The 115,343-nt window shown below is 32.6% G+C and carries 115 protein-coding genes and 1 pseudogene (2 of these 116 only partly in view); 56 read left to right on the top strand and 60 right to left on the bottom strand.

The window, feature by feature from the left end; translation table 11 throughout:
* From E9099_RS16160 to E9099_RS16120, 9 genes are all read left to right on the top strand, one after another.
* Window positions 1–280 carry the 3' portion of an NUDIX hydrolase gene (locus E9099_RS16160; protein ID WP_136584554.1) on the top strand. The gene continues 452 nt to the left of window position 1, outside the view, so only the last 280 of its 732 coding nucleotides appear in the window; the start codon falls outside the window, past its left edge; the stop codon is at window positions 278–280.
* Between the two features lie 258 nt (window positions 281–538).
* Window positions 539–907, top strand: coding sequence for a DoxX family protein (locus E9099_RS16155; protein WP_136584553.1), 369 nt, complete (start codon window positions 539–541; stop codon window positions 905–907).
* Window positions 907–1,491, top strand: coding sequence for a TetR/AcrR family transcriptional regulator (locus E9099_RS16150; protein ID WP_136584552.1), 585 nt, complete (start codon window positions 907–909; stop codon window positions 1,489–1,491). The genes E9099_RS16155 and E9099_RS16150 overlap by 1 nt, the downstream gene beginning before the upstream one ends.
* A 1-nt stretch (window position 1,492) precedes the next feature.
* Window positions 1,493–2,158 carry an NAD(P)H-binding protein gene (locus tag E9099_RS16145; RefSeq protein ID WP_136584551.1) on the top strand — a complete coding sequence of 222 codons (666 nt, stop codon included), beginning with the start codon at window positions 1,493–1,495 and terminating at the stop codon, window positions 2,156–2,158.
* 17 nt (window positions 2,159–2,175) lie between these two features.
* Window positions 2,176–2,808: an NAD(P)H-dependent oxidoreductase gene (locus E9099_RS16140; protein ID WP_136584550.1), complete on the top strand. Its 633-nt coding sequence runs from the start codon at window positions 2,176–2,178 to the stop codon at window positions 2,806–2,808.
* A gap of 8 nt (window positions 2,809–2,816) precedes the next feature.
* Window positions 2,817–3,233 (top strand): organic hydroperoxide resistance protein, encoded by a 417-nt coding sequence (locus E9099_RS16135; RefSeq protein WP_136584549.1) that lies wholly within the window; start codon window positions 2,817–2,819, stop codon window positions 3,231–3,233.
* An 11-nt stretch (window positions 3,234–3,244) separates the two neighbouring features.
* Entirely contained in the window at window positions 3,245–4,243 is a 999-nt protein-coding gene (locus tag E9099_RS16130; protein ID WP_136584548.1) for an NADP-dependent oxidoreductase, read from the top strand.
* A 79-nt stretch (window positions 4,244–4,322) separates the two neighbouring features.
* On the top strand, window positions 4,323–5,483 hold the full coding sequence (locus E9099_RS16125; RefSeq protein WP_136584547.1) for an iron-containing alcohol dehydrogenase: 1,161 nt from the start codon (window positions 4,323–4,325) through the stop codon (window positions 5,481–5,483).
* A 1,018-nt stretch (window positions 5,484–6,501) separates the two neighbouring features.
* The gene (locus tag E9099_RS16120; protein WP_205961002.1) at window positions 6,502–7,308 is read left to right on the top strand and encodes a type 1 glutamine amidotransferase domain-containing protein; all 807 of its coding nucleotides are present in this window, start codon (window positions 6,502–6,504) and stop codon (window positions 7,306–7,308) included.
* Window positions 7,309–7,514: 206 nt separating this feature from the next.
* Here the strand turns inward: E9099_RS16120 and E9099_RS16115 are convergent, their stop codons facing one another.
* The 15 genes from E9099_RS16115 to E9099_RS16045 all read right to left on the bottom strand — a co-directional run bounded on the left by E9099_RS16115 (window position 7,515) and on the right by E9099_RS16045 (window position 22,370).
* Complete coding sequence (locus E9099_RS16115) at window positions 7,515–7,706, bottom strand: cold-shock protein (RefSeq protein WP_028282170.1); 192 nt, start codon at window positions 7,704–7,706, stop codon at window positions 7,515–7,517.
* A 283-nt stretch (window positions 7,707–7,989) separates the two neighbouring features.
* Entirely contained in the window at window positions 7,990–8,181 is a 192-nt protein-coding gene (locus E9099_RS16110; protein ID WP_028282170.1) for a cold-shock protein, read from the bottom strand.
* A gap of 206 nt (window positions 8,182–8,387) precedes the next feature.
* Entirely contained in the window at window positions 8,388–8,579 is a 192-nt protein-coding gene (locus E9099_RS16105; RefSeq protein WP_028282170.1) for a cold-shock protein, read from the bottom strand.
* A gap of 137 nt (window positions 8,580–8,716) precedes the next feature.
* Window positions 8,717–9,976, bottom strand: a complete 1,260-nt coding sequence (locus E9099_RS16100) for a DUF2130 domain-containing protein (RefSeq protein WP_136584546.1) — start codon at window positions 9,974–9,976, stop codon at window positions 8,717–8,719.
* Complete coding sequence (locus E9099_RS16095) at window positions 9,977–12,205, bottom strand: AAA family ATPase (protein WP_136584545.1); 2,229 nt, start codon at window positions 12,203–12,205, stop codon at window positions 9,977–9,979.
* A gap of 159 nt (window positions 12,206–12,364) precedes the next feature.
* Window positions 12,365–13,762, bottom strand: a complete 1,398-nt coding sequence (locus E9099_RS16090) for an NAD-dependent succinate-semialdehyde dehydrogenase (protein ID WP_136584544.1) — start codon at window positions 13,760–13,762, stop codon at window positions 12,365–12,367.
* 404 nt (window positions 13,763–14,166) lie between these two features.
* Window positions 14,167–15,045: a YihY/virulence factor BrkB family protein gene (locus E9099_RS16085; protein WP_136584543.1), complete on the bottom strand. Its 879-nt coding sequence runs from the start codon at window positions 15,043–15,045 to the stop codon at window positions 14,167–14,169.
* A gap of 72 nt (window positions 15,046–15,117) precedes the next feature.
* Window positions 15,118–15,624 (bottom strand): peroxiredoxin-like family protein, encoded by a 507-nt coding sequence (locus tag E9099_RS16080; RefSeq protein WP_136584542.1) that lies wholly within the window; start codon window positions 15,622–15,624, stop codon window positions 15,118–15,120.
* Window positions 15,625–15,836: 212 nt separating this feature from the next.
* Window positions 15,837–17,147 (bottom strand): DEAD/DEAH box helicase, encoded by a 1,311-nt coding sequence (locus E9099_RS16075; protein ID WP_136584541.1) that lies wholly within the window; start codon window positions 17,145–17,147, stop codon window positions 15,837–15,839.
* Between the two features lie 3 nt (window positions 17,148–17,150).
* Window positions 17,151–18,491 carry a DEAD/DEAH box helicase gene (locus tag E9099_RS16070; protein ID WP_136584540.1) on the bottom strand — a complete coding sequence of 447 codons (1,341 nt, stop codon included), beginning with the start codon at window positions 18,489–18,491 and terminating at the stop codon, window positions 17,151–17,153.
* A gap of 180 nt (window positions 18,492–18,671) precedes the next feature.
* Window positions 18,672–19,262, bottom strand: a complete 591-nt coding sequence (locus E9099_RS16065) for a DUF6515 family protein (protein ID WP_136584539.1) — start codon at window positions 19,260–19,262, stop codon at window positions 18,672–18,674.
* A 245-nt stretch (window positions 19,263–19,507) separates the two neighbouring features.
* Window positions 19,508–19,807, bottom strand: coding sequence for a hypothetical protein (locus E9099_RS16060; RefSeq protein WP_136584538.1), 300 nt, complete (start codon window positions 19,805–19,807; stop codon window positions 19,508–19,510).
* Window positions 19,808–20,164: 357 nt separating this feature from the next.
* On the bottom strand, window positions 20,165–20,410 hold the full coding sequence (locus E9099_RS16055; RefSeq protein WP_101018697.1) for a cold-shock protein: 246 nt from the start codon (window positions 20,408–20,410) through the stop codon (window positions 20,165–20,167).
* 378 nt (window positions 20,411–20,788) lie between these two features.
* Window positions 20,789–21,244, bottom strand: a complete 456-nt coding sequence (locus E9099_RS16050) for a cold-shock protein (RefSeq protein ID WP_101018698.1) — start codon at window positions 21,242–21,244, stop codon at window positions 20,789–20,791.
* A 208-nt stretch (window positions 21,245–21,452) separates the two neighbouring features.
* Complete coding sequence (locus E9099_RS16045) at window positions 21,453–22,370, bottom strand: EamA family transporter (RefSeq protein WP_136584537.1); 918 nt, start codon at window positions 22,368–22,370, stop codon at window positions 21,453–21,455.
* A 90-nt stretch (window positions 22,371–22,460) separates the two neighbouring features.
* Between E9099_RS16045 and E9099_RS16040 the strand changes: the two genes are divergently transcribed.
* Window positions 22,461–22,736: a DUF3817 domain-containing protein gene (locus E9099_RS16040; protein ID WP_101018700.1), complete on the top strand. Its 276-nt coding sequence runs from the start codon at window positions 22,461–22,463 to the stop codon at window positions 22,734–22,736.
* A 105-nt stretch (window positions 22,737–22,841) separates the two neighbouring features.
* Here the strand turns inward: E9099_RS16040 and E9099_RS16035 are convergent, their stop codons facing one another.
* Complete coding sequence (locus E9099_RS16035) at window positions 22,842–23,231, bottom strand: acyl-CoA thioesterase (RefSeq protein WP_136584536.1); 390 nt, start codon at window positions 23,229–23,231, stop codon at window positions 22,842–22,844.
* Complete coding sequence (locus E9099_RS16030) at window positions 23,228–24,121, bottom strand: DUF72 domain-containing protein (RefSeq protein WP_136584535.1); 894 nt, start codon at window positions 24,119–24,121, stop codon at window positions 23,228–23,230. The genes E9099_RS16035 and E9099_RS16030 overlap by 4 nt, the downstream gene beginning before the upstream one ends.
* A gap of 120 nt (window positions 24,122–24,241) precedes the next feature.
* On the opposite strand from E9099_RS16030, the gene E9099_RS16025 reads away from it, so the two are divergent.
* Window positions 24,242–24,658 (top strand): glyoxalase, encoded by a 417-nt coding sequence (locus E9099_RS16025; protein ID WP_136584534.1) that lies wholly within the window; start codon window positions 24,242–24,244, stop codon window positions 24,656–24,658.
* A gap of 8 nt (window positions 24,659–24,666) precedes the next feature.
* Window positions 24,667–25,113 carry a hypothetical protein gene (locus E9099_RS16020; RefSeq protein ID WP_136584533.1) on the top strand — a complete coding sequence of 149 codons (447 nt, stop codon included), beginning with the start codon at window positions 24,667–24,669 and terminating at the stop codon, window positions 25,111–25,113.
* Here the strand turns inward: E9099_RS16020 and E9099_RS16015 are convergent.
* From E9099_RS16015 to E9099_RS15995, 6 genes are all read right to left on the bottom strand, one after another.
* On the bottom strand, window positions 25,110–25,781 hold the full coding sequence (locus E9099_RS16015; protein ID WP_136584532.1) for a DUF2461 domain-containing protein: 672 nt from the start codon (window positions 25,779–25,781) through the stop codon (window positions 25,110–25,112). The genes E9099_RS16020 and E9099_RS16015 overlap by 4 nt on opposite strands.
* A gap of 123 nt (window positions 25,782–25,904) precedes the next feature.
* The gene (locus tag E9099_RS19295; RefSeq protein WP_168800768.1) at window positions 25,905–26,048 is read right to left on the bottom strand and encodes a hypothetical protein; all 144 of its coding nucleotides are present in this window, start codon (window positions 26,046–26,048) and stop codon (window positions 25,905–25,907) included.
* A 117-nt stretch (window positions 26,049–26,165) separates the two neighbouring features.
* Window positions 26,166–26,327 (bottom strand): DUF1328 domain-containing protein, encoded by a 162-nt coding sequence (locus E9099_RS16010; RefSeq protein ID WP_101018706.1) that lies wholly within the window; start codon window positions 26,325–26,327, stop codon window positions 26,166–26,168.
* A 49-nt stretch (window positions 26,328–26,376) separates the two neighbouring features.
* On the bottom strand, window positions 26,377–27,282 hold the full coding sequence (locus E9099_RS16005) for a mechanosensitive ion channel family protein (RefSeq protein ID WP_136584531.1): 906 nt from the start codon (window positions 27,280–27,282) through the stop codon (window positions 26,377–26,379).
* Between the two features lie 54 nt (window positions 27,283–27,336).
* Entirely contained in the window at window positions 27,337–27,840 is a 504-nt protein-coding gene (locus E9099_RS16000) for a Dps family protein (RefSeq protein ID WP_101018708.1), read from the bottom strand.
* A gap of 177 nt (window positions 27,841–28,017) precedes the next feature.
* Window positions 28,018–28,797: a tRNA pseudouridine synthase A gene (locus E9099_RS15995; protein WP_136584530.1), complete on the bottom strand. Its 780-nt coding sequence runs from the start codon at window positions 28,795–28,797 to the stop codon at window positions 28,018–28,020.
* A gap of 92 nt (window positions 28,798–28,889) precedes the next feature.
* On the opposite strand from E9099_RS15995, the gene E9099_RS15990 reads away from it, so the two are divergent.
* The gene (locus E9099_RS15990) at window positions 28,890–29,306 is read left to right on the top strand and encodes a hypothetical protein (RefSeq protein WP_136584529.1); all 417 of its coding nucleotides are present in this window, start codon (window positions 28,890–28,892) and stop codon (window positions 29,304–29,306) included.
* A gap of 189 nt (window positions 29,307–29,495) precedes the next feature.
* Here the strand turns inward: E9099_RS15990 and E9099_RS15985 are convergent, their stop codons facing one another.
* The 10 genes from E9099_RS15985 to hisG form a co-directional block, all read right to left on the bottom strand.
* Complete coding sequence (locus tag E9099_RS15985) at window positions 29,496–30,899, bottom strand: right-handed parallel beta-helix repeat-containing protein (protein ID WP_136584528.1); 1,404 nt, start codon at window positions 30,897–30,899, stop codon at window positions 29,496–29,498.
* Window positions 30,900–30,969: 70 nt separating this feature from the next.
* Complete coding sequence (hisIE, locus tag E9099_RS15980; protein WP_136584527.1) at window positions 30,970–31,569, bottom strand: bifunctional phosphoribosyl-AMP cyclohydrolase/phosphoribosyl-ATP diphosphatase HisIE; 600 nt, start codon at window positions 31,567–31,569, stop codon at window positions 30,970–30,972.
* A gap of 559 nt (window positions 31,570–32,128) precedes the next feature.
* Complete coding sequence (hisF, locus tag E9099_RS15975) at window positions 32,129–32,884, bottom strand: imidazole glycerol phosphate synthase subunit HisF (RefSeq protein WP_136584526.1); 756 nt, start codon at window positions 32,882–32,884, stop codon at window positions 32,129–32,131.
* 82 nt (window positions 32,885–32,966) lie between these two features.
* The gene (locus tag E9099_RS15970) at window positions 32,967–35,078 is read right to left on the bottom strand and encodes a NosD domain-containing protein (protein WP_136584525.1); all 2,112 of its coding nucleotides are present in this window, start codon (window positions 35,076–35,078) and stop codon (window positions 32,967–32,969) included.
* Window positions 35,079–35,322: 244 nt separating this feature from the next.
* Complete coding sequence (hisA, locus tag E9099_RS15965; RefSeq protein ID WP_136584524.1) at window positions 35,323–36,057, bottom strand: 1-(5-phosphoribosyl)-5-[(5-phosphoribosylamino)methylideneamino]imidazole-4-carboxamide isomerase; 735 nt, start codon at window positions 36,055–36,057, stop codon at window positions 35,323–35,325.
* Between the two features lie 113 nt (window positions 36,058–36,170).
* Complete coding sequence (hisH, locus tag E9099_RS15960) at window positions 36,171–36,752, bottom strand: imidazole glycerol phosphate synthase subunit HisH (RefSeq protein WP_136584523.1); 582 nt, start codon at window positions 36,750–36,752, stop codon at window positions 36,171–36,173.
* Complete coding sequence (hisB, locus tag E9099_RS15955) at window positions 36,752–37,891, bottom strand: bifunctional histidinol-phosphatase/imidazoleglycerol-phosphate dehydratase HisB (RefSeq protein ID WP_136584522.1); 1,140 nt, start codon at window positions 37,889–37,891, stop codon at window positions 36,752–36,754. Before hisB ends, hisH begins: the two co-directional genes overlap by 1 nt.
* Before the next feature lie 54 nt (window positions 37,892–37,945).
* Complete coding sequence (gene hisC, locus E9099_RS15950) at window positions 37,946–38,980, bottom strand: histidinol-phosphate transaminase (RefSeq protein ID WP_136584521.1); 1,035 nt, start codon at window positions 38,978–38,980, stop codon at window positions 37,946–37,948.
* A 991-nt stretch (window positions 38,981–39,971) separates the two neighbouring features.
* Complete coding sequence (gene hisD / locus E9099_RS15945; protein WP_136584520.1) at window positions 39,972–41,255, bottom strand: histidinol dehydrogenase; 1,284 nt, start codon at window positions 41,253–41,255, stop codon at window positions 39,972–39,974.
* Window positions 41,255–42,112 carry an ATP phosphoribosyltransferase gene (hisG, locus tag E9099_RS15940; protein ID WP_136584519.1) on the bottom strand — a complete coding sequence of 286 codons (858 nt, stop codon included), beginning with the start codon at window positions 42,110–42,112 and terminating at the stop codon, window positions 41,255–41,257. The genes hisD and hisG overlap by 1 nt, the downstream gene beginning before the upstream one ends.
* A gap of 286 nt (window positions 42,113–42,398) precedes the next feature.
* On the opposite strand from hisG, the gene E9099_RS15935 reads away from it, so the two are divergent.
* Window positions 42,399–42,917 carry a thioredoxin family protein gene (locus tag E9099_RS15935; RefSeq protein ID WP_136584518.1) on the top strand — a complete coding sequence of 173 codons (519 nt, stop codon included), beginning with the start codon at window positions 42,399–42,401 and terminating at the stop codon, window positions 42,915–42,917.
* Window positions 42,918–42,992: 75 nt separating this feature from the next.
* On the opposite strand, the gene E9099_RS15930 is transcribed toward E9099_RS15935, so the two are convergent.
* From E9099_RS15930 to E9099_RS15875, 12 genes are all read right to left on the bottom strand, one after another.
* Entirely contained in the window at window positions 42,993–43,808 is an 816-nt protein-coding gene (locus tag E9099_RS15930) for a prohibitin family protein (protein ID WP_136584517.1), read from the bottom strand.
* A gap of 12 nt (window positions 43,809–43,820) precedes the next feature.
* Window positions 43,821–45,854 (bottom strand): VWA domain-containing protein, encoded by a 2,034-nt coding sequence (locus E9099_RS15925; protein WP_136584516.1) that lies wholly within the window; start codon window positions 45,852–45,854, stop codon window positions 43,821–43,823.
* Window positions 45,855–45,862: 8 nt separating this feature from the next.
* Complete coding sequence (fabG, locus tag E9099_RS15920; protein WP_136584515.1) at window positions 45,863–46,609, bottom strand: 3-oxoacyl-[acyl-carrier-protein] reductase; 747 nt, start codon at window positions 46,607–46,609, stop codon at window positions 45,863–45,865.
* Between the two features lie 162 nt (window positions 46,610–46,771).
* The gene (locus E9099_RS15915) at window positions 46,772–49,741 is read right to left on the bottom strand and encodes a M16 family metallopeptidase (protein WP_136584514.1); all 2,970 of its coding nucleotides are present in this window, start codon (window positions 49,739–49,741) and stop codon (window positions 46,772–46,774) included.
* A gap of 108 nt (window positions 49,742–49,849) precedes the next feature.
* Complete coding sequence (gene sucD, locus E9099_RS15910) at window positions 49,850–50,722, bottom strand: succinate--CoA ligase subunit alpha (RefSeq protein ID WP_136584513.1); 873 nt, start codon at window positions 50,720–50,722, stop codon at window positions 49,850–49,852.
* A 92-nt stretch (window positions 50,723–50,814) separates the two neighbouring features.
* Window positions 50,815–51,213 (bottom strand): nuclear transport factor 2 family protein, encoded by a 399-nt coding sequence (locus tag E9099_RS15905; RefSeq protein WP_136584512.1) that lies wholly within the window; start codon window positions 51,211–51,213, stop codon window positions 50,815–50,817.
* Window positions 51,214–52,149: a UDP-3-O-(3-hydroxymyristoyl)glucosamine N-acyltransferase gene (locus E9099_RS15900; protein WP_136584511.1), complete on the bottom strand. Its 936-nt coding sequence runs from the start codon at window positions 52,147–52,149 to the stop codon at window positions 51,214–51,216.
* 12 nt (window positions 52,150–52,161) lie between these two features.
* Window positions 52,162–52,728 (bottom strand): elongation factor P, encoded by a 567-nt coding sequence (gene efp, locus E9099_RS15895; protein ID WP_136584510.1) that lies wholly within the window; start codon window positions 52,726–52,728, stop codon window positions 52,162–52,164.
* 22 nt (window positions 52,729–52,750) lie between these two features.
* On the bottom strand, window positions 52,751–53,536 hold the full coding sequence (gene lpxA / locus E9099_RS15890) for an acyl-ACP--UDP-N-acetylglucosamine O-acyltransferase (protein ID WP_136584509.1): 786 nt from the start codon (window positions 53,534–53,536) through the stop codon (window positions 52,751–52,753).
* Between the two features lie 79 nt (window positions 53,537–53,615).
* A complete protein-coding gene (locus E9099_RS15885) occupies window positions 53,616–55,022 on the bottom strand; it encodes a bifunctional UDP-3-O-[3-hydroxymyristoyl] N-acetylglucosamine deacetylase/3-hydroxyacyl-ACP dehydratase (protein WP_136584508.1) in 1,407 nt (468 codons plus the stop codon).
* Window positions 55,009–56,037, bottom strand: coding sequence for a UDP-3-O-(3-hydroxymyristoyl)glucosamine N-acyltransferase (gene lpxD, locus E9099_RS15880; RefSeq protein ID WP_136584507.1), 1,029 nt, complete (start codon window positions 56,035–56,037; stop codon window positions 55,009–55,011). The genes E9099_RS15885 and lpxD overlap by 14 nt, the downstream gene beginning before the upstream one ends.
* A 25-nt stretch (window positions 56,038–56,062) precedes the next feature.
* Window positions 56,063–57,292 carry an HD domain-containing protein gene (locus tag E9099_RS15875; protein ID WP_136584506.1) on the bottom strand — a complete coding sequence of 410 codons (1,230 nt, stop codon included), beginning with the start codon at window positions 57,290–57,292 and terminating at the stop codon, window positions 56,063–56,065.
* 37 nt (window positions 57,293–57,329) lie between these two features.
* On the opposite strand from E9099_RS15875, the gene E9099_RS15870 reads away from it, so the two are divergent.
* The 6 genes from E9099_RS15870 to E9099_RS15850 all read left to right on the top strand — a co-directional run bounded on the left by E9099_RS15870 (window position 57,330) and on the right by E9099_RS15850 (window position 62,501).
* Window positions 57,330–58,883, top strand: a complete 1,554-nt coding sequence (locus E9099_RS15870; protein WP_136584505.1) for a response regulator — start codon at window positions 57,330–57,332, stop codon at window positions 58,881–58,883.
* Window positions 58,884–58,968: 85 nt separating this feature from the next.
* Window positions 58,969–59,382, top strand: coding sequence for a tRNA (adenosine(37)-N6)-threonylcarbamoyltransferase complex ATPase subunit type 1 TsaE (tsaE, locus tag E9099_RS15865; RefSeq protein ID WP_136584504.1), 414 nt, complete (start codon window positions 58,969–58,971; stop codon window positions 59,380–59,382).
* A gap of 169 nt (window positions 59,383–59,551) precedes the next feature.
* Window positions 59,552–59,695, top strand: a complete 144-nt coding sequence (locus E9099_RS19290) for a hypothetical protein (RefSeq protein ID WP_168800767.1) — start codon at window positions 59,552–59,554, stop codon at window positions 59,693–59,695.
* Between the two features lie 600 nt (window positions 59,696–60,295).
* The gene (locus E9099_RS15860) at window positions 60,296–60,838 is read left to right on the top strand and encodes a hypothetical protein (RefSeq protein ID WP_136584503.1); all 543 of its coding nucleotides are present in this window, start codon (window positions 60,296–60,298) and stop codon (window positions 60,836–60,838) included.
* A 57-nt stretch (window positions 60,839–60,895) separates the two neighbouring features.
* Window positions 60,896–62,095, top strand: coding sequence for an alanine dehydrogenase (locus tag E9099_RS15855; protein ID WP_136584502.1), 1,200 nt, complete (start codon window positions 60,896–60,898; stop codon window positions 62,093–62,095).
* Window positions 62,096–62,117: 22 nt separating this feature from the next.
* Entirely contained in the window at window positions 62,118–62,501 is a 384-nt protein-coding gene (locus E9099_RS15850; RefSeq protein WP_136584501.1) for a DUF4258 domain-containing protein, read from the top strand.
* Window positions 62,502–62,593: 92 nt separating this feature from the next.
* Here E9099_RS15850 and E9099_RS15845 read toward each other — a convergent pair whose 3' ends face one another.
* The gene (locus E9099_RS15845; protein WP_136584500.1) at window positions 62,594–63,772 is read right to left on the bottom strand and encodes a proline dehydrogenase family protein; all 1,179 of its coding nucleotides are present in this window, start codon (window positions 63,770–63,772) and stop codon (window positions 62,594–62,596) included.
* A gap of 95 nt (window positions 63,773–63,867) precedes the next feature.
* Here E9099_RS15845 and aroB point away from each other — a divergent pair, with 95 nt between their 5' ends.
* Window positions 63,868–64,932: a 3-dehydroquinate synthase gene (gene aroB, locus E9099_RS15840; RefSeq protein ID WP_136584499.1), complete on the top strand. Its 1,065-nt coding sequence runs from the start codon at window positions 63,868–63,870 to the stop codon at window positions 64,930–64,932.
* Window positions 64,933–65,265: 333 nt separating this feature from the next.
* On the opposite strand, the gene E9099_RS15835 is transcribed toward aroB, so the two are convergent.
* The 3 genes from E9099_RS15835 to E9099_RS15825 all read right to left on the bottom strand — a co-directional run bounded on the left by E9099_RS15835 (window position 65,266) and on the right by E9099_RS15825 (window position 67,552).
* Entirely contained in the window at window positions 65,266–65,784 is a 519-nt protein-coding gene (locus E9099_RS15835) for a DinB family protein (protein WP_136584498.1), read from the bottom strand.
* Between the two features lie 77 nt (window positions 65,785–65,861).
* Window positions 65,862–66,341 carry an Lrp/AsnC family transcriptional regulator gene (locus E9099_RS15830; RefSeq protein WP_101203462.1) on the bottom strand — a complete coding sequence of 160 codons (480 nt, stop codon included), beginning with the start codon at window positions 66,339–66,341 and terminating at the stop codon, window positions 65,862–65,864.
* 74 nt (window positions 66,342–66,415) lie between these two features.
* Window positions 66,416–67,552: a M14 family zinc carboxypeptidase gene (locus tag E9099_RS15825; protein ID WP_136584497.1), complete on the bottom strand. Its 1,137-nt coding sequence runs from the start codon at window positions 67,550–67,552 to the stop codon at window positions 66,416–66,418.
* Window positions 67,553–67,866: 314 nt separating this feature from the next.
* Between E9099_RS15825 and E9099_RS15820 the strand changes: the two genes are divergently transcribed.
* The 3 genes from E9099_RS15820 to E9099_RS15810 all read left to right on the top strand — a co-directional run bounded on the left by E9099_RS15820 (window position 67,867) and on the right by E9099_RS15810 (window position 69,847).
* The gene (locus E9099_RS15820; protein ID WP_136584496.1) at window positions 67,867–68,304 is read left to right on the top strand and encodes a helix-turn-helix domain-containing protein; all 438 of its coding nucleotides are present in this window, start codon (window positions 67,867–67,869) and stop codon (window positions 68,302–68,304) included.
* A gap of 379 nt (window positions 68,305–68,683) precedes the next feature.
* On the top strand, window positions 68,684–69,058 hold the full coding sequence (locus E9099_RS15815; RefSeq protein ID WP_136584495.1) for a DNA topoisomerase IV: 375 nt from the start codon (window positions 68,684–68,686) through the stop codon (window positions 69,056–69,058).
* Window positions 69,059–69,061: 3 nt separating this feature from the next.
* Window positions 69,062–69,847 carry a TerC family protein gene (locus E9099_RS15810; RefSeq protein ID WP_136584494.1) on the top strand — a complete coding sequence of 262 codons (786 nt, stop codon included), beginning with the start codon at window positions 69,062–69,064 and terminating at the stop codon, window positions 69,845–69,847.
* A gap of 70 nt (window positions 69,848–69,917) precedes the next feature.
* Here E9099_RS15810 and E9099_RS15805 read toward each other — a convergent pair whose 3' ends face one another.
* Both E9099_RS15805 and E9099_RS15800 read right to left on the bottom strand, forming a co-directional pair.
* Window positions 69,918–70,958 carry a hypothetical protein gene (locus E9099_RS15805; protein WP_136584493.1) on the bottom strand — a complete coding sequence of 347 codons (1,041 nt, stop codon included), beginning with the start codon at window positions 70,956–70,958 and terminating at the stop codon, window positions 69,918–69,920.
* Window positions 70,959–71,047: 89 nt separating this feature from the next.
* Window positions 71,048–71,257, bottom strand: a complete 210-nt coding sequence (locus tag E9099_RS15800; RefSeq protein ID WP_136584492.1) for a hypothetical protein — start codon at window positions 71,255–71,257, stop codon at window positions 71,048–71,050.
* A gap of 449 nt (window positions 71,258–71,706) precedes the next feature.
* On the opposite strand from E9099_RS15800, the gene E9099_RS19285 reads away from it, so the two are divergent.
* The 4 genes from E9099_RS19285 (at window position 71,707) to E9099_RS15785 (ending at window position 76,324) form a co-directional block, all read left to right on the top strand.
* Window positions 71,707–71,883, top strand: a complete 177-nt coding sequence (locus E9099_RS19285) for a hypothetical protein (RefSeq protein ID WP_168800766.1) — start codon at window positions 71,707–71,709, stop codon at window positions 71,881–71,883.
* A gap of 658 nt (window positions 71,884–72,541) precedes the next feature.
* The gene (locus E9099_RS15795) at window positions 72,542–72,889 is read left to right on the top strand and encodes a hypothetical protein (RefSeq protein ID WP_136584491.1); all 348 of its coding nucleotides are present in this window, start codon (window positions 72,542–72,544) and stop codon (window positions 72,887–72,889) included.
* A gap of 380 nt (window positions 72,890–73,269) precedes the next feature.
* Entirely contained in the window at window positions 73,270–73,437 is a 168-nt protein-coding gene (locus E9099_RS19790) for a T9SS type B sorting domain-containing protein (protein ID WP_136585202.1), read from the top strand.
* A 160-nt stretch (window positions 73,438–73,597) separates the two neighbouring features.
* Window positions 73,598–76,324 carry a T9SS type B sorting domain-containing protein gene (locus tag E9099_RS15785; protein ID WP_168800765.1) on the top strand — a complete coding sequence of 909 codons (2,727 nt, stop codon included), beginning with the start codon at window positions 73,598–73,600 and terminating at the stop codon, window positions 76,322–76,324.
* A gap of 19 nt (window positions 76,325–76,343) precedes the next feature.
* On the opposite strand, the gene E9099_RS15780 is transcribed toward E9099_RS15785, so the two are convergent.
* The 4 genes from E9099_RS15780 to ychF form a co-directional block, all read right to left on the bottom strand.
* Window positions 76,344–79,100, bottom strand: coding sequence for a DNA gyrase/topoisomerase IV subunit A (locus E9099_RS15780; protein WP_136584489.1), 2,757 nt, complete (start codon window positions 79,098–79,100; stop codon window positions 76,344–76,346).
* Complete coding sequence (locus E9099_RS15775; protein ID WP_136584488.1) at window positions 79,101–80,960, bottom strand: DNA topoisomerase IV subunit B; 1,860 nt, start codon at window positions 80,958–80,960, stop codon at window positions 79,101–79,103.
* A gap of 111 nt (window positions 80,961–81,071) precedes the next feature.
* Window positions 81,072–81,530 (bottom strand): SRPBCC family protein, encoded by a 459-nt coding sequence (locus E9099_RS15770; RefSeq protein ID WP_136584487.1) that lies wholly within the window; start codon window positions 81,528–81,530, stop codon window positions 81,072–81,074.
* Window positions 81,531–81,645: 115 nt separating this feature from the next.
* Complete coding sequence (gene ychF, locus E9099_RS15765; protein WP_136584486.1) at window positions 81,646–82,740, bottom strand: redox-regulated ATPase YchF; 1,095 nt, start codon at window positions 82,738–82,740, stop codon at window positions 81,646–81,648.
* Window positions 82,741–82,967: 227 nt separating this feature from the next.
* Between ychF and E9099_RS15760 the strand changes: the two genes are divergently transcribed.
* The gene (locus tag E9099_RS15760) at window positions 82,968–85,880 is read left to right on the top strand and encodes a TonB-dependent receptor (protein WP_136584485.1); all 2,913 of its coding nucleotides are present in this window, start codon (window positions 82,968–82,970) and stop codon (window positions 85,878–85,880) included.
* A 166-nt stretch (window positions 85,881–86,046) separates the two neighbouring features.
* Here E9099_RS15760 and E9099_RS15755 read toward each other — a convergent pair whose 3' ends face one another.
* The gene (locus E9099_RS15755) at window positions 86,047–86,400 is read right to left on the bottom strand and encodes a 4Fe-4S dicluster domain-containing protein (RefSeq protein ID WP_101018752.1); all 354 of its coding nucleotides are present in this window, start codon (window positions 86,398–86,400) and stop codon (window positions 86,047–86,049) included.
* A 77-nt stretch (window positions 86,401–86,477) separates the two neighbouring features.
* Here E9099_RS15755 and E9099_RS15750 point away from each other — a divergent pair, with 77 nt between their 5' ends.
* The 10 genes from E9099_RS15750 to E9099_RS15710 all read left to right on the top strand — a co-directional run bounded on the left by E9099_RS15750 (window position 86,478) and on the right by E9099_RS15710 (window position 96,398).
* Window positions 86,478–87,539, top strand: coding sequence for an acyl-CoA reductase (locus E9099_RS15750; protein ID WP_136584484.1), 1,062 nt, complete (start codon window positions 86,478–86,480; stop codon window positions 87,537–87,539).
* 104 nt (window positions 87,540–87,643) lie between these two features.
* A complete protein-coding gene (gene serC, locus E9099_RS15745; protein WP_136584483.1) occupies window positions 87,644–88,705 on the top strand; it encodes a 3-phosphoserine/phosphohydroxythreonine transaminase in 1,062 nt (353 codons plus the stop codon).
* Between the two features lie 64 nt (window positions 88,706–88,769).
* Window positions 88,770–89,726 carry a D-2-hydroxyacid dehydrogenase gene (locus tag E9099_RS15740; RefSeq protein ID WP_136584482.1) on the top strand — a complete coding sequence of 319 codons (957 nt, stop codon included), beginning with the start codon at window positions 88,770–88,772 and terminating at the stop codon, window positions 89,724–89,726.
* A 122-nt stretch (window positions 89,727–89,848) separates the two neighbouring features.
* Window positions 89,849–90,499: a DUF937 domain-containing protein gene (locus E9099_RS15735; RefSeq protein WP_136584481.1), complete on the top strand. Its 651-nt coding sequence runs from the start codon at window positions 89,849–89,851 to the stop codon at window positions 90,497–90,499.
* Window positions 90,500–90,599: 100 nt separating this feature from the next.
* Window positions 90,600–91,025: a DUF6146 family protein gene (locus E9099_RS15730; protein ID WP_136584480.1), complete on the top strand. Its 426-nt coding sequence runs from the start codon at window positions 90,600–90,602 to the stop codon at window positions 91,023–91,025.
* Between the two features lie 36 nt (window positions 91,026–91,061).
* Complete coding sequence (locus tag E9099_RS15725; RefSeq protein WP_136584479.1) at window positions 91,062–91,553, top strand: DUF6787 family protein; 492 nt, start codon at window positions 91,062–91,064, stop codon at window positions 91,551–91,553.
* A gap of 363 nt (window positions 91,554–91,916) precedes the next feature.
* Window positions 91,917–94,316: a TonB-dependent receptor gene (locus tag E9099_RS15720; RefSeq protein ID WP_136584478.1), complete on the top strand. Its 2,400-nt coding sequence runs from the start codon at window positions 91,917–91,919 to the stop codon at window positions 94,314–94,316.
* A 17-nt stretch (window positions 94,317–94,333) separates the two neighbouring features.
* Window positions 94,334–94,909, top strand: a complete 576-nt coding sequence (locus E9099_RS15715) for a type 1 periplasmic binding fold superfamily protein (RefSeq protein WP_136584477.1) — start codon at window positions 94,334–94,336, stop codon at window positions 94,907–94,909.
* Window positions 94,910–94,996: 87 nt separating this feature from the next.
* Window positions 94,997–95,173, top strand: a complete 177-nt coding sequence (locus tag E9099_RS19280) for a hypothetical protein (protein ID WP_168800764.1) — start codon at window positions 94,997–94,999, stop codon at window positions 95,171–95,173.
* Between the two features lie 682 nt (window positions 95,174–95,855).
* Window positions 95,856–96,398 carry a hypothetical protein gene (locus E9099_RS15710; RefSeq protein WP_136584476.1) on the top strand — a complete coding sequence of 181 codons (543 nt, stop codon included), beginning with the start codon at window positions 95,856–95,858 and terminating at the stop codon, window positions 96,396–96,398.
* A gap of 767 nt (window positions 96,399–97,165) precedes the next feature.
* On the opposite strand, the gene E9099_RS15705 is transcribed toward E9099_RS15710, so the two are convergent.
* Window positions 97,166–98,158 carry an IS110 family transposase gene (locus E9099_RS15705; protein WP_136584475.1) on the bottom strand — a complete coding sequence of 331 codons (993 nt, stop codon included), beginning with the start codon at window positions 98,156–98,158 and terminating at the stop codon, window positions 97,166–97,168.
* A gap of 286 nt (window positions 98,159–98,444) precedes the next feature.
* On the opposite strand from E9099_RS15705, the gene E9099_RS15700 reads away from it, so the two are divergent.
* From E9099_RS15700 to E9099_RS19780, 8 genes are all read left to right on the top strand, one after another.
* Window positions 98,445–98,816 (top strand): transposase, encoded by a 372-nt coding sequence (locus tag E9099_RS15700; RefSeq protein ID WP_100945294.1) that lies wholly within the window; start codon window positions 98,445–98,447, stop codon window positions 98,814–98,816.
* A gap of 35 nt (window positions 98,817–98,851) precedes the next feature.
* Window positions 98,852–99,667, top strand: a complete 816-nt coding sequence (locus E9099_RS15695) for an IS3 family transposase (protein ID WP_240788886.1) — start codon at window positions 98,852–98,854, stop codon at window positions 99,665–99,667.
* A gap of 44 nt (window positions 99,668–99,711) precedes the next feature.
* Complete coding sequence (locus tag E9099_RS15690; RefSeq protein ID WP_136584474.1) at window positions 99,712–100,959, top strand: hypothetical protein; 1,248 nt, start codon at window positions 99,712–99,714, stop codon at window positions 100,957–100,959.
* Window positions 100,960–101,720: 761 nt separating this feature from the next.
* Entirely contained in the window at window positions 101,721–102,503 is a 783-nt protein-coding gene (locus E9099_RS15685) for a hypothetical protein (RefSeq protein ID WP_136584473.1), read from the top strand.
* 459 nt (window positions 102,504–102,962) lie between these two features.
* Window positions 102,963–103,118: an integrase core domain-containing protein gene (locus E9099_RS19785; RefSeq protein WP_136585201.1), complete on the top strand. Its 156-nt coding sequence runs from the start codon at window positions 102,963–102,965 to the stop codon at window positions 103,116–103,118.
* Between the two features lie 56 nt (window positions 103,119–103,174).
* A complete protein-coding gene (locus E9099_RS15675) occupies window positions 103,175–103,741 on the top strand; it encodes a PAS domain-containing protein (protein ID WP_136584472.1) in 567 nt (188 codons plus the stop codon).
* The gene (locus tag E9099_RS15670; RefSeq protein ID WP_136584471.1) at window positions 103,741–104,124 is read left to right on the top strand and encodes an acyl-CoA thioesterase; all 384 of its coding nucleotides are present in this window, start codon (window positions 103,741–103,743) and stop codon (window positions 104,122–104,124) included. Before E9099_RS15675 ends, E9099_RS15670 begins: the two co-directional genes overlap by 1 nt.
* A gap of 450 nt (window positions 104,125–104,574) precedes the next feature.
* Window positions 104,575–104,730, top strand: a complete 156-nt coding sequence (locus E9099_RS19780) for an IS3 family transposase (protein WP_136585200.1) — start codon at window positions 104,575–104,577, stop codon at window positions 104,728–104,730.
* A gap of 44 nt (window positions 104,731–104,774) precedes the next feature.
* Here the strand turns inward: E9099_RS19780 and E9099_RS15660 are convergent, their stop codons facing one another.
* On the bottom strand, window positions 104,775–104,981 hold the full coding sequence (locus E9099_RS15660) for a helix-turn-helix transcriptional regulator (protein ID WP_136584470.1): 207 nt from the start codon (window positions 104,979–104,981) through the stop codon (window positions 104,775–104,777).
* Window positions 104,982–104,991: 10 nt separating this feature from the next.
* Window positions 104,992–105,447, bottom strand: coding sequence for a hypothetical protein (locus tag E9099_RS15655; protein ID WP_136584469.1), 456 nt, complete (start codon window positions 105,445–105,447; stop codon window positions 104,992–104,994).
* 575 nt (window positions 105,448–106,022) lie between these two features.
* Between E9099_RS15655 and E9099_RS15650 the strand changes: the two genes are divergently transcribed.
* Together E9099_RS15650 and E9099_RS15645 are read left to right on the top strand one after the other, a co-directional pair.
* Window positions 106,023–106,340, top strand: a complete 318-nt coding sequence (locus tag E9099_RS15650; protein WP_136584468.1) for a hypothetical protein — start codon at window positions 106,023–106,025, stop codon at window positions 106,338–106,340.
* A gap of 890 nt (window positions 106,341–107,230) precedes the next feature.
* Window positions 107,231–107,914 (top strand): hypothetical protein, encoded by a 684-nt coding sequence (locus tag E9099_RS15645; protein ID WP_136584467.1) that lies wholly within the window; start codon window positions 107,231–107,233, stop codon window positions 107,912–107,914.
* A gap of 63 nt (window positions 107,915–107,977) precedes the next feature.
* Here E9099_RS15645 and E9099_RS15640 read toward each other — a convergent pair.
* A pseudogene (locus E9099_RS15640) lies at window positions 107,978–108,383 on the bottom strand (transposase); the annotation flags it as partial.
* A 325-nt stretch (window positions 108,384–108,708) separates the two neighbouring features.
* Here E9099_RS15640 and E9099_RS15635 point away from each other — a divergent pair.
* From E9099_RS15635 to E9099_RS15605, 7 genes are all read left to right on the top strand, one after another.
* On the top strand, window positions 108,709–109,086 hold the full coding sequence (locus tag E9099_RS15635) for a hypothetical protein (protein WP_136584466.1): 378 nt from the start codon (window positions 108,709–108,711) through the stop codon (window positions 109,084–109,086).
* 263 nt (window positions 109,087–109,349) lie between these two features.
* On the top strand, window positions 109,350–110,210 hold the full coding sequence (locus tag E9099_RS15630) for a hypothetical protein (RefSeq protein WP_136584465.1): 861 nt from the start codon (window positions 109,350–109,352) through the stop codon (window positions 110,208–110,210).
* Window positions 110,211–110,783: 573 nt separating this feature from the next.
* Window positions 110,784–111,347, top strand: a complete 564-nt coding sequence (locus E9099_RS15625; protein WP_136584464.1) for a PsbP-related protein — start codon at window positions 110,784–110,786, stop codon at window positions 111,345–111,347.
* Between the two features lie 440 nt (window positions 111,348–111,787).
* Window positions 111,788–112,159, top strand: coding sequence for a hypothetical protein (locus tag E9099_RS15620; RefSeq protein ID WP_136584463.1), 372 nt, complete (start codon window positions 111,788–111,790; stop codon window positions 112,157–112,159).
* Between the two features lie 107 nt (window positions 112,160–112,266).
* Entirely contained in the window at window positions 112,267–113,991 is a 1,725-nt protein-coding gene (locus E9099_RS15615) for a hypothetical protein (protein WP_136584462.1), read from the top strand.
* 140 nt (window positions 113,992–114,131) lie between these two features.
* Window positions 114,132–114,809, top strand: a complete 678-nt coding sequence (locus E9099_RS15610) for a YiiX/YebB-like N1pC/P60 family cysteine hydrolase (protein WP_136584461.1) — start codon at window positions 114,132–114,134, stop codon at window positions 114,807–114,809.
* An 81-nt stretch (window positions 114,810–114,890) separates the two neighbouring features.
* Window positions 114,891–115,343 carry the 5' portion of a hypothetical protein gene (locus E9099_RS15605; RefSeq protein ID WP_136584460.1) on the top strand. 441 nt of this gene lie beyond the right edge of the window, so only the first 453 of its 894 coding nucleotides appear in the window; the start codon lies at window positions 114,891–114,893; the stop codon falls past the right edge of the window.

Below are 115,343 nucleotides of genomic sequence, written 5' to 3'. Positions count from 1 at the left end.
AGCCTATGACGATTTAAAAGTAAAATGTCTTTCAGAACCTATTATATTTAAATTACTCCCTGATAAATTTACTATTAACGAAGTCCAAGATTTATACCAATCCATTTTGAATATAGATATTGATAACAGAAACTTTAGACGTAAATTAATTAACAAAAAGTATATTATTGCATTAGACGAAAAACAAGTTGGTGTTTCAAAAAAACCAGCCCAACTCTATATGTTCAGTAAAGATATTTACGATAAGATGTTTAGTAAAAATTACCTGATAAGCATTTAGTCTTTAGCATCAGGCTAATTAAAATTAAGGGTCATGATAATTTATATACACAATAAAACAGAGAGATTCTAGCAAGATATGGCATGGTACACTACTTTTACAATCCATTTAGATCAAGCCAACAACTATCTATCTTACAACACACTACAACCCTAGCGCTTTAACAAAAATGTAACATGTCTTCATTTTATAATTCTTTGTTAAAAAAAAGAATGAACATTCATTTTTAAGTATCTTTGCACAGATAAAACAAAAAAAATGAAACTAATTTGGACGGTATTAAAAGTATTACTCGCTGCATTTATCATATATGCAGGAAGCCAACATTTTATTAAACCAGCGTTTTTTAATGCCTTTGTACCTGATTTTTTAATCTATAAAACAGGTATAATTTATGCTTCTGGTGTTATTGAGGTGCTTTTAGGTCTTTTATTACTTGTGCCAAAATATGCTAGCAAAGCGGCTTTTGGTATTTTTATTTTAATGCTTCTTTTTCTACCAATACATGTTTGGGATGTGTTTTCTGATACACCCGCTATTGGAAGTCATCAGGCCGCAATGATAAGATTACCGATACAGTTTGTTTTAATTGCTTTGTCTTATAAACTTTATAAAACTAACGCGTAATGGCAAAACTTCAAAAAAGTATTGATAAACGTAACGCATTGATTAAAGCAACCATTGAGTTGGTAAACAACAATGGATTTCACGCGACACCAATGAGCAAAATAGCTAAGATGGCTAACGTCTCTCCTGCTACTATTTATCTGTACTTCGAAAATAAACAAGATTTAGTAAATAAGACTTACGTCGAAGTCAAGGCCAAATACACCAAATATGCATTTGAAACTTATGATGCTACCATGTCGGTTGAAGCTGGTTTTGAATTAATATGGACACGTATTGCCGATTTTAAACTTAAAGAGTGTGATAACGCCTTGTTTTTGGCACAATGTGATAACACACCAATGATTGACGAATGCAGTAGACAAGAAGGCATAAAACACCTACAACCGCTGCTCGATCTTTGGCAACGTGGTAGACAAGAAGGGATTATAAAACCATTGTCAGACTATTTATTATACGCCTACGCGATAAACCCTTTATCATTTTTAATGATGACGGAAAAACGTGGTGCTTTTAAATTAGACCAAACCCATTTAGACGAAGCCTATCAATCTGCTTGGAGCAGCATAAAAGTTTGTAGTTAACATGAAAAAAACAGCAATCATATTAGGAGCCTCAGGTTTAACTGGAGGTCTTTTACTCGACAAATTAATTAAAAACGAAGACTATTCAGAGATCAAGTTGTTTTCTCGTTCTAAAATTGAAGGATTACCTAGCAAAGTCATACAATTTATAGGCGATTTATTGGATTTAGACCAATTTAAAGCTGATTTTAAAGCACACCAAGTCTTCTGTTGTATAGGTACAACCGCTAAAAAAACGCCAGATAAGTCCGTTTATAAGCAAATAGATTATGGTATCCCTGTAGCAGCAGCAAAACTAGCTAAAGCCAATGGTATAGATACATTTTTAGTCGTGTCGGCATTAGGTGCTAACCCAAAGAGTAGTCTATTTTATAACAAAACAAAAGGCGAAATGGAACGTGATGTTCTTAAACAAGACATTCAAAAGACATTTATACTACGCCCGTCATTAATTGGTGGTGATCGCAAAGAGTCCCGAACCTTAGAAAAAATAGGATTGGCTTTGTTTAGGATCATTCAACCGTTATTTATTGGGAAATTAAAACAATATAAAATCACTGATCCAGGAAATATGGCACAAGCCATGATCAATTTAGCAAATAGTACAAGTCATGCCGAAGTCATTATTACTTCAAACGATATTAAAAGAATTACTAAAAACAATTAAAAAAATAAATTAACCTTATGGAATTATTAGACAAATTAAATTGGAGATATGCTGCAAAAGCAATGAATGGCGAAAAAGTAGCAGAAGATAAAGTAGAACGTATTTTAGAAGCAGCTCGCTTAGCTCCAACTTCTAGTGGTTTACAACCTTTTGAGATTTTTGTTGTTAAAAATCAAGATATTAAGGAACAAATTAAGCCTGTGGCTTGGAATCAATCGGTAATTACAGACTGTTCTCATTTATTAGTCTTTGCTGCATGGGATACTTATACTCCAGAGCGTATTAACCATATGTTTGATTTAACTAACGAGATTCGTGGTTTCGAAAACGAAGGATGGGAAAATTACCGTCAAATGTTATTAGGTATGTATCCTCAAAAAGATCCAGAAGAAAACTTCAACCACGCTGCAAAACAAGCTTACATCGCTTTTACGGAAGCATTAACCGCTGCTGCTTTTGAAGGTGTAGATGCAACGCCTCTAGAAGGCTTTGAACCAGATGCAGTAGATAAAATATTAGGCTTACGCGAAAAAGGACTACGTAGTGCTGTCATGTTACCTATTGGTTATAGAAAAGAAGATACAGATTGGTTAGTAAACTTAGTAAAGGTTAGAAAACCTATGTCAGAGTTAGTGACCGTAATTGAATAATTATTAAAATGAAAGCAACTAATTACACAGCAATAGCTACCGCTAAAGGCGGAAGAAGTGGTCATGTAAAAACAAATGATGGTGTCTTAGATTTAAAAGTATCTGTCCCTGTCGAGTTTGGTGGTCAAGACAACGGTTATACCAATCCAGAGCAATTATTTGCTGCTGGTTGGGCTGCCTGTTTTGATAATGCCCTTATCATGGTTGCTAAAGCTAAAAAAATAGAATTAGAATCTACAACAACTGTAGAGGCTACTTTAGGCGCACTAGACGATGGTAGTTTTGGATTGTCAGCAGTCATAAAAGTCAAAATTGATAATTTACCGACTGAAGACGCTAAAAAAATTATTGAAGGCGCACATCGTGTTTGCCCTTATTCAAAAGCGACTAAAGGAAATATAAATGTTGAAATCATTCAACTTTAAAATTAAACATCATGATTAAAACCATAGTATTAAATAATAGACCGGAAGGAAAACCTACGGTTTCAAATTTTGAATTCACGTCGGAAGACAAAACATTAGACATCACTTCTGGAGAAGTCCTTTTAGAAGCAGCTTACGTTTCTGTAGATCCTTACTTAAGAGGACGCATGAGCGACGCTAAATCTTATGTCCCTCCTTTTCAATTAAACAAGCCAGTACAATCTGGTGTAATTGCTAAAGTCATCGCGTCTAAAAACGCTGATTTTTCTGAAGGTGATTATGTTTCTGGACTATTAGACTGGTCTACACAACAAATTTCTAATGGTGAAGGGTTAAATAAAGTCGATGGGTCTAAAGCGCCTCTAAGCACGTACTTAGGTGTTTTAGGAATGACAGGATTAACTGCATATTTAGGTTTAACTCAGATAGGCAAACCAGTTAAAGGTGAGACGATTGTAGTTTCTGGAGCTGCAGGAGCTGTTGGTAGTGTTGTTGGACAAATAGCAAAAATATTAGGACTTCATGTTATAGGAATTGCAGGTACCGATGAGAAGATTGACATGCTAAAAGACAAATTTGGTTTTGATGCAGGTATCAATTATAACACGAGTACAGATATTAATGCGGACTTAAAAAAACTAGCACCAAATGGTGTTGATGTTTATTTTGATAACGTTGGTGGTCCAATATCTGATGCTGTATTATTCAATATCAATCATTTTGCTAGAATCATTATTTGTGGTGCCATCTCTGTGTATAACGAAACGGAATTACCTAAAAGCATTAGCGTACAGCCCTTTTTAGTAAAAAATAGTGCTTTAATGCAAGGGTTTATTGTATCAAATTATGCAGATAAATTCACAGAAGCCATGCAAAAATTAGCTGGATGGTTAGCGGACGGTAAATTAAAGTATACTGAAACCATAGTAGACGGTTTTGATAATATCCCAACTGCTTTTATCGATTTATTCGAAGGTAAAAACAAAGGAAAAATGATTGTCAAAATCTAAAGAATCCACTCCTGTCTCATATAGTGGACTTTAAGTGTGTTTTGATAAAAGAAAAAAGAACGAATTAAAAGAAAAGAAGATGAACAATTTTGATTTTAAAAATCCTACTAAAATTATTTTTGGAAAGGATACGATAGCAAAAATAAAAGAAGAAATCCCTCAAGACGCCAAGGTATTACTACTTTATGGTGGTGGGAGTATTAAGAAAAACGGAATATACGACCAAGTTAAGACAGCATTAGCTAGTGTTGACGTTGTCGAGTTTGGTGGTATTCCTGCCAACCCAGAGTACGCGACTTTAATGGAAGCGTTACAGGTTATTAAAGACCAAAACATTACGTATTTACTAGCTGTTGGTGGTGGTTCTGTAATTGATGGGACTAAATTTTTATCCAGTGCTGCACGCTATGATGGCGATACACCATGGGATATTTTGACAAAAAATATCAGAACTGAAAAAGGAATGCCTTTCGGAACTGTTTTAACATTACCAGCAACAGGATCGGAAATGAATTCTGGCGCCGTAATTACAAGAGCAGAAACTAAAGAAAAATTAGCTATGGGTGGTCCTGGTTTATTTCCTCAGTTTTCAATTTTAGACCCTCAGGTGATACAATCTATTCCACAACGTCAATTAGCTAATGGACTTACAGATGCGTTTACACACGTCTTAGAACAATACATGACGTATCCTATTGGTGCTTTATTACAAGACCGTTTTGCGGAGAGTATTTTACAAACCTTAGTCGAAGTTGCTCCAACAGTACTAAAAGATCCTACAGACTATAAAGCGGCTTCAAACTTTATGTGGAGTTGCACGATGGCACTAAATGGATTAATACAAAAAGGAGTACCTACAGACTGGGCTGTTCACGCTATTGGTCATGAGTTAACGGCTCTATTTGGTATCGATCATGCCCGTACATTAGCTGTGATTGCTCCAAGCCATTACAAGTTTAATTTTGAGGACAAGAAAGAAAAATTAGCACAATATGGTGAACGCGTTTGGAATATTACCGAAGGTAGTACAGAAGACAAGGCTCATACTGCTATTGAAAAAACAGTTGCTTTTTTCCATGAATTAGGTATTGATACTAAATTATCAGATTATACTAAGGATTATGAAGGTACTGCTGAAAAGATCTCTCAGCGATTTACAGATCGTGGTTGGACAGGATTAGGAGAACATCAAACATTATCTCCTGATAAGGTTGAGAAAATAGTAAAAATGGCTTACTAAATATAAAACGTCACAATGGGTGCGGTCGGAATGCTATAAACGCAACATTCTAAGGTTTTCGACTGCGCTCAAACTGACAATGGTAGTTTAAATTACAAGTATTATAGTAACATAATTGTCACATTGAGCGAAGTCGAAATGCTAACAAAACATAACTGTAATAGGTTTTCTACTGCGCTCAAACTGACAATAGTAGTTTAAATTACAAGTATTATAGTAACATAACTGTCACATTGAGCGAAGTCGAAATGCTAACAAAACAAAACTGTAATAGGTTTTCGACTGCGCTCAAACTGACAATGGTGGTTTAAATTAGAAGTATTGTAGTAACATAACTGTCACATTGAGCGCAGTCGAAATGCTAGCAAAGCATAACTGTAATGAGTTTTCGACTGCGCTCAAACTGACAAGAGTGGTTTAAATTATAAGTATTATAGTAACACAACTGTCATATTGAGCGTAGTCGAAATACTAGCAAAACAAAATTGTAATAGGTTTTCGACTGCGCTCAAACTGACAATGATGGTTTAAATTATAAGTATTATAGTAACATAACTGTCATATTGAGCGCAGTCGAAATACTAGCAAAAGCATAACTGTAATGAGTTTTCGATTGCGCTCATACTGGCATTAGTAATCGCATTAATAATGATTATAAAATAGTACAACTGTCATATTGCCCGCAAGTCGAAATGCTAGCAAACTAAAACTGTAATAGGTTTTCGACTGCGCTCAAACTGACAATAGTGGTTTAAATTATAAGTTACTTATTATAAAACTGTAATATCAATAAAGGTCACATAACAATACAACTGTCACATTGAGCGCAGTCGAAATGCTAGCAAAAGCATAACTGTAATAGGTTTTCGACTGCGCTCAAACTGACAATAGTAATTGCATTAATAATGATTATAAAATAGTACAACTGTCATATTGCCCGCAAGTCGAAATACTAGCAAAACAAAACTGTAATGAGTTTTCGACTGCGCTCAAACTGACAATAGTAGTCGCATTAAAAATGAATGTAATAAAAGCATTAGCGTTAACGCTAACAATAGTAACAGCATCAAGCTGTAACAACAACACAAACAAAACACCTTCTGAAAAAGTTTCAGAAGTAAAAACAGAACTAAAAAAAGAAAAAACTATGAAAGTATTATTTGTATTAACCTCTCACGATCAATTAGGAGACACAGGAAAGAAAACAGGATTTTGGGTTGAAGAATTCGCAAGTCCATATTACTCATTATTAGATAAAGGTGCCGATATTACAATCGCGACTCCAAAAGGAGGTGCTGCACCAATAGATCCAAGTAGTGATTCTCCTGATGCTGCTACCGAAGCTACAGACCGTTTTAATAAAGACGATGCTGCAAAAGCTAAGATTGCAAACACTAACAAATTATCAGATATTAATGCTGACGATTTTGACGCTGTATTTTATCCAGGAGGTCACGGACCATTATGGGATCTAGCAAACGATGCAACATCAATTGCTTTAATCGAAAAATTTAACGCTCAAGAAAAGCCAGTTGCATTTGTATGTCACGCGCCTGCAGCCTTAAAAGGTGTTAAAGGAACGGATGGAAAACCATTAGTAAATGGTAAAAAAGTAACAGGATTTACTAATACAGAAGAAGCGGCTGTTGGATTAACAGATGTTGTCCCATTTTTAGTGGAAGATATGTTAGCTAAAAACGGAGGTATCTACTCTAAAAAAGAAGATTGGGCAGCTTACGCTATTCAAGATGGTAATTTAATTACTGGACAAAACCCAGCATCGTCTGAGTTAGTTGCAGAAAAATTATTAGAAAGCTTAAAATAAGCTTCACTTTATATACTAGTAAAAAAGGTTGCCCATTTGGACAACCTTTTTTTTGTTTGTAACACGCGGCTAAAACCAGTCTAACACTTTAGTAAAACTGATCTCAGCTTTAGTAAAGCACTATTTAACTCGGGGTTAAGTTTAGTGCAAAAAAAAAGGCTACCTTTATAGGTAACCTTTTTCTTGAATTGTACTGAATATATATCTTAGATAACTTTTACGTTAACTGCGTTTAATCCTTTGTTTCCTTCTTGTAAGTCAAATTCAACCTCATCACCTTCTCTAATCTCATCGATTAATCCAGAAATGTGTACGAAATGATCTTTATCAACTCCTTCTTCAGTGATAAATCCAAATCCTTTTGTGTCGTTGAAAAACTTTACTGTACCTTTACTCATCGTAATATAATTTATTTTATTAATACTTAATAGATTACAAAGATAATGCCATTAATTTACAATTCGCTTTTTTTCTTGTTTATTTTTTGTTTTTATTAAAAAAAGTTATAAAACCCCTAAATCACCCGCTACATCCTCTCCTACTAACCACCTCTTTTAGTCCTATTTCATAGACTTCAAACGCCCTTAACACTAGATGTAACAAAGCTTTTGAAACATTATGGCATAAAAAAAGGCTACCCGTTTGGATAACCTTTTTCTTGAATTGTACTGAATATATATCTTAGATAACTTTTACGTTAACCGCGTTTAATCCTTTGTTTCCTTCTTGTAAGTCAAATTCAACCTCATCACCTTCTCTAATCTCATCGATTAATCCAGAAATGTGTACAAAATGATCTTTGTCTACACCTTCTTCTGTGATAAATCCAAATCCTTTTGTGTCGTTGAAAAACTTTACTGTTCCTTTACTCATTGTAATATAATTTATTTTGTTAATACTTAATAGATTGCAACAATGATGCCACTAATTAAAAACAGGTGTTTTAATACTATAATTAAGTCAAAGGACTTTCTTGACTTTGGTTTTACAACCACGTAGAGATGACCAATAGTTTTTAAGCACAAAAAAAGGCTACCTTTATAGGTAACCTTTTTCTTGAATTGTACTGAATATATATCTTAGATAACTTTTACGTTAACCGCGTTTAATCCTTTGTTTCCTTCTTGTAAGTCAAATTCAACCTCATCACCTTCTCTAATCTCATCGATTAATCCAGAAATGTGTACGAAATGATCTTTGTCTACTCCTTCTTCAGTGATAAAACCAAATCCTTTTGTGTCGTTGAAAAACTTTACTGTACCTTTACTCATCGTAATATAATTTATTTTATTAATACTTAATACATTACAAGTATAGTGCCATTATTTGAAACCACAATCTTTTTTAATGTTTATTTTCATTAAATATTGAAAAAAAAGTATTCCAAATCAAAATCATTCGGCTACACCTACTCTAAATCCTCATCAAAACCAGGTAATTCCAATGCTTTTACAGACTGAATCGCATTTCCGGCAATTCCTTTAATTGAGCCATACATATCTATAGTGTTGGTTACCACCTTCTCTATTTGCTTTTCTCTTTGTTTCCAAATACGTTGCATGGATCTTTTTTCGCTTTCTAAATCCGATTTCATTTGTGTAAACCCTTCCACAATCGCTTCAATTTGCATTCTAAACGTATTACTAGTTAAGTAATCGTACAGCAAATCCATTTTATCTCCTTTATTTTCCTGAGTGACTATGGCGTTATTGACTTGCACAATACCCTGTCTTAACACCGCACACAAGCCTTTAAACTCGTCGTAGTTACAAATCCAAATCCCATCTCTTAATCCCATACGGTCCATATCGGATGGCATAACCTCGGTTACTAACACACCAATATTGGCGCCTTTGTCTCTAATGTCTGCTTTAAACTTTTCTATCCAGCTAGGCTGAAAATCTTTTGTACGTTTACTTTCGTAATAGATAGTACCACAATTTTGCTCGGTTCTAGTATGTACAATTTGAATACAGTCACCACCTCTAGCTCCTTTTTTAATTTCTTGAATCGTATCTAACGGAAACTGCGCTGCTAACCACTCCTCTATTGCTAACTCTTGCACTTCACCCTGTAATTGCATGGAGCCCTGCTCCTGCTTACGTTTCATTTCTTCGGTTAGCTTTTTCTGGTCTTCCAATTGCTTTTGCATTTCTTTAAAACGCAATTCGTTTTTGTCTTCCTCAGATTTTTTAATCTTTTCCTTTTCCGCAGTCAGGATTTCGTTTAGTCTTTTCTGTGCTTCTGCTTCCGCCGCTTCTTTAAGTTCGCCTTTTTCTCTTTTAAGCTTTTCAATTTCGGCTTTAGAGCGGTTTAACTCTTTGACTTGCTCAGACTTTTCGTTTAATTCCTTTTGAAGCGCCTCAAACTGTTCCGACTGCTCTTCCTTTAACTTTAGCTTTAGCTTCGTTTCTATTTCCTTTTTATCTTCTTTAAGCTGATTTTCTAAACGTTCTTGAAATAACACATTCTCGCGCTTCTTCTTTTGCTCAAAATCATGCTGTGCTTGTTTTAGCTTTTCTTGCTGACCTTCGTAACGCTTTTTCTCAGCAGCTATTTGCGACTGATACTTTTGTTTTATTTCCTCTTCTAATTGATGCGATAAAATATCTTGAACATCTATGGAAGTCCCACAATTAGGACATTTTATTTGATTTTCGTTTTTCATTTAATCTTTGATTTGATTAATTTGGCCTTCAAATTTACTATTTACAAAATCAATAACAGCAGTACATCCTTTTTTAATCATCTCATCATTGTAAGGCATTTGTTGTCGAATTGACCCATGAGAAGCATCATGCATTAAAGAATAAATAAATTCATTGTTTTTTAATATATTATTATCTTCACAATATTCCTTTAATTCTTTGTCAGGTGACTCAAACTTGTTAATAGTTTCTAATATATGACGTATTGAGTTTGGTATGGTATGAGAAGACTCTTTTCCTTTTACAACATTATAAACATCTCTCAAATGCTCTTCGTATGGCATTATTAATTGCCTAGAAAGTATCGATAATTTTGAATTTACTAAAACAAGAGAAAATTTGATTATTTTATTTCTAATTAAAATACTCATGAATTCAAGATTATGAGTTAAAATAATAAATCTTGTCCGCTTTAATTTCAGTGTTTCACGCAGATCTCTTATAACTTGAGCAACTGCATAAACATAATGAAAATCTAAACTAGAAATAGGATCATCAATAATGAAAAATATTTTATCATAATCATCATTTCTATCAACTAGTTTATGAATATCAGCCAGATAATAGCAAAACGCTACTATACTTTTTTCTCCATCACTTAAAACATCAGTGGCATTACTAGTTAATACATGTTTATTAAACTTAAAACAGAAATCGTCATCAACACTATATTTCTCACCAAAAAATGATTTCAAATGCATCTTTAGATTTTCTAAAACCTTAAGTTTTTTACGAGTTTTCTCTTTACTTTCCTTTATTTTTATTTCCTTTTCTAACACTTCCTTTTCACTTCGGATTTTTCTAATTTCTTCTATTAGATTTTTCTGTTCGGCTTGTATTTTTAAATACATTGCCTTACATAATTTCCTATTTACCTCTAGTTTTTCTACTTTTAAATTATCCTTTTTATCATTAAAATCTATCAGTATTTTATTATTATTAAAGCTATTAGCTTTTAATACCTCTAAATACTTATTCATTCTTAAGAATGAAATAGAATAGTCCTTTAAAGGAATTTCTTTTTCAATATTTAATATTTTCGTATTAAGTAAATCTATAATATTGTCTAGTTCTTTATCAAGGTTATTATTTTTTAACCCTTCCAAATTAACATCAATTAATGAAGGAATATAATTTTTAAGAGTATCAAATTCATTTTTAGTTTTTAAAAATAGACTTTCGTCTTTTTCAACACACTTCTTCTCCTCTTTTACGTATTCCAAAAGTGTAGTAATTTCACTATTAACTAGTGATTCCGAATCATCCAAGTAAACATTATACTGCTCAATTAAGTTCAAAGCATTAATTCTTAAATCTTGTTCACAGAAAGGACATGTAGCCTTATCTTCCTTAAGATTCTGCGATAAATATTTTATTCCTTCTTTAATAAAACTTTGCTTTGACAACACCTTTTCTTTAAAAGATTGTGCTATTTTACTTTTTGTATATTCTGTTTTAAATATCTTAATTATTCTATCAAAATAATCATCATTAAAAGAATAATTTAATTGTTTTATATTTTCAATATCATCAGGAGTTTGACTTAAGTTTTTATTGAGCTTTACTAAATCATTATAAGATTTTCTTTCTAAATAATTACATTCATTATTATAAATACTAGAATGAGTAAATTTATATTCGCTTGTTCCTTTATTTATTTTTTGTTTGTCTAGTTCGCCTTTAGCCTTCTTTACTTCTTCTTTAAATAATTCATACTTTTTAATATCTAATTCATTTAATTCTTTTAATTTATTTTTTTCATTTGTTAAATCTATTTTAGTTCTTCCAAGAATATACCCCTCAATTTTACCATCTGGATTATATTTTAATTCTTCTATATTTTCTTTTATGTAATCACTGTTAAAAACATGAAAAATATAATCTGTATTGTCAATTATAACAGCTTCTTTATCTTTATTTAATTTTATAGATAACTGAGTCTTTTTATCCTGCATATTAGTCACATTAAATTTAAAAGAACCCTTTGTTTTGTTAATCGATAAAATTTTATTTACATTTTCAATACTATTATTATTTATCAACCGAAAAGCACGACTAATGAATGTTTTACCACTACCATTATTCGCAAATACACCTAATTTCAAATCACTTATCTGAAAAGAATCATTTAAAGATAAATGAGGTCCTATATTTTCAGCAACCATCTCAATTGTATTCTTTTTCTTCATATTTTCTATAATCTTAACTTACTTAATCCTTAAAAATACATTAATTAAAAACACAAACCTTACGGAAAACCTCATTCCTCTAAAATTTCACATTAAAACAAAAAAAAGACCAAGTATAAAACTTGATCTTTTCCTCACTAACTAATATTCCCTCAAATATTATTTACTGTTATTAAGCATGATTGCTTTTGTGTTTACAAATTCTGTGATACCAAAACCACCATGCTCACGTCCATAACCAGAGTCTTTAATTCCTCCAAAGGGCATGTTTGGGTGTGCTAATCCGTAGGAGTTAATGTTTATCATTCCGGTATCAAAATGGTCTTTGGCTAATTGTATGGCTTTCTCTTCGTCTTTACTAAAAATTCCGCCACCTAATCCAAAACGACTATCGTTAGCAATACGCATAGCATCCTGATTATCTTTTGCTTTAATAAGCGATGCTACAGGTCCGAATAACTCTTCGCTATACGCCGGTTGCCCAGGTTTTACATCGCCTAGTACTGTAGACGGGTAAAAATAACCTGTAACATCTGGTATTTTTCCTCCACATAAAATGGTGGCGCCATTACTAACACTATCTTCTACTTGTTGGTGAATTTTGTCTCTTAAATCTTTTCTAGCCATAGGCCCTAATTTAGAGTCTTTGTCCATTGGATCGCCATAGGTCACCGCTTCCATCCCTTTTACAAAGGCGGCTTTAAACTGGTCGTACACTTTATCTACAACAATAAAACGTTTGGCAGCCACACAGGTTTCTCCATTATTATACGTACGTCCTACAATACTGGTTTGTACTGCTAAATCCACATCGGCATCATCTAATACTAAATAGGCGTCATTACTACCCAACTCCAAAACGGTCTTTTTTAATACTTTTGCTGCTTTTTGAGCAACATACTCTCCTGCTTTAGAACTTCCTGTTAAGGTTACACCACGCACTGCTTTATGTTCGATAATTTTATCTGACGTCTCGTGATCTATAATTAAAACGGTAAACAGGTTTTTTGGTAAGCCTGCTTTTTCTAAAACCTCTTTTAATTTTAAAGCTGATCCGGTGACGTTTTTAGCATGTTTTAATAACACACCGTTTCCTGCCATTAAATTAACTATTGTATAACGAATGGCTTGGTACAATGGAAAATTCCATGGTTGAATACCATAAATAACGCCTAAAGGCGCTTGTTGTATGATTCCTTTACCACCATTTTCCATGGTTCTCACCTCATCTTGTAGCTTTTTGACACCCTCGGTTGCTGTGTATTCGCAAATACCAGCACATAATTCTATTTCGTCATAACTGTGTGCTACTAATTTACCCATTTCTTGGGTCATTAATTTAGCATAGCTGTCTTTTTCTTCTACTAGGGTTTTACCAACTGCCTTAATAATTTTGGCGCGGTCTTCTAACGGTTTTAGTTTCCAGTCTAAAAAAGCGTCTTGACACTCGTCTACTGCTTTTAAGGCTTGATCAACGGTCATGTAATCGTAATGTTGTATTGTCTGTTCTGTTGTTGGATTAATAGTTTCGAATCCTTTATTTGTGCTAGTACTCATGTGTTTTAAGTTTTAAATATTATGTATGCTCTGCCTCGTCCATTTTGGACAAGTACTGTAATTATTGAGGGTATATAGGTTGCCTTTTCGTTTTAACTATTTGGGAGTAGTTACTAAAGGACTTTGTCCATTTTTGGAAATGGGTATTGGATGGTCTTAGAGATCCAACCAAATGTATAGATGACTATGGTGCGTTATCTATGATACTGAATCTGATGATGGCTTCAAAATTTATTCCATCTTGCCCCTTGTAAGGTGCTTGTTTTACACTATTCTGTTTCATTTTCTTTTCTGTTTTGTATACCTTAAAGATACGCTATATCTGTATCTTTATTATTAGCTTTAAGACGACTTTATGATGGGTTTAGCGTAATTATAACACTACGTCAGCCTTTTTGTACCGCTTACTGTAATTCCGTTTTACTTTTAACAAACTGATTAGAATATTGCCTTGTAAAATGTGCTCCGAATAGCAAAATAAGACTGGAATACGAGACCCAAAGCATGATTAAAATTATGGATCCTGCAGCGCCATAAGTTGATCCCGGTTGCATGGTGCTAAAATAAATAGCTAGTATATATTTACCTAATAAAAACAGGATGGTCGTTAATAATGCACCTACCCTAACCGATTGCCAAGGTATTGTTGCAGAGGGCAAAAATTTGAACATCGCTGCAAATAAGACGTAAATAAAACCGATAGAGACCAAAAAGTCAAAGATATACAGGTATTCAAAAAGATTATCAGGAAGAATACGTTGTAAACTGTTACCAAATGTGCTTAATACTGAGGTTAGTATAAAACTGGTTAATAGTAAGAATCCGATGATTAATATAAAACTGAAGCTTTTTAATCGGCTAATAATTACCGCCATAACGCCGTTTGTAGCGTCTTCTTCTTGTTCCCATATTTTATCTAATGCCGATTGCACTTGAAAAAACACCCCTGTCGATCCGTATATTAAAGTCCCAATACCAACTGCTGTTGCAAATACTGATGTGGCTTCATTACCTTTTCCGATAATCATGACTTTAATTGCCTCTGCAGTATCAGGTCCTAATGCCTCCGAAATCTGTCCTAACAATTCGCCTTTAACAATATCACGTCCCCAAAATGCTCCGACGACATTTAAAATAATAATCATTAATGCAGGAAGCGACAGTATAGCATAATAGGCTACAATGGCGCTTCGTTCAAAAGGTTCTCCTGCATACCAAGCACGTGCTGTATTAAGAACTAGTCTAGGAAAATGAACCAATTTAAATGTTGTGCTTTTGCTCATGTTAGTTATTCCTGACTGGTGTTACGACGTGTTTTGCTCGGTTTTAATCTATTGTAATTAGTTGTTATAGTATTACGCTTCTCCTCTTGCAGGATAATCCGCTTTTAAGATATAATCAATCCCACCTAAGACATCGTTAAACCCTGGGCGTCCAAATGGCATAGATTGGATAGATTCCCAATACACGGTTTGGTCTGGTGTGATTAAAAACAATCCAGGTTCTGTAAATAATTCTGGTTCTTCTTTTATACCTGAAGAAATGAATAATCCCCATGCTCTAGCTTTCTCTATAGATATCCCATAACCTAATGGTATGTTTGGAATTTCCCATGCTTTATGTGTTGCTTTTGCGACCGCTTCTGTATCTGCACTAATTGCAATAACATTAACACCACGGTCTGTAAATTTGTCTAGTTTTTTTTCTAAGTCTTCTAACTGTGACTTACAAACTGGACAGTGTTTTCCTCTATAAAATAACACTAATGTGAAGTGTTCTGGCGATTGCTCACTTAACGTCCATGTGGTATCATTTACTAATTGAATGTTTAATTCTGGTGCTTTTTCTCTTGGTTTAATCATTTTGTATGTTTTTGATAATATACTAGTTACAACAGTTAAGTTAAACTTTTACATTATATGTTTATAATGTGCTTACTACAAAGATAAGAACAAACAACAGCTCTTATATTATACAATTACCGATGACGCTTACATGATTTACATATTTGGGTATCAACAAAAAAAGGGTTGCTAAAATAGCAACCCTTTTTATTCATTTGTAGTACCACTTATTAAATGGTGTGGATACGTACTTTTCTTTTCTTTAAACGCGAGTTATTGGTTTTGGCAATAATACCTTCAGCTTTAGCTTTAGGAACCGCAACAAAGGCACAATCCTGCTTTAACTCGATAATACCAATTTCTGATTTATCTAAATCACATTGTTTAAACAACATCCCTGCAACATCACCTTTAGAGATTTTATCTTTTCGGCCTCCAGAGATAAATAGCGTCACCCACTCCGTCCCTAAGGTCTTAACAGTTCCTTTTGGCGTCACAGTGTCATCAAACTTAATAAAGTCCGGTAAACGCTCTCCTTCCCATTGTATGACGTAAGACGTTCCCTCAGCATTCATACGCGCGGTACGCCCATTACGATGTGTAAACTCCTCTGCCTTTAACGGGAGTTGGTAATGGATAATATAATTTAACTCCGGAATATCCAAACCACGCGCTGCTAAATCTGTTGCGATTATAATTTGATGGGTTCCGTTTCTAAACTTTATTAAGGCACGCTCACGGTCTATTTGCTCCATTCCCCCTTGGAAACATCCATGCGGAATGTCGTTTTTGTCTAAAAAATCGCTTACAAACTGAATGGTGTCTTTATAATTACAAAAGATAATCCCGGGTTTGTTACCAATATCATGCAACAAATCGACTAAGGTTTGCAATTTGTTTTTATCCGGAGAAATCACTTGCTTGATCGCTAGATTAGTAACTTCGGTATCAGAATAGTCAATAATCAATTCGTTTTCTAAACCTACAAAGCGCGGAATCTCCATGTCTTGCGTTGCTGAGGTCAAAATACGTTTTTTGATATGTGGTAGATTATTAATAATCTCGCTCATTTCCTTTTCGAACCCCACTTCTAGAGATTTATCAAACTCGTCTAAAACCAACGTATTAATATCATCTACTAAAAACGTTTCGCGTCTTAAGTGATCCGCTACACGACCTGGAGTACCTACTAAGATTGCAGGCGTGTGTGCTAATTCGATTTTATCTTTACTAAAATGGCGTCCGCCATATACGGCATTGGCTTTAAAACCCGTCCCCATCGTACGGATGACTTGCTCTATTTGAATAGCCAGCTCACGAGACGGTACTAAAATTAGTAATTGTACATTTTTGCAGTTAGTATCTAGCGCCGCAATAGTTGGCAATAAAAAAGCCAACGTCTTTCCGGTTCCTGTAGGCGACAACAACACCGTGTTATCTGCATTAGTAATAGACAACAACGCTTCCTCCTGCATTGGATTAAGCGTTTTGATATTTAGTTTGTCTAAAATATCCTGCTGTACTTTTATATAACTACTCATTATTTATTTCTTCTTTTTTTTCTTAACCACCTCTTGCTTGTCTACAATCGTATTGTTTTCGGCAATGTAATTGGATAAGATTTTATCAACTAATTCTTCTTTTGTTAAATGATGAAAAATAGTTTTTACTTTCGCTTTAAAATCTTCAGGAATATCACGATTAGGTTTCGTTTTAAAAATCTTTCTTGCCCAAAGCAACCCGTTGTTTTCCTCAATACTTTTAGCGTCTGCTTTTTGGTATTGTTTGAATGCAATCCCTAATTCGTCTTCAAACTCCGGAATCTCTTGTACTTCATCCTCTTGAATCACACTTAACGCTAATCCATTGGCTCCTGCTCTAGCCGTACGTCCACTTCTGTGCACATACGCATCATACGTATCTGGTAAATGGTAATTAACCACAAACGCTAAGTCTTTAACATCAATACCACGCGCTGCTAAATCTGTAGCCACTAATATATTAATATGACCTTCTCTAAACTGTCCCATAATACGATCACGAATCCCTTGAGATAAGCTTCCGTGAATGGCACCAGATGAAAATTTGTTTATCGCTAAGTTTTTAGCCAACTTATTTACTGCTGCTTTGGTCTTACAAAAGACAATACCACGTTGCCCCTCATGCGTGTTTAAAAAATGCATTAATACATTTAATTTCTCGATAGGCTCCACAACCACATATTGGTGATCGATCCCTTGGTGACCAATCGTTTCCATATCAGCTTCAATAGTTACCACTTTTTTAGCTAAACTATTTTGTACCAATTGCTTGATTGTACCAGGCATGGTTGCTGTAAACAATAATGTTCTTCTAGATTTTGGCAATGCTTTTATAATAGCATCCACACCTTCTTTATGCGCGCTAACCATCTCATCCGCTTCATCTAGAACAAAATACGAGATTTCTTTTACGTTTATCGCGTTACGCTCTATCAGATCGGCTAAACGTCCTGGAGTCGCCACAACGATATGTGTGGTATTTTTAAGGGTTTCTATTTGTGGCTTTATTGGAATACCTCCAAAGACACCCGCAATAGTAACGCCTAAACTAGTCGCATTAAAGGCTTCTAGGTTTTTAAATATTTGTTGCCCTAACTCTCTTGTTGGTGCTAATATAACTGCTTGAATATTGCTTTTAGTAACGTCTATTAACTGTAATAAAGGCAATCCAAAAGCAGCTGTTTTTCCGGTTCCTGTTTTTGCAATAGCAACAACATCGTCGGTATTATTAAGTATTACAGGGATGGCTTTAGATTGTATATCTGTTGGCGTTGTGATTTGTAAATCCGCCAAAGCACTCTGCAATGCTGTATTAATACCTAAACTAGAAAACTGTTGTGACATAAATTATAATTTTATGCAAAGATAGTAGAGTTTTATTGGTTATACAGATTTAAATGCTGGGATTTAAAACACTCTGTTTAACAGTACTGGCTAATGTTATAGTAAAAAACAAAAAAAAAGAGGATAATTATATAATTACCCCCCTTTCCATTATTAAAAATCAACCAAAATTTAAATAATTTAATCCATATCTATAATTCCTACAACTTCGTAAGCTCTTGTACCATTGACTTGTGTTTTTTCGTATAACACATTTGCATATTCATAATAAGTCTCATCATTGATAACCACTTTTTCATAATCGTCTGGTAACTCATATACAAGCGTTCCTACTTCTGGTTCAACGACCTCATATTCATTATTTATTTGCACATAAAAAATACCTGAAGCATTATAATACTTATGATTATTATAACGAATACTTTTATAATTTGTAGGCAATACTTTAATTTTAAACCCAATCTTTGGAGCGATAGCAATATAACGTCCTCTAGATTGTGTGTAATATTTATTATTAGCATAATAATAGTTCTGCCCTTTGTGCACAATAACAGTTCTGTTTGGTACAGTTCTAACAGACACAACTTTACGTTTTGGTGTTTTATAAACAACAGTCTTACTAGGCACTCTTTTGGCAATCGTGCGTTTTTTTACTACTGTCGTTTTTGTTGTCTCAACCCTAGTATTACGTTTTGTTTGTGCAGAAACCTGTGTTGTTAGCGCTATTAAAAAAGCGAATGGAACTACGTATGTTTTAATTAATGCTTTCATAATTTTAAATTTTTAAGATTATACGATACTTGATACTTAGATTCTATTTCTTAGTAATAGTTTAAAGGTATGTGTAAAAAACATCTTAAAAAAAGCAACTAGACGATTGGCTACATTGTATCTACCAATAGGACGATTTTAAAGACCATACAATTTTATCACTATAAAAACAGACTATTTATGACACAAAAAAAAGAAGGTACACCTTTCGGCATACCTTCTTTTAAGACTATTTCAATAAAATATTATTTCAGCAAACTCAACAAACCTGTTAATTCGGTAAGATTTAAACTTGAATTACTATCAGTATCTAACGTATTAAAGTTTTCTGATACCGAACCTACTGCTTCCGTAGAACTAATAGCCTCATCCTTATTAGTATCTAATAAACTAAACAAGCTAGAAATTTGTTGTACCGTAGAATTTGAAGTTAACGAGCTTAATAATGTTACTGCAGTCGATACATTTGATGTATCCATGTTTTTAACGCTATTACAACTAAATAAACTGATTGCTATAACTAATGATAATGTTATTTTTTTCATGTTTTGTATTTGTTTTTTTATACAGCCGTAAAAGTAATTACACTTCTATTTTTGTAACTAAAAAACAAAGCTTATCACAGGTTAATCTATCAAGTGTACGTTTTTTGAGATGAACGGAAGGAATTAAGTGTTACCCAGATTGCTATAGACTAATATCCATTAACGTTCTGATTTGTAGATTTGCCACATTCTGAAATACACTATTCCCTTAGACTAGAAGATTGAGACCTAAATTATAATATTAAGCAAAGACCATAGCCTTTTATTCATTTAGCAGATTTATAGTCGAAATATTACTGCATAAAAAAAGCCTATTAAATAATTAATAGACTTTTATAATACGTTGCGTAGTTGTAATTACTTTTTACGTTTTACGTTTACGGCATTTAATCCTTTTTCACCTTCTTCTAAATCAAACGTCACTTTATGTCCTTCGCGAATCTTATCTTTTAATCCAGTAACATGAACAAAATGCTCTTTATCTGAATCTTTTTCTGCGATGAATCCAAAACCTTTAGAATTATTAAAAAACTTTACAGTCCCCTCTTTACCAGTTTCGCTTTTCTTTGAACCAAATAATTTACTTATTAATTTTTTTAACATTGTTTCCGTTCTTTTAATTTGTGTTTTATTATACTACAGGAGCAATTTCTTCTTTTACCCGATAATTAAAGCGTTTTCTATATAATCCCATACCTGCACTATTAATTTCTTTACATAATATGACATTGCAAACGCTGCTTCTGTTTCTGATACAATATTAGTCATTTTTTTTAATTTACATGTCACACATCGTTAAGAACGTGACGTTCTTCCCGATAATTTAATGTTAGCGTGCATAAAAACGACCTTTTAGCGTTTGAAGTCAAGTTAGTTGTCGTTGGTAATTATTATTTATACGACACCTCATTTTAGGTGTAAAAACAAAAAACCCATTAAGATTAACTCTTAATGGGTTTTAATCTAAACGTTATTGTTAGATTATATTTTCTTCACTTTTACAGCGTTCATACCTTTCATTCCTCTTTCAAGTTCAAAAGATACTTTATCGTTTTCTGCAATTTGGTCTACTAAACCACTGACGTGACAGAAATATTTCTCGTTGTTTTCTGTATCAATAATAAATCCGAAACCTTTAGAGGTATCAAAAAATGATACTTTACCGTTTCTTACTGGATCTTCCTCTTCTCCTTCAACTTTTTTAGGCACTCCTAAAACAATTTCTTCTGCATCAATCTTCTCTTTCAACTCAGGATCCGGCGGAGTGTCCACCAAGTTACCATTGTAGTCTACGTATGCAAACTGTATACCATCAGAACCTCCGTTAGCTTCTTTATCAAGCTTACGAGCTTCCATCTTCTTACGCTTATCTTCTCTTTTCTTTAAGCGTTTCTTTTCTTTTTCACTTTTATTAAATGTTTGTTGCGACTTAGCCATTAGCGTTATTAAATGTGTGTTTTAAATGAATTCATTTAACAAAAAGTAATTAAAAGCTATGTTCTGCTTAACGATTCTAAACTACTAAAAAGTGAGATTAAGGAAAGGTTTACTTGCTTAAATGAGCTACAAAGATAGTAAAATTTTAAATAATTGTATATTAACTCTTTATCCTAATTACAATTAATTTTAATTTTAGTAAAAATAACTACTTTTTAAATCGTGAAAAGATGACTATTTTTTTCTTAGAATTGATAAAATAAACGCCCGTTAATAAAATCAATGCAGCGACTATAGATTGCTGACTTAATTGTTCTCCCAGAACATACCATCCTAAAAATAATGCGATCACAGGATTAACATACGCTGAGGTTGCCACCTTCTCTGTTGGGACTTCTTTCAGTAAATAATTAAAGGCTGTAAACGCCACAATACCACCAAAAACGATTAATAATAACATCGCTCCTTGTGCTTTACTACTCCACTCCAATGGTGTTTTCCACGTTTCGTTAAAAAATAAACTTAGGGATACTAAAAATAAACTGGCAAATAGCATTTGATAGCCTGTCGCCACAAAAAAACTTTTTGGTAAATCTGCTTTAGACACAAAAATACTCCCATAACTCCAACTTAAGACACAAGTAAAAATCATGACAATTCCAATAATACTATCCTTATTAAGTTTTAAAGTATCTTGACTAACTAGTAAATACATGCCTACAAAACCAAACAAAACACCAATAATAGATTTTGTTTTTATTTTAGAACCATGTAGAATTCGCATTAAAAAGATAACAAATAACGGTTGTGTTGCCGCAATCAATGCTGCAAAACCACTATCAACATAACGCAGTGCCCATACAAACACACCATTACCATAGACTAGGAATAAGAAACCAGCTAATGCCGAATTCTTTAATTGTTTTGTTGATGCCTTTAATGACAATTTTAAGCCTTTTGCTATTATAAAAATTAATACTCCAGCACAGAAAAAACGAATCGCTGCTAAATAAAATGGCGCGACTTCGGAAACAACAATCTTATTAAGTAAATATGTAGATCCCCAAATACAGTAAATCGAAAAAAAAGCAAGTACAATAAGTATAGATTTTCTAGTACTATCCATAGAATTAATTTTAAACGAAATTAATGATTAATCATTTATAAATCATAATTTGAAAAACAATATTTATCTTTGTAAAAAAAGGTCTTTATTATGCTAAAAACGTTCCGTATTGTTGCTTTATTAGAAGGTGTATCTTACCTATTATTAATGGGTGCATCTGTGTATAAAAGATTACCTGGAGGCGATGATGCTTTTGTGAAATTATTAGGCTATCCTCATGGTTTTCTGTTTGTTCTCTATATCCTAATAGCTTTTTTAATTAAGCCGGATCAAAAATGGTCTTCAAAAGTATTTGGTATTATATTATTAGCATCTATACTTCCTTTTGGGACTTTTTATGTTGATAAAAAATATTTGAAAGCGTAGTATTGCTAAAGACATAAAAAAATAGCCTCATTAAAAATAATAGTATTATTTTTAATGAGGCTATAAACTTATGTATTCATTTTATAACTAGACGATTTAGCGCAATTAATTTGCCAATCTATCTTTTATAAATTCGGTTTTAGTTTTACCATGTGGTTTAGGATTACCTTCAGCATCCAAATTAACCATAATAATATTTTCCACAGTGATAATCGTTTCGCGATTACGCATATTTCTAACTTCACAGTTTAAAGAAATAGATGAATTTCCAAATTTTTTGATTTCCATCCCTATTTCAATAATATCGCCTTCTACAGCTTTACTCATAAAGTTAATTTCGCTCATATACTTTGTCACTACTTTATTGTTTTCCAATTGTATGATTGTGTATAACGCTGCTTCCTCGTCAATCCATGCTAATAATTGACCTCCAAATAATGTTCCGTTTGGATTTAAATCTTCGGGTTTTACCCATTTTCTTGTGTGAAATCTCATATTTTAAATAAATTTTGTTGTAAATTTTCGTTTGGGATTTTTAACGAATATCCCAATTCGCTATTTAATTTTTCTGTAAAATACGCTGATAATAACGGGGATTCTTTTTCAATATTTTGATGAATAAAAAAATTAATCTCTTTAACTCCTTGTGTTTTCCATAGTTTTAGACGCGCGATCCAATCATCCAACCGCGAGTAGTCACTCTCATGATTAGCGCCTACATATCGCACAAAAGCAGTAGTATTGGTTAATCTCATGTGCATTAAATCTCTTCTTCCAGCCGTATCGACAATAATATTAGAGACATTATTAACTTCCAATAATTGATATAACTCTTCTGCAATTTTTGGGTCGTTAAACCAATCCGTATGCCTAAACTCGACCGCTAAAGGAAGTTGCTTCGGCCAACTTTGAATAAAAGCCACCACACGATCAAAGTCTTTAGGCGAAAAATTAGAATGCAGTTGTAAAAAGATAGTCCCTAGTTTTTCTTTTAAATGAACTGCCGACTGCAAATAATCTTCGACAACAGCTTGAACGTCCTGCAACCGTTTATAATGACTTATCTCTTGAAAAAGTTTCGGGAAAAACTTAAAATTTGAAGGCGTTTTATCGTACCATTTCGAGAATTGCTCAGGCGGAAAAATACGGTAGAATGTTGCATTTAACTCAATAGCATTAAACTGTGTCGCATAATACGCTAGCTCATCCTTAGTACCTTTAGGATAAAATCCTTTTAAATCGGCTTTATTCCATTTGGCACAACCTACATAAACCTTAGGAATAGTTTCATCCTTAACCTTGCTTAACACGCGCTTGGTGTCTTTATGATCACTAGGCAAGGTAAAATCTATAAGTTCTGGGTTAGGTACGTTTCCAAATGTCATATTACAATTACTTTATGTAAAAATACAATATCTTGATTGTTAACAACACCGTTAAAAAGTATATTTTACTATACTACTATTGGTATTTATTATTGATATTTTTAATAAAACTTAATTATTATGACTGGAAGAGACACACAACTGTTAGCGATTAGACCCATTATAGAAAGTATAATTATTAGACCAGACATGAGTGCTGAAGAACGGTTTCAAAATGAAACATTGCGACCTATAATTAAACTTCAAAACGATTTATTACTCGCCATTTTTAGCAATTATATAACAAAACATAAGAATGTTTTCTATCAATTAACTATCGAGAAACGTTTAGGTTATATCGAAAATGCGACCCAAAAAGACATTAAGTTTAGAAATAATTTAAAAGGTGTGATAATTGGTCAATTTACTGTATTAGAATATGAAAATTATAGACTACATTCGCCCGCTTTAAATAAGCGTATGATGACCATTGTCAAACAACGTTTACAAAGCAATATTCAATTATTCGAAACACCAAAAACAATAGAAGCTTCATAGGCTAAACAATGACAATTAAACAACAACTTTTGCAAATTTGTAATCAACATGTTGCTCAGCGCATAACGGATTACACCAATGAAATTGAACTTATAAAAGAGTCGATTGAAAGTAACGACAAAGGAGGTTCTGAAGGAGACGATTCCGGAAATGGCAAACTTTTAAATGATCTTGAAAAAAACATGGACTTTCTTAACGACGCCCGTAAAACTCAAGAGTATTTAAAACAAGTTAGAGCTAATTTATTAACGACTACAGCTGCCTTAGGAAGTCTTGTTAAAACAGATAGTTTGCAGTTTTTTATGTCTATAAGCGTTGGGAAAATTGACATTGCAGATCAGGTTTACTACGCCATATCCCTACAATCCCCTATAGGTCAATTATTACAGCAAAAATCTACAGGAGATACGTTTGAATTTAATGGTACTAAATACACAATAACCGACGTGGTTTAATCTTTAATTAAAGACACACCATTTAGGTCTGTGGTTAGTACATCACTCATATAATCAAAGAATGGTCTGATGGTCTTAAAATCGTCACTCACTTTTTGAGCAAACCCTTCTGCGATAACTTCTGCATCAGTATACTGTTTTGTAAAGATGAATTGTTTCTTTTTAATCAAATCGATTGCAGGATGGGTTTTATCAAAATCTCTAGGCGCCGTTTTAAGCTCCTCGCCTTCTAAAGGTCCCCATACAGATTGTAATGGATGGTCATTAATGATACTTCTAATCTCTTGATCGTCCATTTCAAACTCTTTTCTGATTCTTAACAAATCTTCTTTTTCAGGACTCCAAAAGCCTGTAGCTATAAAATTATTGCCAGGTTGGATTTGCATATAATATCCACCTCTTAATCTCGGTTTTACTCTGTGGAATGCAGCACCAAAATTATTTTTATACGGTTGCTTATTTTTAGAGAATCTAACATCTCTATAAATCCTAAAAACTTTTAATTTCTCAAATTCATCATGCGCTTGTATATTACTATAAACCGTATTAAACAATGCTTTGACAGACTTTAAAGCCTTATCATATTCTGGTTTATTATCGGCAAACCACTCTCTATTATTGTTTTTTTCTAATTTTTTAAGGAAATCTAAAGCTACTGTAATACTCATAAAATATAGTTATTGCATAAAAATACAAAAGTCCTAAATTTAATTAGGACTTTTGTTGCTATTAATCCAACACGTTTTGGATCATGTTAAATTATCTTTTTCTTTTTCAAAGCGGTTTTATTATTAATCTACTGCATCTTCAACTTCATCTGCTGCATTTTCTACTGCGTCTTCTACTTTTTCTCCGGTAGATTTCTCTTCTCTACATCCTGTTAATAGCATAGATAATGAGAATAATATAATAAAGGTATGTGCTAACTTTTTCATGTGTTTTGGTTTTTAAGGTTGTTTTTTATTTTAATGATTAAGCTTAACAACACTAATCAGCCAACTTATTTTTGCTTAAAAAAATGATTATTTAACTGATTAGGTTGTTTACTTAATTTATGACTTTACTCCTTTTTTAAGTAATGTAAGTACAAATAGTACTATAAATACAAAGAATAAAATTTTAGCAATTCCTGCAGATGCTCCTGCTATTCCACCAAACCCTAAGACTCCGGCGATGATTGCGATTATGATAAATGTGATTGTCCAACGTAACATATTTTTTTGGTTTTAAATGGTTATTAATTCAACTAAAAACACGATGCTTTTAATTGTTCGAGAATTGATTCTCTGCTTCCTGAGGCGCTTCAAAAGCTAACTTATTGTCAAATTGTAGCGTCCTAATCGGGAAGGGTATATTTATATTTTCTTTATCGTAAGCTTTTTTAATTTCAATAATAGCTTTACTTTTTGATTTCATTTTCTCTAATGCATTCTCTGCATCAATCCAGAACCTACATAAGTAGTTGATTGAGCTTCCACCATATTCCGTGTAATAAAACTCTACATCTTCTGGTTTTTCAATTTGCTCAAATGTGTTGCAAATAGTTTGTTTAGTTAACTGTTCTACATGATCCAAATCGGATTCGTAGCCCACACCACATTCTAAAAAGACTCTCATCTTAGTGGTTAGTGTGTAATTTTTTAATGGATTATCTAAAATCATCTTATTTGGGATGATTACCATGTTATTATCAGCCTCCTTAATTGTAAAGTCCTTAAGATTAATATCTATGATTTCTCCAGAATACCCATTAGTTTCTACCCAATGTCCGATTTGTATTTTTTTTCTAAACGATAATACTATACCAGCAAATGTGTTAGATAACGTGCCTTGTAAGGCTAAACCTATTGCTAAACCAGCAACCCCTGCTCCTGCTAATAAAGAAGTTAATGTTTTACTTAAGTTAAGTATTCCTAAGGCTAAAAAAAGACCCGCCAATACTACAACTACAGACGATAGTGTTCCTATCATTCTAGTAATTGAATTTTGTTGTACTTTTCTAGCAACTAATTTGGTGACATACTTTTTAACGTACTTAGCAATAAAATAAGCCGTAAATAATACAACAATAGCTAAAATTAAGTTTGGAATATTAGATACTATGGCATTAAGCCAAGCGCCTAATTTTTCTACTAATAAATTATAGGCTTCTGATAATTGAGATTTCATAAGATGTTTTTTTAATTAATTCTTGTTTTAATATTTTTAAGTATTAAACCTTAATTAACTACTAGTAACAACTTCTTTTAATTGATCAGATGTGTTTTTTGACCAAGCATTAAGCATCCAACTTGATTTTTCTAATTCTCTAATATAAGCACCGATTAAATCGATCGTCCCTTCATCTTCTGCGTCTTCTGCTTTAGTAAGCACTTGCTTCATTTGTGACAACATTGTTTTGTGGTCATTTAGCAACTCGTCAATCATTTCTTGATCAGTAATCATACTAGATGCTTCCGATAATGACGATATTTTTAAATAGTCGCTAAATTTACTTACAGGATGATGTCTTAAGGTTAAGATGCGTTCTGCAATTTCATCGACTTTTAATTTAGCCTCATTATACATGGCTTCAAACTTTTCGTGTAAATCAAAAAAGTTTTTACCTAATATATTCCAATGGAACGTTCTTAATTTTTGGTAGTATAAATTGTAATCGGATAATAATGTGTTTAACTCTACAACTACAGGTAGTACTTTTTCATCTTGCATATTCAAATAATTCATGTTTTTCTGTTTTTTAGTGTTATTAATATCTCTGGTACAAAGATGCAACACTAATCAAGCTGACATGTTATATGATTTTTTAAGAATGTTATAGAATTTCAATAAACACCTCAAAAAAGGGTGTTTTCTTATTAAAATGGTGTTAAAATGAAGTGAAAAGACTAATTATTGATTGATTTACTCAAACTCAATGTTTTTCAAAATCAATCCAGATGCTGGAGCCACGTAATAAACTTCTCCTGTAAAATCTGGTTTTAAACTCGCTTCAATATCTTCTAAAGTACGCTTTCCTTGTCCTAAATGGATTAAGGCGCCCATCATTAAACGGATTTGATTACGCATAAACCCTTTTCCCTTTACACGTAGTATGTAACTCTTCTCTGGAAAGAAACTCGCCGTATATATCGTATTTTCCACTATTTCGCATTTTAAAATAGTACGATTGTAAATTCCGTTATCTGTTGGTTTGTAGCAATACTTCTTTAAATAATGCTCCCCTTCAAACAGCTTAGCTCCTTGTTTCATCAACTCAACATCTAAAGGATCTAAAATAGTCGTTAATATTGGTGCACAAAACGGGTGAAATTTATCTCCAAAAGCAAACACATATAAGTATTCTTTTACTTTTGAATGCTGAATGATATTAAACTTATTATCGACTTCTCTAATCGTTAACGCCCGAAGATCTTGAGGTAAGTTAGTATTAAAAATTGCCATAAAAGCATCAAAATCGTCAATAGGTTCTTCCAAAAACAACTCGAAAGCAGCACTCTCCGCACTAACCATAGCATCTGTACGACCTGAGGTTAGCGTTTTAAATTTCTTTTTTTCTAAAATAAAATTTAACGTCCTGTCAATCATTAAATGTAATGTTTTCAAATTAGGTTGCTTTTGCCAACCGTGAAATCTATACCCTAAATATTGAATAGTAATAACGTAGAAAAACTTTTTTTGCATGATAAATTATGAATGCCGAAAATACAGTTTTACTAAGCGTCTCGCAAAAATTTTATACCTTGAAACGATTTTAACTTACTAATACTATAATAATGACTGATTCTGCAATTCAAAAATCACCTATCTGGTTTATCGTCGTAGGTATTCTTGCTTTAATTTGGAATATCATTGGCATTATGGCTTATATCAGTCAAGCGTATATGAGCGAGGAACTTATAGCCCAATTACCTGAAGCCGATCAACAGCTGTTTGCTAATCTGCCTACTTGGTACACCGGTGCTTTTGCTATTGCTGTTTTTGCAGGTACTTTAGGAAGCTTAGCTTTAGTCATGAAAAAAAAGTGGGCCATTACCTTGCTATTAGCCTCTTTAATTGCTGCTGTGGCACAAATGAGCTATTTAACCTTTGTATTAAAAATGGCAAATACAATGACAGCTTTAGTTGTTATTATTGGATTTGCTTTGGTATTGTTAGCTAAATCAGCTAATAACAGAGGCTGGTTATCTTAATGTTTTCAATTTTTACAACTTTTAAAAATACAAAGCAAAAAAAATCAGTCATAAACACTACTTTAGAAACCAACGTATTGTTAGTTTAGTATGGTCTATGACTGACTATTATTTTCTATTCTTCTATTACCCGAGGTTATCGCATTACATTATTAATAAAACACCAATATAACTTCCTCTACTATCTGCTTAATTTATCCAACAGCCATCCCAAGGTGTATTTTCCTGTAAAGGAATATCAAAAGGTGCTCCATTATAAGTATTACCTGTTGCACTTCCACTAACTTCTAAAAAGCGATACGCCCAACACTCACTTGGATGATCTACTGCATTATTTTCTAAAGTAAGGTTTGTCATCTCTTTAAATGCTAAATGACCATTATCCATAAAGTTATCTGTAATTTCTAAATCTGCACCTTTATACATATACATTCCACAATTGTTTAATGTATTGTTATAAATAAAAGTGGTTGCTGGATTGGTTTTAGGATTATCATTAGAATACATAATAATACCATTCCAATTGTTAACCGAAACTGTGCGCATTGTTATACTATTGTTTCTTATGGTCCAATCTGCATTTTTCCAATACACAATAGGGCCATCAATATACTGGCTATCGTCCCCTTGCAATAATATATTGTCTTCCACAAGTATATTTTTACCATCTGTATTTACAATATCCCCTCCTCTATTATTATGGAAATAATTTGTTCTGATCGTCACATTTTCATTTAAACGACCAGCACCTTCTAAATCGATTCCAAATTGCGGAGAAACCCCATTTGTATGGTGTATTTCGTTATTTTCTATCAACACTTCAGAACTCCCTACTAAAGAAATCCCTTGTCTTCTATTGTCAGAAAAATTATTTCTTCTAATTTCAATAGCTCTAAGTAATTGTTCTGCCGAGCCATTTGGACTACCCACCATCAAAACACCATCACCGTTAGCTTTACCTAACGTTACATTTTCGACGGTTACAAACTCACTTTCGCCTTCAATACAAATTAAATGCCCTTCGTCGTGTGCTGTAGCACCATCACTTGTTCGCGGTGTATACTCGTGACCATCTCTGTCTCCAAGTAATGTTCCTCCAGAAATAACAACATTAGATTTCCCTCTAACTGCAATAGCACAATAGTTCCACTTATCATTAGGTGCCATTTCAATAACTGCATTTTGATCTAATAAAAAGGCCGTATTACTTTCAAGCACTAAACCCGCTTGATAAATATCATTCCCATATTTTCCTATTAAATAATGTCCTGCTGGTAAACAAATCTCACCATATCCTTCGGCTACAGCCCAATCAATGGCGGCCTGAATATTATCTGTTGTTTTAACGGGCTCTCTTCTATCATTTGGTATATCCCAAACTTGTAAATCGATACAATAACGATTTGTAGAAATAGAGGCGTATGGCATTATTTCAATCGGCGCCATAACTCCCGAAAACGGATTAGGATTATTTGAATCCGTAGGACTTAATGGTGTAATAACAGTAGCTTCGGTCGCGTCATCCAAGTCGTCAAAACAAGACGATAATGACAACAATAAACCTAATGCTAAAAGATGGTTTTTGTAAGACATGTGGTTTTTAATTTTTAATTGGAATTTTAGTATTAACTAAAATACGTTTAAAAACATAAAAAAGACTTTATTATTTCTCTCTACTTTTCAATACGTCTACTACATCATTAAGCTTAAACCCTTTAGCTTGTAATAACATTAAATAATGAAACAGTAAATCTGCACTTTCGCTTAAAAACAAGTCGTCTTTGTTATCCATTGCTTCAATAACAACTTCTACCGCTTCCTCACCTACTTTTTGTGCTACTTTATTAATTCCTGAAGCAAATAACGACGCGACATAAGATTTCTCTGTATTTCCGGCTGCTACTCTACTTTCAATAGTGTTTTCTAATTTTGAAATAAAACCGAAGTTCTCAGAATTGGTATCGTTCCAACACGTATCAGAGCCTTTGTGACATGTTGGTCCTTTAGGGTTAACTTGAATTAATAACGTGTCGTTATCACAATCTAGTTTTATATCTACTAGGTTTAAGACATTACCACTTTCTTCACCTTTAGTCCATAAGCGGTTTTTAGTACGACTAAAAAAGGTTACTAATTTAGTGGCTTTAGTTTTATTGAATGCTTCTTCGTTCATGTAACCCAACATCAACACGTTTTTTGTTGTGGCATCTTGGATTACTACTGGCACTAAACCGTCGTTGTTTTTATTGAAATCTATTGTCATCTTGTTGTTTATTGGAATTGCTAAGTGTTTTTATTTACTTAGTACTGTTTTCTTAATTATGCGATACTGAAACTAGTTCAGCTTGACGTTGTATTATTTCTATGTCGTCAGTTCGAGTGACATTGCTTTTTTTGCTATTTTGTATCGAAAACTTATTTTGTTGTGCTTCTCGATACAATTTGCTCATGCTTCACAAATCACTCGAAGTGACGTAATGTTTTCTTTGCTCTGTTTAATTTAGAGCAAACTACTCTTTTATGCTTTACTTTATGTGATACTGAAACAAGTTCAGTATGACGTTGCGATTATTTCTATATCGTCAGTTCGAGTGAAATTGCTTTTTCTGCAATTTTGTATCGAGAACTTATTTTGTTGTGCTTCTCGATACAATTTGCTCATGCTTCACAAATCACTCGAAGTGACGTAATGTTTTGTTTTTATTGGTTTCTTGTAATACAAACCAATCTATTCTTCTTTATTTTATGTAATACTGAAACAAGTTCAGAATGACGTTGCTATAATTAGTGTGTCGTCAGTTCGAGTGAATTAATATGACATGTTACAATCTAACTTCTATATTATTTTCTCGTAGTTCTTCTTTTAAATCTTGTATTGCTATTTCACCAAAATGAAAGACACTTGCAGCCAAAGCAGCGTCCGATTTTCCGTCTTTAAACGTATCTATAAAATGTTGTACTGTTCCCGCGCCTCCCGAAGCTATTATCGGAATATTTAATGTTTCCGATAACTTTGCTAAGGCTTCATTTGCAAACCCTGCTTTTGTACCATCGTTATTCATAGACGTAAACAAAATTTCTCCTGCGCCTCTACTTTCAACTTCTTTTGCCCAATCAAATAAATTCAATTCTGTTGGAATACTTCCTCCAGCTAAATGCACCATCCATTCGCCATCTATTTGTTTAGCATCAATAGCAACCACAACACACTGACTCCCAAATTTATTGGCCAATTCGTTAACTAATTCAGGTCTTTTAACTGCTGAAGAGTTGATAGACACTTTATCAGCACCAGATTTTAATAACACATCAACATCTGCTATTGAAGAAATACCACCTCCAACTGTAAACGGAATATTAACATGTTCGGCCACTTTTAAAACCATATCAATCATGGTTTTTCGACCTTCTAATGTTGCTGAAATATCCAAAAACACTAATTCGTCTGCACCTTTTAATGCGTATTGCTTAGCTAACTCTACAGGATCACCGGCATCACGTAGGTTTACAAAATTGACACCTTTAACGGTTCTTCCGTCTTTAATGTCTAAGCATGGTATGATTCGTTTTGTAAGCATAGTTATACGTTTGATATTTACGATAATCAGACCATCCTTTTTTATAAAAAATGGCTTGGTCTTTCATCATGATACTTCTTTATTAATTATTTCCCGAAAAAACATTATTTACGCCACCATCAAAAAAACCTTCTAAACCATTACTATTTATAAAAGTATTATTTATGATTGTAGAATTATTTCCTAAAAAATGTAAAGGAGATCGGAAAGTAGACTCGTTATTAACCGTATTATTTTCCATAGATATATACGCCCCTTCTGTAACAGAAATTCCTGTATTATTATTTCCAACAGCCTTAACTATGTTATCATTAAAAATAATATTTGATCCTGATAACGTTACAGCTGTAGATAAAGTCCCATCATTAGTTCCCTCAAATGTATTACCTGTAATTTCTACATCTGTCGAATTACCAGCACCAAAAGTAACTCCATTACTGGAATTTATTAATATATTATTTTTCACCATCGTATTACTAGTTCCCGATAGCCCTAAACCAGCACCGTTAAACTCATTACCCATAATAGTTATATTAGAAGACCCTGATATTATTCCACTTCTAGATGCATTTATTATATTATTCATAAAAACAAATTGATAATCCTCATGTTCAGGTTCTGTATTTATAGCCAGTATATTTAAAGGTTTTCCGTCTTCTAAGGCAAAATCATTATCATAAACATTTACATTATCTAAATACGTTTGTCCCAATATACCAACAGAGTTTTCGATGTTACTTTCGAAGTTATTATCATAAACTTCGGCATTCAATAAAGAAGCCAATTGAATCCCAACCTTACAATTGATAAGATTATTATCATAGACTTCTACATTTTGATCAGTTAAAAAGATACCTACACCATCTGGGTTAGTCACTGTATTACCTGACACAATATTATCAATACCATTAAATCCTAAAAAACCTCCATAAATTTTACCTGAAGTATTATTTGTAACCCTTACATTAAGTGACGTACTCCATCCAATACTGTTCTCTGCTGTGTTACCCGAAATTTCAATATCAGTAGAACCAACCGTTAAAATATCATGATTAGAACTTGAGTAGCTATCTTCGACAAAATTATTTCTAATAATAACCCCTGTTACTACTTGCATTACCTGTGTTTCAGTTAATATCCCAATTTTTGGAGCTCTTCCTTCTGATGTTCCAAAAGGTGTTTCAACATCAATACCTGCTCTATAAGAATAACAATCTTCAATAATAACATCCATTCCATCTGTGACCTGAAGATTATTTTTTGCATTAGAATCCATTGTACAGTTCTTTACTATCACATTTTGACTTGGTATATAGTCGCTGTTTTGTTGAAAAGAATAACTTTGGATTACTATTCCACTATCTCCAGCAAAACTAACACTTACATTATCTATAACTGTATTTTCTGCTCCAGTAATCTGTAGCACATGACTACCACCCACTGTTGGTCCATGTCTTAATCTATCTCCAATTAAATGACCTCCAGAAACGTTAACATTAGTAGATTGATATATTTTAACAAGTTTAGAACTTAAAATACTATTCACAGGTAAAGCTCTTATGTACGTATTGTCAGCCATTTTTAAATGAAAATTAGATGACGGTAAAAATAGCACCGCATTAAAAGCTGCTGCCGCATTATCCTCTCCATTATGACAATCAAAAAAAGCATTAAGCTTACCAATAGTAAACACAGAAGCTCCCATATCATGGACGGTATTCAAAGTGTTTTTGATAATTTGATAATTATTATAAGCATCCACTTGCGAAGATGGCTCAGGATTATTTTCGCCTTCAACTTCTACGATTCCCCATCTGAAGGGGTAAAAAACAAAATCTTCATCTACTAAGTCTACATTTCCTTCTACAGTTAAATCAGAATTTAACAATTCTCCTGCTATTGTTCCTGAACCTTCAAAATTTAATGTACCATTAAAAATATTACCACCTTCGAAACTAAAAGTGACACCCGCCGGGACAGTAATTGTTTGTCCCTCTAAATCTAATAAACAATTGATAACGACAGACGTATTTTCTTGAATATCAAAATCACTATATAAACAAGTTTCTGTTGCAGTAATAAGAACGCCCTCTACGGAACCTGATTCTTGATCTTCATTATCAATGCTATCATCTTTCTTACATGATGTTACTACTGTAATTATTAACAGTAGAAAAGGGATAATTTTTTTCATCTTTTTAATTTAAAATTTAGGTTGATAACTACTCAAATTTATCTATTACTCATTATTAATAGTAAATCTCACTAGTTGTTTTTGTTTTATTTTTTTTTAATCAATATCTCTATGTACAATAATACTCCTATTTGTGATTTCAGCTATATTAAAATACAATCTTGCAATTTATGGATACTTCGACTGCGCTCAGTATGGCCTCAATATTATAATTATTTATGTAGCAACATCACTATAAATGACCTTATAAAAAACGTTCTAATTCTTTTAAAGTAATTCTGTTTTCATATAAAGCTTTTCCGATAATCACACCTTCACATCCAATATCTGCAAGCTTTTCTAAATCTTCGATAGTTGTAACACCTCCTGATGCAATTAATTTAACCGACTGGCCAGAACTATCATTGCTACATTGTTCTATTATATTTTTATACAACTCCAAAGAAGGCCCTTCTAACATACCATCTTTAGAAATATCTGTACAAATTACATATTGTATGCCCTGTTTTTGGTAATCCTTAATAAATGGAATCACCTCCAAACTACTTTCTTCTAACCAACCACTTATTGCAATTTTTTCGTTATTACAATCAGCACCAAGAATAATTTTCTGTGTTCCGTATTTACTAATCCAACTCTCAAAAGTAGCCCTGTTTTTTACAGCTATACTTCCACCTGTAATTTGTTTTGCTCCAGAGTTAAATGCTGTAATAATATCGTTATCCGACTTTAAACCACCTCCAAAATCGATTTTTAGATTAGTTTTAGAAGCGACTTGCTCTAAGACTTTATAGTTTACTACGTGCGCTGCTTTTGCACCTTCTAAGTCAACCATATGCAAGTATTCAATTCCTGCATCTTCAAATTGCTTAGCGATTTCTAACGGATTTTCACTATAGATTTTAGTCGTACTGTAATCGCCTTTAGTCAAACGTACACACTTCCCTTCTATAATATCTATTGCTGGTATTATTCTCATGGATTAATTTGTTAATCAACCCTGAATTTATTTCAGGGTCTGTTAATTTTCTGATTACTATTTGTTTTAATTTGAGACCTTTCGACTACGCTAAAGGTGACAAATTTATGATTTTACAATTCTAAAAAATTCTTTAATATTTGTTCTCCTTCAGTACTACTTTTTTCAGGGTGAAACTGTACACCATAAAAATTATTATGTTGCAAAGCAGAAGCAAAGTCTAAACTATAAGTAGTAGTAGCGATACTTTCTTTACAGTCTTCAGCATAAAAACTATGTACAGAATACATAAACGCTTCATTTTTGACACCTTTAAATAAATCAGATTTTAAATCTGTAATAGTATTCCATCCCATTTGCGGTACTTTAACAGAGTTGTCAAAACGTTTGACCGCTACATCAAAAATACCTAAACCCTCTGTATTTCCTTCTTCAGACGATTTACACATTAATTGCATTCCTAAACAAATCCCTAAAACAGGTTGTGATAACGTCGGAATCAACACGTCCAAACCACTTGTTTTTAGCATGCGCATTGCTGAGCTAGCTTCTCCAACTCCTGGAAATATCACTTTGTCTGCAGCTTTAATTTCTTCTGGATTATTAGATAATATAGCATCATATCCTAAGCGTTTAAACGCAAACTGTATGCTTTTTATATTACCTGCTCCGTAGTCTATAATTACTAGTTTCATTACAACATCCCTTTAGTTGATGGTAAAAACATTTTGTTAGAATCACGCTTTACGGCCATTTTCATAGCTTTTGCAAATGCTTTAAAGATACCTTCTATTTTGTGATGTTCGTTAGTGCCTTCTGCTTTAATATTCAAGTTACATTTTGCACCATCTGTAAACGATTTAAATAAATGAAAGAACATTTCAGTTGGCATATCACCAATCTTTTCACGTTTAAAATCCGCGTCCCATTCTAACCAGTTTCTACCACCAAAATCAACTGCAACTTGCGCTAAACAGTCATCCATTGGTAAACAAAACCCATAACGCTCGATACCTAATTTATTACCTAAAGCTTTATTAAACAACTCCCCTAAAGCAATCATAGTATCTTCTATCGTGTGGTGCTCATCCACCTCTAAATCACCTTCTACTTTAATAGTTAAATCCATTGCTCCATGACGACCAATTTGGTCTAGCATATGGTCAAAAAAGGATAAACCAGTATCAATATTATTTTTACCAGAACCGTCTAAATTTAATTTGATATAAATTTTAGTCTCGTTAGTATTTCTTGTGATTTCTTGAACACGATCTTCTAATTTTAAAAACTCGTAGATCGCTTCCCAATCTGCGCTAGTCAATGCTATACAATCAATAATCGCTTGTTTTGACGTTTCAATTTCGTCAGCACCTAATTCTGGATCTTCGGACAAAAAGATACCTTTTGCTCCTAGGTTTTTAGCTAATTCCATATCTGTAATGCGGTCTCCTAAAACAAAACTATTTGCTAAATCGTACTTTTCTTTATCAAAATACTTAGTCAATAAACCAGTTCTAGGCTTACGTGTGTCTGCATTTTCGTGCGGAAATGTTTTGTCTATATACACATCTGTAAACACAACGCCTTCTTTTTCAAAAGCAGTCATCACTTTATTTTGCGCAGGCCAAAAGGTGTCTTCAGGAAATGAATCTGTTCCTAAACCGTCCTGATTGGTCACCATTACCAGCTCGTAATCCAATTCTGAAGCAATTTTAGCCATATATTGAAACACTTTTGGATAATACTCCAACTTCTCTAAACTATCTAATTGATAATCTACGGGTGGCTCTAGCACTAATGTTCCGTCTCTGTCTATGAATAATACTTTTTTCATGTGATATATTTTGTAGTGATACTCTGAAACACATTCAGAATGCCGTTATTTTTATTAAATAGTATTTAGTGTTGCAATTAACCTCTCATTTTCCTCTGGAGTTCCAATGGTAATACGAAGACAGTTTTTTACTTGTGTATTTCTATTTCTAATAATTACTTTTTGCTCAATTAAATATTGATATGTTTTATTAGCATCATCAACTTCTACTAACAAAAAATTAGCGTCTGTAAGATATATCTTTTTAACTATCTCTAATTTACTTAAAGCCTCTTTTAACTTCGTTCTTTCTTCAAGAATAGTCTCAATGTTTTGAGTTACTACATTTAAGTTATTCAAACTATTTAAAACCGCTTCTTGATTTAAAGTACTCACATTATAAGGTGGTTTTACACGATTATAAAGTGCTATTATAGCTTGACTAGCATAAGCAACTCCTACTCTAACGCCTGCCAACCCCCAAGCTTTACTAAATGTTTGACTAACAATTAAATTATCGTATTTATCAATATTTTTAATAAACGACGCTTGTCCGCTAAAATCAATATAAGCTTCGTCTACAATTACGATACCATTAAAATTCTCCAAAATATATTCAATATCCTCTGGATTTAAACTGTTTCCTGTTGGGTTATTAGGCGAACATATAAAAATGATTTTTAAATCTTCAAAATCTAAATACGGTTGTAATTGATTTAAATTAATCTGAAAATCGTTAATTAACGGTTGTTCTATAACTTCAATATTATTAATGTTTGCAGACACATTATACATCCCGTAAGTTGGCGTAAAGGTTAAGACCTTATCTTGTCCTGGTTCGCAAAAAATACGAAATGCTAAATCAATAACTTCATCACTACCATTACCAATAAAAATCTGGTCTGCTTTGACCTTCTTAATAGCAGATAACTTCTCCTTAATCTTTTTCTGCTGTGGATCTGGATATCTATTTAAATCTCCAAATGGATTCTCGTTTGCATCTAGAAAAACATCTGCAGTCCCTTTAAATTCATCTCTTGCAGAAGAATACGGTTTTAGTGCTTTTATATTAGCTCTAACAAGGTTATTTATGTTTATTTTTTGGCTCATTTTTTCTTATTACTAAATGTATTGGCAGTATTCTGTTGTATTATTCTTATGACCTATCACTTGTTTCAACCATCACGTCACACTGAATTTATTTGAGTGTCTCATTATTTATACTTGTGTGATACTGAAACTAGTTCAGCATGACGTTGCGACGCCGTGTCTACATTTTAAATCATGAATTATAATTAACAATTCATGATTCTCGTTTCTTAACTCTTGTTTCAACCATTGCGTCACACTGAATTTATTTCAGTGTCCCATTATTTTACTTATGTGATACTGAAACTAGTTCAGCATGACGTTGCGACTTTGTGTTAATTTTTAAATTATGATTTATAATTAACAATTCATGATTCTTATCCTCTATCTCTTGTTTCAACTATCGCATCACACTGAATTTATTTCAGTGTCCCATTATTTATACTTGTGTGATACTGAAACGAGTTCAGCATGACGTTGCGACTTTGTGTTAATTTTTAAATTATGATTTATAATTAACAATTCATGATTCTCGTTTCTTAACTCTTATTTAAACCGTCACGTCACACTGAATTTATTTCAGTGTCTCATTATTTTTATTTGTGCGATACTGAAACTAGTTCAGCATGACGTTGCGACGCCGTGTCTACATTTTAAATCATGATTTATGATTCACAATTCATGATTCTCGTTTCTTAACTCTTGTTTCAATCATCGCGTCACACCGAATTTATTTCAGTGTCTCATTATTTATACTTGTGTGATACTGAAACTAGTTCAGTATGACGTGGCGATAGTGTTTACATTTTAAATTATGATTCACAATTCATGATTCTTGTTTCTCATTCCCTGTCTCTCGTTTCAATCATCGCGTCACACTGAATTTATTTCGGTGTCCCATTATTTATACTTGTGTGATACTGAAACTAGTTCAGCATGACGTGGCGACGCTGTGTTTAAATTTTAACTTATGATTCATGATTCACAACTCATGAATCTTACTTCTTCTCTCTTATTTTAAATCCTTTAATCGAATAGTCACCGCATTTTTATGCGCTTGCAATCCTTCGGCTTCAGCCATTAACTCAATAGTGCTTCCTATATTTAGTAACCCTTGTTTTGTAATATTCTGAAATGTAATCGCTTTTGTAAAACTATCTAAATTCACACCAGAATAAGCTTTACTAAATCCATTAGTTGGCAAAGTGTGATTGGTCCCTGAAGCATAATCCCCTGCACTTTCTGGCGTGTAATTACCAATAAATACCGATCCTGCATTCTCGATTCCGTCTACATAAAAATCATTGTTATTTGTACAAACAATAAAGTGTTCTGGTCCGTACTGATTAATTAAATCTAAGGCTATGGCATCAGTTTCAACTAAAATAGATTTAGAATGATCTATTGCTTGTTGTGCAATATCTTGTCTTGGAAGCGCTTTTAGCTGAAGCTGAATCTCTTCCGCGACAGCGTCAATTAAATTTTGAGAGGTAGACACCAAAATAACTTGGCTATCTGCACCATGCTCTGCTTGACTTAATAAATCCGAAGCCACATAACTAGCATTTGCAGTATCGTCTGCCACAACTAATAACTCACTTGGACCTGCAGGCATATCAATAGCAACTCCATATTTAGTCGATAATTGCTTAGCAACAGTTACAAATTGATTTCCTGGTCCAAATATTTTATAAACCTGAGGAATACTTGCTGTACCAAAGGTTAAACCAGCAATAGCTTGAATTCCGCCCACTTTTATGATTTTAGTCACACCACAAAGTTGTGCTGAATATAAAATTTCGTTAGCAATTTTACCGTCTTTATTTGGTGGCGAACATAATACTATCTCTTTACAACCTGCAATTTGCGCAGGCACTGCTAGCATTAAAACCGTCGAAAACAAAGGCGCTGTACCAGCAGGAATATAAATCCCAACTTTTTGAATTGCTCTTTTTTCTTGCCAACAGTTAACACCTTCCGTCGTTTGCACACTAACTTTTTCTGTCTTTTGCGCGGTATGAAATGCTTCAATATTGCTTTTTGCTTGCTGAATGGCTTCTTTTAATGGCTTTGAAACTTTAGCACTTGCTGCTTCAACTTCTTCAACTGTCACCACATTTGATGCTAATTCTGCTCCATCAAATAATTGCGTGTACTTAGCGACCGCTTGATCACCATTACGTTGTACGTCTTCAAAAATTTGAGTTACCGTAGCTTCTATATCATTAACGGTTTGTGTTGGACGTTGCAAAATGTCTGACCATGTTGCTTTTTCTGGGTTGTTTATAGTTTTCATTATAATACCATGTTATCGATTGGACAAACTAGGATACCTTCTGCTCCATTTAGTTTTAGTTCGTCAATAATTTCCCAGAAATCATTTTTATTAATTACAGAGTGGATCGAGCTCCAACCCTCTTGTGCCAATGGTAAAACCGTTGGACTTTTCATTCCTGGTAAAATATTTATAATATCGTCTACCTTGTTATTTGGTGCATTTAATAAAACGTAACGTGATTGTCTAGCTTTTAAAACAGATTGTAATCTGAATTGTAGTTTATCAAGTATAGCCTGATTGTCATCAGAAATTTGAGGAGATACGGCTAAAACAGCTTCTGACTTTAAAATAACTTCTGCTTCCTTTAAACCGTTTTTAAATAATGTACTTCCGCTAGAAACAATATCTACAATAGCATCTGCTAATCCAATATTTGGAGCAATCTCTACAGATCCATTAATAATGTGTAAGTTGGCTGTTACTCCGTTTTTCTCTAAAAACTGATTTACAGTATTTGGATATGACGTTGCAATGCGTTTTCCTTCTAAGTCTTTTACTGAATTATACTTTACTCCTTTTGGCACTGCCACAGACACTTTACAAGTAGAAAATCCAAGTTTTTCAGAAATTGTAATACCATTTCCTTTTTCTATTAAGACGTTTTCTCCAATAATAGCGACGTCTACGACACCATCTTTAAGATATTGGGGAATGTCTCCATTACGTAGATAAAAAATTTCTAATGGAAAGTTTTTTGCTGATGCTTTTAATTGGTCTTTACCATTATCTATGGCAATACCAACTTCTTTTAGAATTCGCATGGAATCCTCGTTTAATCTTCCTGATTTTTGAACTGCAATTTTTAATTTACTCATCTTGTTTTCTTTTTAATTTTTTAGATTCTTTTGAAAATTTGAGTAAATCTTTAGGAAAGTGTATAAATACAAAAAACCGCTTGATTTACTCAAACGGTTTTAAAATATATTTTGTTTTTATTCAATACATTTCTAACTGGCTTGAGTGCTAGTATGGAAATGATGATGATGTGATTGAATAAAGTTCATGTTTTTTTCTTATATACAAATATTGTTAAATTTTATTTTAAAAACCAAATTAATCTGCAATAAAATTCTATTTTTATTCTAAATATAACCTAAACCCATGAAATTAAAACTAATCTTACTGGTTTCTCTATTTTTTATTACGAGTCAAATCGCTAGAAGCCAAGAGTCAGCGGACGTGATTTTAAAAGAAGCACAAGTCACAGCTAAAAAAGAAGGAAAACATATTTTTATAATGTTTCATGCGTCTTGGTGTGGCTGGTGCAAAAAAATGGACAACAATATGATGTCCGATAGGACAAAAGCGCTTTTTGAAGGCGCTTATGTAATCAAACATTTAACGGTTCAAGAATCTAAAAAGAATAAAAACTTAGAAAACCCTGGTGCTCAAGAACTACTCGTTAAATATAAAGGTGAAAATTCTGGTATTCCTTTTTGGTTGATTTTAGATGCAGATGGCAACTTAATAACCGACTCCTTAGATAACAAAGGGAATAACATCGGTTGTCCCGCAACACCTGACGAGGTTAAACAGTTTACAGCTAAGCTAAAAGCAAGCTCTACTTTAACTGAAACCGATCTTAAAGTTATTTACAATCAATTTGTCGATCGTCCTTAACATTATATTAAAAGCATAAAAAAAGCAACACTAAATTTAGTGTTGCTTTTTTTTTTATAAATGTTTTTTTCAGTTTTACTGATTACCTAAAATAATAGGCATTCCACTATCCCCTGATCCAATAACAATCACTTTACTATTAGGCGACTCAGACAACTTTACCGTTGCTTCAATACCTTTATCTTGTAAAATTTTATCCGTTAATGATGCACTTAAAATACGATTGGCATCTGCTTTTCCTTGCGCCTCAATAATTACTTTTTCTGCCTCTTTAGCAGCTGTAACTAATCTAAATTCATACTCTAAAGACTCTTGCTCCTGTTTTAATTTACGTTCAATAGCATCTTTTATTGTTGGCGGTAGCGTCACGTCTCTGACTAAAACTTCATTCAATTGGATATATTGATTTTCGACTAATTTTTTTGTTTCTTCAAAAATCTCTTCCTGAATAGCATCTCTTTTACTCGAATACAGCTGCTCTGGAGTATATCTACCTACAACACTTCTTGCTGCCGAGCGAATAGCTGGTAGTAAAACACGATTAATATATTCTTTACTTTTCTCTTGATGTAGTTTTCCTAGATTTTTAAAATCTGGTTGAAACCAAATCGAAGCATCCAATTTAATATCCAATCCATTTGACGATAAAGCACTCATTTTTTCGAAAACTTCCTGCTGTCTTACTTCATATATAAATACCTTGTTCCAAGGCGCTACAATATGAAACCCCTCTCCCATTGGTGGCTCATCAATAACGACTCCGTCTCCAAAAGTTTCAAAAAGCACACCTGCTTGTCCTGAGTCAATAGTAACAGCCGATTTTGCAATTAAAATAATAGCTATCACAACTCCGATAAGTATTGGAAATGCAATTTTTGGTAATTTCTCCATAGTTTTTCTTTTTTAAATTAATCCTTGATATTTTCTTATAAACCACTCTAAAGATAAGCTCAGCGCTATAATAAATAGTAAATAATACCAATCAATCAAAGGTACAACACTTTTATTACTTTTTTGAGTAGCTTGGTACCGCTTATCCATTAATAGCTCTTTTGCTAAAGCATTATAATCACTTACAAAATAAGCATTTCCATTACTATTTGTAGCTAACTGTTGTAGCTTTGTTACATCGGCATTCAAAAATTGCTCCTCGACATTATATTCAATAATTTTAAAGCTTCCTGAAACTGATATTTTCTCTGAAGCCGAACTAACCGTGAAATTATAATTCCCAGCCTCTAAACCATTTAAATTAGCTTGGTAATTGTTTCCTTTTAAAATCAAAGGTCTATTGAATTTTATTCCTGTGTCATTATTTTTTAATGACATTGATAAAGAAGCATTGGCATCAAACTCATAATTCTTATTAAAAAATTGAGCACTAATCACAATATTATCACTTCCATTATAAAATGAATTATAATCGATGTTTAATCTGTTTTTACGTTTGTTTGAAGCTAAGTATTGTACCAATTTGCCTATAAAATTATCAAACTGCAAAAAGTCATCTGTGTTTAAATAACTTTGAGCGCGCCATTGCCATATATTTTCTCCAAATAATATAGCTTCTCTTCTTCCATTAGTTTCTAGTGTTGCTAACAACGGGTGTTCTGTTTTTATTCCAGATACAGTTTTAAACAAAATAGATTCAAAAGGCACATTAAAATCCGCATCACCAAAAGTAGCTTTTAGAGGTGGAAAGCTTTGGAAATCCAAATCTTCAATAATAAAAGAAGTGTAATTTGTATTCAAATTTGGTTGATAATCCTCCGTTTGAGAAGCACTATCTAAACTATAGTTTGTCGAGACACTATTTAAAAAACGCCAATCTGTTTTGGAACCTGAAATAATCCATTTATTTTTATTTTGCTTATCTAACTCCTGAAAAACAGACTTAAAGCTATTGTTTGGCTGATACAAAACAACCAATTGAAAATCATTGATTTGATCCAAAAATTTATTTGGTTTAAAAAACACAACCTCACGTTGCTCGTTACTTTCTATACTCTTTTTTAAAGCTCCTAAATCAGGATGTAAAACTGTACTAACAATAGCAATTTTTGATTTTTGATCAATGAATTCTACTGCAAAATTCTTATAATTATTGGTCTTATTTTTCTCTGTAGACAACGGAATAATCTGCGCTTTATAACTTTGTACGCCAATACTATTTGCAGATAACGCAAAGTTTAAAACTTCGCTATTATTACTTTTATCCAGTTTTACAACTTTAGAATAGACTGTAGTATTACCTTTTGTAACCACAAATTTACTGGTCACAGCTTGCTCTCCATTATACACTACAATAGCTTCAACTGGAAATTTATTCTTTGGATAGGCATATTTATTGACATTCAATTTACTGATTTGTAAGTCAGAATATACAATTGTATCCCCTAATATAATAGGATAAATTGCTTGGCTATATTTTTTTGCAGAGAACTGGTAATCATTACCAATGGTTTGATTTCCATCAGTGACTAGCAGTGTTGGTGATACCGTGTTTTTATAAACCTGAGATAATTCTTTAAAAACCTTATCTAAATTAGTCTGAGACTTGGTAAAAGACAAGCTATCTTGGGCGTTTAAAACATTTCCAAAAGAAAATATTTCAACATTAAACTTATCGTTTAATTGCGAATTGGTTGTAATAGCTTTTAAAACCGCTTTTGCATTTTCGGTTTGCTTTAAATGCTTTATAGACGCAGAGTTATCCACAGCTATCACCAAATTCGGTTTTTCAGTATAATATTTTACTTGCTCAAATTTTGGATTTATAAGCAGTAATAAGACTGAAAAGAAGGTGATAAAACGCAAAAAAGCAAAAAGCGCATTAGATTTTGATGCGCCTTTTGTTTTGTATTTATACTGGAACAACGCTAGTAAAAGCGCTACTATTCCTGCTAAAATGATATATAAGAGTGTTTCTGTTGACATTAATCAGATTATGTTAACATTCCGCCATCCACATTTATTGTCTGTCCAGTTACATACGCTGACATGTCTGATGCTAAGAACACACAAACATTTGCGATATCTTCAGGTGTACCTCCACGTTTTAATGGGATTGCATTACGCCATCCTTTTACTGTGTCTTCATCTAGTTTTGCTGTCATTTCTGTTTCAATAAAACCAGGAGCAATCACGTTACTTCTAATATTTCTTGAGCCTAACTCCAACGCTACAGACTTTGAAAACCCAATAATACCTGCTTTTGAGGCTGCATAGTTAGTTTGTCCTGCATTACCTTTAACCCCAACAACAGAACTCATATTAATAATAGAGCCTTTACGTTGCTTCAACATTGTGCGTTGTACAGCTTTAGTCATATTAAAAACAGATTTTAGGTTGACTTCGATAACTTTATCAAAATCGTCCTCACCCATTCTCATTAATAAATTGTCCTTAGTAATTCCTGCATTATTAATTAACACGTCAATACTACCGAATTCTGCTAGTACATCTTCACCTAATTTTTGAGCTTCTTCAAAACTAGCTGCATTACTTTTATATCCTTTTGCTTTAACACCTAAAGCATTTAATTCTTTTTCCAACTCATTTGCAGCCTCTACAGATGAACTATAAGTGAATGCTACATTAGCACCTTGCTGCGCAAATACTTGAGCAATACCCTTACCAATACCTCTTGAAGCACCTGTGATGATTGCTGTCTTTCCTTCTAAAAGTTTCATTAAAATTATATTTAATTTATTTCCGTAATTACGGAAACGGATTGTTAGTTTACTATTTCAAATATAGTAATTACAAATTGTTATGTATAAAAAAACCTCATAATTTATACTAATTATGAGGTTTTAATAAGTTCTTAAATGTTGTCAAACAACTACTGTTATCTATAGTCTAACGTCTTCTGATTTTTCATAATTAAATAAATGGTCAATATCCATCTCTTGAACTTTCCCTAATTTATTTAACGCCGTTAAATCCACATCTTTCTTGTTTCCAATGACCATAACGTTGTAGTCTTCTCCTTTAATATTATTATCAAAAAACTCACGTAAATCTGCTAATGTCATGTCCTTTATAGCATTATACATTGCTTCTCTATTATCTTCAGACATTCCTAATTTTTGAAGTCTCTCATAACTCCAGAAAATACTTGACTTATTAATACGCTGAGCAGCAATCTGTTTTAAAGTAGACTCTTTAGCTGCATTAAATTGCGCTTCAGATTCTGGCATATCATTCATCAACTCCATCATAGCATCAACAGCCTGAGGCATCTTATTAGCCTGCGTACCAATGTAAGCCATAACATAATTAGCGTCGTCTTTTTCTCTTGCTGTACTATAATTAGACCAAGCAGAATAAGCTAACGATTTAGACTCTCTAATTTCTTGAAAAACAATAGATGATAATCCACCTCCAAAATAGGTGTTAAACAACGTTGAAGCTGCCATGTTTTCTGCTTTAAAAGGTTCTCCCTTAGCTAAAAACATCATTTCAGATTGTACCATATCAAAATCTACAAAAAATACATTTCCACCTGTTTCTTTTTCTTCAAAAGTCATTGCTTCTGGATAGTCTTTCAATTCAGCATTTACTTTATGAGATACATTTAAAGCAGCAACTGCTTTATCGATATCTTTACCGTAATAAAACATACGTTGTTTATAGTTTTTTAAATCTTTAGCTAAATCCACTAATTCTTGTGGGTTAACTTTTTCTAAATCACTAACAGAAATAATATTACGTAAACTTGATTCTTCTCCGTATTTAGCATAATTTAATAAACCACGTCTTAAGATACTTCCTTTATTAGTTTTATTATTTTGTCTTCCTTTTGCTATAGACTGTACATACTTGTCATACGCGTCTTGATTAGGCACTGCGTTATCAAGTAATTCTTCTAACAACTCTAATCCTTTAGGTAAGTTTTCTTTTAAACCACTTAAACCTATATACGTTTTCTCGTTACCTGTGTTTACGTAATAATCTATACCTAACTTATAAAACTCTTTTTTCAAATCTTCATTTGAATATTTGTCTGTTCCTAGGTATTCTAGATATCCAACAGCTAAATCTAATTTTTTATCACTATCACTTCCCATATCGAAAATGATGTTCATATCAAATAAATCATTCGTTTCATTATCAATATATGATACTTTTATTCCACTATCCGTTTTCGTTTCTTTTATAGCAGTAGCATAATCTACATACACCGGTTTTAAATCCTCTGAAACGATTTTATTGAAGTCTTCAATATACTTAGAATTAGCACCTCTATTTAAGTTTACAGGTGTTATTCCTGGGTTTTGTACTTTAACAATTTTATCATCGGCTCCTTTACGCTTATAGGTTACCACGTAATTATCTTTGTAAAATGCATTAGCAAAATCAACTAATTGTTGTTTTGTTATCTTTTTTAACTCATCCAAAAATGCTACTTTATCTTCCCATTTTTCGTTATGAATAAAAGCATTGACATAAGCATCAGCTACAGCCGTACTACTTTCGTATTGACTTAATTGAGATTTTTTTAAATCATTAATAACCGCTTCGATCATCCAATCTTCAAATTCTCCTTTTTTAAGTTTTTCTATTTGCTCTAATAACAAACCTTTAAGCTCATCTAAAGACTGACCTTCTTTAGGAGAACCGCTTAATACGTGATACCCATAATCATTTAAAAATGTAGGTGAAGACCCTGCGTACTGTACTAATTGTTTCTGATTTAAATTTAAATCCATCAAACCTGCATTACCATTAGCCAAAACCATATCCGCTAATGTCACCAATTTTTCGTCTTCCGTATTCACACCACCTGTTCTATACGCAATAGAAATACTTTCTGCTGTTGGTCCAAATACTTCATTTTCTACTATTGCACTTAATGGTGTTTCTTTAGGCAATTCAGGATGTTTAACTTCTTTTCTTTCAAATTTACCAAACGTATTATTCACCTTATTTATAGTAGCGTCAAAATCAAAATCTCCCACTAAAACGACCGCCATATTATTCGGTACATAGTATTTATCAAAATAATTATGAATATCCACCATTGATGGATTTTTTAAATGCTCTGCAGTACCAATAGTATTTTGCTGTCCATAAGGATGATTAGGGAATAAATCTTTTAACATTGCAGCGTAACGCTTACGTCCATCACTATCTTGCCCTCTATTAAACTCTTCAAAAACTGCTTCTAATTCTGTATGAAATAAACGTAACACCACTTGGCTAAAACGCTCACTTTCTAAAGCTAAAAACTTATCCAACTCGTTAGCAGGAATCTTATTTGTATATACTGTTTGCTCAAACCATGTATAAGCATTTGTACCAGTAGCTCCTAAAGAACTTGACATTTTATCGTACTCATTAGCTACTGAATAATTAGAAGCTTCTAACGACACTCTATCAATCTCCTTATAAATAGCTGTTTTTTTTACGAGATCTTTTTCTGCTCTATGGTTCTCGTATAAATTAGAAATAGTATCTAAATACTTTTTTTCGGTTTCCCAATCTACAGTACCTATTTTATCTGTTCCTTTAAAAACCATGTGCTCTAGATAATGAGCTAATCCTGTAGACTCTTTAGGATCATAATTTGAACCTGCTCTTACTGCAATGTAAGTTTGGATTTTAGGTTCTTCGGTGTTTTTGCTTAAATACACTTTAAGACCATTGTCTAAAGTATACAATCGTAAACCAGTCGGATCATTAGCTACGCTCTCGTAACTAAAACCATTGGCATCTTTTTGTGTTTCTGTCTTAACAGCTAATTGATCAGAATTACCTTTTTTGCAACTAGCAACAAAAGTAATCATAGCTACAGCCAAGACTAATTTTAAATGTTTCATTTTTTTTGGTTGGTTATATTAATAAAAAAAGTTCGTTGGCTAAATTAAGCCAACGAACTTTAAACGTTTATTTATTTGGAATATTTTAACACACTGGTGTTAGAATAATTATGCCATAACTTCAGCAACTTTTTTACCAATTTCTGCTGGAGAATCTACAACGTGAATTCCACATGCTCTCATAATTTCTTTTTTAGCTTGAGCTGTATCATCAGATCCACCTACAATTGCTCCTGCATGACCCATTGTACGTCCTGCTGGTGCAGTTTCTCCTGCAATAAAACCAACGATAGGTTTTTTACTTCCAGAAGCTTTGTACCAATTAGCAGCATCTGCTTCTAATTGACCTCCAATTTCTCCAATCATAACAACACATTCCGTTTCTGGGTCGTTAATTAATAACTCAACAGCCTCTTTAGTCGTTGTTCCGATAATCGGATCTCCACCAATACCAATTGCAGTAGTTATTCCTAATCCTTGTTTTACAACTTGATCAGCAGCTTCATAAGTTAAAGTACCAGATTTAGATACAATACCAACTTTACCTTTTTTGAAAACAAAACCTGGCATAATACCAACTTTAGCTTCTCCTGGAGTAATTACCCCTGGACAGTTAGGTCCGATTAATCTACAGTCTCTATCTTTGATGTAAGCCGCAGCTTTAATCATATCTGCTACAGGAATACCTTCTGTAATACAAATAATTACTTTTATTCCTGCATTAGCTGCTTCCATTATTGCGTCTGCTGCAAATGCTGGCGGGACAAAAATGATTGATGTATCAGCTCCTGCCTTATCTACAGCTTCTTGAACTGTATTAAAAACTGGTCTATCTAAATGTGTTTGACCACCTTTACCTGGTGTTACACCACCTACTACATTTGTTCCGTATTCAATCATTTGACCAGCGTGAAAAGTACCTTCACTACCTGTAAATCCTTGAACTATTATTTTTGAATCTTTGTTTACTAAAACGCTCATGTTTTGTATTGATTAAGAAGTTTTGTATTGAATTGTTATTTGCAATGCAAAAGTAAGATTTTGATTGCGATTACTAAAAGTATTTTAAATTTTTATTTTTCTGAATATGAAGATAAACTAGATGGGTTCTCATCAAACAACTGACTTATTTCATGTCCTCTGTATAAAAGTCCATCTTTTACCTCCCAAATAGATATAAAATGCGCGATTGGCTCTACCTTATCAGGTCTTTCAATAGTTGCCGCATATGCCGTATATCTTGCGGTAATTGTATTGTTTTCTTTTAACAAATGACTTAATTTATAAGTAAATGTTACAAAAGACTGTCTAACTTCTTTTAGTTTTTTGCTTATAGCATTATAATCTAAAGCAGTATAACCTTTACTGCTATTCCAATGTAATTGACAATCTTTGTCAAACAAATCTATAGCATCTTCTGCTTTTGCTAAATCTAAATTATAAAAGGCTTTTACAACTGCTCTGGCTGACATCTACTTGTTTTTTAATTGTTTAATTATATCTGGAATTCGCTTAATATAAGCTAACTCTTTTAATTTCACTCTTGATTCTTCAATTGGTGTTCCAAAATACGACTTCCCTCCTGCTATTGATTTTGTCACTCCTGTTTGACCTAAAACATTTGCTTTTTTACCAATAGTTATTCCACTTGTTGTACCAACTTGTCCCCAAAGCGTCACTTCGTCTTCAATAATACAACAACCCGCAATACCCGTTTGCGAGGCAATTAAACATTTTTTACCGATAACAGTATCGTGTCCAACTTGTATTTGATTATCTAATTTAGAGCCTTCTCCAATAATAGTATCTCCCGTCACACCTTTATCTATAGTACAAAGTGCTCCAATATCAACATTATCTTCAATAACGACCCTACCTCCAGATTTTAATTGATCAAATCCTTCTGGTCTATTTTTATAGTAAAAAGCACTTGCTCCTAAAACAGTTCCTGCATGTATGGTTACATTATTACCTATAACAGCATCGTCATAAATACTAACGTTAGAATGAATAACACAATCCGCTCCGATGACCACATTATGGCCAATAAAGCAATTAGGCTGTATTTTCGTGTTTTTTCCAATTATGGCTGAAGCCGAAATAGCACTATTAGCACTTACAAAAGGTTTAAAATAATGCGTTAACTTATTAAAATCTCTAAACGGATCATCACTTATTAATAATGCTTTACCTTCAGGACAGTCCACTTCTTTGTTAATTAAAACAATAGTGGCTGCACTTTGTAATGCTTTATCATAATATTTGGGATGATCTACAAAAACAATATCTCCAGGAGTAACAACATGAATCTCGTTCATGCCCGTCACTTCAAAATTTTCATCGCCAATAAATTGACAATCTATAAGTTTTGCAATAGCTTCTAAAGTATGTGGTTTAGGGAATTTCATAGTATAACCTAACTATTCTTTAACACGTTCTTTATACGTTCCTTTGTCTGTTTCAACTTTAATTTTATCTCCTTCATTAATAAACAAAGGGACATTTACAGTTGCTCCAGTTTCAACAGTTGCGGGCTTAGTTGCGTTTGTTGCAGTATTCCCTTTTACTCCTGGCTCTGTAGCTGTTACCTCTAAAATAACAGTTGCAGGCATATCTACAGAAAGTGGCATATTATCTTCTGAATTAATCTGAATAGTTACCACTTCTCCTTCTTTCATTAAATCTGGTGTATCTAAAGCAGATTCTAATAATCTAATTTGAGTATAATCCGTTTCATTCATAAAATGATAAAATTCACCATCATTATATAAATATTGAAACTTATGTGTTTCTACTCTTACATCTTCCAATTTATGACCTGCAGAAAAGGTATTATCCAATACTTTTCCGTTGGTTACACTTTTCATTTTAGTTCTAACAAACGCTGGTCCTTTTCCTGGTTTTACGTGTAAAAATTCAATGATTTTATAAATATCGTTATTATATCGAATACAAAGTCCGTTTCTAATATCTGAAGTAGTTGCCATTTTTATTTTTTAATTTTAATTTCTAATTTGATTTGAAATACCCTTTCATAATTCCACGATGAGAATTCTTGATAAACTGAAGAATCTCGTCACGCTCAGTCGTAGCTTCCATTTCTGCTTCAATAATTCCAGCAGCTTGAGTATTATTATAATTTTTTTGATATAATATTCTAAAAATATCTTGAATTTCTCTGATTTTTTCTGTGCTATAACCTCTACGTCTTAATCCTACCGAGTTAATACCTACGTAAGATAGTGGTTCACGCCCTGCTTTTACAAATGGTGGCACATCTTTACGTACTAATGACCCTCCGGTTACAAATGCATGGCTCCCTACTGAACAAAATTGATGTACAGCAGTCATCCCCGCTAACACAACATAGTCTCCAATATTAATATGTCCTGCAAGTGTAGAGTTGTTTGAAAAGATACAATTTGTACCCACTATACAATCATGCGCAATGTGACAATAGGCCATAATTAGACAATTATCGCCAATTACGGTTTTCATTCTATCGGTCGTTCCTCTATTAATAGTAACACATTCTCTAATTGTAACATTGTCACCAATTATAGTTAATGTGTCCTCATCGTTATATTTTAAATCTTGTGGTACAGCTGAAATTACAGAACCAGGAAAAATATTACAATTTTTTCCTATTCTTGCGCCTTCCATTATAGTTACATTACTACCTATCCAAGTACCTTCTCCAATTGTTACATTGTTATATATAGTCGTAAATGGTTCAATAACAACATTTTTTGCGATTTTCGCTCCTGGATGTACGTATGCTAAAGGTTGGTTCATTTTTATTGTTTTGTTCTGATCAATTTGTAAAAACGTATTGTCCATCTTAACTTATAAGATTACAACACATGTTTTTATATTATTTTACTTTTGAAATTTGCGCCATCAACTCTGCTTCCGCGCACAACTTACCGTTAGCATAAGCATACCCTTGCATATGACAAATACCACGTCTAATTGGTGTTATTAACGAGCATTTGAATATTAACGTATCTCCTGGTACTACTTTTTGTTTAAATTTAACTTTGTCCATTTTCATGAAAAACGTTAAGTAATTTTCAGGATCTGGGACCGTACTTAATACTAGAATCCCTCCGGTTTGAGCCATAGCCTCTATTATCAATACACCTGGCATAACTGGTGCTCCTGGAAAATGACCTTTGAAGAATTCTTCATTCATAGTCACATTTTTAAGACCAATAACATGGGTATCTGATAATTCAAAAACCTTGTCTAGTAATAAAAAGGGTTGTCTATGTGGTAACATATCCATGATTTGCATCACATCCATTACTGGTGTTTGATTCAAATCTATATTTGGGACGTTATTACGTCTTTCATTCTTAATTAATTTAGACATCTTTTTTGCAAATTGTGTATTTACAAAGTGTCCTGGCTTATTAGCAATAACTTTACCTCTAATGCGAGTTCCTATTAAAGCTAAATCACCTATAACATCTAATAATTTATGTCTAGCGGCTTCATTTGGATAGTGTAACGTTAAATTATCCAAAATCCCATTCGGTTTTACAGAGATAGAGTCTTTATTAAAGGCTGTCTTTAATTTTTCCATTGTAGACTCAGACAATTCTTTATCTACATATACTATAGCATTATTTAAATCCCCACCTTTTATTAAACCGTGCTCTAAAAGTGATTCCAATTCATGTAAAAAACTAAAGGTCCTAGAGTCTGAAATATCTCTTTTAAAATCTGAAATAGCATTTAATGTTGCATTCTGAGTACCCAATACTTTAGTCCCAAAATCTACCATAGCAGTCACTTGATAACAATTTGATGGCATTATCAAAATTTCGCTACCTGTTTCCTCATCTGTGTAAGAAATAACACTGGTAACCACATATTCTTCACGAAAAGCCTCTTGCTCTTCTATCCCAGCAGTTTCGATTGCTTCTACAAAAAACTTAGAAGACCCATCCATGATTGGTGGTTCTGAGTTATCTAATTCTAAAATAGCATTATCTATATCTAATCCTATTAAAGCCGCCAAAACATGTTCGCATGTTTGTATTTTTACTCCGTTTTTTTCTAAACAAGTACCACGTTGCGTGTTTGTCACATAATTTGCATCTGCTTCTATTACAGGGCTACCTTCTAAATCAATTCTTTTAAAAGCAAAACCTGTATTTTCTGGAGCAGGCTTAAAAGTTAAGGTTACCTGTTTTCCTGTATGTAAGCCCACACCTGTAAGAGAAATTTCCTTTTGTATGGTTTTTTGCTTTATGTCAGTACTAATTATTCCCATTGCCTTTTTTTTCTAATTCGTTTATAGTTTTAACTAATTTAGGTAAATTTTTAAAGTAAACATAAGATTTATTCCAATCTCCATAGCCAAATGCTGGCGATCCTTGTAATACTTCGTTATCTTTAATATTTTTACCTACACCTGATTGTGCTTGTATTTTTACATTATTACCAATAGTTAAATGCCCAGCAAATCCAACCTGACCTCCTATTTGGCAATTCTCACCAATTTTAGTTGATCCTGCAATACCTGTTTGTGCAGCTATTACTGTGTTTTTACCAATTTCCACATTATGTGCTATTTGTATTTGATTGTCTAATTTGACACCACGTCTTATTATTGTAGAGCCTAAAGTAGCTCTATCAATTGTTGTCGCCGCGCCAACATCTACAAAGTCTTCCAATATAACGTTACCTATTTGCGGTACTTTGGTATATTCTCCATCTTCATTAGGTGCAAAACCAAAACCATCAGCTCCAATTATAGCTCCGGAATTAATAACGCAGTTTTTACCTATTATACAATCTGAATATATTTTAGATCCAGCAAATAAAACCGTATCATTATCTATTTTCACATTGTCACCAATGTAGCAATTAGGAAAAATTTTAACATTGTCCCCAATGGTCACGTGCTCTCCTATTACCGTAAAAGCACCAATATAAACATCTTTACCAATTGTTGCCGTTTCAGATACAGACGTTGGTTGCTCGATTCCAAACTTATTTAATTTTACTTGATTGTAATATTCCAATAACTTTGAAAACGATTTATAAGCATCATCCACTCTTATTAGTGTACTACTTATATCATGCTCGGGCACAAAGTCTTTATCAACAATAGCAATAGTTGCTTTTGTTGAGTATATATATGATGTATATTTTGGATTAGCCAAAAAGGTTAAAGCACCTTCTACACCTTCTTCAATTTTGGATAATTTAGAGACCTCTGCTTGAGGATTGCCGTCTACGACACCGTCTAAAATACCAGCTATTTGTTCTGCAGTAAATTTCATTGTCAACAAAAATAGAAAAAATGTGCTAAAGTTGGCCTTTTGGATAACATATATAATATTTTGTCACTGGTTTTGACAGTGCTTTTAAGCTAAGTTGGTCTGAAGCCTTAACTATATCCACTACTTTACCATTTTTATTCAAAATATTTATATTTTGTTTTTTTCGCGAATAAGCCAAATTACTGACTTGTCCTGTAAAAACAAAATAACTTGCATCAGCATCCGATATGTTATGTCGCCCCTTTAAATCTGACATATGTTTTTGGAATACTGCTTCAGTTATAGGTTTCTTTTTGACTTTAATCTTTAAAAGATGTCTATTAATTATCATCTCACAAAGGTTTTTCAAAACAAAATCTTCATGATATTGCCAATTTTTCATCGCTGCGACGATATCATAATCATCTAACTTAGCAAACGTTTCAAGACAACTACCATTAAATTCCTCTAAAGTAATTTCATTTTCCAAAAAGAAGGTTAATGGTTTACTGGCTTCTAAAGTCACACCCTTTTTAACTAATTCCTTTGCTCGTTTTAAAACTCGTATTAATAATTGCTCGGCAACCAAACTTGTTTTATGTAAATAGACTTGCCAATACATCAAACGTCTAGCGTCCAAAAACTTTTCGACACTATAAATACCTTTATCTTCTACAACTAGTTCATTCTCTTTAACATTAAGCATCGTAATCAAACGCTCACTATTAATATTACCTTCAGATACGCCAGTATAAAAACTATCTCTTTTTAAATAATCGGCACGATCCATGTCTATTTGACTAGAAATCAACTGAAGCATAAACTTCCGATGATAATCCCCTTTAAAAATCTGAATGGCAAGTGTTAAATCGCCGTTAAATTCTGTATTCAATTCTTCCATGAATAACAACGAAATTTCCTCATGAGAGATCCCACTCACAATACTATGCTCCATGGCATGACTAAATGGTCCATGGCCAATATCGTGTAATAATATAGCGATATACAATGCTTTTTCTTCATCATCAGATATCTCAACACCTTTAAAACGTAGGACTTGAACCGCTTTTTGCATTAAATGCATACAACCTATCGCATGATGAAATCTGGTATGATGCGCTCCTGGATATACCAGATAAGACATCCCCATTTGCGAGATACGTCGCAAACGCTGAAAGTATTTATGTTCTATTAAATCAAAAATTATAGAATTCGGAATAGTAATAAATCCGTAAATTGGGTCGTTTAGTATTTTAAGTTTGTTACTTGATTTCAAGCTTAAGACTTTATTTAATTAATATACACAAATATACATGAACAATATAAATATTCTTTGGGTTGATGACGAAATAGATTTATTAAAGCCTCATATCCTGTTTTTAGAGAAAAAAAATTATACCGTTACGACTTGTAATAGTGGAACGGAAGCTTTAGAAATTTTAGAAGACAACACTTTTGATATTGTTTTTTTAGATGAAAACATGCCAGGATTGTCCGGACTTGAAACTTTAAATGAAATTAAAGAAAAGCAAGACACACTTCCTGTGGTTATGATTACCAAAAGTGAAGAAGAATATATTATGGAGGACGCTATTGGTAATAAAATTGCCGATTACCTTATAAAACCCGTCAATCCTAATCAGATTTTACTAAGCTTAAAGAAAAATTTAGATCACTCGAGATTAGTGTCAGAGAAAACGACTTCTAATTACCAACAAGAATTTAGAAAAATCGCAATGGACATGGCTATGGTTAATAGTTATGAAGAATGGGTTGATTTATACAAAAAGCTGATTTATTGGGAAATTCAACTCGAAGATATTGAAGACGCCAGTATGTTTGAGATTTTAGAGTCTCAAAAAAACGAAGCCAATACTCAATTTGGTAAGTTTATAGACAAAAATTACCCCTCTTGGTTCGAACCAAAAACGGATGCACCAATTTTATCTCACACCTTATTTAGAGAAAAGATTGCTCCAGAATTAAGTAAAGAACAACCAACACTATTGGTTGTGGTAGATAATTTACGTTATGACCAATGGAAAGCGTTTGAACCTTTTGTAAGCAACCATTATAAAAAACAAAAAGAAGACGCCTTTTATAGCATCTTACCTACTGCCACGCAATATGCACGAAATGCAATATTCTCTGGACTTATGCCAAGTGACATGGAGAAATTACATCCTGAATATTGGAAAAATGATACCGATGAAGGTGGGAAAAATTTACATGAAGCCGATTTTTTAAACGCACAAATGAAACGCTTAGGATTAAGCAACTTGAAACACGAGTATTATAAAATCACGAATTTATCTTCCGGAAAAAAATTAGCAGATAATTTTAGAGGTTTAAAAGACAACGATTTGACAGTTGTAGTTTATAATTTTGTGGACATGCTATCACATTCTAAGACAGAAATGGATGTGGTTAAGGAGTTAGCGTCTAACGACAAAGCTTATCGCAGTTTAACACAAAGTTGGTTTAAAAATTCGCCATTATTAGAAATGATTCAACAAGCACAGCAAATGGGCTTTAAATTAATTATCACAACGGATCATGGAACTATTAATGTCAAAAATCCATCAAAAGTTATTGGAGATAGAGATACTAGTCTAAACTTACGTTACAAAACGGGACGTAGTTTGAGCTATGAAAGCAAAGATGTTTTAGCAGCAAAAGACCCAAAAACCATACATTTGCCTTCCATTAACATGAATAGCTCTTTTATATTTGCTAAAAGCGATTTGTTTTTTGCTTATCCTAATAACTACAATCACTATGTTAGTTATTATAGAAACACTTACCAACACGGAGGTGTCTCTTTAGAAGAAATGATTATTCCTTTTGTAGTACTAAGCCCTAAATAATAGGGTTCTTTAAAAGAATAGGACTATAAAATAAAAGCGCTAATTATTAAATAACTTGTCTTATTTTTGACAAAAAAAAATAAAAGTGACTATAAATTATAAATTAGAAGAGGTGGAAATGGTCGCTAAAAAACTTTTAGATACCGCAACCTCTAAAATTATATTATTTGAAGGCGATATGGGCGTTGGTAAAACAACACTTATAAAAACATTGGTTAAACTTTTAGGATGTAATGATGTCGTCAGCAGTCCTACTTTTGCTTTAGTTAATGAATATGTAGGTGATACTAATACTATTTATCATTTTGATTTATACCGCATTGAAACAGAAGACGAATTATATGATTTTGGCATAGACACCTATATTGATAGTGATCACTATGTTTTTGTAGAATGGCCTAGTATTTTAAAACCCTTAATTCAAGACCAATTCACGGTCGTTGATATCACTTTGTCAGAAAACACAACACGACAATTGAAAATGAAGAATTTTGATTAAAGATTCTTCATTTTTTTTCCAAAAAAGAGTGCTTTTTTTATCAAATGAGGTTTTAACCACAGTAAAAAAAACAGAAAAGCCTGATTTTAACTTTTTTTTAACTTTTCATTAAATTCCAAACATTACTTTTTATATACTTTAGATGTATAATTTAATAATATCCCTAAAAATGAAAACTAAAAAGTATGTAATAGCTATTGCTATTTTCGGTGGAGCATTATTCTCTGCGCAAGCAACAAACCTTATTGATTTAGATGGACAACAAACCACTGAAGTTCAAAAATCGAAAATCAAAAAACCAAGTAACGAATAATAAATCCTTACAATTAGGAAGTCTTATAGTAACTTTAAGTGACTATAATACCTTTTATTCTTAAACTTTACAAAAGTGTCCCTAAAATTAATTTTGGGACACTTTTCTCTTTTTATAAGTCAACAACTATTACAATTATCTACATGTGATCATCTGGACGTAAATAAACAAAACCATACCCGTGTTATAATTATTTATCGTTTAACTATATCGACACTGATGATATTACACTCTTGTAAACTATACAAATCTTTTAAATCCTTAATTCTAGACTATTTTTAAATAGCGAATAATGCTCTATCAGAAAACACGACAAGTTGCGCCACAATGGATGATATCGAATATAAATCGTCTTTTTTATTTCAATAAAAAGTATAAATTTGACCGAGTACGGTTTTAACCACAACTGAAATTTCAAAAAAGATGGTTTTTAACATTATTTTAATATTTAATCAGATTTTGAAGTTAGATTTAACATACTTTAGAGGCGTAATTAATTAAATCCTTAACAAAGGGAAACTGAAAAAATTGGAATAATTAGGACTATTTTCTGAGGCACATTTTTTTTTGTATCTCTGGCAACAAATCTTATTGATTTAAATGAACAACAAACAACAGAAAGACAAAAATCTAAAATCAAAAAGCCAAATAACGAGTCATAAGACACAAGTTTTTGGATTAGCTGTTGCAGTATTTATTGCGCTAACCCCATATTTGTATTATTTATATGAAAGTGTACCCGAGACCAAAGTATGGCATACTTTTTTATTTGACTACAACAGTAATCATTATGAAGACGCTAATTTAGCGATGTGGGTGCTGACTGGAAAACTGCTACCTCTCATATTATTATTGTTATGGTTTTTTACATGCAGACACTGGTGGTACCATGCGCTTTTAGTACCCATAGTAATGTATAACTATCAAATAATTGTATTTTTCAATGATGAATACACCTACATCGATGAGCTGCAATTAATATACTTATTACCTTTTATGGCGATAATAATTCCTTCTATTTATTTAGTTAGAGCAAGAATTTTCGATAGACTCAATTCCGTAGATCAATCTATTCAAGATTTAGAAGACGAACTGACTTTTAAACCGAAAACAATTAAGGAAAAAATTAGACAATATTTTTAACACCTTTGCTAATAATTATTTTTGTAATTTGTTTCCGTTTTAAAAACTAAATTAACTATGTCTAAACCACTCTCTCCTTTTTCGAAAGAAGAACTATTACCTCAAGAAGAAACCTTAGAGATTTTTAAACATAAAAGCAATCTATTTATAGGGATTCCTAAAGAAACTGCTTTTCAAGAAAAGCGTGTATGCTTGACCCCAGATGCCGTATCTGCAATTGTCAACAATGGTCATCGTGTATTAATAGAATCTAATGCAGGAATTGGCGCTAATTTTAGTGACAAAGATTATAGCGAAGCTGGGGCTGAAATAACAAAAGATACAGCAAAAGTCTACGCTTGCCCCATGATTTTAAAAGTAGAACCCCCTACTCTAGATGAATTAGAAATGATGAAACCGCAGACCACTTTAATATCTGCACTTCAAATAAAAACACAAACTAAAATCTATTTTGAAAAACTAGCTTCTAAACGCATTACCGCTCTAGCTTTTGAATTTATACGTGACGAAGATGACGCATATCCTGCTGTACGCGCTTTAAGCGAAATTGCAGGAACTGCATCTGTCTTAATTGCTGCAGAATTATTAAGCAACTCTAGCAATGGTAATGGTTTAATGTTTGGTAATATTAGTGGCGTGCCGCCGGTAGAAGTTGTTATCCTTGGCGCTGGAACTGTTGGCGAATTTGCTGCTAGAAGTGCTATCGGCCTAGGAGCCAATATAAAAGTATTTGACAATTCTATAACTAAATTACGTTGCTTACAAGCTAATTTAGGTCGTACAATTTACACATCAACTATACAGCCTAAATATTTAAGTAAAGCACTAAAACGTTGTGACGTTGTTATTGGTGCCGTTAGTGGAAAAGACAGAGCACCAATTATTGTCTCTGAAACAATGGTGGAAAACATGAAAAAAGGCGCTGTAATTGTAGATGTCAGTATCGATACTGGCGGGTGTTTTGAAACTAGTGAAGTTACAACACACGACAAACCTACCTTTAGAAAAAATGGAGTTATACACTATTGTGTTCCAAACATACCAGCCAGATATTCCAGAACAGCATCAGCCTCAATAAGTAATATTTTCACGCCCTATTTACTTAAAATAGCAGACGATGGCGGCTTGGAACATGCTATCCGATTTGATAAAGGATTAAAGAATGGATTGTATTATTATCACGGAATTTTAACTAATCGTGCAGTTGGAGAATGGTTTGACCTAAAACATAGTGATATTAATCTATTAATATTCTAAATTTGCAATTCAATTATTTAGAATGAAAATACTACACAGATTTGGTTATTATTTTGGCGGTTTTGCAATTGGATTAGTCATACTGGCTTTTTTCTTAAACGGAAGAGGCGTGTCTTGCGAATATAATTACGGGCCAGAAGCAAGAGTACTTAAAAACATTAGAACAAAAACCCTTCAATTTTCTCCTGAAAGCACATCAGTAATAGTCTCAAAAGCTATTGATACGGCTCTAATAAGTTATATACTAAAAAAAGGAGATGTTGATTTTTCAAAAAGTGAACCGAGAAAAGAACCTTGCGGAATCTATTATATCTCTGGAGAAACAAAAAATAAAAAACACTTAGAATTATATATTCAAAATTGTGATAGTATCGCTACTTTACAAACTATCCGTTTTTTAAATTAAATATATAGGACAAATAAAAGAGTGGTTTGATTTTATTATTAAAATCAAACCACTCTTTGTAGTATTACTGAGCACAAAATACGCTTTATAACTTATTTTTTTCCCTTTCTTCTTTTACGCTCCGCTTTCAACAATGTTAACTCGCGTCCAGTTTGACCAGCAACCGATGTGTTTTCTTCAGCCCGTCTTATTAAATAAGGCATCACATCTTTAACAGGTCCAAATGGCAAATACTTAGCCACATTATAACCTTCGGCTGCTAAATTAAAACTGATATGATCACTCATACCATATAACTGCCCAAACCAAACCCGATTATCCTTTTTGTCGATACCTAATTTATCCATTAATTCTAAGGCTAAAAAAGAGCTTTCTTCATTATGCGTCCCTATAAAAATTGAAATCGCACTTAAATGATCCAATATATATAATAAGCAATCATTAAAATTTTGATCAGTAGTCATTTTATCTTTACAAATTGGAGACACATAGCCTTTCTCTTCTGCGCGTACGCGTTCCTTCTCCATGTAAGCACCTCTGACAATCTTATATCCTAATGTGTATCCTCCAGATTTAGCACGCTCATGAGACGCCTTTAAAAATGCTAATCTATCATGTCTGTAAGTTTGCAATGTATTATACACGATAGGTTTATCTGTGTTGTATAATTTCATCATATCCTCAGCTAAATCATCAGCCGCCTCCTGCATCCAGCTTTCTTCCCCATCAATTAAAACTTCAACATCTCTTGCTTTAGCTAGTTTGCAAATAGCATCATAACGTTCTACAATTCTATCCCATTCTTGCTGCTCTATATCAGTAAAAGCTTTTCCTTCCCCTTTTTTCTGAAATAAATATAATCGCCCTAAACCTGTCGGCTTAAATACAACAATTGGCATCGCCTCTTTTTCATCGCAAAAATCAACTAATTTCAATATTTTAGCTTTAGCCGAATCAAATTGATCCTCGATTGCTTTTCCTTCAACTGAATAATCTAATACGGAACATACACCTGCAGTATACATCTTGTCAATAACCGACAAACAATCCTCTTCATTCACCCCTCCACAAAAATGATCAAATACGGTAGCTCTAATTAATCCTTCTACAGGCAAATGTGCTTTTAACGCAAAATTAGTAGCCGCTGTACCTATTCTTACCAAAGGTTGATGAGATATCATTTTGAACAAAAAATAAGCACGTTCTAGTTCTGAATCGCTTTTTAATTTAAAAGCTACTTCAGTATTTTCAAAAAGAGTGTCTTGTACCATGTTATATTTTAAATTAGACAAAACAAATATACCATCTATTACCATTATTTTTTAAAAAAACTATTAATTTTACGTCTTAACACTTTCACCATTTTATGACTCCTATTCATACTCAAGATTACAGCATACAATTTAACAACGATTGCTACACAGCACTTAATAAATACATTGGCGTTCATTCATTTTCAAACATCTTTATCATTGTAGACAGTAACACTTCAGAACACTGTTTACCAATCCTTTTAAGACAGTTAGAGACAGAGTTAACTATTGAAGTCATAGAAATTGAGGCTGGAGAACACAATAAAACGATAGAAACCTGCTCAGGCGTATGGCAAACTTTATCTGAATTAAGAGCAGACAGAAAAACATTAATATTAAATCTAGGAGGTGGTGTTGTAACCGATTTAGGTGGTTTTGTCGCTTGTACTTACCAAAGAGGAGTTAGATTTATCAATATCCCCACAACACTTTTATCTATGGTAGACGCTTCTATTGGTGGTAAAAATGGTGTAGATTTAGGGAACATAAAAAACCAAGTAGGAATCATAAAAACACCTAACATGGTTTTAATTGACACCAACTATTTAGAAACACTATCTAGTAGAGAAATGCGTTCTGGATTAGCCGAAATGCTAAAACACGGCTTAATACGTGACGAACTGTATTACAATAAGTTATCAGAATTATCTAATCTAACCCTTCAAGATTTAGACCAGCTTATTTACGACTCTGTATTAATAAAAAAAGACATTGTTGAACAAGATCCAACTGAACAAAACTTAAGAAAATCACTAAATTTCGGCCACACATTAGGCCACGCAATTGAGTCTTATTATCTAAATCATGAGACCAAATCCTTGCTGCACGGAGAAGCTATTGCAATAGGTATGATTTTAGAAACCTACCTGTCTAATCAATTATTAGATTTCCCAACAGACAAAACAAACCTGATCAAAGAGAACACACTAAAAGTATATGGTAAAGTGGACATTCCTGAAAAAGACTACGCTCCCATTATTGAACTGATGAAGTTTGATAAAAAGAACGAAAAAGGTACCATTAACTTTGTATTATTAAACACTATTGGTAATCCTGAAATTAATTGCGTTATATCTAACGACTTATTAATTAAATCTTTGAATTTTTACAACAACTAATTCAATTGCATTGCTGCAATTTCTTAATCTAAAGTAATTACAGCAATGCGACACCTTCTAACCTGTTAGTTTAGAACATATTTGCAAACATAAAGTCATCATAGATTGTAAAACATTAAAACCAAAAGCATTAACATTACTAAAAAGTATCCCGATGACTATACTAATAAGTGCATTACCTCTCTTCTAAAGATCACAAGTAAGCTACGTTAGACTACAACAACTTTTGACGCTAATAAATATGCCAAAACAAACAATGATAGCCCAATTGCACTTAAATACAACGCAGAAACACAAGATAGCAACTACATTATATCTGCCGAAGAAGAAAAATCACTCTAAGTAACGCTCTTTAATCACGTTTACGTGATGCTTTTCATGTCCGATAATCAAAAAACCCAAAGCCCTTACCGAAACCGAACCACTACCCGCTATACCGTTACTAATAAGAACAGTCTTAGAAAAGCTTTTAAACAACGCTATGGTTGCCTTTCTAACTAACGTATACTCTTCCAATAAATCGGCAATAGATCGCTCAGAAGCCCCAGACGCTAATACATATGCATTCTCATCAAATCCTGAAAGATCCGTTTTATCCTGCCTAGCAAAGCGTAAAGCCCGGTAACAAAAAATACGTTCCGTATCTATTAAATGACTAATAATCTCTTTTATTGTCCACTTACCCTCAGCATATCGATACTCTAACTTTTCGCTAGCAATGGAAAGATAAAAGCTATGTATCGTTTTAAAACTAGATTCTAAACCTGATAATAATGACACTCCTTCTGCTTGATCAATATACCCCTTAAAATAAGGCAAATACTCGTCTTGTTGTAAATCTAAAATAGTCATTGTGTTTCTTTTTAATAAAATTAAACAAAAAACGCCTCATAAAAATGAAGCGTTTTAAAATAATGTACTGTAAAAATCTATAAATCGTTAAAAATGCTGTGCATTAAACGTTTTTTATCATTTATACTTTCTTCTAAAGATATCATAGTTTCCGTTCTATACACACTTTCAATGTCATCTAACATAAAAATAACATCCTTTGCATGCTCCGTATTACGAGCTCTAATTTTACAGAAGATATTAAACTTACCCGTTGTTACGTGTGCTACGGTAACATATGGTATTTCTGCAATACGCTCTAAAACAAATGATGTTTTAGAAGTATTTTGAAGAAAAACACCAACATAAGCTATAAATGAATATCCTAATTTTTTGTAATCTAATGTTAAAGAAGACCCTTTAATAATCCCCGCATCTTCCATTTTCTTCACCCTTACATGAACAGTACCTGCAGATATCAATAGTTTTTTAGCTATATCTGTAAAAGGTACTCTTGTGTTCTCTATCAACATATCAAGAATCTGATGATCTATTTCGTCTAATTTAAATTTCGCCATTTTTGTGTTTTTAATAAATAATAAGCAAAATTAAAACATTTTCCATGAATTTAATATATTAAAAATAGATAATTTTAAACATTTAATGATAATTTCACATTATCAATAATCACGAAATCGTTTTCGTAACCCACAGACACAACCTGCTTATTTGTCGTAAAAACCTTACTATTATTAGCAATCAGCTCTTTATGACCATAAAAACTTGACAAATCCGCAATAGTAATTACTTTAGGTCTAAATTTAAGCTGTTTACCCACTAACACCTCTTCATAATTAATACCAATATCCAATATTTGATCTTCAAACAGCGCTTTTCGTATTATTATATCATAAAAAAGCTTTCCGTTTTCAGGAATATCAAAATAATTAACATAATTATCTCCAGTTATTTCTGTATTTACAATAACATCTAACCCAGCTATTAAAGCTTTATAAACAAAACACCTCACCGCTTCCCTATCATAATCGTCTTTATAATGTCCCGCTTCAAACAAGACCGTTGGTGTTTCTAAAAAATGAAACGTATCTCCAACACAGTTTATATTAAAACCATCGTCATAGCGCCCTATTTGATCAGGTAAATCCCTTTGAAGACTGTGGTTTATAGCATTAATAACTTCCATAGCTTGTTTTCGAGCCACAGTCAAACCTCTTTGCTTATCTGCAGAAGGCGACAAAAAAGACAGTGTTGCCACGTTATTAGTCTGTCCAGCACAAAACAAGGTGCGTTGCCCATGTAGATTAAAACAGAAATCAGGCTTAAAAGCGTCATAACAATCACGAAGCACCTTACTTTCTGGTTGAGATAACTCTTGAGCATCCCTATTTAAATCAACCTGATTAGCATTTAGTCTAGTATAAGCTTCACAACCATCAGGATTAAGCATTGGTATAATAACAATAGTACACGCTTTTAAAATATGAACTAAACGGTCATCCTTAAAGCTGTTTAATAAATCAAAGACAGCCTTAGTTGTTGTGGATTCATTTCCATGCATTTGAGACCACATCAATATTTTTAAATCCCCAGAGCCAATTGTAATAGATTGTATAGGCCTACCTAAAACGGAAGACCCCAAGCTCTCAATTTTATATCCCGAAGGTAGCTTAGCTATTAAAGGCGTCAAGTCGTCTAGTCTGATATAACGACCAAATAACGCCCGCTCTTTATACGTTTCAAATAAGTTGTTTACTAATGTATAATCCATGTGTGTTTTATTTCGTTTACAAATGTAACCAAATAGTTATTTACATTTGTAAACAATATTATTTACAATTGTAATTTACTTCTGTAAACAACTAAATCGAATTCGCTGCAAATAAACACAGCCTAAATACTAATTTATTGACTGATTGTTAAATAATTACATAAAACACTATATTTCAGTAGTTTAAAGCATTAAAGTTAAAGCGAAACTATAATAATACAACCCACTATACAAGCACTATTTGATGAGTCATTTTGTAAATTTTACAATTGTAACATTGTATATTTACTATAATTGTTTACATTTGTATCACTATGATAAATAACGCCGAATTCTCTAAAAGACTACAAACAATCATCGATTACTATAGTGAAAGCGCGTCTTCTTTTGCCGAAAAAATAGGTGTTCAACGCTCTAGTATTTCACATATATTATCTGGTAGAAATAAGCCTAGTTTAGAATTTGTAATGAAGGTTCTCTCCTTTTTTCCGGAAGTAGAATTGTATTGGTTGATGAATGGAAAAGGAGAATTTCCAAAAACTGAAATCCAAAATGACATAAAACAAGTGGCTCCTATTTCTAAAAATGAAGACCAAAACTTATTTTCAAATTCAGAAAAAACAGAATCTCTAAATACACCAAATTCTGAATTAGTAAAAAATATAAGTCGAAATTCTTCCGATGGAAAAATTATTGAACGCATCGTCATTTTTTATTCCGACGGTAGTTTTTCAAATTATGACAATTCGTAATAAAACACCAAAAAGTATTTTGACTCTTTTTTAAAAATTATTAAAATAGAAAACTTTCAAAAAATGACCAAAACTAAAAATTGTACTTTTTTTGTTAAAAATTCTTTTTTCAGAAACGAAAAACAAAATTTCAAAAATCCTACAAAAATCTATTTTTTTTTAAATAATTTTATTTTTCAAAATAATTTAGGATCTAAAAACACATTAAATTTAAAATCTTTAAACAACATTCCTTTTTTATGGTTGACATTAGAATTTTTCAAATTTTAAGAATTCGTAGTCTAGTCCATAAATTTTTCAAATACGCGAATTATAGAAAGCTTGAAATTTTAGAATATTAAACAAACATTTGATTAATTTTGTAATAAACATTTTTCTGATGAAACTTAAATTTTTATACCTATTATTATTGCCTACATTATTTAGCTGTTACAATGTCGAGCGTAAATGCAAAGATTTTAAAACAGGACGATTTTACAGTGAAGTAAAAGTAGCCGACAAAATATATAAATCCACTTTTACAAGAACCGAAAACTTACAAGTCGAAATTTACGATGGTAAAATTGACAGCTCTCAAGTAAGATGGGTTAATGATTGCGAAGTTATTTACAGAACCATTAACCCGAAAAACATGGCAGAACGCAAAGATGTTCATTTAAAAATATTAACGACAACAGATTCGTCTTATACTTTTGAATATTCTTATGTTGGAGAAATTAATAAACAAAAAGGAATTGCATATAAAAAAGATTAAATCATGTTAGACTTCATAACTTCCAGCGACGCTATTTTCGCATTAATCACATTAACGTTTTTAGAAATAATTTTAGGAATAGATAATATTGTATTCATATCTATTGCGGCCAATAAACTTCCGGAAGAGCAACGCTCTAAAGTAACTAACATTGGATTATTATTAGCGATGGTCCAACGTATTATTCTATTGTTTTTTGTGTCTTTTTTAGTTGGCCTTTCTGAACCTTTTTACAAATTAGATTTTAGCTGGCTTTATTTAGAAATTAGCTGGCAAGCCCTTATTCTATTTTTTGGAGGTTTATTTTTAATATACAAATCCACCTCTGAAATTAGAGAAAAAGTAGAAACGCCAACACATGATGAAGACGAAATAAAAGGAAAGGTTATAAAATCATTTAATCAAGCTATAGTGCAGATATTAATCCTAGACTTCATCTTCTCTATAGACTCTATTTTAACAGCTGTAGGAATGACTAATGGCTTATCAGAACACCATAACTACAATTTAATATTAATGATCATAGCAGTTGTTATCTCGATAACTATAATGATTGCTTTTGCTAATAAAATTAGACTTTTTATAGACAACAACCCCAGCATACAAATACTAGGTTTATCCTTTTTAATTTTGATTGGATTTATGCTAATTACTGAAGCAGCACACTTATCAAACACTACTTTTTTTGGTAATACTGTTGGCGCAATACCGAAGGGGTATTTGTATTTTGCAATTGCTTTTTCTTTACTTGTAGAGTTTCTTAATCAAAAAGTAAGTAAAAAGAAATAAAGTGAAAATAGAAGAAATAAAAAAAAGACCATCTTTCGATGGTCTTTTTTTTTCATAAATTAGAATCTAATTATTTAGACAAATATACCGCAGATGCTGCAGCTAAGCTATTGTTTAAAATTGGCGTGATATTACCTCCTGCTTGAAAATTATTAAAAGCTAAGATTCTTCCTCCACCATTTCCAGCTTCCGCAATATAAACTGTTTGTGTTGCTGAGTCATAAGCGACATCTACTGGGTTACCTAATAATGTAGATGCACCAGAAACTCTTACTTGTTGTGCAGCACTTAAAGCACCAGCGTTAGCAACTCCATTAAATTTAGAAGTAAAATTTTCGATGTAATGGAAAGCACCATCATCTTGACCATTTGTTGCATCTGCTATGTCAGTTAAGATCATAACATCAGAGCTAGCATCAAAAGTTAAACCGTGAGTTCTAACAATTCCTTCAACAAAAATTCTTTTAGAAGATGCTAAAGCCATGTCTGTAGTGTTAGATAAAAAGTCTGAAAACACTGCTAACTCATTAGTTGCATCTACTACTGCGTATAAATTGTTGTTATCAAACGTTATTCCCCATAATTTAAAAGATGTTGTAATTGTATTACGTAATGTAATGTTGTTACCCTCTTTGGTATAAATATATAATCTTCCGTCTGGCGTTAAAAGATCACCATCTACATCTGCATTATCTGCAACTACTATAAAGTTTCCGTTTACTGCAACTTCTCTAGGACTTTGCATATCATTAGTACCATTAACATCTACCGCTAATGTACTACCAGAAACTAAATTATTAGTATTGTTATAACCTTCTAAACCTAAATCTGTTCTAGAGGCTTGTAATAAAAAATCGTTAGTAGAATCATAGTACACTCCATCCGCAGCAATACCTGCAGTAATTAACGTTTTAGTAGTAACAGCAGACTGATCTGTAACATCATAAACAGTAATATTACCATCTGCATTGTTAGATGTGTATAATTCTACTGATGTTGGTGTACCATCATTAATTTCAATTGCATCGTTATCATCATCACTACAAGAAAAAAATGACGTTGCTACCAAAATTGATAATGCTGCTGTTTTTGTTAAATTTGTTGTTTTCATAATTATAAAATATTTTATTCTTTTCTTTACCTACGTAATTGCTGTAGATGCAGTTTTATTTTTTTTTTACTTTATGAAAAGGTTAACACTTAAAACAAGGTAACTTGACCTTTGTCGTCTAGACCAAACCCTTGATTATCATCATCTTCATTGGCGCTATTATTAATTGTAGGAGTTTGTTTTTTTTCTTTATTTTCTATATTTTCAGGTAGATCTTCTTCCTCAGATGCATTTGGAATTAAGCTGGCAAGCCTTAATTTTATTTTTTGGAGGATTATTTTTGCTTTATAAATCAACATCCTAAATTAGAGAAAAAGTTGAGACCTACTTGTAATGATTATTGCTGTTGTTACATCTATAGTTATTATGATTGTGTTTGCTAATAAAATTAGACTTTTTATAGACAGCAACCCCAGCATACAAATACTAGGCTTATCCTTTTTAATACTGATTCGATTTATGCTAATTACTGAGGCAGGACACCATCACACACTACTTCTTTTTGGCAATACAGTTGGCGTCATAACGAAGGGGTATTTGTATATCGCTATTGCTTTTTCTTTTCTTGTAGAGTTTCTGAATCAAAAGATTAGTAAGAAAAACTAATTTCCTTCAATATATTTCTGTACATCTTAAGTCTATACTTAAAATATTACAAAAATAACAGGTGTGTTATGTGGTTTTGCGAAAGAAGTGTAAAAGTATCGCTTTTGTCCTATTTTTTTTAGTCTAAATGTAATGTCTCGAAATGAGATTAATCATTGTTTTTTTTTTAAACGCAGGGCTTGATTTTATATTTGGAAATGAAAATGTCGCCAATAACGAAAGTATGAATACGCCAGCAGACTGCCCTAGTATTTCAACTAACACCGGAGCCTTACTTTTCTATACAAATGGTGTAACAGTTTGGAATAAAAACCACTAAGTCATAGATAAGGGTTTTGGTCTAGCTCGAGATATAAATTATAACCAAAAATCAATTATTATTCAAAAACCAGGAGATCAAAACATCTATTATATTTTCTGTACAAGAGTAATTCCTGTACTTCACCTCTATTAACCGCAGGTTTTTTTTAATCTACAGTAGAATTTTCGAACCAATACTTGAGACATCTTACGATTATGAATATGGGTCATTACAGCTAGCTTCTGACGGTAAAATTTATGTTTCTAATTTTTTTACAAATCAAGATTCTGACACTTTGAATTCCTCGAACTTTATAAGTGTTATTAGTGATCCTAAAAACTAATATGATTTAGTCGATTACCAATCATTATCTCTAAATCTAGAATCAGGAAACAGCTATAAAGAGCTACCCAATTTTATTCCTTCGTTTTTAGAAATAGAATTATCACAAAAGACAAATGCGTAAACGAGTCTTTTGATTTTTCTAATGATACTTATGATATAATTGATTCTATTTTATGAGAATTTGGTGACGACACCACGTCAAGTACTATTAACCCAAACCACTAATATAGTAATTCAGGTGAATATATTGTAAAAGCAACTATTTCAATTAATAACGATACAACAACCACTTACAAACAAGCAAAAATATTTGCTTTATCGGATATGGTAGATGGATTTACTATATCTAAATTGCGATACTTGCAGTGATCAAACATCCTTTTTTAATCTTTATGATGCCTCGGATTTTATCAATAATTTTGGAAACACTAACTACCAGCAATTATTTTATCGATCCTATTTATATGCTGAAAATAATACATCTCCAATTGAAAATCCTCAGCAAATTTTTGTTAAAAATATAAATCCCGAAGGTTACTATACTATTAACTTCTTTTTTATTGAAACGTCCTTCTCCGTTTTAGAGACAATAATTGTTTCCGAAGACTCTAATGGTATTCTATTAAATAACGAAGGAACCTTTAATTTAAGAAATAAAAGTAACGCCACAAGAAATTAATTTGAACCACCTGACAGTCATACTTTATTGTATTACGCAAGTTTGCAAGACGCCCAAACAAACACTAATTCATTGCACGCCTACTACAATAGCACATCAACTACTATATGGCGGAAATCACAACAGATTAGGACGAGTGTTATAGTGTCACCCCGATACAGCTTATTGTAAACAACCGCATTACTATTAATTTAGAAGATAGCTACACGATATGCAGTTTAAACAGAGATAACCCTACAATTCTTGATGGTTTAACGTCCAACAACATTTGGCAATGGGAAGATGATAGTAGTGGAAATATATTATCTACAAATTATTTTTTTGAACTAAATCAAGCCGGAATATAACCGTGAGTAAAAATCAAAATAAAATAACCTTCAATAATAGGTGCCCCAAACTACATTACCCCCAATGGAGATACCTATAATGATTATTGGAAAATCTTCGGATTGTCTTATAATTTTTACAACGAAGCAACAATAGATATTTATAATAGATATGGAAAACTATTATACACTATAGATTTAGATTCAAATAAAAAAGACTAGAACAGTAATAATTATGTTAAAACTGGTCTTTTTAGACTTTTACATTAGCATTCATCGTAAATAAATCAAAACAATGTTAAAATTAGTTAATTTACTAAGCACCAAACTAATATTGATTTTTAAAATTGTATCTTTTTTGATTATTACAATATATCGCTATATGTATTTTCTTTTCAAAAAAAAACCCGTATTATTAAATGTAATACTCCTTTTATTATCAACGTTTGCCATAGCGCAAAACGAAACTAACAATTGGTACTTTGGAGATAAATCTGGTATAGATTTTAATCAAGGAACAGTTGAAATACTCAACAATGGAAGCATTAATACTCCTGCTGGTTGTTCAACTATTTCTTCTCCAACTGGCGAATTACTATTTTATACAAATGGATTTACCGTTTGGAATAAAAATCATGAAATAATGGCTAATGGTAGTGGCTTAGCATCAGATACAAATAACACACAAACATCCATTATAGTTCCAAAACCTGGTGATGAAAATACTTTTTATATATTTTGCACACGATCTACCCCAGGAACAGATCCTCTTTTAACCGCTGGAGTATTTTATTCAATAGTCGAGTTTTCAGACCAATCCCCTTTAGGACAAGTCACAATTAAAAACTCAAGAATAAATAGCTCTTCTACCGAAAGAATCACAGCCATACATGATTACCAAAATGACGCAATCAAAATAATTGCTTTTGGTAGTGCTACTGCTTTACCTGATGCTATTAAGGACACCTTCTTCGTATTTAATTTAACCGAAAACGGACTTACTTACCCATCAACACGCTCTACTGTATTACCAACTTTATCAGCATCTGGTGCAATGAAAATTTCACCAAATGGTGAAACTGTTTGTGTAGCAGATTATGAAGGCCGTTATTTATATTTTTATCATTTTGACATAGCAAACTCAAGTTTCACTCATCTTTTCACTATAAGTACCGATTTATTTGGAATTTCTATTAAACCTTATGGCGTAGAGTTTTCTCAAGATTCTAAACATTTTTTTTATACAGGGCACACGTCAGGAACTAGCTTCTTATTTCAACTTAAGGTAAACATATCTAATCAAGAAGAAGAGGAAGAGGATTTAGATAACAGAATTATATTAGATTCTTCTTCTGATTATTCTCATGGATCATTACAATTAGCTACTAATGGTAAAATTTATGTTTCTCATTTTTTTAATAATGGTGACGATTTAATGGCTTCTAATTCCATAAGCGTAATAAACGATCCCGGAAACGAAGATCACGAAGTCGATTTTCAACTTTTATCGCTAAACTTAGAATCTGGTAATTCCTACAAAGGACTACCAAATTTTATTTCTTCCTTTTTTAGAAACAGAATCATTACTAAAGATAGATGTGTTGACCAAATTTTTGATTTTTCTATTGAGGCCTATGATGAAATCGATTCAGTAGTTTGGGATTTTGGAGATGGCACAACATCTAGCACCTCTACTCCAACCCATCAATATACTACAGCAGGCGAATATGTATTAAAAGCCACTATTTCAATCAATAACGACTTAACAACAGTATACAAACAAATAAAGGTCTTTCCTTTACCTCAAATGGCAGAAGGACAAACAATATCAAATTGTGATATAGATAATGATCAAACGTCTTTTTTTAACCTAAATGATTCTTTTAGTTTTATAGATAATCCGAGAGATATTGAGTTTCAACAAGTGTTTTACAATTCTTTATTAGATGCAGAAAATAATGAAAACCCCATAGACCATTCTGAAATTTATGAAAACACACAAAATCCTGAGCAAATATTTGTAAAAAATATTAATCCTGATAACTGTTCCTCTATAAGTTCTTTTTTTATAGAAACATCGTATACGATTTTAGATCCTATTGATACTATGGTTGTTTGTGAAGATTCTGATGACATATTATCAAACAATCAAGGAACTTTTAATTTAAGAACTAAGAGTAATGCTATTAGAAATCAGTTTGGGTTATCAGAAAACTATACTCTCCTGTATTACACCAGTCTACAGGATGCCCAAACAAACACTAATGCAATACATCTTTATTATGACACTGTATCGACAACCATTTGGATTAAAATTACAACAGATTTAGAAGAATGTTTTGGTATCGCTCCTATAGAACTAATTGTAAACGATAGTATTGCTATAGATTTAGAAGACAGTTATACAATTTGTACAAATAATAGACAAAATCCCATAATCCTTGATGGTCTTAACACAAACAATACATGGCATTGGGAAGATAGTAATGGAAACATATTATCTACAGATAGGCTTTTTGAGATTAATCGTGCAGGCATATACACCATCACAGTTAGTAAAAATCAAAACGGCATAGTTTGTCTACTCTCTAAGAGTTTTGAGGTGCTTGATGCTGAAACACCTGCTTTTAATGAAATAGTTGCTGAAAACAACAGCATATCTGTTTTAATAGATGGTAATAGCTCATATGAATTTTCGATAGACAACTACGTCTATTTTAGCAGTAACAACCTTCATATCTTCAAAAACTTAAGCCCCGGCATATATACTGTTTATGTTAGAGATAAATACAATTGTGAGCCATCTATACAAACAGAAGTATCGCTAATAGGCTACCCAAATCACATTACCCCCAATGGAGACAACTACAATGATATCTGGAAAATACATGGACTATCAGATAGTTTTTACAACAAAGTTAATATAAACATATTTAACCGATTTGGGAAATTATTACATACAATGAACCTACAATCCAACCAAGAAGGTTGGAATGGGACATACAACGAAACTCCTTTACAATCGACAGACTACTGGTATAAAGTTGAACTAACAGACAAAAACAACAATATTTCTATTAAAACAGGTCATTTTAGCCTTGTAAATTAGCAATGATTAAAACCTTCAATTAAAATAGTTTTGCTTGACCATTATCATCTGATTCTAAATCACTAGGGTCATCATCTAATTTTGTTTTTTCCTCACTATTTTCAATCATAGTATCATGTTTATTCTCATGGTCAGAGACTATTTCTTGTTCTAGTTTCGTCTTTATTTTAGTTTTTTCAGAAATAACATCTTCTTCAACAACCTCTTCTTCTAATTCTTCTGCAGGAATTTCTTCTGGAGCTTCATAGGGAATTGGATCTAATAAATTAATTGCATTCACCTTATCTTTAGTTAATTGATTTCCTAAGGCAGTAATTCCTTTAATAGAAATAAATTCTTCTAAATTAACTTCTTCATTTTCTTTTCTATCTTTCCCTCTTTCCTTAGCAAAAACAATTTCAGCCACCGGCTTCCAATCTGTAGATACAATTTCTAATTGCGACTTTTCATGTTCCGTTATAAACGACTCTTCTTTATTTTCATTTTCAATAATAAAACGCTTTACATAATACCGTTCTTTTTCGCCATCAAAATAGATAGCCGAAATAGGTTTTTTAGGCACCCATTTTTCCATAACAATCATATCGTTATCAAAATGTAAGGTCACTTCCGGAGTCACTGTTTTAACAATTCCCTTTTGATTTATAATAAGCAACTTATCCTCTCCTCTAAACTCCCCAACCAATTCTCCTCTACCATCAACATTTAACCTCTGAACAGTATCATCAAACCATATTTTACGCGGCTTTAATGTAGAGATCCCTTTTTCCTTAAGCTCGACCGTTTTTATAGCATGCTTTGTCACCACATTACCTTTAGACGCCCTACCCTTTATCAAAATATCAGCAAAATCAAAATCCCATTTTAACTTTTTAACACTACCGACTTGCCTCAAACTAATAGCAACCACTTCCGCTTCTCCATTTGGATTAGCTGAAAAATACCAGATTTTAGACCCTTTATTACCGTTAGTTAAATCATAATCTTTATCTCTTGTCATTGAGGTTACCGCAAAACGCTTGACATAAGAAGCCCCTTTTACTCCATCACGATAAATCATATTATAAATAGTACGCTTATCTTTTTTCTTAAACACAGCCACATGGATAATATTTTTACCTATAAAGGTTTTACTATCCACTTTAGTAACCATCATTTTACCTTCAGCAGTAAATGCAATAATATCATCAATATCACTACAATCACCAATATACTCATCACGTTTTAAAGACGTACCGATAAATCCTTCTTCTCTATTTACATAAAGTTTAGTATTTCTAATAACAACTTTAGTCGCATCGACATCTTCAAACGCTCGCAATTCTGTTTTACGCTCACGCCCTGCACCATACTCTTTATTCAATCTCACAAAATAAGCAATAGCATACTCAATTAAATGTGCTAAATGATGTTTTACTTCCGCAATACTCGCATCAAGTGCATCAATTTTTTGCTGTGCTTTGTCGATATCAAATTTAGAAATACGTTTAATTCTAATTTCTGTTAAACGCGTAATATCTTCTTCGGTAACCGCGCGTTTTAAATGTTTTATATGTGGCTGAAGTCCTTTATCAATAGCTTTAATAACACCTTCCCAAGTTTCTTCCTCTTCTATATCACGATAGATACGATTTTCAATAAAAATACGCTCTAAACTAGCAAAGTGCCACTGCTCTTCAAACTCGCCTAGCTTGATTTCAAGTTCTTGTTTTAATAAATCAACTGTATTATCTGTACTACGACGCAACATTTCTGTCACCCCAACAAATAGTGGTTTATTATCTTCAATAACACAACCTAATGGCGAAATTGAACTCTCGCATGCTGTAAAAGCATACAAAGCATCAATCGTTTTGTCCGGTGACAATCCTGCAGGTAAATGAATCAAAATCTCTACCGTAGCAGCTGTATTATCTTCAATTTTTTTTATTTTAATCTTCCCTTTATCGTTCGCTTTTAATATCGAATCAATTAACGATGTGGTCGTGGTACCAAAAGGTAACTCATTAACCACTAAAGTATTTTTATCTAATTGACTAATCTTAGCACGACAGCGTATTTTACCTCCACGGAGTCCATCATTATACTGACTACAATCTGCAATACCTCCTGTCGGAAAATCTGGTAATATTGTAAAACGCTTCCCTTGTAAATGTTTTACAGACGCATCAATAAGCTCGATAAAATTATGAGGTAATATTTTTGTGGATAACCCAACCGCAATCCCCTCTCCTCCTTGCGCTAGCAATAAAGGAAACATAACAGGTAAATTTGTAGGCTCCTTACGACGACCATCATAAGACGATTGCCATTTTGTAATTTTAGGATTAAAGACAACATCCAATCCAAATTTTGAAATTCTGGCTTCGATATATCTTGCTGCTGCCGCACGATCTCCCGTTAGAATATTTCCCCAGTTTCCCTGAGTATCTATCAGTAAATCTTTTTGTCCAATCTGCACCATAGCATCCGCAATACTGGCATCTCCATGAGGGTGATACTGCATGGTATGCCCAACAATATTGGCTACCTTGTTGTATCTACCATCATCCAAATCCTTCATGGAATGCATAATACGTCGTTGCACAGGCTTGAAACCATCTTCAATAGCTGGTACCGCACGTTCTAATATTACATAGGACGCATAATCTAAAAACCACTCTTTATACATACCAGTAATTCTGGTAATGGTTTCCTGCGGTTCTTGATGCTCTAAATTATCTTGGTTATCGTTAACTAAGTCGTCGTTGGCTAGGTCGTCGTTTTCTTCTATCATCTATTTATCCTCTTCGATTAAATCAAGTTCAACTTTTAGATTATCAATAATAAACTCTTGTCTTGTTGGTGTGTTTTTTCCCATATAAAAGGATAGTAAGTCTTCAATAGACATATTGTCGTCCAACATAATTGGATCTAATCGTATATCTTCCCCAATAAAATGCACAAATTCATCTGGACTAATTTCCCCCAAACCTTTAAATCGGGTAATCTCAGGTTTAGGTTTTAGCTTTTCGATAGCATCCCGTCTTTCTTGATCGCTATAACAATAAATTGTTTCTTTTTTATTACGTACTCTAAACAATGGCGTTTGTAATATATACAAATGCCCTTCTTTTATAACTTCAGGAAAAAATTGTAAAAAGAAAGTAATTAACAACAATCGAATGTGCATCCCATCGACATCGGCATCCGTTGCTATTACGACATTGTTATACCGTAAATCCTCTAATGACTCTTCTATATTTAGTGCCGCTTGCAAGAGATTAAACTCTTCGTTTTCGTAAACAATTTTTTTAGTTAACCCATAACAATTTAAAGGCTTTCCTTTTAAACTAAACACCGCTTGCGTATTCACATCTCGAGATTTGGTAATACTACCTGATGCCGAATCTCCCTCCGTTATAAACAAGGTACTTTCTAAGTTACGTTCGTTTTTAATATCACCAAAATGCACACGACAATCCCGTAGTTTTTTATTGTGCAAACTCGCTTTTTTAGCACGATCCTTGGCTAATTTTCTAATTCCTGATAATTCTTTACGCTCACGTTCTGCCTGTAAAATTTTACGTTGAATTTTCTCTGCCGTGTCAGGGTTTTTGTGTAAATAATTATCTAGATATGTTTTTAAAAAATCGGTAATATAAGTACGCACAGTCGGAAGCTCGCCCCCCATATCCGTAGATCCTAATTTTGTTTTAGTCTGACTTTCAAAAATAGGCTCCATAACCTTAATGGCTACGGCACTTACTACAGACTTACGTATATCTGACGCATCATATTGCTTACCAAAAAAGTCACGAATTGTTTTTACGATCCCTTCTCTAAAGGCATTTAAGTGTGTTCCACCTTGTGTGGTATTCTGTCCGTTTACAAAACTATTATATTCTTCACTGTACTGCGTTTTACTATGTGTTAACGCTACTTCAATATCATCTCCACGAAGATGAATAATTGGATATAGTAAATCTGTTTCTGCTATTTTTTCAGCTAATAAATCTTTTAAACCATTTTCACTATAGTACTTCTCACCATTAAACACAATGGTTAAACCTGGGTTTAAGTACACATAGTTTTTAAGCATTTTAACAATATACTCTGCTCTATACTTGTAGTTTTTAAATATAATTTCATCCGGGATAAAAGAAACCTTTGTTCCTTTGCGACGTGTCGTTTCTTCTAAAAACTCTTCGTCCATTAAATTACCCTGAGCAAAATCTGCAGACGCACTTTTTCCATCTCTAGAAGATTCCACTCTAAAATAAGAAGACAATGCATTTACCGCTTTTGTACCAACACCGTTTAATCCTACTGATTTTTTAAAGGCTTTAGAATCATACTTACCACCGGTATTCATTTTAGACACAACATCTACGACTTTACCTAACGGAATACCACGTCCATAATCACGAACGATAACTTTACTCCCTTGGATAGAAATCTCAATATTTTTTCCAGCCCCCATAACAAACTCATCAATAGAGTTATCCAACACCTCCTTTAGTAGAATGTATATACCATCATCCGGAGACGATCCATCACCAAGCTTACCAATATACATTCCCGGACGCATACGAATATGTTCTTTCCAGTCTAATGATCGTATATTGTCTTCGGTATATTTAGTTTGTTCTGACATAAAATTTAGGTGCGATTTGAGATACGTTGCTAATATAATATAACCCTTTAAAAAATGAAACCTTGAAGCAATAAAGTAATTAACAATAAATAGATATTATTGTTCAGAAGGTTAATTTTTAACAGATTCTGCTTTATCCTTTAAATATTGGTTTCTAGTTTTTAATAGTGTGGTCATGTATTTGTTTAAAAACAGAGTATTTGCCAATCGGCCTAACACTCCAAAAGGTGATTTAAACCAAAATTTATCCGTCATAAGTGTTTTACCGTCTTCAAAAACAAAAATATGTTCGTGCTTAAAACTTTTAAAGGCTCCGGAGACCATTTCATCTACAAAATAATAAGGCGCATCCAACACCGTTATTTTAGACGTTAACTTCTGTTTGATACCAAAATGAGACGCTTCCCAGGTCACCCATTCATTTAACTCAATTAACCCTGAAGTCTTTCCTGCTATAGCTTTTTCGTTAGAATGCGCCATAGAATCCTTATGAAAATCTATATTTCTAGACAGATAAAAACAGGTTTGAATATCTGAATCTATTACTGTTTTTAATTGGATTAGAGGCATAAATCAAAGGTTGTGAAATAAAAAAAACGAGATGAAAATTCATCTCGTTTTAGTGCTTTATATTTTAAAAATAAAACAAGTAAATTAGCTTGTTTTATTGCAAGAGCAATAATCTTTATACGTTAAATAAGAAATGCATTACATCCCCGTCTTTAACGACATACGCCTTACCTTCTACTCTCATTTTTCCTGCTTCTTTTACTTTAGATTCACTACCATACTCCACATAGTCATCATATCCAATAACTTCCGCACGAATAAATCCTTTTTCGAAATCCGTATGAATAACTCCTGCTGCTTGAGGTGCAGTAGATCCTACATTTATAGTCCAGGCTCTCACCTCTTTTACACCTGCTGTAAAATACGTTTGTTGATTTAATAACTTGTAAGCAGAACGAATCAATTTAGCAGACCCTGGTTCTTCCAAACCAATATCAGACAAAAACATTTGACGCTCTTCATAATCATCCAACTCGTTAATATCAGCTTCCGTACCTACTGCTAAAACAATTACTTCAGCATTTTCGTCCTTAACAGCATCCTTTACAAGATCCACGTAAGCATTTCCAGAAACCGCACTTTCTTCATCTACATTACACACATATAATACAGGTTTACCTGTAATTAATTGTGCAGGATTAACAAACTCCTCTAAATCCTCGTCAGAAAATTCTAATGCTCTTACCGATAAACCAGCTTCTAAACCAGCTTTAAGTTTTAGCAAAACAGCTTCTTCTTTTTGAGCCTCTTTATTTCCTGTTTTTGCAGCACGCTTAACTTTATCTAATTTTTTATCTACAGTCTCTAAATCTTTAAGTTGTAGCTCCATGTCAATAGTTTCCTTATCTCTAATAGGATCTACATTACCATCAACATGTATAATATTATCGTTATCAAAACAACGCAATACATGTAAAATAGCATCAGTCTCTCTAATATTTCCTAGAAACTGATTCCCTAAACCTTCACCTTTACTTGCGCCTTTTACTAACCCTGCAATATCAACAATCTCTACAGTTGCTGGTAATACACGTTCTGGGTTAACTAAAGTTTCTAATTTTTCCAATCTAGGATCTGGCACATTTACCACACCGATGTTAGGCTCAATAGTACAAAACGGAAAGTTTGCACTTTGTGCTTTTGCGTTAGATAAACAATTAAATAACGTTGACTTCCCAACGTTTGGCAATCCTACTATACCTGCTTTCATGTACAAAAAATTTATGATAATTTAAGGCTGCAAATATAGTACTATCTCGGAAACAATTAAGACCTTAATATATATTTAATTTTTTCACATTATCAGTAAAATTTAAGCAAGAAAAAAGCAAATTACATACATAAAACACAGTTTGAAAGGTAAAATACTGAAGATATAATATTGCTTTGTTAAAATTTTAACATATTTTAGTGTCTAATTAATTAAAACCTATAAAAATGAAAAAACTAAAACTATTGTTTTTGCTACTTCTCTCAGTAGCTTTTGCAAACGCCCAAACCTATGTCACCGGAACTGTTACCGGCGATGACGACTTTGGTATCCCTACTGTAAATGTTATCGAAAAAGGCACCAGTAATGGAACAACTACTGATTTTGACGGAAGATATTCGTTAGATGTTGCCGATGGTGCTACACTTGTATTTAGCTATGTAGGTTACGATACCCAGGAAGTAATTGTTAATGGTCAAACAGACATAAACATTATTATGGCTAGTGGCGAAACTTTAGACGAAGTCGTATTAGTCGGATCAAGAACCGCTCCTAGAAGTAATGTTAATAGTGCACTACCTATTGATGTTGTCGGCATAAAAGAATTAACCTCTACCGGCCAACCTACATTTGACAAGGCATTACAGTACAGAATCCCTTCTTTTAATACAGTACAAACCCCTGTTAATGATGCCACTTCTTTATTAGACCCTTATGAAATTAGAAATATGGGACCAAGTAGAACATTGATATTAATTAATGGAAAACGTAAAAACTTAAGTGCTTTATTATACACACAAACCTCTCCAGGTCGTGGAGAAACCGGTGCAGATATCTCAGCAATACCTACCGACGCTATTAAACGTGTCGAAATTTTGCGTGATGGCGCTTCTGCACAATACGGATCTGATGCGATTGCTGGAGTAATGAATATCATACTAAAAGATAATACAAACTTTGGGTCTGCTACATTAAGATCTGGTATTACTAGTGAAGGTGATGGCGAAATGGTTGGTATTTCTGTAAATAATGGAACAACCGTAGGAGATGATAAAGGATTTATCAACTACACAATAGACTTTTCTAAAACTAATTTAGCAAATAGACCTGGAACTGTTGATGGAGGAACCTCTAATCTTGGGGTAAATGGAGAACCATTAGAAGGAGGTGAATATGCCGATTTTATTTTTGTAGACCCTACTGATCCTGATAATTACGTTAACGGTGCTACTGCAGCTTCCATTACCGCAGATAACGCTGCTGGAGCAGCTCAAATTAACGAATATTTGAGTCGTAATCCCGATGCAGATAACGTCAATGGTTCTCCTGAAAATGCTGCTTCAAAATTCTTGATCAATGGAGGTTTTGATGTTGCAGATAATACCGAACTATACTTTAACGCAGCCTATGTCTATAAAAAAGTAAATAGTTTTGCAAACAATAGAACACCGTACTGGAGATCTGTTGAAGCTGACCCTTATTTAGCTGATTTTTTCCCTGGAGACAACCCTAATACTGCTGGAGGATACGATGGTTACACTCCTACTTTTGAAGGTTTATTAAACGATTACAATGGTACCGTAGGTGTTAAAACAAAAATAAACGAATGGAATGTTGACTTAAGTTACACAACAGGTGGAAACACGCAAACGTATACGGTTAGTCAATCTCATAACAGGAATGTTGTTTTTGTACCAACTTTTGATGATGCTAATGGGAATGGTCAAGTTGACCCAGGAGAAGGATTTGAACCTACAGAATTATATAGAGAAAACAGTCAACAATCATTTAATCCAGGAGGAACAAAATTCACACATAACGTCGGTAATATTGATATTTCAAGAGTATTATCTGACCAAGTAAGTGTTGGTTTTGGTGCTGAATTTAGAAATGAAACTTTTGAAGTCATCGAAGGCGAATTAGCGTCTTATGATGGTGGTGGTGCAGATTCTTTTTCAGGAAATAGTCCTGAGAACTCCGGTAAATTTAACCGCTACAATATTGGTGCTTATTTCTCTTTAGATTATGATGTATCTGATGCCTTTTTATTAAGTGGTACCGTTAGGACAGAAAATTATTCTGATTTTGGAAACACTTTTGTGTACAAATTTAGTACTCGTTATAAAATCACAGACAACTTAACCGCTAGAGCCTCAATATCTTCAGGATTTAGAGCTCCTACATTACATCAAATCTATACTCAAAAAGCACAATATAGTTTTGTCGCTGGACAAGGGATTCAAGTTGGAGGTTTAATAAACAACGTATCAACACAAGCCAAGTTATTAGGTATTCCAGAATTAGATGCTGAAACCTCTAATAACTTTACTATTGGGTTTGGTGGTAAACTAGCCAACAACTTAACATTTACTGTCGATTACTATAGTATTAATGTACAAGACAGAATTGTTTTAGGTTCTGAAATTACAGGAACAGCTTTTGATGCTAACGGAAATAACATTGGTACAACTGCTTTAGATGACATCTTAAGAAACAACAACTTAAGTGATGTTAGTTTCTTTTCTAATGCTATAGACACTAAAACTTCAGGTATTGACATCGTTTTAAGTCAGAAAAATATTGGAATCGGTGAAGGTGATTTAGATATTAACTTATCAGGTAACTATACCATTACAAACGAAAGAGATGGCGCTGTGAAGGACATTGCCTTAGTTGCTAATTCCGGACAATCTGTAATTAACGCTACACAAGAAGCCTTATTTTTTACTTCTAGACCAGAAACTAAATGGATTTTAGGTGCTAATTATGATATTGGAAAATTCGGATTTTCTTTAAATAACACTTATTTTGGTAAAACAACCTTCAAGCAACAAGGATTGAGCACTGATTTACGTACAGAGTTTATTCCTAAAATTGTTACCGATTTAGGGATTAACTTTAATGCTTCAGAAAAGTTAACGCTTTCTTTAAATGTCAATAACCTTTTAAATGTATTACCTGAATGGGAGTTTAAAGCAGAAAATGCTGCTGGAGATGCTATCCTTGCAGATGCTGCAGCAACTCAAAACCAATCTAACTTAATTACATTTAACCAACGTTACTCTCAAATGACTTATGATGGGTTCCATTTTAGTCAACTAGGAACAATGTTTAACTTATCAGTAAATTATAAATTCTAAGTAATTAAATATTATATTTTAAAAATGCTGCTCAAATCGAGCGGCATTTTTTTTGTCTTTAATATAAGGATATGCCCTTTTTAATAAATCACTCCTAATCTAATCTATTAAAAATAAAAAAAACTCAAGCGTTAACTTGAGTTTTTTTTACTTTATAATAAATTAATTATCCATCAGGATGCATAAATTTTTGCTTTCCTAATAAGGTGTCTTTACTTTCTACATGCTCGTCATCAGGCACACAACAATCTACAGGACATACTGCAGCACATTGCGGCTCTTCATGAAAACCAACACACTCTGTACACTTATCTGGTACAATATAATAAATCTCGTCACTTATAGGCTCTTGTGCTTCGTCTGCATCGACTTCTTTTCCATCAGTTAAAACTAAATTACCATTTAAGCTAGTTCCATCTTTGTATCTCCAATCGTCAGCACCTTCATAAATTGCCGTATTTGGGCATTCAGGTTCACAAGCTCCACAGTTAATACATTCGTCTGTTATAATAATTGCCATAGCGTTTTTTAATCTTTTTTGTTTACTTAACTTTGCGATACAAAAATAAAGCCAAAAAAGGTGTTATACAAATAATAATGAGTAACAAAGATCACATTACTGAAGCTTTTATACAATTAGGCCATTTTATTAGCCAATTTTCTTCAAAAGGCATAGAAAAAAAAGAAAACGTCCCCCACAACGATTTATTTTTCGATGGATTTAAACATCAAATTAAGTTAGCTAAAGAACATAACGGATGGTTTACGCAAGAAAACATCTTGTTTGCTTTAGACGGTTGGAGTTCTCAATTGTCAGAAAAGCATATTAAAGACTGGTTAAGCGCTTATACTATATCGCAAGTGCAACCCAAAACGGTTGCCATTATTATGGCAGGTAATATACCATTGGTCGGGTTTCATGACTTTTTGTGTGTTTTAGCCACAGGACATCATGTTTTAGCTAAACAATCCTCCAATGACAAGCATCTCCTACCCTTTTTAGCAAAATACTTAGAACATGTTTTACCTGATTTAAAAGGACAAATAAAATTTACGGAAGACAAACTAGAACAGTTTGACGCGGTTATCGCTACAGGTAGTAATAATACAGCCCGTTATTTTGAATTCTATTTTAAAAATAAACCGTCTATTATTAGAAAAAGTAGAAATTCGGCTGCCGTATTAACCGGAAATGAAACTAACGAGCAACTAGAAGCGCTATCGGAGGACATTTTTAGATACTACGGTTTAGGTTGCAGAAATGTATCCAAGTTTTTTATACCAAAAGACTATAATTTTGATGCCTTCTTTGCAGCGATGTATAAATGGAATCCTATTATTAACGACTCTAAATATGCTAATAATTACGATTATAATAAAGCGGTATATATAATGAGTGAATTTGACATGCTAGAAAATGGATTCTTAATGATTAAAGAAGATCAAAGCTACGCCTCACCTATTGCTACAGTGTTTTACGAGTATTACGATTCTACAGAGAGTCTAAAACAAAAAATAGATACTGATCAAGACTTAATACAATGTATCGTAGCGGATGGTTTTAATGACACCGAAATTCCGTTTGGAAAAACACAAAAACCAGAACTTTCAGACTATGCGGACAATGTCGATACTATTGCATTTTTGTTAGCAATCTAGTTAATAAATTATTATATTCTTAACTTATTTTAAATCAATAATTAGCACCTTTGTTAACTGAAAAAATATAATTTCTGTTCTAACAGAAAATAAAATTTGTACTCATGCAAAAACACAATTTTAGCGCAGGACCATGCGTTTTACCTAAAGAAGTATTACAAAAAGCATCAGAAGCTTTACTTGATTTTGATAACGGATTATCATTAATCGAGATTTCGCATAGAAGTAAGTCCTTTGTGGACGTTATGGAGCAAGCTAGATCTTTAGCTTTAGAATTGTTAGGCCTAGAAGGTAAAGGCTACAAAGCTTTATTTTTACAAGGTGGTGCAAGTATGCAGTTTTTAATGGCAGCTCAAAATCTTTTAGAAAACAAAGCAGCCTATTTAAATACAGGAACCTGGGCAGACAAGGCAATCAAAGAAGCTAAGATTTATGGTGATATTTTAGAAGTGGCGTCTTCTAAAGACAAAAACTATAATTATATTCCAAAAGGATATGATATCCCTAAAGATTATGATTATTTCCACTGTACTTCTAACAACACTATTTTTGGAACACAAATGAAGAGTTTTCCAAAATCTCCAATCCCATTAATATGTGATATGAGTAGTGATATTTTTTCACGCTCATTAGACTTTTCTCAATTCGATTTAATTTATGCAGGTGCTCAGAAAAATATGGGTCCAGCTGGTACAACGCTTATCGTTGTTAAAGAAGATATTTTAGGAAAAGTATCTCGTCAAATCCCATCAATGCTAGACTACAAAGTACACATTGACAAAGGTAGTATGTTTAATACACCTCCTGTATTTGCGGTATACACGTCCATGTTAACGTTACAATGGTTAAAAGACTTAGGCGGTATTAAAGCAATTGAAAAGGAAAACGACAAAAAAGCACGTTTAATGTATTCTGAAATTGATTTAAACCCATTATTTAAAGGGTTTGCTGCAAAAGAAGACCGTTCTGATATGAATGCGACGTTTACCTTAATAAACGATGATTTAAAAGAAACGTTTGACACCATGTGGAAAGAAGCCGGAATTAACGGTTTAAATGGTCATAGAAGTGTTGGAGGTTATAGAGCAAGTATGTATAACGCCTTATCACTAGATAGCGTTAAAGTACTTGTAGAAGTTATGAATGAATTAGAAAGTAAAGCTTAAACGGTTTGCGATAAGCAGTCCTAGTGGCTGTACTTACTCAAATTAAAAATAAAAAATTAATCAAATGAAAGTATTAGCAAACGATGGTGTATCACAAAGTGGAATTGATGCATTAGAAGCAGCGGGTTTTGAAGTAAACACAACAACCGTTGCTCAAGAACAATTGATAAATTATATCAACGAAAACAATATTAGTGTCCTATTAGTTAGAAGTGCTACAACAGCAAGAAAAGACTTAATTGATGCCTGTCCAAACTTAAAAATCATCGGTCGTGGTGGTGTTGGTATGGATAATATAGATGTAACCTATGCTAAAGAAAAAGGGCTACACGTTATTAATACACCAGCTGCGTCATCGCAATCTGTAGCAGAACTTGTATTTGCGCATCTTTATGGTGGTGTCAGATTTTTACACGATGCTAACAGAGCTATGCCATTAGATGGGGATTCTCAATTTAAAAAATTGAAGAAAAATTATGCTAAAGGTGTTGAGTTAAGAGGAAAAACACTTGGTGTTATCGGATTTGGTCGTATTGGTCAAGAAGTCGCTAAAATTGGTTTAGGTGTAGGAATGAAAGTTATTGCTGCAGATAAATTTATTGACGCAGCCGACGTTAGTGTTGACTTTTTTGATGGACAATCCGTAAAATTCAATATTAAAACAGAAGCTATGGATGACGTTTTAAAGCAATCGGATTTTGTAACGCTACACGTGCCTGCTCAAAAAGACTACGTTATTGGTAAAGCACAATTTGATTTAATGAAAGACGGGTCTGCTATTATTAATGCTGCCAGAGGTGGTGTGGTTAATGAAGTAGACTTAGTGACGGCATTAGAAAGCGGTAAATTAGCATTTGCTGGTTTAGATACCTTCCAAAACGAACCAACGCCAGCAGTACAGTTATTAATGAATGGTAGAATTTCGTTAACACCACATATTGGTGCTGCCACTAACGAAGCACAAGATCGTATTGGTACAGAATTAGCAACACAAATCAAAAATATACTTTTAAACGGATAAATAGCACAATTCGTCTATTATTCTTAAAGTGTAAAATTTTTAAAAAGCCACATTGTTAAAATGTGGCTTTTTTTTGTAATTTAGAAGTATAATTATTACTAACTATTAATTTTTTTATTCAAATGGCAGGAATTTTCGACTTATTAAACTCTGATTTAGGGAAATCAATCATTAGCGGTGTATCAGGATCAACGGGTACCGACGAGGCTAAAACAGGAAGCTTATTAACCATGGCTTTACCAGTGCTTATGAAAGCAATGGAACGCAATGCTTCAACACCAGAAGGTGCTGAGGGATTAATGGGTGCAATACAAGGCAAGCATAACGGAGGTATTTTAGATAACTTAGGAGACCTTTTTGGAGGTGGCGTTAACGAAGAAGTATCAAACGATGGAGATAAAATATTAGGTCACGTTTTAGGGGCTAAAAAAGACAATGTCACTAAAGTTTTAGGAGCAAAATCTGGATTAGACACAGGATCTGTAGCAAACATACTAAAAGTAGCAGCACCTTTATTAATGGGTGTTTTAGGTAAACAAGCGTCACAAAACAACGTGACATCTTCAAGCGGAATCAGTGGTTTACTTAGTGGTTTACTTGGTGGTGCTAGTTCTGAAGGTGCAGTGACACAAGAGCAAAGTTTTCTTGAAAAAATGCTAGATAGTGACGGTGACGGTAGCATCATTGATGATGTTGCAGGAATGGTACTTGGAGGATCAAGTAATAAAAGTGGTGGATTAGGAAGTTTACTTGGTGGACTTTTTGGAAAATAATCCAATACCCTTATAATATAAAAAAGCCAAACATAAGTTTGGCTTTTTTTTGTTTTATAAAACACAAAATATGTTGTATTTTTAGTAAAAACAAAACGTTATGAAACACTTAGTTGTAATTGTGGCTCTACTTTTAATAGCGTTTAGTTGTGCCACTAGTAAAAAAATAACTAGCAAAGACCTAACTAACGCTCAAGTTGGCGATACCATTAGCGTTAATAGCGACGATTACGAAATACTTATCATAGAACCCGGTTTTAATACTTGGTTAGTCAGTCGGGCAAAACCTAAAGGTTTTTATTCTCAGCAGTATTTAGAAAACAAAAATATGTTTTATGTTACCACTTGGAATAGTCGCGTCCTACAACCACAACGTTTTAAGGCTAACTTATACGAAATGCAGATTGATTATAGCGCTAACTTAGATTATGGTTATGATGTTAATTACCAATTATATAACTACTTTGTGTATTTTCAAAATAGATATAACCAAAATCTTTTAGGTGGTCGTATACCTCCTAATTAAAGGCATTTCTATACCTTTGCTTCGACAAAAATTGCAATGGAAAAATTTAAAACACGTTGGGAGATCCAACAAAATTGGCAACTCCTATTCCCTATTCTTGGGCTTTTAGGATTAGCATACTCTAGCTTTAAACTGGCTAAACTACTGTTTAACAATAATCTAATATTGACCGTTGTTTTAGCACTACTAATAACCTATGCCCTATTAAAACTCTTTTTATTTCTATTTAAAAAACTAGAAAATAAATGGAAAGTCGATTATAAATGGGAAATGATTCGCATTTTTATGGTGTTTGCGGTTACCGGAAGTTCTTCTGTATTTATTGGAAGACCAATAATTTATTGGCTTGGAATTACTAAAGAAAACTTAAATGTTTTTGTCTATTGGACTTTATACGTTATCATTGGCATAATCTTTTATCAAATAATGTTAGTTTGTTTTGGTTGGCTTTCTGGTCAGCACAGATTCTTTTGGGAATTTGAGAAGAAAATGATCAGACGTTTTGGTTTAGGTAAATTTGTAGATTAATTGAAACAACAACAGCACATCGCGTTTAAAATTGCAGCAATAGTCCTTCTATTAGCTGTGATGTTACCGTCTGCTGTTAAGTTTACGCATGTTTTTGAAAATCATAAGCACGAGGTGTGTACTGATTATTCAACTAATCATATGCACCAAATAGATTTAGAATGCGAATTTTTCAAATTTAAACTCAATACACAGTACTATCCTACATTTGAAGTTTCCCTTATAAATAGTACGCCCAACTTCTCTAATATTAATACGACATTATATAACTTCAACTATAATCATCAGCAATTATCGTATACGCTTCGGGGGCCTCCTGTTTTAGTTTAAAATAAGTAATTATTTAAACTAAATTCTATTACAATGAAATATTATATGATGATTTTGTGCTGCTGTATATTCAGTTGGTCACAAGGTCAAGATTGTAGTGCTACCCTTTCGGGAAAAGTGCTTGATTTTCATGATGGTTCACCTATTATAAATGCCACCATTTTTATTGAAAGTCTAAACAAGTATACCACTACTGATGTTAATGGACAATTTTCTGTTACTGCGCTTTGCAATGCTCCAATAGTTATTGTGGTTTCTCATTTAGCATGCGAAACAAAAACAGTACCTGTTACCATTGAAGGCAATACGTTTGTGGACATTAATTTAGAACACCATATTGAAGAGCTAAACGAGGTCCAAGTTACGGGCGTATCAAGTTCTAAATTAACTAAAACTACTCAAGAATCTGTCCTAAAAACCGAAACCATTGATCGTTTTAGCTCCCTTAATTTAGGAGATGCTTTAAAGCAAATTAGTGGTGTATCCTCTATCAACACCGGTAATAGCATAGTCAAGCCTGTAATTAATGGTTTACATAGTAGTCGGATAATTGTGATGACTAATGGTGTGAGACTTCAAGACCAGCAATGGGGAATTGAACATGCACCAAATATCGATTTAAATACAGCAGGAAGCATTAATGTTATTAAAGGCGCTAATGCCTTAGCTTATGGTGGAGATGCCATTGGTGGTGTGATAATATTAAAGCCTTCAAAAATTAGTTTAAAAGATTCGCTTTACGGAAAAACCATACTAAGTGGTCAAACCAATGGTAGAGGTTACAACGCCAATACGTCACTAACTAAAACCTACAAAAAAGGATGGTATGTGGGGGCCCAAGCCTCTATAAAACGTTTTGGAGATTTTGAAACACCAGATTACAATTTGACCAATACAGGTTTAAATACCAAAGGGTTTTCTGTTAATGGTGGTTTTAAAACCTTCGAGAAAGGCTTTAATGTCTATTATAGCCATTTGGATAATGAGATCGCCATTTTAAGAGCCTCACACATTGGAAACATCGAAGATTTAGTTAATGCGATTAACAACCAACAACCTTCCGTGATTGAAGATTTTAGCTACGATATTAACGCCCCTAAACAAGACGTGACACATCAAGTTTTTAAAACCGAATTTTATAAACGTTTCAAAACATTTGGACGTGTAGACCTGCAATATGATTATCAGAATAATCATCGTTTGGAATATGATATTCGTGTTGGTGATGATAGAGATACCCCTGCAATAGATTTAACTTTAAAAACGCATACTTTAAAAACGTCCGTTAAATTAGACTCAAACAGTAACATAACATACAATTTTGGAGTAAATGCTGGTTATCAAAATAATTTTGCAGATCCAGAAACTGGTGTTAGACGTTTAATACCTGATTATGACAAGTATGATTTAGGTGCCTTTGTAATTTCTAATATTAGATTAAACAACAGCATCCATATGGATTTTGGTCTACGTTACGATTATAATAAAATTGATGCCAAAAAATTTTATATAACTAGTCGTTGGAACGAGCGTAATTATGATACCGACTTTGCCGATTTAGTCATTGACGATTTAGGCACGCAACTATTAACCAATCCTGTTTTTGAGTATTCTAATATATCCGCTTCGGCAGGTATGTCGTACCAATTAGATACGCATAATAGCTTTATATTTAATTATGGACTATCTAATCGTGCCCCTAACCCGTCCGAATTGTTTAGTGACGGTTTACACCACTCGGCAGCTAGAATAGAATTGGGGGATTTACGTTTAAAGCAGGAAACCTCTAATCGTGTTTCTGGTACTTATAACTATACTAAAAACGATTTATCTTTAAACTTTGAAGCATTTTATAATCACATCAAAGATTACATTTTTATCGAACCCACTGGGACAGAAACATCCATACGTGGCGCGTTTCCTGTGTGGAGTTACAATCAAACCAATGCCGCGATTTACGGATTAGATATTACTGTTAATTATAATTTTAATGACCAATGGTTTTTAAAACACAAATCGTCTATTACAAAAGGAAAAGATATTAGTCAAGACCGGGCATTAATTGATATGCCGTCTTTAAAAACAGTAAATAGTATTGGTTACTCTAACCCAAAATGGTTAAAACTTAAAACAGAATTACAAAGTGAGTTAGTCTTTAGACAAAATGACTATCCCAATAATAATTTTGAAGTATACATTCCAACAACGCAACAAATGGTCTTGGTTGACGTTAGTACGACGCCTCCCACCTATCATTTATTGCATTTACAAAGTAATATTACCTTAGATATTTCTAAAAAAACTAATTTAAATATTGGATTAAATATTACAAATGTATTGAATACCAATTACCGAGAAAACCTGAATAGATTACGTTATTTTGCTGATGATCTAGGAAGAAATATAATGTTACAATTAAAATTAAATTATTAACTCAAAACTTTAAAAAAATGAAAAACTTAAAACAATTATCTCTAGCACTATTAGCTTTAGTCGTATTTACAGCATGTTCTAACGATGACGATTCTACAAACCCAGAACCTGTCAATGAAGAAGAAGTTATTACAACATTAACCGCTACACTTACACCTGTTGGAGGCAGTGAAGCTATTACCCTTGAGTACCGTGATTTAGATGGTGATGGACCTGACGCACCTGTTTATGATATATCGTCTCCATTGGCCCTAAATACAACCTATAATGGTACTTTAGTATTATTAAATGAAACAGTATCTCCTGCAGAATTGATTAATGAAGAAATTGAAGAAGAAAGTAACGATCATCAATTTTTTTACAGTACATCAAATGATATGGCGACATTTACTTATTTAGATGTTGATGGTAATGGCGACCCATTAGGTTTAGCATTTACTTTAACTACAGTTGATGCAGATACAGAAGGAGATTTGACAATTATTTTACGTCACGAACCAAGTAAATCTGCCGATGGTGTAGCCGGTGGAGATATTACTAATGCTGGTGGTGCAACGGATGTTATAGCTATTTTCCCTATTGAAATACAATAAACGACACATTTATTTTTAGTAAAAAGCATCCATTAAGGATGCTTTTTTTTATGTCTATATTAAAAAACAGTAGGATACTTTACAATCTTGATACTTATATACACCTATAATTTTGACACTGTGCTTTGGGACTGGTGTCGTTTAGGATTATATGATGTGTTATCTCCCATGCAAGTAAAATATAATCAAAACGATTTTAGAGCATTTTATAAAAAAGCATTAGCCATTGACAAACTAAATAAAAACACAGCACAAACACCGTAGTCAAAAAACAAGCAACCTATCGCTTTGTTAGTAAACACTCCCTTTTTATATACGCTGTATTACAACCTATTTTAAGCCCATTACCATACAAAGGTTAAACACATATCACTTCTTAAACTAAAACGCGTGTAATTTAAGCTTATCAACAATAACAACCATTAGATTATCAGCACGCACCACAATTGATACATCATCTATTCTTAATTACAAAAAAACAAGTACAGAATCTCACAGTTAGTTTTGGCTATCTTTTACAAACGATTAAAAAGAAATCGTTGCTCAAGCATTTTGAAAATATTTACCAAAATTGAGGTTTTCCGTAAAACAACTATAAATAGTTACTATACTTTTGATCAAGTTTAACGTGAAAAAATATACGTAGTTCTACGTATTGTGAGACAATTTTTTAAATTGTAGCTTCGCCTTTCACAACCACAATCAGGAACAAAAAGTGCGGATATCCCGCAATATTTAGGGGATATCCGCAACAAAAGTTTCCATATAACGAGTTGCCCACAATAGAAAAACTGAATCCAAGAATGCTGTATCCAAACAACTTAACAAAAATATTTTCAAATTATTAAATATGCCAAATGTAAGAATCCAAAATGCAAAAAAAGTTAAAGAAGTTTTAAACCAAATCAAAAGTTCAAAAAGTACACTTCTTAATTTGCTGAAAAATTTGAAATATGACGAACTCTCTTTAAAAAAAAATGAAACAGATTCTTACGATACATACGAAATTATCTTTCCAGAAAATATTCTATTGATATACAACAATTTATCTTCAATTTTAGAAAAAAATATTGACTTAAATGAATTAGAGGAAATTGAAGATATAGAGGAAATACAAAACCTATATAGTTATGAGGTTTATGGCGACATTAAAAAAAATTATGATGGCTTAAAAATTCAAATTCAAATATATAAAAACGATAACAATAGAATTCACAACCCTGGAAACGGTGTTGATTTGATTTTTAGAAATTTAGGATTAGGTAAAAAAGTATATAAGAAAATAATGTTAGAGGTTAAATACATCTCTTCAGAATATAAAGATTTCTGTAATGTTCTTCAAACCTCAATTTACAGTGATCTGATATGGAATAGCATTTTAGATGATGACATAATTACCTCAAATACTAATGGTAATAAATTTATAGCTACAATGAATGAATATAATGAAGACATGGAAAGAATTTTTAATAATTATTTATCCCTTTAAAACAACTGTGGGCAATCGAGTAGACGGCTCCGACTAAAATAGCCGGAGTGCGCCTCTCACACCACCGTACATACGGGTCTCGTATACGGCGGTTCGTAAATCATCACGCCAAAGCTCTTTTCACCCTTGGCACTATCTTCTAATTTAGGCATAGGCTACCACTAGTGCTCCTATGCGAATTTTGAAGAGAATTACGTTCAGCCCTTCCTTACTTGTGAGACCTTCTGAGGTATTGCCTCAACTCGTTTCCTGTAAGTACTATGACCTCTGCTGACTTCTCCATATAGTCAACTCGTAACTTTGGAGACCTCCCCAGGTAATGGCATCCTCTTTCACTCAATCACTGCCGTATCTACATAATTACCCTTTTGTTACTGTTTGGGCGTTACAATGATGTGCTTGCTTACCCGAATAACTATGCCTCTGTATACGATTTCTGTTCGTCAGTACCGAGTTTTGTAGTCTCGCTTCCTTCAGATGTAACCTCGCGATTACCACCCTTGCGACTTACTAATGCTTCAAGACGTTACTCCTGCGCATAAGGGACTTGCACCCTCTAGATTAATTATTTACCTTTCCGTAAATTAAAAGATGCCCATGCTGGGCACACACAACGTATATAATTTATTGCTGGCTTCTCGCCCACTTACGAAAGTCCTCGCGGACTTTCTTTGTCCGTAATTATTTACTAAATTGGTTGCTTGAAACACGCAACAAACCATATACGTATTCCAAGGTCAAAACCTAATTATTTAAAGACCTTTTTACTATGCTGCAAATTTTTGTAATTCGACATAAGGTGTTCCTCTTTTTACCACTGCGAAAGCTCTTGACAAAATCTTATTTCTAACATTATTTAAAGCTACCAGTTTTGGTTTACCTTCTGCAACTTTTTTCTCGTAATACTGTTTTAATTCTTTATCGCACTGTATTGCGCTAACACTGGCAAGTGTTAAGAGTGTTTTCATTTTCCGGTCTCCTATCTTATGAATTCTGTTTTTCCGGTAAATACTGGTTCCTGAACTGTGCTCAAAAGGAGCTACACCACAATAACTTGAAAACTGACGCCAACTATCAAATCGCTTAAAATTGTTCGTGTGGTATAACAATTGACAAGATAATATTAGACCAACCCCTTTTAAGGTATTTAAAAGTTGATAATTCTTTTCCAATAACTCATCACTTCGTATTAGTTTTTTAATACTTTGCTCAAGTGTTGTAATTTGTTTTGTTAGATAATGAATCATCTTTTTGACAATTATACAACAATCATCAGTCGATGGACTACTAAGCAAGGTCTGCATTTCTTTAAGACTACTCATCTTACCTGTACGGTCTCGTACTAACTGTTCTCTAAAGGATAACAAACGTCCTAACTCTTGAATATCTTGCGCTTTTGGACTACTTAGAGTCAACTCTTCTTTGTAAAGCCATGCATATCTCGCAATCATTGCGGAATCAAGCTGATCTATTTTTCCTCTAACAATTCCAGAAGATCGTTTAATGGTCAAAGGACTTTCTTCTACATAATCTATGTTGTTTTCTGATAAATAAACACTAAGATTTGTAGAGTAATGACCTGTATTCTCAAAACAGAAAAAACAGAGGTCTTTACCAAGGTGCTTTTCGACCCAAGATAATAGGGCTTTGTAACCTTTTGAAGTATTGGAAAACACACGGTGAACGCCTCTATTATAAATATGTGCATCAATTGTTAATTTAGATACATCAATACCGATAACATCTACATATTTTTTCATATTTTTAAATATTGTTCCTACTCAAAGAGGAATGATTAATAAATGTTGCTATGACTATCACCTTTATTAGGAAGTGATTCCTGGTATTCCAAATGGTCCTAAAGCAACCTAAGAAAGACAAGAGGACTTATACGTATAGTGGAACTATTATTCTAAACAACGTTCTAGTTCTCCTCTTGTTTCCTAGTAAAAGTAATAACTACTTTTGTAATGAGTATAAAGTAAAGAACAACGTTGGCAATAATTATGACCCGTCCTGAAATAAGGCTACATAATTTTAAACATTATGTATAGAAATGACAAAGTAATTAGACGTTACAGCGAACCTTTTAAGTTAAAAATTTTAGCCGAACTTACAATCGGAAAACACACAAAGAGTGAACTTTGTAAACTCTACTCTATTGCACCTACAACTGTGAACGTGTGGATTAAAAAGTACAATCGTAAAGACTTAATGAACACCAGAGTAAAAGTGGAAACAAAAGACGAAATATCTAGAATTAAAGCACTTCAAAAAGAAATTGAACAGCTTAAAAAGTTACTACTTAAAAAGGATCTCGATGCTATGGTAGAAGAATCCTATCTAGAAGTAGCTGCTGAAGATTTAGGTTATAAATCTATTGCTGAACTAAAAAAAAAGTTAAGTATAAAGCCTTAATAAAAGCCAAAGAGAAATCTAAGGGATTTGCTTCTTTGACAACTATAACCCATTGTTTTGGACTTAAACGCAATGCTTATTACAAGCATAAAAACAGAGCTGATAAGCGTTTAAACCTAGAACTACAGATTATTAATATCGTTAGAAAAAGACGCAAATCCCTTCCTAGAGAAGGCGTGAGAAAACTTGTAAAATCATTAAAGGCCGATTTTAATAAAGCCAAGATTAAAGTTGGTAGAGATACTTTATTTAATGTGCTTAGAAAACATCAAATGCTGACACTTAGAAGGAAAACCAGTGCTAGAACTACAAACTCTTATCATCGTTTTTACAAATATAATAACATCATTAAAGACTTAGAAGTTACTAGAGCTAACCAAGTTTGGGTATCTGATATCACATACATTAGAACCATAAAGGGCTTTTGCTACCTGGCTTTAATAACAGATATGCATTCAAGGAAAATAGTTGGTTATGATATTAGTGATAGCTTGGAACTCAAAGGATGTGTGAGAGCGCTTAATAAGGCTATTTATCAAGCTAAAAATATCAAAGAATTAATACATCATTCAGACAGAGGAATACAGTATTGTAGCAATGTTTATACACAAATACTCAAAAGAAAAAAAATAGATATTAGTATGACAGAAGAAAATCATTGTTACGAAAACGCAATGGCAGAACGCGTAAATGGAATTTTAAAAGATGAATTTTATCTCGACCAAACCTTTGATAACGTGAGTCACGCAAAGAGAGCTGCAAAAAATGCAATTAATTTATACAACGAAGTTAGATTACATTTATCTTTAGATTATAAAACACCTAATATGGTATATAAATTATCAGCTTAATTCAATTTTAACCTGTAGCCATATTTCAGGACAAGACATTAAAAATGACACTAAACAAAGAACAGTTAGAAAAAGTTAATGAAGGAATTAAAGCCATTTTTGACTTTTGTCCAGAAATAGCTGATGACAATGAAGAGCTGATATATTCTGATGAACGAATAAAAGAAATTGTTGAGGAAGAAGAAGATATTGAAGGACTTGAAATTTATTTTCCAGGAGAAGGAGATTATACTTTTATCGAGGTTGATGAATTTATTGATTTAATCGAAGAAATTAAAACCATAGAAGTAGTTGATAGCAGTTATATTAAAACCAAATTAACAAGGTATTATATAGTAAGCGCTAATGAATTTACAGATGAACATATTTTATCGTTACATTCTTTATACACCAACACAAAAGGAGTTACAATAAGTTTAATTCACGAATCTATTATAGTTGGACTCGCAGCTACAAAATTGGGAGAATACGAAAAAGATGATTGGGGAACTGTTTCCCCATATATGTCAATAGAAATTGACTATGAAACTGAAAATGATATTTTAAGTAAAGAAGAAGAACTGAAATTAATTAACTCTTATATTTTTGAAGTTGCCGACACAGTAAATATTGCAGTTACGTTTTCCGAAATTAGAAATCCAATTTATGATTTATACGACATAACTGGAGAAATTGCAGAAGCAGATGTGGCTGATTTGCGAGAATTGGAACCATATAATATCGGAATGGAGTTCTTTGTTTCGGCAATACAAATTAAAGACCCAGAACTTAAATTTTTGAATTTTTATAAAGTTCTCGAACATTTTTCACCAATCGCAGTTAATATTGAGGCAAATGAACTGATGCGAAAAAAATTAGATGCACCTAAAAGTTCATTTGAAGATGGAGATTATATTCGTTCAATTTTCACATTGGCTCATTCAATGCGTGACAGATATAATGATGAAGATTTAATAAAAGCTTCTTTCAATACCTGTTTTGATTTTGTTGGCTTGTTTTCAAAACTTCCTGAATCTCTTAAGAAAAAAATTAAGTCAAATATTCAATCCAAAGATTTAGATTATACAACGGACAAGCAAAAAATAACAACAGCCTGTAATATTGCTGGAAAAATTATTTACAAAACAAGAAATAAAGTTGTTCACGCTAAATCAAATTTCAATTTGACAGGAGAAGAAGTTCAATCTTCAGAATACACAGAATTGAATGATTTTATGAAAGAAGCCAGTTCACAAGCGATAAGATGGTACACAAGACAACCAAGTCATTTGAAATTAGAAATTATAAAATAACTATTGCCAATCGAGTAGACGGCTCCGACTAAAATAGCCGGAGTGCGCCTCTCACACCACCGTACATACGGGTCTCGTATACGGCGGTTCGTAAATCATCACGCCAAAGCTCTTTTCACCCTTGGCACTATCTTCTAATTTAGGCATAGGCTACCACTAGTGCTCCTATGCGAATTTTGAAGAGAATTACGTTCAGCCCTTCCTTACTTGTGAGACCTTCTGAGGTATTGCCTCAACTCGTTTCCTGTAAGTACTATGACCTCTGCTGACTTCTCCATATAGTCAACTCGTAACTTTGGAGACCTCCCCAGGTAATGGCATCCTCTTTCACTCAATCACTGCCGTATCTACATAATTACCCTTTTGTTACTGTTTGGGCGTTACAATGATGTGCTTGCTTACCCGAATAACTATGCCTCTGTATACGATTTCTGTTCGTCAGTACCGAGTTTTGTAGTGGTATTTGCTTATTAATCAATCACAAATAGCCTTCAGATAAAACCTCACGGTTTTCACCCTTGCGACTTACTAATGCTTCAGAACGTTACTCCTGCGCATAAGGGACTTGCACCCTCTAGATTAATTATTTACCTTTAGGTAAATTAAAAGATGCCCATGCTGGGCACACACACCGTATAAAATTAATTGCGGCTTAGTGCTTAATCAAAGGTCGTTGCTTGTTTGTAACGTCTGATTTTCCTTCGGAAAATCCTCGCATACAAACCCGCAACTATTCTTATACATAAACGTTGCCAACAATTATGAAAAACACCTTTGCCATATTAATTTCACTACTTATTGGACAGTCTATATTTGGACAGAAAACACCGATTTCTTACGTAAATTATGAAAAAGTTAAAGGCAATTCTAATAATCCATTGGTTGTTGATAATCGAATAAGTCAAATTTCATTGACATCAAAAACTGAATTTGAATTTTGGAGCTATCCAGTTCCTTCAAGCTGTTTAACTTGGAGAGAATATAATGGAACTTGGGAAAGGAAAAACGACACAATTTTTTTCTATGATAAATATGAGATAATAGCAAGTGATTCTGAATTTAGTTTTTCAACTAGCGACAAAAATAAATTCTATCAATTGGAATTTAAAACGGATAAAGGTTCTGAATTGACTAGCAAGAATATAAATCTCGCTTTTGTTTATGACTTGGATTCTGATTGGGACTTTGAGGAATATGAAATGACGTTAGAAAATGATTTCAGCTTAAAAATTCCCTTTGAAGAAATTCCGAATATTAATAAGCTAGCCTCTATTCGCTTTTTATACTATTTAGAGAATGGAGAAAAAAGGTTTGGATTTATATCAGCAGATGAAACACTAACTGAAAAGGAAAAAGACCTTCCGAATTTAATCGAAGTCACTTTTATCGAACAACCTGAAAAGGAAATAGTCAACAGAATTACTAAAGCGATTTTAATTGATAATAGGATTAAAATAATATCATCGCAAAAAAACAACACGAATTTAGCAGATGAAACTTCTGAATTAATATTTAAAGATTATTACAAAAAAGAATCTGAATAAATACTGTAGCCAACACCAGTAACCGTTGCACAACCCCTTAAAAAAGCATAAAAACAGCTTAAAATCTTTGATTTTAAGCTGTTTTTAATTTTAATACGCCATATTTTCTCTAAAATGCAAGTGGCTTAAAACATAGTATTTGAACGCTTATTAGGTGGTTTTTGGTGCTTATAATAAAAGCAAGTAGTTCTGCTATACTCTCTGGTAAGTTTTTCATATATTTTAAATACTTTTTAAGATTATAGGCTGTTGCGGATAGATGCATACACTTATTAGCTTGTTTAATCCCAAGGGTATTCACTTTTCCCATGCCTAAAAACTGAGTTAGTGCACCAAAACAGGGGCTAACGTACTTTGTCGTTTTCCTTTTATATAGCTTCCTTTTTTGCTAATTGGTCGTTTCCTTTTTCCGAACAAAATACTTGTTACGAAAATGCCATGGCAGAATGAGTAAACGGTATATTTAAATATGAATTTTATCACGACCAAACCTTTGATAACGTGAGACACGCAAAGAGCGCTGCAAAAAATGCAATTAATTTATACAACGAAGTAAGATTACATTTATCTTTAGATTATAAAACTCCTTATATGGTATATAAATTATCAGCTTAATTCAATTTTAACCTGTAGCCATATTTCAGGACAAGACATTTAAAAAAAACGATATTATGAAATATGACCTTGCTGAAATGAACTCTTTGGACATTTATTTATCAAGTCTGACCAATGAGGAATACGACAAAATCAAACACAAAATTGGTACTCGAAAATCAAAACCGATGCCATTATTGAGTTGGGATATTTATATGGATGGTTATCATAAAAGAATGACTGAAGCCAGAAAGAGAATTGAATTGGAAAAAGTTCTTTCTTTTGCAATTCAATTTAATTGGCAAAATGACCTTGAAATTGCTTTTTCTGAAAATGATTACGAAGCCTTGATTATTACTGATAAAAACCAGAAAATAATTTGGGTAAATGATGGCTTCACTTCAATGACTGGTTATTCAAAATCATTTGCTTTAAACAAAACACCAAGATTTTTACAAGGCGAGAAAACTTCATTAAGAACCAAAGCAAGTATTAAGTCTAAAATTGAACTTGACAAACCGTTCAAGGAAGTAATAATCAATCACCGAAAAGACAAATCAATGTACAAATGTGAAGTAAAAATTATACCTCTTTACTACAAAGAAACAACGCATTTTATAGCATTAGAAAAACAAGTAGTTTAATGGACATAGAGCAAAAAATAAAAAAGTCAAGGACGAAAATCTTTAAAACGGTTTTTCCTAATACAACTAATCATTACGACACCCTTTTCGGAGGAACAGCAATGCAATTAATGGACGAAACGGCTTTTATAACAGCAACAAGGTTTAGTCGACAACAAATGGTAACTGTTAGTAGTGATAAAATTGACTTTAAAAAGCCTATTCCAGCAGGAACCATAGTGGAACTTGATGGATATGTTACCCACTTAGGAAATACGAGTTTAAAAGTGAGAGTAGATATTTTCGTTGAGGAAATGTACACAGATTTCCGAGAAAAAGCAGTATCGGGAGAATTTACGTTTGTTGCGATTGACGAAAATAAGAAACCAGTAAAAATACTGTAGCCAACACCAGCAACCGTTGCACAACCCCTTAAAAAAGCATAAAAACAGCTTAAAATCTTTGATTTTAAGCTGTTTTTAATTTTAATACGTCATATTTTCTCTAAAATGCAAGTGGCTTAAAACATACCATTCGAAGGCTTATTAGGTGGTTTTTGGTGCTTATAATAAAAGCAAGTAGTTCTGCTATACTCTCTGGTAAGTTTTTCATATATTTTAAATACTTTTTAAGATTATAGGCTGTTGCAGATAGATGCATACACTTATTAGCTTGTTTAACGCCCAGGGTATTCACTTTTTCCATGCCTAAAAACTGGGTTAGTGTACCAAAAACAGAGGCTATCTGCTTTGTCGTTTTCCTTTCATATAGCTTCCTTTTTTGCTAATTGGTCGTCTCCTTTTTCCGAACAAAATACTTGTTACAAAAATGCCATAGCAGAATGAGTAAACGGTATTTTAAAAGATGAATTTTATCGCGACCAAACCTTTGATAACGTGAACCACAAAAAGAGCGCTGCAAAAAATGCAATTAATTTATACAACGACGTAAGATTACATTTATCTTTAGATTATAAAACACCTAATATGGTATATAAATTATCAGCTTAATTCAATTTTAACCTGTAGCCATATTTCAGGACAAGACATATGACCTAAACCCAATCTGAATCTTCCAAAGTAAAGATTTCGCTAATTTCAACTTCGAAAATTTGAGCTAATCTTAAAGCTAAAACTGTCGACGGAACATATTTCCCTAATTCCATAGCATTGATTGTTTGCCTACTAACTTTTGCCAGTTTAGCTAAATCAGCTTGAGTAATATTCTTTTTTGCTCTTTCGACTTTAATACTATTCTTCATAATTAGCTGATTATTTAAGTTTAGAAATTTGCCTGTTAAATCTAATTATGAAAAATAGCAAGACCGTGAACATATTAAATATCATAACCCATAAAAAGGAAAAATCGAAAATAAAAAAAAACGAAAACAAAAGAATTCCATAGTTTACATAAACAGCCCAAACCAATGACTCTAATCTGATTTTTGATATATATTCATCTTCTGATTTTTCTTTAGAAAAAGCAACAAATAAAGAACTGACAATAATTAAAATACCGAAAATTTCATTCAGTAAATTATTTTTAACCATTCCCAATAGTTTTTTATCCGTAAAAAAGTCATCGATAAAAATAGCAGGAACGTTGAAATCTAAAAAACTTGGTTCATATTCATAGATAAGTGTTACCAAACCAATAATTGCGGATGGAATAAGAATAAACCAACCGATAATTTTGAATTTATTTGGAAATAAGTAATTTACTTTCATAATATTATGATTTAATTTCAAACAAATGTAAAACAAACAATACTAAAAGACAAATAAACATTACATATTATCAAACAAATACCACTGCCAATCGAGTAGACGGCTCCGACTAAAATAGCTGGAGTGCGCCTCTCACACCACCGCACGTGCGTAACTACGTTGGTCCTTTCGTCTCTATTGCTACTAGCAATACAAGCTTACTCTTATGGATATCTGACCAAATAAAAACGCAAATATTACGGTGAACTTATAAGTTTTGCGGCAAAACTAAGTGCAAAAAAGAATTTCTTACTCAACCGATTTCTGACCAAAAAAATAAGCAACTGTTGTGGCTGACTAATAATTTTTTCAGCAAATCCAAACGCAAGCAAACCCCTAAAACTCCTACTCTAGCGGATTTCAACATTGGTTTGTATCTAATTAATTCGCTCCTTTAACGTCGCAACTAAGCATACATAAAACAGTTAGCCTTTTGTACTAATAGTTGGACTGCTTTTCTCAAAAACAATAACTTCTATTTTGTAATTTTGTTCGGTGCTAACCTAGTACCATAAACATAATTAAAAAGATAAAGTATGACTAACAAAAGTGATGCCGATAAAGAAGCTATAACAGTGTTTTTAGAGTTCTTTGGAGTTAAAAAGGAAGGTTCTAATCAAAAATCATTAATAGAAATTGAGAAGGAGATTGAGAAACAGGATGATTACGAAGAAGAGTACGAACTTAGATGCGTAGCATTAAATAATTACGCAAAGGCTCTAGAGAGACTAAGCGACGCCAATAAATTTGAAGCTGTATATCAGACAATTAATTACTTTTCAAGATATAACATCGAAGACTACACTGTTGTATCTATTGTTCTTGAAAAACTTAATGAGTATAAAGGAAAATAATTATCGGATAAAGATATAGTAACCATATCCGCATGGGGGAATTCATTAATAGAATGGAGTTGGGGATTAGAAACTAAGAAAGAAGAAGAACTGTTTAAAAGTTTTTTTGGAGAACAAAATGGTGATCATGCTAAATTATCCAGAGGTATTTCATGTGCCGTTTTAAGTTTACTACCTGTAGAATATCAAAAACCGGGAGCAAAAGATTTTATTGGACATTATGACACAGGAGTTATCGAAGCATATATTAGATTTTTAGTCTACGGGTTAATTGATAATGAGTACAACACGAAAGATAGCCCTATGTCACCTAGTTTCTCACTTGAAATCGTAAACAGGTTGTTTGGAAGTTTTGCTGATTGGTTACAAAAACAGCAAAACATTTAGATTAGCCTCGCTAATCTGAATGTAGATAAAAATCAATATTTGGTCAGATCTTCAAGTTAATATACAATTGTTTTGAAGATAAAATAAAAAACGCCCTAACATCATCAATGATCCCATGACGGTTCAGTGTTAGATTTGGCTTTTCTTCTTTCTGGAAGCACTATAAAAATTTCTGATTTTTCATAACTTAAACAGTTCAAAAGAATCATGGTTAAGTAAAGTGTTTCAAATGCGTTGTTTAAGTTTATATTTTATGAATATTAAACGTAGGGCCAATCAAGTAGACGGCTCCGACTAAAATAGCAAGAGTGCGCGTGCGCCTCTCACACCAACGTACGTAAGCAACTATGTTGGTCCTTTCTCCTCTATTACTACTAGCAATACAACTCAAGAACAAAAAGTGCGGATATCCCGCAATTTTTAGGGGATATTCACTACTTTAGTTGCTATATAACGCGTAACAACAAGCTAAAAAGAGAATGATTAATTATAAAATTAAGAAAATGAAACAAATATTAGGAATATTAATAGCGTGCATTGTATTACAAAGTTGTAAATCACAATCTGACTTTGATTTAGCCAAAATCATCCTGAATCAAGATAAAATTTCGGACATAATTCCAAAAGATGTTAAAATGGTAACATACGATATTGGAGTTGCTGAAGGCAATTACAAATATACATCTACAGGTTCAGATAAAATTTTGATTTATAATCAAATAAATTTTTCTGGAGAAAATCCAAAAGCCAACTATGAAAACAAAGCTGCTTTATATTTTAATATTAAAGATAGCATTATATCAAGATACCAACTAGAAATCTCAGATACTGAACAAAGTAAAGAATTACTAAAAACCCTCAAAGAAAAATTGGGAAGTGCAAACTATACGGGATTCAAGAGTGAGAAAGATAAAACTAAAAATATCCCTGATGGATTTATATGGGAAAATATTAAAGAAAACACTCTATATCATTTAACTTATTCAAAACAGCACTATGGCATTCACGCAACATTAAATGTATTGCCAATATTAGAAACGTACCCGGCACTTCCTGGATTTAGTTATTGGGAAGATTTTACATTTCAGCGTAACAAAAGAAAAGACCCTGATTATACTTATCAACAATATTTAAGAGATAAGTTAGAAAACAATCCTTCAAATATTCAGAATAGGTTATCTAAATAACAAACTTATCGTACGAAGCCAGTTGCCAACAAAGTACTGTGTTAAAAAACAAGTAAAATTTCATTAATTTTTCACTAACGTACTTTTATATTCTTTATCAAATATTAACCCTGATTTAGCAATAGCAAAGGCTTGTTTTAATAACTTATTACAACCGCTATTAAGGCTAGTTTTTTGCTTTTTCCCTTTGGCTGCGCCTTGCATGCTTTGTTGTATTTGCAAGCGCTAAAACTGCACATAAACAATAAATTTCTAAGTTTTTGATTACCCATTTCACTAATTCGTGGTCGCCCTTTTACACTACTACCACTTTGCCTAATCACAGAAGTTAATCTGGCATAACTGCATAATTCGCTAGCGCTAGAAAACGTTCAAATCCGCCTGTTAAAACGATAAGCATAATAACTGTTTTTCTACCTATTTCTGGTATTGTTTTTATACGTGTAAATAAATCTTTATGCGTCTCTTTTGTGCTTTCTTATTTATGTATAAATTTAATGAATTGTAAACTTAAGACGTATATAAAAAATATAGCGAGTCGTTGCTAACACAAAGGTTCGGACATTTTTAGGAAGTCGCCAAGTTTTAAAATTTGACAAATTCCTAAAAATAAAATAATTATTAAAATTTAAAAATTCGGCTTGTGTTTAACCGAATAGATAATGCTTATTTTCAGCGCTACTTTTCATATACACGACCGTTGTAGCACATTTGAAAAAAACTCGAAGCCATAAAATAATTTGTAACAAAACATTTTTTTATTCGTCAAATAGGTGAATCAAAAAAAACTAAATATGAAACTCATCGAATTTAAAATTGAATCAGATATTGTGAAAATTGAAAGAAATTTTTTCGGAAATGAACGTGTATTTGTTAACGAATTATTAGTAAGTAAGAAAAGAACATTGTTTGGGACAAATCATAATATTAAAATAGGAAATCTTGATTACGAAATAAAATACACAGTAAAAGATTGGTGGAAAAAATGGACTGGAAAACCTACTTTCCTATTACTATCTGGAGAAACTGTAATTTCAGAATATAAAATTAAGAATTCAATGTTTTTTTCAATTCAATTTACACTATCACTTATTGTTTTTTATGGAATTTCAATTATTGTTTTTGCTGTAATTGACTCGGCTAAAAGAGGATTTGTATTTAACGCTCATTAATTTAAAATCTGAGAATAAAAACGTGCTACAACATAGTATATAGCTATGTAGTTGATTAATCGAAGTTAAGGCATATTTGCGAGTCCGCCAATTTTTTGAATTTGGCTTATTGAGAAAAAAGATAATAAGAAAAATTTAAAAATTCGGCTCGTACTTCATTCGAAACTAATTATTTAATTCGCACACTATAAGCCATATACAGAGACGTTGTCGCTAATTTAAACCCAGCTATCATATAGCAAGAGACTTAATTAAAAAATGTTATGCGAATAATAATAGTAATAGCTTTAATAATCTTAACAGTTTCTAAAATAACTATCAAAAGTGATTTAACAAAAGAAAATCTTAAAGGAAAAGTAAGAAGTGTTCTGTATTATTCAAATGAAAATCCAACTAATTACTCATCTATAAGTAACTATGATGAAAAAGGGAATTTAATAGAAACGATATATTTTGATTGTAAAAATGCTGAATGGGTAGAATCTAGAAGGTTTAAAAAAAAATACAAGTATTACAAAAATAATAGTATAAAAATGATTGAACACCTTGAGTACTATGATAATGATAGTAAATATCTAAGAGGCAGAATCGTAGAAAAATACAATAAACAAGGTAAGTTGATAAATGAAATAGATTATGAGACTTTGTATAATGTAGAAGAAAATAGACCTTATAATCCATATAAAGATATATACACTAAAGATACTGTAATTTATAATAAAAAATTAAACATGCAAACGACTTATAGATATCATTCAGATGGAACTTTAATGTATTCTTGGATTGAAAAATTTGATTATAAAAAAAATCTTATTGAATCAAAATCATATAATCATAATGATTCATTATCTGCAGAGCATAGCTATAATAGTAAAGGACTTGAAAAAGAATTAATTGTTTATGGAAATCATCAAAAAGACACATTACATAAATATATTTCTACATATGACAACCTAAATAATAAAACTAAATACAGTAAATACGAAACTCGAAATAAAGAAATCACTATATATAATTACGAATATAAATTCGATAAAAATAAAAATTGGATACTTCTCAAGAAACTTAAAGAAGGAGTAATTATCGACACAACAAGAAGAAAAATAGTATATTATAAAAAATAAAAAACTAGCGAAAACAACGGTAACCGTTGCACACCTCCTTAAAAAAGTACAAAAACAGCTTAAAATCTTTGATTTCAAGCTGTTTTCAATTTTGATACGCCTTTTTTTATATAAAATGCAAGTGGCTTAAAACATAGCATTCTAACGTTTATTAGATGTTTTTTTTTGCTTCAAATAAAAGCAAGTAGTCCCATAAAACTTTCTCGCAGGCTTTTCTTATATTTTAAATACTTTTTCAGATTATAGGCTGTTGCGGATAGGGTACTTTGGTAAATTTTGACAGGAATAATTCATCGATATCAGATATATTAAGTGCTTCCCTGCAGGTTCAATTCAAATACAAACATGAATCCTTAGATGTATCTAGTCTTACTAATGGTTTTTATATTTTAACTATTGAAGAAAATGCTATTATAAATAACCTAAAATTATTAAAAAATAATATCCAAAGTCCTAAGTACAACAGGTAAACTAAATCGATTTAAGGATTAACTGACGTAGCGTTCCTATTCCGTTTCAATTTATTACATTAGCCAATTAAACTTAATGCTAAGCACATTTCAAACCAATTTCATGAAAAAACAAGTCCTAATGTCTGTTATTTTATTCTTTTTAATAATAACAGGCTGTAAAAACAAGGAAAACTATTCAGAAAACACTAAGAGTACTGAAACTAAGAGTTCTGAAACTTCTAAAACTAAATTCGAAAATAATGTACTCGCTTTCAACTACCCTAAAGATTGGACGATTACAGATAGTGAAACCATAGAGAAAGGTATTCATTATTTAGCAATTGAAAAAGAAGGATTAAATTCTAGTGGTATTATGACCATCATTTCATTTGAAGATCTAATTGATTTAGATGACTCTATCATGATGAATATTGAGGAACTACAAAATAATTCTCTTATTCAAAACTTAAATTTTGACACCATAAAAGATAGCCAATTTAATACTATTACCTCTCGAGCTTTACATTTTGACTTTAGTACAATAGGTATTAAACAAGAAGGCATGATATACGCCTTTAGCAATACGAGTAATTCTGTAGTCATACTTAAACAGGAAGCACTTGAAGATATAAAAGAAAACAGTGATGGTTTTAATACCATCGAAAACAGTTTTAAAATAAAGTAAACCCCCTTATAAATGCACAATTAACTTTTTTTTATAATGTCATGACGTGCTTATTGCAGTAAACATAAATACTAAAATAATTTAGTTAAGCATATACAAAAGCGACCAAATAGGTCGTTTTTTTATTCAATAATCATCAACCATTTAGCCAACTTACTGTTTTACAAATAGTAATAATCTTGTGGTTTATCCGAGATACCCTGAAGTCCGTATTAAAAGAAATTTATTGTAAGAAAAACGGACTCAATAATTTTGGACTATTCCATTCGTAGACTAAAATTATCGTGTTAATTTAAAATCTAACACGCAAAACATAACTAAACGTGTTATAAAAAAATAATATAGACTATTACTGTAACTAAAAACTTGACTGCATAAAATAAAACTATTAATTTCGGGCTTGAATTAAAATCTAATATACACTTACAATAAAATAATAAATGGGAAAAATTAAAATAGAAAGCGCAACTGGAGCAAAAATTTTTATTGATGGCAAAGGTTATGGTACAATAAAAAAAGAACATAAAGATTACGAAGTAGACAATGGTCCGCATGAAATTTATGCAAAATCCGCCTGGTGTGGTAGCCAAAAAATAAATATAAATAGTACTGATGATAAAATAGTAATCCTGACGCTAAGTAGTTTTAAAAATGAAGGTCTAGTTAAAGCTATATTTATGGCATTAGCAGGACTTCTTGTTTTTACTAAAAACTTAATATTCGGAATAATTGCTGGAATAGTATTTTTATATCCTTTATATTATTTAACCATTGGAAAAGATAAATACTTAGAGTTAGAAGAACAAAAATAGCGCTTCATAACAGCCTGTAATAACATCAACAAATAGAAAACTATTTTTGACACACTCTGTAACTACGCTTCTACCCCTTCATTATACCATTGTCTATACAACCAACTATGCTTTATAAAACACTTCAGGTTAAGTGCTACCTGGTCTTTATTCTACTTTTAAACACGCTATTACTTAATGCTCAAAACACTATGGACGATACTAATGATATTTTAAAAACCAAAAACAGAAATGAACTAATTCAATTAGCTAAAGACCTACTACAAGAAAAAAGACCAGATATTAGCCTACATCCTACCGACTTTGATATTAGAGTATGGAATAACAGATACGGTAGCATAGAAGTTCTTTTTAGAAGAATAATACGTTACGTTACCTACCCAACAAACGCTTTTAACTATGATATAACTGTAGATTTAGAAAAACAGGAGATTAGATTTGACACGGAAGAAAAACCATTCTATACGCCTTCTAAAAAAGCAAAACAAACAATTGAAGACTTAAAAGCAAAAGGCTTCTTACCTAAAACTAATGTACCAGATATTGAGTATACTATTACAGAAAATGCGGCGTATTATTTAATATCTTGTTTTGATAACCTTTATCAAATCGACAAAAGCACTATAACCAACAAAGAGCACCCATACTTAAGTAAAACACTGATAAACAAAAAAACAGGAGAACGTCTTTTTTTTAAAGGAAATAATCCATTTTACTTCCTTAGCCAGATAACATTCAAACATTATTATGAAGACCATTTATATGCTATTTTAAAAGAAGAACACTTATCCGATACAAACGCTGCTATTATTAAAATAGCGACTGCTATACTAAAAGAAAAACATCCTGAAATAACATTAGACCCTAAGGCTTTTGAAATTGTAATTTTAGGTAATTATAAAGATCTTATTGTAAAATACAGACGCTATATTAGGTTTAATAACACAAATAAAGACATCGCTTTTGATCTTGCTGTTAATATAATTACTAAAGAGGTTGCACCTTTTACTACGCCCGAAATCCCTTTTTATGAAGGGACATTATCAGACCTCAAAGCCATTAATACAATAGAGCATATAACACCTTTTGATTACCATTCTAACATAGAATATACTGTTTCAGAAAATGATGCGTATTTTTTTGTGACTAACATCTCTGAGAAATCGACAAAAAAATATTTTATAAATAAAAACACGAATACGGTTATTTGGAATAGTCAATCTTACACTTTGCAAATGAATAATCGTGAAGACCTATCATTACAAGAGCATTACAAGAGAATGACTTATTTATTTGATGTTAAATCAGAAAATAACACCCCGTTAATCAATATGGCTTCGACAATCTTGAAAGAAAAACAATTTATTCCCAATATTAAGCTTGATGATTATCATATAACGTCTAAGGCTAGTAAAAATGAAGTCAACGTGACATTAACTAGAGTCATTAAGTTTATTCCATTGCGACACAAAAACAGAGCTCCCCTAGATTATAATTTAAAGGTCAATCTTGTTGAGAAAACAGTAGATCAAAAACCTGACAATTTTTATTTCCCTACCCCAGAAGATACCAATATGACCAAATTAGTTGAAACTCAATTAGTAAATTACCTTGGCACTGCGGAAGACATAGATTACCCTATAGAGATTATTGAGAACGATGCTTTTTTTAGTATCAAACTTTCAGGGTATTTTAATTTAAAAACATTAACTAAAAAACAGTATCGCATGGATAAAAAAACAAAACTCATAGAAGAGATTATATCTCCTGTCAATCCCATATACCCAAGTCCAGCGAGACGTCCTATTCCTAGAAAAGAAATCAAAGAGTAATTTATCACTTTAATTAAAGTAGCACCAATTAACTATTAGCCTCTAGTTTAAATACACTGCTAACAGTAAGTATTACAACGCTGTTACCTCTGCGTTATGTGGCCAAAAACTTTGATATCCCTAAAAATAAAAACACAATCATGAATCCCCTCTTCAAACAAACCCTTCACCTTTTTATACTTTCACTTATTTTGGTAAGCTGTAATAGCAATCAAAACAGCACTAATTTTCAATTAAAATCAGGGGATTTACTATTTCAAAATACTGGAACAAGCGACATAGCTAAAGCCATTAAGGACGTGACGACTACTTCCTTTTCTAAAAACTATTCGCATGTTGGGATGGCCATGCAAAAAGATAACCAATGGTTTGTAGTGGAAGCTTTCCCCAAAAAAGGAGTTTGCCAAACACCTTTAAAAACGTTCTTGAATAGAAACAAAAACAAATTCAATAAATCTCAAACCACGGTAGCAAGATTAGATCGCTACTACCAACCTTATATCACTAAAGCCACAACCTACGGAATGGAAAGAATAAACACGCCTTACGATGAGATTTTTTTATGGGATGACCAGTCTTATTATTGCTCAGAATTAGTGTACAAAATGTTTTCTTCTCAAGATTTACCAAAAGATGTCATTCCTTTTTTAACTCACCCTATGACCTTTAACGACAGTACAGGACACCCAATGCCTAGTTGGAAAACATATTACCAAGCACGCCACCAACCCATTCCTGAAGGTGTTGAAGGCACAAATCCCAACTTGATGGCTAGCAGTCCTCATATCACATTTGTACATGATTATGAGCGCGAATAAACAGCATACTAGTTTGATACTTCAAAGACTACTACAGCAACAAAGTGATCGCCTATAAAATAAAAGTGTAACGTAATGATTATGACTAAAATAAAAATCTCAATAAAAGCATATGGTTTAGTTGGTGATGATTTCGACGGAAAAGAGAGTCTGCAAGAAAAAATACTGCCTAAAGAGGCACTAGATTCAAAACTAACCGAAATAGATCTAAAGCAAATACTTGAAACGATAATTACTTCAATTAAAGACATAAAAGCATTATATCCCGATCAACAAACTGATATGATACGTCATAATGATAATAGATTGGACAGTATTAAGTTTGAAGTAACCTATTTTGACAAGACAGATGTTTGTCAGATGCTTGAAGAAAAAGCCCTATTCCAACAGGTAGCGAAGTACAACAACTTAGCACCATTAATTTTGGACTATTGCAACGTTACTGATGATGGAGAGGAAGGTTCTCGCGTTATGATCACACACGAGTATGATGAAGGCCCACCAGCAGGGACTTATGCTATACTCGCATTAGTG

Source organism: Psychroserpens sp. NJDZ02 (genome assembly GCF_004843725.1).
In the GTDB taxonomy this organism is placed as follows: Bacteria; Bacteroidota; Bacteroidia; order Flavobacteriales; family Flavobacteriaceae; genus Olleya.
This window is presented reverse-complemented; position numbering and strand designations above follow the sequence as displayed.

Coding starts and splice junctions, on each gene's coding strand:
- E9099_RS16145 (WP_136584551.1), top strand. CDS start 1,493: ATGAAAAAAACAGCAATCATATTAGGAGCCTCAGGTTTAACTGGAGGT.
- E9099_RS16140 (WP_136584550.1), top strand. CDS start 2,176: ATGGAATTATTAGACAAATTAAATTGGAGATATGCTGCAAAAGCAATG.
- E9099_RS15625 (WP_136584464.1), top strand. CDS start 110,784: ATGAAAAAACAAGTCCTAATGTCTGTTATTTTATTCTTTTTAATAATA.
- E9099_RS15760 (WP_136584485.1), top strand. CDS start 82,968: ATGAAAAAACTAAAACTATTGTTTTTGCTACTTCTCTCAGTAGCTTTT.
- E9099_RS16025 (WP_136584534.1), top strand. CDS start 24,242: ATGACTGGAAGAGACACACAACTGTTAGCGATTAGACCCATTATAGAA.
- E9099_RS15795 (WP_136584491.1), top strand. CDS start 72,542: ATGGATTTACTATATCTAAATTGCGATACTTGCAGTGATCAAACATCC.
- hisH (WP_136584523.1), bottom strand. CDS start 36,752: ATGAAACTAGTAATTATAGACTACGGAGCAGGTAATATAAAAAGCATA.
- E9099_RS16075 (WP_136584541.1), bottom strand. CDS start 17,147: ATGAGTAGTTATATAAAAGTACAGCAGGATATTTTAGACAAACTAAAT.
- E9099_RS15785 (WP_168800765.1), top strand. CDS start 73,598: ATGTATTTTCTTTTCAAAAAAAAACCCGTATTATTAAATGTAATACTC.
- E9099_RS16135 (WP_136584549.1), top strand. CDS start 2,817: ATGAAAGCAACTAATTACACAGCAATAGCTACCGCTAAAGGCGGAAGA.
- E9099_RS15915 (WP_136584514.1), bottom strand. CDS start 49,741: ATGAAACATTTAAAATTAGTCTTGGCTGTAGCTATGATTACTTTTGTT.
- E9099_RS16110 (WP_028282170.1), bottom strand. CDS start 8,181: ATGAGTAAAGGAACAGTAAAGTTTTTCAACGACACAAAAGGATTTGGA.
- E9099_RS16010 (WP_101018706.1), bottom strand. CDS start 26,327: ATGTTACGTTGGACAATCACATTTATCATAATCGCAATCATCGCCGGA.
- hisC (WP_136584521.1), bottom strand. CDS start 38,980: ATGAGCCAAAAAATAAACATAAATAACCTTGTTAGAGCTAATATAAAA.
- E9099_RS15690 (WP_136584474.1), top strand. CDS start 99,712: ATGACACTAAACAAAGAACAGTTAGAAAAAGTTAATGAAGGAATTAAA.
- E9099_RS19295 (WP_168800768.1), bottom strand. CDS start 26,048: ATGAAAAAGTTAGCACATACCTTTATTATATTATTCTCATTATCTATG.
- E9099_RS15995 (WP_136584530.1), bottom strand. CDS start 28,797: ATGCAAAAAAAGTTTTTCTACGTTATTACTATTCAATATTTAGGGTAT.
- E9099_RS16035 (WP_136584536.1), bottom strand. CDS start 23,231: ATGAGATTTCACACAAGAAAATGGGTAAAACCCGAAGATTTAAATCCA.
- E9099_RS16095 (WP_136584545.1), bottom strand. CDS start 12,205: ATGAAGAAAAAGAATACAATTGAGATGGTTGCTGAAAATATAGGACCT.
- hisIE (WP_136584527.1), bottom strand. CDS start 31,569: ATGACAATAGATTTCAATAAAAACAACGACGGTTTAGTGCCAGTAGTA.
- E9099_RS16100 (WP_136584546.1), bottom strand. CDS start 9,976: ATGAAAAACGAAAATCAAATAAAATGTCCTAATTGTGGGACTTCCATA.
- E9099_RS16015 (WP_136584532.1), bottom strand. CDS start 25,781: ATGAGTATTACAGTAGCTTTAGATTTCCTTAAAAAATTAGAAAAAAAC.
- E9099_RS16060 (WP_136584538.1), bottom strand. CDS start 19,807: ATGAAAAAAATAACATTATCATTAGTTATAGCAATCAGTTTATTTAGT.
- E9099_RS16045 (WP_136584537.1), bottom strand. CDS start 22,370: ATGGATAGTACTAGAAAATCTATACTTATTGTACTTGCTTTTTTTTCG.
- E9099_RS15715 (WP_136584477.1), top strand. CDS start 94,334: ATGAAAAACTTAAAACAATTATCTCTAGCACTATTAGCTTTAGTCGTA.
- lpxA (WP_136584509.1), bottom strand. CDS start 53,536: ATGAACCAACCTTTAGCATACGTACATCCAGGAGCGAAAATCGCAAAA.
- E9099_RS15685 (WP_136584473.1), top strand. CDS start 101,721: ATGAAAAACACCTTTGCCATATTAATTTCACTACTTATTGGACAGTCT.
- hisB (WP_136584522.1), bottom strand. CDS start 37,891: ATGAAAAAAGTATTATTCATAGACAGAGACGGAACATTAGTGCTAGAG.
- E9099_RS16085 (WP_136584543.1), bottom strand. CDS start 15,045: ATGAGCAAAAGCACAACATTTAAATTGGTTCATTTTCCTAGACTAGTT.
- E9099_RS15675 (WP_136584472.1), top strand. CDS start 103,175: ATGAAATATGACCTTGCTGAAATGAACTCTTTGGACATTTATTTATCA.
- E9099_RS15630 (WP_136584465.1), top strand. CDS start 109,350: ATGCGAATAATAATAGTAATAGCTTTAATAATCTTAACAGTTTCTAAA.
- E9099_RS15905 (WP_136584512.1), bottom strand. CDS start 51,213: ATGTCAGCCAGAGCAGTTGTAAAAGCCTTTTATAATTTAGATTTAGCA.
- sucD (WP_136584513.1), bottom strand. CDS start 50,722: ATGAGCGTTTTAGTAAACAAAGATTCAAAAATAATAGTTCAAGGATTT.
- E9099_RS16050 (WP_101018698.1), bottom strand. CDS start 21,244: ATGGCTAAGTCGCAACAAACATTTAATAAAAGTGAAAAAGAAAAGAAA.
- E9099_RS16040 (WP_101018700.1), top strand. CDS start 22,461: ATGCTAAAAACGTTCCGTATTGTTGCTTTATTAGAAGGTGTATCTTAC.
- E9099_RS15780 (WP_136584489.1), bottom strand. CDS start 79,100: ATGATAGAAGAAAACGACGACCTAGCCAACGACGACTTAGTTAACGAT.
- E9099_RS15990 (WP_136584529.1), top strand. CDS start 28,890: ATGACTGATTCTGCAATTCAAAAATCACCTATCTGGTTTATCGTCGTA.
- E9099_RS15985 (WP_136584528.1), bottom strand. CDS start 30,899: ATGTCTTACAAAAACCATCTTTTAGCATTAGGTTTATTGTTGTCATTA.
- E9099_RS15705 (WP_136584475.1), bottom strand. CDS start 98,158: ATGAAAAAATATGTAGATGTTATCGGTATTGATGTATCTAAATTAACA.
- E9099_RS15645 (WP_136584467.1), top strand. CDS start 107,231: ATGAAACAAATATTAGGAATATTAATAGCGTGCATTGTATTACAAAGT.
- ychF (WP_136584486.1), bottom strand. CDS start 82,740: ATGAAAGCAGGTATAGTAGGATTGCCAAACGTTGGGAAGTCAACGTTA.
- lpxD (WP_136584507.1), bottom strand. CDS start 56,037: ATGAAATTTACTGCAGAACAAATAGCTGGTATTTTAGACGGTGTCGTA.
- E9099_RS15835 (WP_136584498.1), bottom strand. CDS start 65,784: ATGACTATTTTAGATTTACAACAAGACGAGTATTTGCCTTATTTTAAG.
- E9099_RS15775 (WP_136584488.1), bottom strand. CDS start 80,960: ATGTCAGAACAAACTAAATATACCGAAGACAATATACGATCATTAGAC.
- E9099_RS16065 (WP_136584539.1), bottom strand. CDS start 19,262: ATGAAAGCATTAATTAAAACATACGTAGTTCCATTCGCTTTTTTAATA.
- E9099_RS15885 (WP_136584508.1), bottom strand. CDS start 55,022: ATGGGAATAATTAGTACTGACATAAAGCAAAAAACCATACAAAAGGAA.
- E9099_RS15900 (WP_136584511.1), bottom strand. CDS start 52,149: ATGAAATTCCCTAAACCACATACTTTAGAAGCTATTGCAAAACTTATA.
- E9099_RS15660 (WP_136584470.1), bottom strand. CDS start 104,981: ATGAAGAATAGTATTAAAGTCGAAAGAGCAAAAAAGAATATTACTCAA.
- E9099_RS15810 (WP_136584494.1), top strand. CDS start 69,062: ATGTTAGACTTCATAACTTCCAGCGACGCTATTTTCGCATTAATCACA.
- E9099_RS16080 (WP_136584542.1), bottom strand. CDS start 15,624: ATGATTAAACCAAGAGAAAAAGCACCAGAATTAAACATTCAATTAGTA.
- E9099_RS15615 (WP_136584462.1), top strand. CDS start 112,267: ATGCTTTATAAAACACTTCAGGTTAAGTGCTACCTGGTCTTTATTCTA.
- E9099_RS16090 (WP_136584544.1), bottom strand. CDS start 13,762: ATGAGTACTAGCACAAATAAAGGATTCGAAACTATTAATCCAACAACA.
- E9099_RS16030 (WP_136584535.1), bottom strand. CDS start 24,121: ATGACATTTGGAAACGTACCTAACCCAGAACTTATAGATTTTACCTTG.
- E9099_RS15805 (WP_136584493.1), bottom strand. CDS start 70,958: ATGAAAACAACAAATTTAACAAAAACAGCAGCATTATCAATTTTGGTA.
- E9099_RS16155 (WP_136584553.1), top strand. CDS start 539: ATGAAACTAATTTGGACGGTATTAAAAGTATTACTCGCTGCATTTATC.
- E9099_RS16070 (WP_136584540.1), bottom strand. CDS start 18,491: ATGTCACAACAGTTTTCTAGTTTAGGTATTAATACAGCATTGCAGAGT.
- E9099_RS15845 (WP_136584500.1), bottom strand. CDS start 63,772: ATGGTACAAGACACTCTTTTTGAAAATACTGAAGTAGCTTTTAAATTA.
- E9099_RS16115 (WP_028282170.1), bottom strand. CDS start 7,706: ATGAGTAAAGGTACAGTAAAGTTTTTCAACGACACAAAAGGATTTGGA.
- E9099_RS15655 (WP_136584469.1), bottom strand. CDS start 105,447: ATGAAAGTAAATTACTTATTTCCAAATAAATTCAAAATTATCGGTTGG.
- E9099_RS16130 (WP_136584548.1), top strand. CDS start 3,245: ATGATTAAAACCATAGTATTAAATAATAGACCGGAAGGAAAACCTACG.
- hisA (WP_136584524.1), bottom strand. CDS start 36,057: ATGAGAATAATACCAGCAATAGATATTATAGAAGGGAAGTGTGTACGT.
- E9099_RS15670 (WP_136584471.1), top strand. CDS start 103,741: ATGGACATAGAGCAAAAAATAAAAAAGTCAAGGACGAAAATCTTTAAA.
- E9099_RS15800 (WP_136584492.1), bottom strand. CDS start 71,257: ATGTTGATTTATAAAGCAAAAATAATCCTCCAAAAAATAAAATTAAGG.
- E9099_RS16055 (WP_101018697.1), bottom strand. CDS start 20,410: ATGTTAAAAAAATTAATAAGTAAATTATTTGGTTCAAAGAAAAGCGAA.
- E9099_RS15620 (WP_136584463.1), top strand. CDS start 111,788: ATGGGAAAAATTAAAATAGAAAGCGCAACTGGAGCAAAAATTTTTATT.
- E9099_RS15925 (WP_136584516.1), bottom strand. CDS start 45,854: ATGTCAACAGAAACACTCTTATATATCATTTTAGCAGGAATAGTAGCG.
- E9099_RS19290 (WP_168800767.1), top strand. CDS start 59,552: ATGAAAACTAAAAAGTATGTAATAGCTATTGCTATTTTCGGTGGAGCA.
- hisG (WP_136584519.1), bottom strand. CDS start 42,112: ATGAGTAAATTAAAAATTGCAGTTCAAAAATCAGGAAGATTAAACGAG.
- E9099_RS15725 (WP_136584479.1), top strand. CDS start 91,062: ATGGAAAAATTTAAAACACGTTGGGAGATCCAACAAAATTGGCAACTC.
- E9099_RS15820 (WP_136584496.1), top strand. CDS start 67,867: ATGATAAATAACGCCGAATTCTCTAAAAGACTACAAACAATCATCGAT.
- E9099_RS15610 (WP_136584461.1), top strand. CDS start 114,132: ATGAATCCCCTCTTCAAACAAACCCTTCACCTTTTTATACTTTCACTT.
- aroB (WP_136584499.1), top strand. CDS start 63,868: ATGACTCCTATTCATACTCAAGATTACAGCATACAATTTAACAACGAT.
- E9099_RS16125 (WP_136584547.1), top strand. CDS start 4,323: ATGAACAATTTTGATTTTAAAAATCCTACTAAAATTATTTTTGGAAAG.
- E9099_RS16105 (WP_028282170.1), bottom strand. CDS start 8,579: ATGAGTAAAGGTACAGTAAAGTTTTTCAACGACACAAAAGGATTTGGT.
- fabG (WP_136584515.1), bottom strand. CDS start 46,609: ATGAAACTTTTAGAAGGAAAGACAGCAATCATCACAGGTGCTTCAAGA.
- E9099_RS15700 (WP_100945294.1), top strand. CDS start 98,445: ATGTATAGAAATGACAAAGTAATTAGACGTTACAGCGAACCTTTTAAG.
- E9099_RS15735 (WP_136584481.1), top strand. CDS start 89,849: ATGGCAGGAATTTTCGACTTATTAAACTCTGATTTAGGGAAATCAATC.
- E9099_RS16150 (WP_136584552.1), top strand. CDS start 907: ATGGCAAAACTTCAAAAAAGTATTGATAAACGTAACGCATTGATTAAA.
- E9099_RS15930 (WP_136584517.1), bottom strand. CDS start 43,808: ATGGAGAAATTACCAAAAATTGCATTTCCAATACTTATCGGAGTTGTG.
- E9099_RS15830 (WP_101203462.1), bottom strand. CDS start 66,341: ATGGCGAAATTTAAATTAGACGAAATAGATCATCAGATTCTTGATATG.
- E9099_RS19285 (WP_168800766.1), top strand. CDS start 71,707: ATGAGATTAATCATTGTTTTTTTTTTAAACGCAGGGCTTGATTTTATA.
- E9099_RS15935 (WP_136584518.1), top strand. CDS start 42,399: ATGAAATTAAAACTAATCTTACTGGTTTCTCTATTTTTTATTACGAGT.
- serC (WP_136584483.1), top strand. CDS start 87,644: ATGCAAAAACACAATTTTAGCGCAGGACCATGCGTTTTACCTAAAGAA.
- E9099_RS15730 (WP_136584480.1), top strand. CDS start 90,600: ATGAAACACTTAGTTGTAATTGTGGCTCTACTTTTAATAGCGTTTAGT.
- E9099_RS15825 (WP_136584497.1), bottom strand. CDS start 67,552: ATGGATTATACATTAGTAAACAACTTATTTGAAACGTATAAAGAGCGG.
- E9099_RS15650 (WP_136584468.1), top strand. CDS start 106,023: ATGACTAACAAAAGTGATGCCGATAAAGAAGCTATAACAGTGTTTTTA.
- hisF (WP_136584526.1), bottom strand. CDS start 32,884: ATGCTTACAAAACGAATCATACCATGCTTAGACATTAAAGACGGAAGA.
- hisD (WP_136584520.1), bottom strand. CDS start 41,255: ATGAAAACTATAAACAACCCAGAAAAAGCAACATGGTCAGACATTTTG.
- E9099_RS15740 (WP_136584482.1), top strand. CDS start 88,770: ATGAAAGTATTAGCAAACGATGGTGTATCACAAAGTGGAATTGATGCA.
- E9099_RS15770 (WP_136584487.1), bottom strand. CDS start 81,530: ATGCCTCTAATCCAATTAAAAACAGTAATAGATTCAGATATTCAAACC.
- E9099_RS16120 (WP_205961002.1), top strand. CDS start 6,502: ATGAATGTAATAAAAGCATTAGCGTTAACGCTAACAATAGTAACAGCA.
- E9099_RS15755 (WP_101018752.1), bottom strand. CDS start 86,400: ATGGCAATTATTATAACAGACGAATGTATTAACTGTGGAGCTTGTGAA.
- E9099_RS15635 (WP_136584466.1), top strand. CDS start 108,709: ATGAAACTCATCGAATTTAAAATTGAATCAGATATTGTGAAAATTGAA.
- E9099_RS16005 (WP_136584531.1), bottom strand. CDS start 27,282: ATGAAATCTCAATTATCAGAAGCCTATAATTTATTAGTAGAAAAATTA.
- E9099_RS15815 (WP_136584495.1), top strand. CDS start 68,684: ATGAAACTTAAATTTTTATACCTATTATTATTGCCTACATTATTTAGC.
- E9099_RS15720 (WP_136584478.1), top strand. CDS start 91,917: ATGAAATATTATATGATGATTTTGTGCTGCTGTATATTCAGTTGGTCA.
- E9099_RS16000 (WP_101018708.1), bottom strand. CDS start 27,840: ATGAATTATTTGAATATGCAAGATGAAAAAGTACTACCTGTAGTTGTA.
- E9099_RS15860 (WP_136584503.1), top strand. CDS start 60,296: ATGAACAACAAACAACAGAAAGACAAAAATCTAAAATCAAAAAGCCAA.
- E9099_RS16020 (WP_136584533.1), top strand. CDS start 24,667: ATGACAATTAAACAACAACTTTTGCAAATTTGTAATCAACATGTTGCT.
- E9099_RS15870 (WP_136584505.1), top strand. CDS start 57,330: ATGAACAATATAAATATTCTTTGGGTTGATGACGAAATAGATTTATTA.
- E9099_RS15850 (WP_136584501.1), top strand. CDS start 62,118: ATGAAAATACTACACAGATTTGGTTATTATTTTGGCGGTTTTGCAATT.
- E9099_RS15970 (WP_136584525.1), bottom strand. CDS start 35,078: ATGAAAAAAATTATCCCTTTTCTACTGTTAATAATTACAGTAGTAACA.
- efp (WP_136584510.1), bottom strand. CDS start 52,728: ATGGCAACTACTTCAGATATTAGAAACGGACTTTGTATTCGATATAAT.
- E9099_RS15750 (WP_136584484.1), top strand. CDS start 86,478: ATGAGTAACAAAGATCACATTACTGAAGCTTTTATACAATTAGGCCAT.
- E9099_RS15855 (WP_136584502.1), top strand. CDS start 60,896: ATGTCTAAACCACTCTCTCCTTTTTCGAAAGAAGAACTATTACCTCAA.